At 38.2% G+C, this 106,796-nt stretch carries 99 protein-coding genes, 2 tRNA genes, 1 pseudogene and 1 riboswitch; of the genes and pseudogenes, 39 read left to right on the top strand and 63 right to left on the bottom strand.

Annotation, left to right across the window (positions count from 1 at the left end):
- The first annotated feature begins 1 nt into the window (after position 1).
- From AC1PJP_RS11100 to panD, 6 genes are all read left to right on the top strand, one after another.
- Positions 2-76, top strand: a tRNA-Gln gene (locus AC1PJP_RS11100).
- Between the two features lie 91 nt (positions 77-167).
- Positions 168-242, top strand: a tRNA-Gln gene (locus tag AC1PJP_RS11095).
- Between the two features lie 36 nt (positions 243-278).
- Positions 279-1,229 (top strand): ribose-phosphate pyrophosphokinase, encoded by a 951-nt coding sequence (locus AC1PJP_RS11090; RefSeq protein WP_005303079.1) that lies wholly within the window; start codon positions 279-281, stop codon positions 1,227-1,229.
- A 96-nt stretch (positions 1,230-1,325) separates the two neighbouring features.
- Positions 1,326-1,622 carry a 50S ribosomal protein L25 gene (rplY, locus tag AC1PJP_RS11085; protein ID WP_004794199.1) on the top strand — a complete coding sequence of 99 codons (297 nt, stop codon included), beginning with the start codon at positions 1,326-1,328 and terminating at the stop codon, positions 1,620-1,622.
- A gap of 20 nt (positions 1,623-1,642) precedes the next feature.
- On the top strand, positions 1,643-2,224 hold the full coding sequence (gene pth, locus AC1PJP_RS11080; RefSeq protein WP_003653332.1) for an aminoacyl-tRNA hydrolase: 582 nt from the start codon (positions 1,643-1,645) through the stop codon (positions 2,222-2,224).
- Positions 2,225-2,355: 131 nt separating this feature from the next.
- Positions 2,356-2,736: an aspartate 1-decarboxylase gene (gene panD, locus AC1PJP_RS11075; protein WP_002120296.1), complete on the top strand. Its 381-nt coding sequence runs from the start codon at positions 2,356-2,358 to the stop codon at positions 2,734-2,736.
- 55 nt (positions 2,737-2,791) lie between these two features.
- On the opposite strand, the gene AC1PJP_RS11070 is transcribed toward panD, so the two are convergent.
- The gene (locus AC1PJP_RS11070; protein ID WP_479766979.1) at positions 2,792-3,343 is read right to left on the bottom strand and encodes a GDYXXLXY domain-containing protein; all 552 of its coding nucleotides are present in this window, start codon (positions 3,341-3,343) and stop codon (positions 2,792-2,794) included.
- Positions 3,340-5,130 (bottom strand): DUF2157 domain-containing protein, encoded by a 1,791-nt coding sequence (locus AC1PJP_RS11065; RefSeq protein WP_479766978.1) that lies wholly within the window; start codon positions 5,128-5,130, stop codon positions 3,340-3,342. The genes AC1PJP_RS11070 and AC1PJP_RS11065 overlap by 4 nt, the downstream gene beginning before the upstream one ends.
- Positions 5,131-5,306: 176 nt before the next feature.
- Positions 5,307-5,457, top strand: a riboswitch (FMN riboswitch).
- A 90-nt stretch (positions 5,458-5,547) separates the two neighbouring features.
- On the opposite strand from AC1PJP_RS11065, the gene ribB reads away from it, so the two are divergent.
- Positions 5,548-6,207: a 3,4-dihydroxy-2-butanone-4-phosphate synthase gene (ribB, locus tag AC1PJP_RS11060; RefSeq protein WP_479766977.1), complete on the top strand. Its 660-nt coding sequence runs from the start codon at positions 5,548-5,550 to the stop codon at positions 6,205-6,207.
- Between the two features lie 65 nt (positions 6,208-6,272).
- On the opposite strand, the gene AC1PJP_RS11055 is transcribed toward ribB, so the two are convergent.
- Positions 6,273-6,947 (bottom strand): HAD-IA family hydrolase, encoded by a 675-nt coding sequence (locus AC1PJP_RS11055; RefSeq protein ID WP_479766976.1) that lies wholly within the window; start codon positions 6,945-6,947, stop codon positions 6,273-6,275.
- A gap of 97 nt (positions 6,948-7,044) precedes the next feature.
- Here AC1PJP_RS11055 and AC1PJP_RS11050 point away from each other — a divergent pair, with 97 nt between their 5' ends.
- Positions 7,045-7,812 (top strand): hydroxymethylpyrimidine/phosphomethylpyrimidine kinase, encoded by a 768-nt coding sequence (locus AC1PJP_RS11050; RefSeq protein WP_479766975.1) that lies wholly within the window; start codon positions 7,045-7,047, stop codon positions 7,810-7,812.
- A gap of 43 nt (positions 7,813-7,855) precedes the next feature.
- Here the strand turns inward: AC1PJP_RS11050 and lysM are convergent, their stop codons facing one another.
- The 6 genes from lysM to AC1PJP_RS11020 all read right to left on the bottom strand — a co-directional run bounded on the left by lysM (position 7,856) and on the right by AC1PJP_RS11020 (position 11,526).
- Positions 7,856-8,329 (bottom strand): peptidoglycan-binding protein LysM, encoded by a 474-nt coding sequence (gene lysM / locus AC1PJP_RS11045; protein ID WP_005303067.1) that lies wholly within the window; start codon positions 8,327-8,329, stop codon positions 7,856-7,858.
- 186 nt (positions 8,330-8,515) lie between these two features.
- On the bottom strand, positions 8,516-8,752 hold the full coding sequence (gene acpP, locus AC1PJP_RS11040) for an acyl carrier protein (protein WP_004641570.1): 237 nt from the start codon (positions 8,750-8,752) through the stop codon (positions 8,516-8,518).
- 84 nt (positions 8,753-8,836) lie between these two features.
- Positions 8,837-9,571: a 3-oxoacyl-ACP reductase FabG gene (gene fabG, locus AC1PJP_RS11035; protein WP_004794212.1), complete on the bottom strand. Its 735-nt coding sequence runs from the start codon at positions 9,569-9,571 to the stop codon at positions 8,837-8,839.
- On the bottom strand, positions 9,568-10,554 hold the full coding sequence (gene fabD / locus AC1PJP_RS11030) for an ACP S-malonyltransferase (protein WP_416669868.1): 987 nt from the start codon (positions 10,552-10,554) through the stop codon (positions 9,568-9,570). Before fabD ends, fabG begins: the two co-directional genes overlap by 4 nt.
- A 151-nt stretch (positions 10,555-10,705) precedes the next feature.
- Positions 10,706-10,891 carry a 50S ribosomal protein L32 gene (rpmF, locus tag AC1PJP_RS11025; RefSeq protein WP_000290730.1) on the bottom strand — a complete coding sequence of 62 codons (186 nt, stop codon included), beginning with the start codon at positions 10,889-10,891 and terminating at the stop codon, positions 10,706-10,708.
- Between the two features lie 74 nt (positions 10,892-10,965).
- Complete coding sequence (locus AC1PJP_RS11020; RefSeq protein WP_004794216.1) at positions 10,966-11,526, bottom strand: YceD family protein; 561 nt, start codon at positions 11,524-11,526, stop codon at positions 10,966-10,968.
- A 96-nt stretch (positions 11,527-11,622) separates the two neighbouring features.
- Between AC1PJP_RS11020 and AC1PJP_RS11015 the strand changes: the two genes are divergently transcribed.
- The 5 genes from AC1PJP_RS11015 (at position 11,623) to rluB (ending at position 15,563) form a co-directional block, all read left to right on the top strand.
- Positions 11,623-12,285 (top strand): elongation factor P hydroxylase, encoded by a 663-nt coding sequence (locus AC1PJP_RS11015; RefSeq protein ID WP_013198804.1) that lies wholly within the window; start codon positions 11,623-11,625, stop codon positions 12,283-12,285.
- An 89-nt stretch (positions 12,286-12,374) separates the two neighbouring features.
- A complete protein-coding gene (locus AC1PJP_RS11010) occupies positions 12,375-12,992 on the top strand; it encodes an L-threonylcarbamoyladenylate synthase (RefSeq protein ID WP_004794219.1) in 618 nt (205 codons plus the stop codon).
- A gap of 224 nt (positions 12,993-13,216) precedes the next feature.
- Positions 13,217-14,008, top strand: coding sequence for a segregation and condensation protein A (locus AC1PJP_RS11005; protein ID WP_034590956.1), 792 nt, complete (start codon positions 13,217-13,219; stop codon positions 14,006-14,008).
- Positions 14,005-14,598, top strand: a complete 594-nt coding sequence (scpB, locus tag AC1PJP_RS11000) for an SMC-Scp complex subunit ScpB (protein WP_004794223.1) — start codon at positions 14,005-14,007, stop codon at positions 14,596-14,598. Before AC1PJP_RS11005 ends, scpB begins: the two co-directional genes overlap by 4 nt.
- A 41-nt stretch (positions 14,599-14,639) precedes the next feature.
- Positions 14,640-15,563, top strand: coding sequence for a 23S rRNA pseudouridine(2605) synthase RluB (rluB, locus tag AC1PJP_RS10995; protein WP_004794225.1), 924 nt, complete (start codon positions 14,640-14,642; stop codon positions 15,561-15,563).
- A gap of 60 nt (positions 15,564-15,623) precedes the next feature.
- Here the strand turns inward: rluB and bioD are convergent, their stop codons facing one another.
- The 5 genes from bioD to AC1PJP_RS10970 form a co-directional block, all read right to left on the bottom strand.
- Positions 15,624-16,268, bottom strand: coding sequence for a dethiobiotin synthase (gene bioD, locus AC1PJP_RS10990; protein WP_479766974.1), 645 nt, complete (start codon positions 16,266-16,268; stop codon positions 15,624-15,626).
- Positions 16,269-17,018: a malonyl-ACP O-methyltransferase BioC gene (gene bioC / locus AC1PJP_RS10985; protein WP_479766973.1), complete on the bottom strand. Its 750-nt coding sequence runs from the start codon at positions 17,016-17,018 to the stop codon at positions 16,269-16,271.
- Positions 17,015-18,172: an 8-amino-7-oxononanoate synthase gene (locus AC1PJP_RS10980; RefSeq protein WP_479766972.1), complete on the bottom strand. Its 1,158-nt coding sequence runs from the start codon at positions 18,170-18,172 to the stop codon at positions 17,015-17,017. Before AC1PJP_RS10980 ends, bioC begins: the two co-directional genes overlap by 4 nt.
- Before the next feature lies 1 nt (position 18,173).
- Positions 18,174-19,454, bottom strand: a complete 1,281-nt coding sequence (gene bioA / locus AC1PJP_RS10975; protein ID WP_416718374.1) for an adenosylmethionine--8-amino-7-oxononanoate transaminase — start codon at positions 19,452-19,454, stop codon at positions 18,174-18,176.
- Between the two features lie 93 nt (positions 19,455-19,547).
- Positions 19,548-20,279 (bottom strand): alpha/beta hydrolase family protein, encoded by a 732-nt coding sequence (locus AC1PJP_RS10970; protein ID WP_479766971.1) that lies wholly within the window; start codon positions 20,277-20,279, stop codon positions 19,548-19,550.
- A 356-nt stretch (positions 20,280-20,635) separates the two neighbouring features.
- On the opposite strand from AC1PJP_RS10970, the gene otsB reads away from it, so the two are divergent.
- Both otsB and AC1PJP_RS10960 read left to right on the top strand, forming a co-directional pair.
- Positions 20,636-21,487 (top strand): trehalose-phosphatase, encoded by an 852-nt coding sequence (gene otsB / locus AC1PJP_RS10965; RefSeq protein WP_479766970.1) that lies wholly within the window; start codon positions 20,636-20,638, stop codon positions 21,485-21,487.
- Complete coding sequence (locus AC1PJP_RS10960) at positions 21,475-22,908, top strand: alpha,alpha-trehalose-phosphate synthase (UDP-forming) (RefSeq protein ID WP_479766969.1); 1,434 nt, start codon at positions 21,475-21,477, stop codon at positions 22,906-22,908. Before otsB ends, AC1PJP_RS10960 begins: the two co-directional genes overlap by 13 nt.
- A 69-nt stretch (positions 22,909-22,977) precedes the next feature.
- On the opposite strand, the gene AC1PJP_RS10955 is transcribed toward AC1PJP_RS10960, so the two are convergent.
- From AC1PJP_RS10955 to AC1PJP_RS10925, 7 genes are all read right to left on the bottom strand, one after another.
- Positions 22,978-24,171 (bottom strand): MFS transporter, encoded by a 1,194-nt coding sequence (locus tag AC1PJP_RS10955; RefSeq protein WP_479766982.1) that lies wholly within the window; start codon positions 24,169-24,171, stop codon positions 22,978-22,980.
- A gap of 289 nt (positions 24,172-24,460) precedes the next feature.
- Positions 24,461-24,925, bottom strand: a complete 465-nt coding sequence (gene ftn / locus AC1PJP_RS10950; protein ID WP_004794241.1) for a heteropolymeric bacterioferritin subunit Ftn — start codon at positions 24,923-24,925, stop codon at positions 24,461-24,463.
- A 252-nt stretch (positions 24,926-25,177) separates the two neighbouring features.
- A complete protein-coding gene (gene ligA, locus AC1PJP_RS10945; protein ID WP_479766968.1) occupies positions 25,178-27,217 on the bottom strand; it encodes an NAD-dependent DNA ligase LigA in 2,040 nt (679 codons plus the stop codon).
- A 94-nt stretch (positions 27,218-27,311) separates the two neighbouring features.
- On the bottom strand, positions 27,312-28,355 hold the full coding sequence (locus AC1PJP_RS10940; RefSeq protein WP_479766967.1) for a cell division protein ZipA C-terminal FtsZ-binding domain-containing protein: 1,044 nt from the start codon (positions 28,353-28,355) through the stop codon (positions 27,312-27,314).
- A gap of 1 nt (position 28,356) precedes the next feature.
- Entirely contained in the window at positions 28,357-31,806 is a 3,450-nt protein-coding gene (gene smc, locus AC1PJP_RS10935; protein ID WP_479766966.1) for a chromosome segregation protein SMC, read from the bottom strand.
- 10 nt (positions 31,807-31,816) lie between these two features.
- Positions 31,817-32,512: a GntR family transcriptional regulator gene (locus AC1PJP_RS10930; protein WP_004794249.1), complete on the bottom strand. Its 696-nt coding sequence runs from the start codon at positions 32,510-32,512 to the stop codon at positions 31,817-31,819.
- A 256-nt stretch (positions 32,513-32,768) separates the two neighbouring features.
- The gene (locus tag AC1PJP_RS10925; protein ID WP_004794252.1) at positions 32,769-33,572 is read right to left on the bottom strand and encodes a sulfite exporter TauE/SafE family protein; all 804 of its coding nucleotides are present in this window, start codon (positions 33,570-33,572) and stop codon (positions 32,769-32,771) included.
- 30 nt (positions 33,573-33,602) lie between these two features.
- Between AC1PJP_RS10925 and AC1PJP_RS10920 the strand changes: the two genes are divergently transcribed.
- Positions 33,603-34,355, top strand: a complete 753-nt coding sequence (locus AC1PJP_RS10920; RefSeq protein ID WP_151822262.1) for a biotin--[acetyl-CoA-carboxylase] ligase — start codon at positions 33,603-33,605, stop codon at positions 34,353-34,355.
- A 14-nt stretch (positions 34,356-34,369) separates the two neighbouring features.
- Positions 34,370-35,104 (top strand): pantothenate kinase, encoded by a 735-nt coding sequence (locus AC1PJP_RS10915; RefSeq protein WP_151822263.1) that lies wholly within the window; start codon positions 34,370-34,372, stop codon positions 35,102-35,104.
- Between the two features lie 49 nt (positions 35,105-35,153).
- Here the strand turns inward: AC1PJP_RS10915 and ffh are convergent, their stop codons facing one another.
- A complete protein-coding gene (gene ffh, locus AC1PJP_RS10910) occupies positions 35,154-36,569 on the bottom strand; it encodes a signal recognition particle protein (RefSeq protein ID WP_017392298.1) in 1,416 nt (471 codons plus the stop codon).
- Positions 36,570-36,709: 140 nt separating this feature from the next.
- On the opposite strand from ffh, the gene AC1PJP_RS10905 reads away from it, so the two are divergent.
- Together AC1PJP_RS10905 and AC1PJP_RS10900 are read left to right on the top strand one after the other, a co-directional pair.
- The gene (locus AC1PJP_RS10905) at positions 36,710-37,519 is read left to right on the top strand and encodes a cytochrome C assembly family protein (RefSeq protein ID WP_013198819.1); all 810 of its coding nucleotides are present in this window, start codon (positions 36,710-36,712) and stop codon (positions 37,517-37,519) included.
- A gap of 84 nt (positions 37,520-37,603) precedes the next feature.
- The gene (locus AC1PJP_RS10900) at positions 37,604-38,548 is read left to right on the top strand and encodes a tRNA dihydrouridine synthase (RefSeq protein WP_479766965.1); all 945 of its coding nucleotides are present in this window, start codon (positions 37,604-37,606) and stop codon (positions 38,546-38,548) included.
- Between the two features lie 79 nt (positions 38,549-38,627).
- On the opposite strand, the gene AC1PJP_RS10895 is transcribed toward AC1PJP_RS10900, so the two are convergent.
- From AC1PJP_RS10895 to AC1PJP_RS10865, 7 genes are all read right to left on the bottom strand, one after another.
- Entirely contained in the window at positions 38,628-39,581 is a 954-nt protein-coding gene (locus tag AC1PJP_RS10895; RefSeq protein ID WP_479766964.1) for a DUF6160 family protein, read from the bottom strand.
- A gap of 160 nt (positions 39,582-39,741) precedes the next feature.
- Positions 39,742-42,153: a DUF6160 family protein gene (locus AC1PJP_RS10890; RefSeq protein WP_479766963.1), complete on the bottom strand. Its 2,412-nt coding sequence runs from the start codon at positions 42,151-42,153 to the stop codon at positions 39,742-39,744.
- Between the two features lie 32 nt (positions 42,154-42,185).
- Positions 42,186-42,911, bottom strand: coding sequence for a DUF6160 family protein (locus AC1PJP_RS10885; protein ID WP_416708155.1), 726 nt, complete (start codon positions 42,909-42,911; stop codon positions 42,186-42,188).
- A 15-nt stretch (positions 42,912-42,926) separates the two neighbouring features.
- On the bottom strand, positions 42,927-45,059 hold the full coding sequence (locus AC1PJP_RS10880; protein WP_479766962.1) for a hypothetical protein: 2,133 nt from the start codon (positions 45,057-45,059) through the stop codon (positions 42,927-42,929).
- Between the two features lie 228 nt (positions 45,060-45,287).
- Entirely contained in the window at positions 45,288-46,586 is a 1,299-nt protein-coding gene (locus tag AC1PJP_RS10875) for a hypothetical protein (RefSeq protein WP_479766961.1), read from the bottom strand.
- Positions 46,587-46,889: 303 nt separating this feature from the next.
- Entirely contained in the window at positions 46,890-47,459 is a 570-nt protein-coding gene (gene dcd, locus AC1PJP_RS10870) for a dCTP deaminase (RefSeq protein WP_003653416.1), read from the bottom strand.
- Positions 47,460-47,574: 115 nt separating this feature from the next.
- Complete coding sequence (locus AC1PJP_RS10865; RefSeq protein ID WP_479766960.1) at positions 47,575-48,168, bottom strand: LysE family translocator; 594 nt, start codon at positions 48,166-48,168, stop codon at positions 47,575-47,577.
- A gap of 362 nt (positions 48,169-48,530) precedes the next feature.
- Between AC1PJP_RS10865 and AC1PJP_RS10860 the strand changes: the two genes are divergently transcribed.
- On the top strand, positions 48,531-49,100 hold the full coding sequence (locus AC1PJP_RS10860; RefSeq protein WP_003653419.1) for a DUF2062 domain-containing protein: 570 nt from the start codon (positions 48,531-48,533) through the stop codon (positions 49,098-49,100).
- Between the two features lie 31 nt (positions 49,101-49,131).
- Here the strand turns inward: AC1PJP_RS10860 and AC1PJP_RS10855 are convergent, their stop codons facing one another.
- From AC1PJP_RS10855 to AC1PJP_RS10840, 4 genes are all read right to left on the bottom strand, one after another.
- Complete coding sequence (locus AC1PJP_RS10855; protein ID WP_479766959.1) at positions 49,132-50,004, bottom strand: 5'-methylthioadenosine/S-adenosylhomocysteine nucleosidase; 873 nt, start codon at positions 50,002-50,004, stop codon at positions 49,132-49,134.
- A gap of 143 nt (positions 50,005-50,147) precedes the next feature.
- Positions 50,148-51,338, bottom strand: a complete 1,191-nt coding sequence (gene apbC, locus AC1PJP_RS10850; RefSeq protein ID WP_479766958.1) for an iron-sulfur cluster carrier protein ApbC — start codon at positions 51,336-51,338, stop codon at positions 50,148-50,150.
- Positions 51,339-51,483: 145 nt separating this feature from the next.
- Positions 51,484-51,984, bottom strand: coding sequence for a hypothetical protein (locus AC1PJP_RS10845; RefSeq protein ID WP_479766957.1), 501 nt, complete (start codon positions 51,982-51,984; stop codon positions 51,484-51,486).
- A gap of 44 nt (positions 51,985-52,028) precedes the next feature.
- A complete protein-coding gene (locus AC1PJP_RS10840; protein WP_479766956.1) occupies positions 52,029-52,217 on the bottom strand; it encodes a hypothetical protein in 189 nt (62 codons plus the stop codon).
- A gap of 159 nt (positions 52,218-52,376) precedes the next feature.
- On the opposite strand from AC1PJP_RS10840, the gene metG reads away from it, so the two are divergent.
- A complete protein-coding gene (gene metG, locus AC1PJP_RS10835; RefSeq protein WP_479766981.1) occupies positions 52,377-54,443 on the top strand; it encodes a methionine--tRNA ligase in 2,067 nt (688 codons plus the stop codon).
- Between the two features lie 108 nt (positions 54,444-54,551).
- On the opposite strand, the gene AC1PJP_RS10830 is transcribed toward metG, so the two are convergent.
- The 3 genes from AC1PJP_RS10830 to AC1PJP_RS10820 form a co-directional block, all read right to left on the bottom strand.
- Positions 54,552-54,887 (bottom strand): EF-hand domain-containing protein, encoded by a 336-nt coding sequence (locus AC1PJP_RS10830; protein WP_004794282.1) that lies wholly within the window; start codon positions 54,885-54,887, stop codon positions 54,552-54,554.
- A complete protein-coding gene (locus AC1PJP_RS10825; RefSeq protein ID WP_005302999.1) occupies positions 54,868-55,056 on the bottom strand; it encodes an NF038215 family lipoprotein in 189 nt (62 codons plus the stop codon). Before AC1PJP_RS10825 ends, AC1PJP_RS10830 begins: the two co-directional genes overlap by 20 nt.
- Before the next feature lie 162 nt (positions 55,057-55,218).
- Positions 55,219-55,842 (bottom strand): LysE family translocator, encoded by a 624-nt coding sequence (locus AC1PJP_RS10820; protein WP_013198835.1) that lies wholly within the window; start codon positions 55,840-55,842, stop codon positions 55,219-55,221.
- A gap of 178 nt (positions 55,843-56,020) precedes the next feature.
- Here AC1PJP_RS10820 and AC1PJP_RS10815 point away from each other — a divergent pair, with 178 nt between their 5' ends.
- The 5 genes from AC1PJP_RS10815 to AC1PJP_RS10795 all read left to right on the top strand — a co-directional run bounded on the left by AC1PJP_RS10815 (position 56,021) and on the right by AC1PJP_RS10795 (position 61,667).
- Positions 56,021-56,590: a TetR/AcrR family transcriptional regulator gene (locus AC1PJP_RS10815; RefSeq protein ID WP_013198836.1), complete on the top strand. Its 570-nt coding sequence runs from the start codon at positions 56,021-56,023 to the stop codon at positions 56,588-56,590.
- Positions 56,587-58,230, top strand: a complete 1,644-nt coding sequence (locus tag AC1PJP_RS10810) for an MFS transporter (RefSeq protein WP_049838187.1) — start codon at positions 56,587-56,589, stop codon at positions 58,228-58,230. Before AC1PJP_RS10815 ends, AC1PJP_RS10810 begins: the two co-directional genes overlap by 4 nt.
- Before the next feature lie 40 nt (positions 58,231-58,270).
- Positions 58,271-59,404 (top strand): HlyD family secretion protein, encoded by a 1,134-nt coding sequence (locus AC1PJP_RS10805; protein ID WP_479766955.1) that lies wholly within the window; start codon positions 58,271-58,273, stop codon positions 59,402-59,404.
- Between the two features lie 64 nt (positions 59,405-59,468).
- Positions 59,469-60,350, top strand: a complete 882-nt coding sequence (locus tag AC1PJP_RS10800; protein ID WP_479766954.1) for a 1-aminocyclopropane-1-carboxylate deaminase/D-cysteine desulfhydrase — start codon at positions 59,469-59,471, stop codon at positions 60,348-60,350.
- Between the two features lie 117 nt (positions 60,351-60,467).
- On the top strand, positions 60,468-61,667 hold the full coding sequence (locus tag AC1PJP_RS10795) for a BaiN/RdsA family NAD(P)/FAD-dependent oxidoreductase (protein WP_479766953.1): 1,200 nt from the start codon (positions 60,468-60,470) through the stop codon (positions 61,665-61,667).
- Between the two features lies 1 nt (position 61,668).
- Here AC1PJP_RS10795 and AC1PJP_RS10790 read toward each other — a convergent pair whose 3' ends face one another.
- The 3 genes from AC1PJP_RS10790 to AC1PJP_RS10780 form a co-directional block, all read right to left on the bottom strand.
- A complete protein-coding gene (locus AC1PJP_RS10790) occupies positions 61,669-61,839 on the bottom strand; it encodes a hypothetical protein (protein ID WP_005302987.1) in 171 nt (56 codons plus the stop codon).
- 128 nt (positions 61,840-61,967) lie between these two features.
- Positions 61,968-63,644: a mechanosensitive ion channel gene (locus tag AC1PJP_RS10785; protein ID WP_479766952.1), complete on the bottom strand. Its 1,677-nt coding sequence runs from the start codon at positions 63,642-63,644 to the stop codon at positions 61,968-61,970.
- Between the two features lie 221 nt (positions 63,645-63,865).
- Positions 63,866-64,099, bottom strand: a complete 234-nt coding sequence (locus AC1PJP_RS10780) for a hypothetical protein (protein WP_005302983.1) — start codon at positions 64,097-64,099, stop codon at positions 63,866-63,868.
- A 290-nt stretch (positions 64,100-64,389) separates the two neighbouring features.
- On the opposite strand from AC1PJP_RS10780, the gene AC1PJP_RS10775 reads away from it, so the two are divergent.
- Positions 64,390-64,809, top strand: a complete 420-nt coding sequence (locus tag AC1PJP_RS10775) for a hypothetical protein (protein ID WP_171056780.1) — start codon at positions 64,390-64,392, stop codon at positions 64,807-64,809.
- 48 nt (positions 64,810-64,857) lie between these two features.
- On the opposite strand, the gene AC1PJP_RS10770 is transcribed toward AC1PJP_RS10775, so the two are convergent.
- Positions 64,858-65,619, bottom strand: a complete 762-nt coding sequence (locus AC1PJP_RS10770) for a ferredoxin--NADP reductase (RefSeq protein WP_416703385.1) — start codon at positions 65,617-65,619, stop codon at positions 64,858-64,860.
- An 86-nt stretch (positions 65,620-65,705) separates the two neighbouring features.
- Between AC1PJP_RS10770 and gigC the strand changes: the two genes are divergently transcribed.
- On the top strand, positions 65,706-66,590 hold the full coding sequence (gigC, locus tag AC1PJP_RS10765) for a LysR family transcriptional regulator GigC (RefSeq protein ID WP_005302979.1): 885 nt from the start codon (positions 65,706-65,708) through the stop codon (positions 66,588-66,590).
- A gap of 205 nt (positions 66,591-66,795) precedes the next feature.
- On the opposite strand, the gene AC1PJP_RS10760 is transcribed toward gigC, so the two are convergent.
- The 15 genes from AC1PJP_RS10760 to ndhC all read right to left on the bottom strand — a co-directional run bounded on the left by AC1PJP_RS10760 (position 66,796) and on the right by ndhC (position 82,987).
- Positions 66,796-67,089, bottom strand: a complete 294-nt coding sequence (locus AC1PJP_RS10760) for a cold shock domain-containing protein (RefSeq protein WP_004794308.1) — start codon at positions 67,087-67,089, stop codon at positions 66,796-66,798.
- A 115-nt stretch (positions 67,090-67,204) separates the two neighbouring features.
- Positions 67,205-67,840: a uracil phosphoribosyltransferase gene (upp, locus tag AC1PJP_RS10755; protein WP_004794310.1), complete on the bottom strand. Its 636-nt coding sequence runs from the start codon at positions 67,838-67,840 to the stop codon at positions 67,205-67,207.
- A gap of 100 nt (positions 67,841-67,940) precedes the next feature.
- Positions 67,941-69,437, bottom strand: a complete 1,497-nt coding sequence (gene nuoN / locus AC1PJP_RS10750) for an NADH-quinone oxidoreductase subunit NuoN (RefSeq protein ID WP_004794312.1) — start codon at positions 69,435-69,437, stop codon at positions 67,941-67,943.
- Between the two features lie 2 nt (positions 69,438-69,439).
- Positions 69,440-71,038, bottom strand: coding sequence for an NADH-quinone oxidoreductase subunit M (gene nuoM, locus AC1PJP_RS10745; RefSeq protein ID WP_004794314.1), 1,599 nt, complete (start codon positions 71,036-71,038; stop codon positions 69,440-69,442).
- 1 nt (position 71,039) lies between these two features.
- A complete protein-coding gene (nuoL, locus tag AC1PJP_RS10740; RefSeq protein ID WP_004794316.1) occupies positions 71,040-72,929 on the bottom strand; it encodes an NADH-quinone oxidoreductase subunit L in 1,890 nt (629 codons plus the stop codon).
- Positions 72,926-73,234, bottom strand: a complete 309-nt coding sequence (nuoK, locus tag AC1PJP_RS10735; RefSeq protein ID WP_003653467.1) for an NADH-quinone oxidoreductase subunit NuoK — start codon at positions 73,232-73,234, stop codon at positions 72,926-72,928. Before nuoK ends, nuoL begins: the two co-directional genes overlap by 4 nt.
- Positions 73,234-73,752, bottom strand: coding sequence for an NADH-quinone oxidoreductase subunit J (gene nuoJ / locus AC1PJP_RS10730; RefSeq protein ID WP_014205902.1), 519 nt, complete (start codon positions 73,750-73,752; stop codon positions 73,234-73,236). Before nuoJ ends, nuoK begins: the two co-directional genes overlap by 1 nt.
- Entirely contained in the window at positions 73,752-74,294 is a 543-nt protein-coding gene (gene nuoI / locus AC1PJP_RS10725) for an NADH-quinone oxidoreductase subunit NuoI (protein WP_013198843.1), read from the bottom strand. The genes nuoJ and nuoI overlap by 1 nt, the downstream gene beginning before the upstream one ends.
- 18 nt (positions 74,295-74,312) lie before the next feature.
- Positions 74,313-75,329 (bottom strand): NADH-quinone oxidoreductase subunit NuoH, encoded by a 1,017-nt coding sequence (gene nuoH, locus AC1PJP_RS10720; protein WP_004703499.1) that lies wholly within the window; start codon positions 75,327-75,329, stop codon positions 74,313-74,315.
- A 3-nt stretch (positions 75,330-75,332) separates the two neighbouring features.
- On the bottom strand, positions 75,333-78,017 hold the full coding sequence (nuoG, locus tag AC1PJP_RS10715; RefSeq protein ID WP_004794324.1) for an NADH-quinone oxidoreductase subunit NuoG: 2,685 nt from the start codon (positions 78,015-78,017) through the stop codon (positions 75,333-75,335).
- Between the two features lie 11 nt (positions 78,018-78,028).
- Positions 78,029-79,360: an NADH-quinone oxidoreductase subunit NuoF gene (gene nuoF / locus AC1PJP_RS10710; RefSeq protein ID WP_004794326.1), complete on the bottom strand. Its 1,332-nt coding sequence runs from the start codon at positions 79,358-79,360 to the stop codon at positions 78,029-78,031.
- Positions 79,357-79,866, bottom strand: coding sequence for an NADH-quinone oxidoreductase subunit NuoE (gene nuoE / locus AC1PJP_RS10705; protein WP_005302974.1), 510 nt, complete (start codon positions 79,864-79,866; stop codon positions 79,357-79,359). The genes nuoF and nuoE overlap by 4 nt, the downstream gene beginning before the upstream one ends.
- Positions 79,867-79,879: 13 nt before the next feature.
- Positions 79,880-81,667, bottom strand: coding sequence for an NADH-quinone oxidoreductase subunit C/D (gene nuoC, locus AC1PJP_RS10700; protein ID WP_004794331.1), 1,788 nt, complete (start codon positions 81,665-81,667; stop codon positions 79,880-79,882).
- Positions 81,668-81,751: 84 nt separating this feature from the next.
- Positions 81,752-82,429 (bottom strand): NuoB/complex I 20 kDa subunit family protein, encoded by a 678-nt coding sequence (locus AC1PJP_RS10695; RefSeq protein ID WP_002050353.1) that lies wholly within the window; start codon positions 82,427-82,429, stop codon positions 81,752-81,754.
- A 6-nt stretch (positions 82,430-82,435) separates the two neighbouring features.
- Positions 82,436-82,987, bottom strand: coding sequence for an NADH-quinone oxidoreductase subunit A (ndhC, locus tag AC1PJP_RS10690; protein ID WP_003653481.1), 552 nt, complete (start codon positions 82,985-82,987; stop codon positions 82,436-82,438).
- Positions 82,988-83,411: 424 nt separating this feature from the next.
- Here ndhC and AC1PJP_RS10685 point away from each other — a divergent pair, with 424 nt between their 5' ends.
- Both AC1PJP_RS10685 and AC1PJP_RS10680 read left to right on the top strand, forming a co-directional pair.
- Positions 83,412-84,830: a sensor domain-containing diguanylate cyclase gene (locus AC1PJP_RS10685; RefSeq protein ID WP_005302972.1), complete on the top strand. Its 1,419-nt coding sequence runs from the start codon at positions 83,412-83,414 to the stop codon at positions 84,828-84,830.
- Positions 84,831-84,921: 91 nt separating this feature from the next.
- Entirely contained in the window at positions 84,922-85,275 is a 354-nt protein-coding gene (locus AC1PJP_RS10680; protein ID WP_002120022.1) for a hypothetical protein, read from the top strand.
- Between the two features lie 22 nt (positions 85,276-85,297).
- Here the strand turns inward: AC1PJP_RS10680 and bfmS are convergent, their stop codons facing one another.
- The 3 genes from bfmS to AC1PJP_RS10665 are packed head-to-tail and all read right to left on the bottom strand — an operon-like array spanning position 85,298 to position 87,875.
- Positions 85,298-86,947, bottom strand: coding sequence for a sensor histidine kinase BfmS (bfmS, locus tag AC1PJP_RS10675; RefSeq protein ID WP_216070635.1), 1,650 nt, complete (start codon positions 86,945-86,947; stop codon positions 85,298-85,300).
- A gap of 32 nt (positions 86,948-86,979) precedes the next feature.
- The gene (gene bfmR, locus AC1PJP_RS10670; protein WP_003653488.1) at positions 86,980-87,696 is read right to left on the bottom strand and encodes a response regulator transcription factor BfmR; all 717 of its coding nucleotides are present in this window, start codon (positions 87,694-87,696) and stop codon (positions 86,980-86,982) included.
- Positions 87,693-87,875: a hypothetical protein gene (locus tag AC1PJP_RS10665; RefSeq protein ID WP_034679197.1), complete on the bottom strand. Its 183-nt coding sequence runs from the start codon at positions 87,873-87,875 to the stop codon at positions 87,693-87,695. The genes bfmR and AC1PJP_RS10665 overlap by 4 nt, the downstream gene beginning before the upstream one ends.
- A 353-nt stretch (positions 87,876-88,228) precedes the next feature.
- Here AC1PJP_RS10665 and AC1PJP_RS10660 point away from each other — a divergent pair, with 353 nt between their 5' ends.
- The 3 genes from AC1PJP_RS10660 to AC1PJP_RS10650 all read left to right on the top strand — a co-directional run bounded on the left by AC1PJP_RS10660 (position 88,229) and on the right by AC1PJP_RS10650 (position 92,671).
- Complete coding sequence (locus tag AC1PJP_RS10660; protein WP_004794340.1) at positions 88,229-91,060, top strand: ribonucleoside-diphosphate reductase subunit alpha; 2,832 nt, start codon at positions 88,229-88,231, stop codon at positions 91,058-91,060.
- Positions 91,061-91,114: 54 nt separating this feature from the next.
- Positions 91,115-91,249 carry a preprotein translocase subunit YajC gene (locus AC1PJP_RS10655; protein ID WP_081399196.1) on the top strand — a complete coding sequence of 45 codons (135 nt, stop codon included), beginning with the start codon at positions 91,115-91,117 and terminating at the stop codon, positions 91,247-91,249.
- A gap of 138 nt (positions 91,250-91,387) precedes the next feature.
- Complete coding sequence (locus tag AC1PJP_RS10650; RefSeq protein WP_005302967.1) at positions 91,388-92,671, top strand: ribonucleotide-diphosphate reductase subunit beta; 1,284 nt, start codon at positions 91,388-91,390, stop codon at positions 92,669-92,671.
- A 173-nt stretch (positions 92,672-92,844) separates the two neighbouring features.
- On the opposite strand, the gene AC1PJP_RS10645 is transcribed toward AC1PJP_RS10650, so the two are convergent.
- Positions 92,845-93,138, bottom strand: coding sequence for a hypothetical protein (locus tag AC1PJP_RS10645; RefSeq protein ID WP_031947468.1), 294 nt, complete (start codon positions 93,136-93,138; stop codon positions 92,845-92,847).
- Between the two features lie 245 nt (positions 93,139-93,383).
- Positions 93,384-93,968, bottom strand: coding sequence for a recombinase family protein (locus AC1PJP_RS10640; protein ID WP_479766951.1), 585 nt, complete (start codon positions 93,966-93,968; stop codon positions 93,384-93,386).
- Positions 93,969-94,801: 833 nt separating this feature from the next.
- On the opposite strand from AC1PJP_RS10640, the gene AC1PJP_RS10635 reads away from it, so the two are divergent.
- Both AC1PJP_RS10635 and AC1PJP_RS10630 read left to right on the top strand, forming a co-directional pair.
- Positions 94,802-95,389, top strand: coding sequence for a recombinase family protein (locus AC1PJP_RS10635; protein ID WP_031947466.1), 588 nt, complete (start codon positions 94,802-94,804; stop codon positions 95,387-95,389).
- A gap of 591 nt (positions 95,390-95,980) precedes the next feature.
- Positions 95,981-96,370, top strand: a complete 390-nt coding sequence (locus tag AC1PJP_RS10630; RefSeq protein ID WP_479766950.1) for a hypothetical protein — start codon at positions 95,981-95,983, stop codon at positions 96,368-96,370.
- A 76-nt stretch (positions 96,371-96,446) separates the two neighbouring features.
- Here AC1PJP_RS10630 and AC1PJP_RS10625 read toward each other — a convergent pair whose 3' ends face one another.
- Both AC1PJP_RS10625 and AC1PJP_RS10620 read right to left on the bottom strand, forming a co-directional pair.
- On the bottom strand, positions 96,447-96,854 hold the full coding sequence (locus tag AC1PJP_RS10625) for a hypothetical protein (RefSeq protein WP_479766949.1): 408 nt from the start codon (positions 96,852-96,854) through the stop codon (positions 96,447-96,449).
- A 625-nt stretch (positions 96,855-97,479) separates the two neighbouring features.
- Positions 97,480-98,103: pseudogene (locus AC1PJP_RS10620) on the bottom strand (alpha/beta hydrolase).
- 740 nt (positions 98,104-98,843) lie between these two features.
- Between AC1PJP_RS10620 and AC1PJP_RS10615 the strand changes: the two are divergent.
- From AC1PJP_RS10615 to AC1PJP_RS10600, 4 genes are read left to right on the top strand one after another with little or no spacing between them, the layout of a single operon-like run.
- Positions 98,844-100,502, top strand: a complete 1,659-nt coding sequence (locus tag AC1PJP_RS10615) for a glycoside hydrolase family protein (RefSeq protein ID WP_479766948.1) — start codon at positions 98,844-98,846, stop codon at positions 100,500-100,502.
- Positions 100,503-100,546: 44 nt separating this feature from the next.
- Positions 100,547-101,296, top strand: coding sequence for a CatB-related O-acetyltransferase (locus AC1PJP_RS10610; protein WP_479766947.1), 750 nt, complete (start codon positions 100,547-100,549; stop codon positions 101,294-101,296).
- A 48-nt stretch (positions 101,297-101,344) separates the two neighbouring features.
- A complete protein-coding gene (locus AC1PJP_RS10605; RefSeq protein WP_479766946.1) occupies positions 101,345-102,886 on the top strand; it encodes a glycosyltransferase in 1,542 nt (513 codons plus the stop codon).
- On the top strand, positions 102,886-103,923 hold the full coding sequence (locus tag AC1PJP_RS10600; RefSeq protein WP_479766980.1) for a peptidase MA family protein: 1,038 nt from the start codon (positions 102,886-102,888) through the stop codon (positions 103,921-103,923). The genes AC1PJP_RS10605 and AC1PJP_RS10600 overlap by 1 nt, the downstream gene beginning before the upstream one ends.
- A gap of 128 nt (positions 103,924-104,051) precedes the next feature.
- On the opposite strand, the gene AC1PJP_RS10595 is transcribed toward AC1PJP_RS10600, so the two are convergent.
- The coding region (locus AC1PJP_RS10595) for an ABSDF2314 family large adhesin (protein WP_479766945.1) at positions 104,052-106,796 on the bottom strand (2,745 nt) is incomplete at its 5' end.

Raw genomic sequence — 106,796 nt, 5'->3', positions numbered from 1 at the left:
TAGGGGCGTCGCCAAGTGGTAAGGCACCGGGTTTTGATCTCGGCATCCGTTGGTTCGAATCCAGCCGCCCCTGCCATTCTCTTATTTTAAAGACAGACTTAATTGCTATGCTTTTTGTTGATTAATCTTGACATTGCATTGCAAAAATATTAAAGTTCTGCCGCATTAGGGGCGTCGCCAAGTGGTAAGGCACCGGGTTTTGATCTCGGCATCCGTTGGTTCGAATCCAGCCGCCCCTGCCATCTATTTAATTACATACCAACCGCCAAGGGTGCTTCATGCCCAATCTTGTCGTTTTTAGTGGAAATGCTCATCCACAGTTCGCTCAAAAAGTCGTAAGTCACTTACATATCCCTCTAGGTGCTGCATCAGTCGGTCACTTTTCTGATGGAGAAATTTCAGTAGAAATTACTGAAAATGTTCGTGGTAAAGACGTATTTATCGTTCAGCCTACTTGTGCCCCTACCAATGATAACCTTATGGAAATCTTGGTTATGGCAGACGCTTTGCGTCGTGCAAGTGCTGGTCGTATTACCGCTGTTATCCCTTATTTTGGTTATGCTCGCCAAGACCGTCGTCCACGTTCTGCACGTGTACCGATTACAGCTAAAGTTGTTGCAGACATGCTTACCACTGTTGGTATTGATCGTGTCGTAATGATTGACTTACATGCTGACCAAATTCAGGGTTTCTTCGATATTCCAGTCGACAACATCTACGGTACTCCTGCTTTGCTTGCTGACTTACGTCAACAACAGCATGACAACCTTATGGTGGTTTCTCCTGACGTTGGTGGTGTAGTACGTGCTCGTGCCGTTGCCAAACAGATGGGTGACATCGATTTAGCAATTATTGACAAACGTCGTCAAAAAGCCAATGAGTCGCAAGTTATGCACTTAATTGGTGACGTAAAAGATCGTGATTGCGTTATCGTAGATGACATGGTTGATACTGCCGGTACATTGTGCAAAGCAGCTGATGCGCTTAAGCAATTTGGTGCACGTCGTGTAGTTGCATACGCAACTCACCCTGTACTTTCTGGCAAGGCTATTGAAAACTTACGTAATTCAGTTATTGATGAATTGGTTGTCACTGACACCATTCCTCTTTCTGATGAAGCATTAACCTTGGGCAAAATCCGTCAGGTTTCTGTTGCTAGCATGGTTGCTGAAACGATTCGTCGTATTAATAACGAAGAATCTATCAGTGCGATGTTCGATAGTTTATAATACCGCAGCTTTTATGAACCCTGGCCTTGGCTGGGGTTTTCTATCACTAAACTGGTCGCAAGTTTAGTATATTTAAACTTTAATGAGGATTTACTCATGGCAAACTTCGTATTAAACGCTCAAGCGCGTGCTGAAGACAAACAAGGGAAAGGTGCGAGCCGCCGCCTTCGTCACGAAGCATTAATTCCAGCTATCATTTATGGTGGCAATGCTGAGCCTGTAGCTATTACTTTAGAACTTCGCGAGCTTGTAAAAGCTTTAGAAAACAATGCTTTCTTTGAAGAAGTTGTAGAAATCAAAGTGGGCGACAAAGTTGAAAACGTTAAAATCCAAGCGTTACAACGTCACCCATCTAAAAACACTCCTATGCACGCTGACTTCAAACGCGCATAAGTGTTGAAAGGCGTAGATTAGTGTCAAATATTTCGCTAATTGTTGGTTTGGGCAATCCTGGTTCAGAATATGCCCAAACCCGCCATAATGCAGGCTTTTGGTTCATTGAACAGCTTGCTAATAAATATGGCATTACATTAAAAAATGATCCGAAATTTCACGGAATCAGTGGACGTGGTAATATAGAAGGACACGATGTCCGTCTACTTCTACCCACTACATTTATGAACCGTTCTGGACAAAGTGTAGTTCCATTTGCAAAATTTTATCAAATTGCTCCCGAAGCAATTTTGATTGCTCATGATGAACTTGATATGAATCCTGGTGTAATTCGCTTAAAAACAGGCGGAGGACATGGCGGTCATAACGGTTTACGTGACATTGTCCCTCATATTGGTCCAAATTTTCATCGTTTACGTATTGGTATCGGACATCCTGGCTCAAAAGAAAGAGTTTCAGGTCACGTACTTGGAAAAGCACCAAGTAGTGAACAAAGTCTGATGGATGCTGCAATTGATCATGCCCTTTCTAAAGTGAAACTACTTGTTCAAGGACAAGTTCCACAGGCCATGAATCAAATTAATGCATATAAACCCACTTAAATTGTTGAACAATCATGCTTGCTATCTTGCTTTTTTAGGAGCAAAATGCGCATCAGCCACTTTGCCAACCGCAAAAGCTAAAGATTTCACCATAAGATCTACATCTTAGGTCTACTCAGGAGACGCTAGCCATGCTATCTCGTTTATTAAAATGCAAAATTCACCGTGCAGTTGTAACCCATGCTGAACTTCACTATGAAGGTTCTTGTGCAATTGATGGCGTATTGATGGACTTAGCTGGTATTCGTGAATATGAAGAAATTCATGTTTGGAATGTAACCAATGGCAAACGCTTCACGACTTATGCGATTCGTGGTGAAGATAACTCTGGAATTATTTCAGTAAACGGCGGTGCTGCACATCAAGCAGACGTTGGTGATCTCGTCATTATTGCTACATTTGGTGATTTTACTGAAGCTGAAGCAAACATTCATAAACCACGTTTGGTCTATGCAAACCCAAATAATACAGTCAACCACACAGCGAATTGTATCCCTGTTCAAGTTGCTTAATTTCTTCTAAGAATAAAAAAGCCCGCTTTGACGGGCTTTTATAATTTTATAAATCCTAAATCGTTCCTTCCCACCAGTTCTTTTGCTGTTTGCAATTCAATGGTTGAAGCCCCTCTCCTCGCAAATCAAACAGAATCGCCTCTCCTTTTGTATTTACCTTAAATTCAGCATACTTTGCTTTCTGATAGCATTGAGCTAGACCTTCAGCAAACAAGAAACTTCGTGAAGCGGGATATAAAGCCTGTAAACGATTTTCAGGATTTTTTAAAATTAAACTTTGCCCAGCAAATGAATTGCTAGTATCTAAAATTGTACGAACTACACGATTTTGCGAATCTAAAATAACTTTTGCTGGAACAGAAGAATGATTAAAAATTACCTGATCTAGAGCCTCACTCTCACTTCCTGCAAGAGCTTTAAGAGATTGTAAATTTAACTCATAAGCCAGTGCCATATAGTCACCTTGTAAAATTGAACGCGGGTCGACTGGTCTAAGCTCAATAAATATACTTTTACTATGATGCAGATACCATTCGTTTTTTGCCACTAATCCAACAAAGATTAATATGGTAGCGAATGCAAGAATAAGAGAAAAATACTTTTTCATTCTTTCTCTCCTTCAACTTCAATGAGATTATCTTTATTTTCACGATGAAGTAACCATGACAGAGCCAAGAGAACAGCACCAGAAATAAAAATTGAGGCACTCTTGGCTAGAAAAGTTATTTGTAAGTTGTAGTAGAGCTGCCAGAACACTAAAACTAATACAGCCAAGCTAACTCCATAAACAATATAATCGTTCTTTTTTAATGCCCACGTTAAAATAATGAACAGGATAAAAATTTCAAAATAGCCAAGTGTAATAAGCAATATGCCAAAAATTAAAAAGGCAAAAAAAGTAATTCCATGAAGTTGTCGATATAAATGAAAAATACTAAAACATAGCAACCATATGCTAGGTAGCAAATATAAAACCCATAGCTGCTGATCTATCGGACTCTCTGGGATTAAACCCATAAAAGCATCAAAAAAAGAAGCTGCTAAAATTACGACAAGCACACATAAAAAAATACTACGCTCATATAGCGCTATTGATTTGCACTTAGGCAACAGCACCAAACTAAAAACCAAGTAACTAAGAAAAGTTAAATTTAAATAGGTCTGATTAGAATGTATAGACCACAATGAATGGTCTAGTTGTAGCAAATAGAAAAAAGCAATGCCATAGGTAGCAAGCATTTGAATTAAAATGAAGAACCAATGCGGTTTAAGGAAATAACTGATACATAGAATAAAAATCTGTGCAATTAAAACCCATAGAATTTGATCTGTCTCTGAACCAAGATGAAATAAGAAAGCAGTCTGCCCACTGATAAATAAACAATAAGCAAATTGTCGAAAGAAATAGCTTTGTGATTTCTTTAAAAGAATAAAAGCTAATCCAACAAAAATAATTCCAATGACTAAAGAAATCGCCTCCCAAAACACCAGCGTAAAAGCTGCAAGTGCTAGACCTGCAAGCCAAGCACCAATTGCCAATGGAATGACATAAAAGCGGCTTTGACGAAAAATTTTTATTAAAAGATAACTAATCAGTGCAAACCAAATAAAAATAATGCCCGCAATCAATAAAAAGATGAACTCATTAGAATCTTTAAATAAGTTATTAATCCCATCTACAAGCCATATTGTTGCAGTCACGCCGAGAACAGCAGCCATTAAACTGGCACATAACTGATCGTCTTTTTTGAAGAAATAATAAAAAGCGATGAGTCCTGAAAAGAACGCCGAGATCAGATAAGGAATATTTTCATTCGATAAATATTGGATCATTCCAATGATTGAAATAACTGCAAACCAAGCGATAAAAACAAATCTTAAAGCGCGATACTTCTTTATACACACCCCAAACTCGACAAGGCTTAATAAATTTAGAGCGAACAGATATAAATATGGAAACTTTTCTGACCAAAAAGTCTGTTTAAAAAATAAAAAAAGTGTGAGCTGGCTGGTTATACAAATTAGACCAAAAATTCCAATATTCGGTCGATATAGCCACGGTAGTAAAAGCAATGTCCAAATTAAAAAAAGCAAATAACTGTCTGCACCAGTTTGATAAACCTGTCCGATAACGGCCAAGCTTAAGCCTATCATCAAGCCACAAATACTGTGTAAGGTCTGCCTAACACCTTCAGTTAAGGTATCTTTTACACTGAACCATGCTGTCACAAGTAATATAAGGGGCGGGATAGCGAGTTGAATGCTATCTGGAAGCATCAACCAATTAGCAGCAATTAAATAAAGAATACTGAGCGCCATAAATACATAACTGAAAATATGGAGATGCTGAATAAATGAGCTATTTATTAGAGGATAATAGTCTCTTATCTGCATGAAACACCTATTTTATTTATAATTTTCTATAAAAAACATAGCATTCCATTTTCATATCAACAAGTAAGCTCTTGTTAAAAAGCTTAATTCTATTTATGAAAATACTTATTCATAATGAGACTTAGCATTCTACAAAAGCATCTAGCCAATTTTGCCAAGCGCGCTATAATGAAACCCATCGCTTCAGGGCGGGGTGTAATTCCCCACCGGTGGTAAAGTTAATTTTTATAAATAAATTAACAAGCCCACGAGCTTAAATTTTTTAATTTGAGCAGATTTGGTGAAACTCCAAAGCCGACGGTATAGTCCGGATGAAAGAAGACGACGAACTGGGATAAATCCGTTTTATTTCAGTGCCAGCCTGTTTTTACATCAGTCCTGAAATGTTCAACCGTATTTTTACGAGAGCGTTTCATTATGTCTAGCTTAATTCAACCAGAACTTTTTTTCTCAGCCCTCTCTCCTGCTGAGCAGCGCATTCAACAAGCATTAGAAGATATCCGTCAAGGCAAACCAGTCTTGGTTATGGATGACTTTGACCGTGAAAATGAAGCTGATCTCATTGTTGCAGCCGAAACGTTAACGGTAGAAACAATGGCACGCATGATTCGTGATGGCTCGGGTATCGTATGTTTATGCCTTACAGAAGAGCTAGCAGATCATCTAGAACTACCACCAATGGTTTCTCAAAACTCGAGCCAGTTTCATACCGCTTTCACAGTAACCATTGAAGCTGCTCAAGGTGTTACTACAGGTGTTTCTGCTAAAGACCGTGTTACTACCATTCAAACTGCAATTAAAGATGGTGCCGTACCAAGCGATCTTAATCGTCCAGGTCACGTTTTTCCATTACGTGCACGTCATGGTGGTGTACTTACTCGTCGTGGTCATACTGAGGGAACAATTGATCTAGCAAGATTAGCAGGACTAAAACCTGCTGGTGTGTTATGTGAATTAACTAATCCGGATGGTACGATGGCATCAGGCATTCAAGTTTTAGCATATGCACAAACTCATCACTTAACCGTGATTACCATTGAAGAGCTGGTGCAATATCGCCAACAACATAGTGTTTAAAATAAATTTAAAAGGTTTGACTTGCTTACTTACAAGTCAAACCTTCAAATTATTCATTTTGAAATTTAAGAAACTTTCTTTTGTGCTGCCACTTCTTCAACATAGTCCAAAAGTTCAGAGAATTGCTTAATCATTGCTTTTGGCTGTGCTTGAGCAAGTTCTTCTGGTGTTCCGTAGCCATAAGTCACAGCTACCGCTTCAATACCATTGTGACGAGCACCTAAAACATCATATTGACGGTCGCCTACCATTAAACACTCTTCCGGGTTTAATTGCTCATGCTCAAGAATATAATGAATAAGTTCAGCTTTATTGGTGCGCTCCCCTGTCAGTTCACTACCATAAATATGTACAAAATATTGGCTTAATTCAAAATGATCTAAAATACGTTTTGCATAAATCGTTGGTTTAGCAGTGGCAACAAATAAACGATACCCTTCTTCTTTTAACGCTTTAAGTGTCTGTACAACAGAAGGATATACTTCATTTTCAAATAAACCAATCACCGAGAAACGCTCACGATAAGCAAGTAAAGCTTGTTCAGCTAACGCATCATCTTGAGTAGCCAACAATTTTGCGAGTGAAGGTTTTAAGGGTGGGCCAATGGTCCAGTCAATATTTAAATCGGCAGCCAATGGATAGCCTAGTTTTTCCATTGCATAGCGAATTGAAGTATGGATACCAACTTTTGGGTCTGTTAGGGTTCCATCTAAATCAATCAAAATATGTTTTATAGCCATTCAATCACTAACCCAGTAAAGTATTTAATTCAATTGGTCGAGAGTTTAATCAAACTCTCTTATACTAACGTAAATTTAAATTGAAAAGGAAATAACCGTGCGTCCAACCGTACTTTGTTTCTCGGGTTTAGACCCTTCAGGTGGTGCAGGTTTACAAGCTGATATTGAAGCGATTGGACAAAGTGGTGCTCATGCAGCAATTGCATGTACAGCGCTTACCATTCAGAACTCACAACAAGTATTTGGCTTCGAAGCGACCTCAAAAGAACTATTATTAGCTCAAGCCAATGCCGTTGTTGGTGATTTACCAATTAAATGCGTTAAGTCAGGCATGCTTGGCACTACAGATAATATTGCTGCTCTAGCTGAATTTCTTTGCGCACACCCTGACTATCAATATGTACTTGATCCTGTTTTAGTGGCAAACAGCGGTGGTTCTTTAGGTGATCAAGCGACTCTTGTTAAAGCATTTGTTGAGCTTATTCCCCTAGCCACTATTATTACTCCCAACACGGTCGAATTACGTGCATTAACAGGTACTGATGACTTAGACCAAGCAACCAAAAAACTTTTTGAAATGGGTGCTAAAGCTGTATTAGTTAAAGGTGGACACGAAGATACACCAGATCATATTAAAAATAGTTTATATATTAATGGTGAACTTGCAGCGAGTAGTAGCTGCCCCCGTCTTGAAGGCGAATATCATGGATCAGGTTGTTCTTTAGCTAGTTTTATTGCTGGTCGTTTAGCTTTAGGTGATTCTTTGAAAATTGCAGTTCAGCATGCTGAAACATGGTTATTCGGTGTTTTAAAGAATGCTGACACTCCAGTGCCAAATGGGCAAAAAATACCAAAAAGATTTTAAAAAGAAAAAAAGGCGCCAAAAGCGCCTTTTTTATTACCCTCAATTATTGAGGAATACGTAAAACCTGTCCAGGGAAGATCTCATCTGGATCTTTTAACATTGGTTTATTTGCTTCAAAGATTTTTGGATATTGATTTGCATCACCGTAAAATTCTTTCGCAATTTTTGAAAGATTGTCACCAGATTTCACTGTATAAAATTTACTTTCTGGTTCAGGAGTTGCAACAGTCATCTGGTCATCTACTTGTGCCACATGATCAATGTTTCCAACAATAAGAATAATTTTCTCTTTATCTGCTTGGCTTTTTACCTGCCCTTTAATAATTGCGGTATCTGTAGCACCATTATAGGTTACAGATAAGCCCTCTACCCCTAAGCCTAAACTTTTAATTAAACCTAATAATTTATTTGCAACTTCTTGTGCAGAAGGTTCTGCTGGTGTTGCCGGAGCTGGTTGTGGTTCTGCAGGAGCGGTATTTTTCTTACCAATACCTTTTACAAAATCAAAAAGACCCATCTTTTAGTCCTCATATTATTGTTTATAGTAAAGTCATTAAACTGACCTTTATTGTTATACTTCAAAAAAGTTATGCCTCTGCTATCAATTGAGGTTGATCTTGTAAAAATATGTATCTCTTAAATTTTTTCTCCAATAAAAAAAGCCACCTTACGGTGGCCTTCTTTTTATTCAGCAATATGCGAATTAACCAAGTTTTTTAGTTACATAGTCAATTGCAGATTGAACTGTAGTGATTTCGTTAGAATCTTCATCAGGGATAGTGATGTCGAAGTCATTTTCGAAAGACATTACAAGCTCAACTAAATCTAAAGAGTCAGCACCTAAGTCATCCATAAAAGATGCTTCGTTTTTAATCTCTTCAGCTTTAAGACCAAGTTGTTCTGCAACCGCTTGTTTAACGCGTAGTTCGATATCGCTCACAGGAATTCTCCTCATTGCTTGTGGCGTTTGATTTGCCACTAGTTTAATTGAATATAAAAATTTTTAAAAGTTTATACATCAGCCTTAGGCCATGTATAAACCACCATTTACATGTAATACCGTACCGGTAATGTAACCTGCTTTATCACTTGCAAGGAAACTCACCGCATTTGCGATATCTTGTGGCTCACCTAAGCGATTTAAAGCCACTTGATCACTCATTTTTTTGCGAATGTCTTCACTAAGTGCATCTGTCATTTCTGTTGCGATGAAACCTGGTGCCACACTGTTCACAGTGATTTGGCGGCTACCCATCTCTTTTGCAAGACTACGGCTAAAAGCTTCAATACCTGCTTTTGCAGCAGAGTAGTTCGCTTGGCCTGGGTTTGCAAAGTGCGCAACAACAGAACTAATATTAATAATGCGGCCAAAGCGCGCTTTTGTCATACCTTTAAGCACACGCTTAGATAAACGATATACAGCTTTAAGGTGAATATTGAGAATGTCATCCCAATCATCTTCTGACATGCGTAGCAATAGATTGTCTTTCGTGATACCCGCATTATTAACCAAAACAAGCACAGGGCCATAGTTCTGTTCAATATGAGAAACGACTGCTTCAATCTCATCGAGATTACGCACATCGAGAGCTAAACCTGCACCTTGCTCACCAAAGCTTTCACTTAACTTTTGTGCACCAGATTCAGATGTCGCAGTACCTACAACAAAATAACCGTCTTGAATAAGTTGCTGGGCAATTGCAGCGCCAATGCCCCGACTCGCGCCCGTTACTAATGCAACTTTGCGTTCTTGTGTCATGCAATTTTTCCTTCTGCCACTAAAACAGCATTTAGGGCATCTTCCATTTTACTCTTGCTATCAATCGCAAAAGCTTTTTCTATATTTGGTAAACGCTTCGCGAGATTACTCAATACTGTACCAGGGCCACACTCAACAACGTAGTGAATACCTTGGTCTTGTAAGAACTGCATCGTATCTGTCCATTGTACAGATTGGTACAATTGAGCAGTCAACGCCTGACGCAATTGAGCAACATCGGTAGCTATTCCCGCGTTGACATTTTGTATTACAGGTATGGTAGGCAGCTCAATGGCAGTTTGTTCCAAAGCTTCTGCAAATTTTTCAGCAGCAGGCTTCATCAATGAACAATGCGAAGGAACTGACACAGGTAAAGCAATTGCCTTAGCAGATTGCTCTTTTGCCAAAGTCATTACTTGTTGTACAGATGCTGTACTTCCGGCAATTACGACTTGGCCTTGTGAATTATAGTTTGCAGCTTCTACTGAGCCTTGACCTTCTGCATTCACGATTTGGCAAAGTTCAACCACTTTTTCATCAGCCAAACCAAGGATGGCAGCCATAGCTCCTTCCCCTTGAGGAACAGCGCTTTGCATGAGTTTGCCACGCAAATTCACGAGTTTCACTGCATCTGCCAAGCTCATAGATCCTGCAGCAACCAAAGCGCTGTATTCACCTAGAGAATGCCCTGCAAGGTACTTAGGTGCCAGACCACCTAAATCAAGCCATACACGCCATAAAGCGATACTGGCAGTTAATAACACAGGTTGGGTATTTTCTGTTTGGTTGAGACCTTCTCCACTTTGCGCAATATGCCACAGATCGAATCCAAGCGCATCTGAAGCTTCCGCAAAGGTTTGCCCAACCCCACTAAACTGTTCTGCTAGTTCAGCAAGCATACCGACTTTTTGTGAACCTTGACCAGGAAACACAAACGCAGTTTTTGTGGCTAAAGCTACTTGTTCAAGACGTTTAGCAGACATAAGAAATCCTTTTTTGGGTTTTCACTCATTTCTGGAGCGGAAATTTAACATGTTATTTATATTTTTATAATTGCGAAAAACAACAAAAAAAGGGAGCTTTCGCTCCCATTTTTTCTATACTTAAGCATCACGCTTAATGCATATCATACAATTATTCAGCATCAGCTGCTTTAGCGAATAATTGACGACCACGGTAGAAACCGTCTTTAGTCACGTGGTGACGACGATGAGTTTCACCAGTTGCTTGGTCTACTGTTAATGCATTCTCGGTTAAAGCGTCATGTGAACGGCGCATGTCACGGCGAGAGCGACTTTTACGGTTTTGCTGAACGGCCATGATGGCTCCTTACAAAGATCGAAAAAATGGATCAGAACAAATTCAGTTGTCTTATCTCACAATTATATCACAAATTATGAGTTAAGTTTACCCTTCAAACCTGCCAAAACATCAAACGGGTTATCCCGTTTTTCTTCAACAACATTTTGAATGGTAGGTTGATGTTTATTTTCACAAGCATCATGCTTGGGAGATAAAGGCATCAACAATAACAGTTCATCTTCTAGTAATGCGAGCAAGTTAATCGAGGCTGGCGTATCATAATCGCCTTTCGTCGAAGACTCACTTTCACCTAAAACGATGAAATCAGCATCCTCATCCAAGCGCTCTATCAGTGACTCATCATCCACTAATGCAATATGAAAGTCTAAGACAAGAGGCATTTCAACAGGTTCCAAACAACGTTGGCACTCCATTGGAACTATCGTGTCCATATGACCATCCATCCACACAATGCGATGATATGCATCCATTGATAGCTTACAGTCTATGTTGATCAATTGGTTATCAATTGATCCAACAGCTTCACGAGCGATACGAGCAAAGCGAGACAAGGGCAGTTGACCTGACCATGTAAAGCCTTGTTCAGCCCATTTAAACGGCTCAATCTGTGCCGGAAAGGTATTTGCTGACATAATTAAGGCGGCAATTCTACAAATTCATCGGTACTCTGTCAAAGATTAAGATACAATTTTGCACTTCTTTAGACAGAACTCGGGGTAAATTAAGCAATGCACCTGTTGCAGCCGCAACCTGAAGTTAACACTTCATTACTCGTTTGCACCCATTCAACTCATCAGAACACTCTTGTACCTGACATAGTGCAACTCTCACCATGGTCAAGCTCAAAATCAGAGTCTGAGCAAGTCGATTGGCTTATTTTACACTTTAATCACTGGTTTTCCCACCATAATGTGACATTAGTTCGTGGAGATTTTGAACCAGAATATTTCCCTGCAACAAATATAGAACCTGCCAAGATTCAATTTGCCCATGGTTTCTTTAATAGTGCCTTGCATGAAATTAGTCATTGGTCTATTGCAGGTGAAAAAAGACGTCTATTACCGGATCTAGGATATTGGTACGCTCCCGATGGCCGTACGCAAGAACAGCAAAGTCTATTTGAACAAGTCGAAGTTAAGCCTCAGGCAATTGAATGGTTGTTTGCACAGTCTTTTGGTAGAAAGTTTAGAGTCTCGCTTGATAACCTGACAGGTGATGGTGGAGATGGCAAAATATTTAAAGATAATGTCTATGCTCAAGTACAGCGTTACTTTTCAGGTGAAGCCAAGTTGCCACGTGATGCAGCAGCATTTATTGGTTTTATTTGCCAATGTACACGTTCAGGCCTAGCATTACAATTAAATGAATTTAAACGTGAACTCCTTGATTAATTGACAAAAAAACCACGTTAATTACTTGCATAGGTTGTTTAAAAAGCCTAATAATTATTTTAACACTGGCGTGATGGAGTCTCTAAAATATGATGCATTTACATGTACATCCTGAAAATCCACAGCAACGCCTTATTAGCCAAGCGGTTGAACGCATTCGTGCCGGAGATGTTGTGGTTTATCCTACCGATGCAGCCTACGCAATTGGGTGCCAAATCGGTAATAAAAATGCCATGGAACGTATTGCGCAGATTCGCGGTTTAGGACCTAAACATCAATATGCCATTATGTGCTGTGACTTATCAGATATTGCAACGTATGCAAAAGTTGATAATGCAACATATCGTTTATTGAAAGCGAATACCCCTGCTATAACGACATTCATTTTACCTGCAACAAGTGAAGTTCCTCGTAGGTTAATGCATCCTAAAAAGAAAACGATTGGCTTACGTATTCCAAGTAATCCAATTTGTCAGGCTTTATTACAAGAGCTTGGTGAGCCCCTACTTACGAGTACATTAATTTTACCGGGCCAAGAAGACCCTCTAGATGATCCGTACGATATTGAAAATCAGCTAGATAAACGAATCGATGTATTTATTGATGGTGGTTTCGGTACTTTAACAAGCACAAGTATTGTCGACTTATCGGGTGAGCATCCTGAAATTATCCGTCGTGGTATTGGCGATGTAAGTGCTTTTGAATAAGCACTTACAATTTTTACCAATAGTTTTAAAAAAAGTATTATCACTCAAAAAAATACTCTTTATTTATTTTGGATTTTTTTTACACTTTAGTCGTTAAGTAATTTATTAAAAGGCACAATTCATTTAGAATGATTTTCACTATCTGCTGTTCTTCTGTTTACAGCTCTCTTTGACTTGAATAACAAGTCTCATGCTTTTGAAAATTCGCGTGGCTTATAATCGTAATGAATCAATCACTTCATCAATCCATGGAAGACGCTCCACACATCCGTGTTTTAGATGAGTGGCATGACAAGATTCCTGAAGATCTCTATATTCCTCCTGCTGCATTTGAGATTTTGCTCGAACAGTTTGAAGGTCCCCTAGATTTTTTAATTTATCTGATTCAAAAAAACGGTTTTGATTTAATTCACGTCGATATTGCGCCTATCGCAACTCAATATTTAACTTATATGGATAGTATGAAATCCTTAAATATTGAGCTAACCGCTGATTATATGGTGATGGCAGCTTTATTGGCAGATTTAAAGTCTCGCCTGCTTTTACCAAAGCCAACAATCATCAGTATTGAAAAAGATCCTAAGCAAGAACTTATTGATCGACTTGAAACCTATCTACGTATCAAGCAAGCGGCTGAACGTTTGGGTCAAATGCCAATTCTTGAGCGTGATACATTCAGTGCAAATGTGAGCTTAGGTCATATTGCTCCTGTTTATGAAGGCTATGATATTTCAGCATTACATGACGCATTGTTCTGTGTGTTTAACCGACCAGAACCTATTACGCATGTTGTGGCTCAAGAGCCTGTCTTACTCGAAGAACGCATTGCATATATTGAAGAGAAATTAGAGTCTGGTGACGTGTTAAGTTTTAAAGAATTGCTCAATCCTCTGCAAGGTCGCATGGGAATGGTTGTGACATTTATGGCTGTTTTAGAGTTAACCCGACAACAGCGAATTAAAATTATTGCCTCAGGTATTGAAGCTCCGTTAGCAATTCAAGGATCTTCAATATGAGCTTTGAACAAAATAATACGGATTTGTCATTAGCTGACATTCACCACGAAGTCTTATTACAACTTGAAGCTATTATTTTTGCTAGTGAAGCGCCCGTTTCAATTGCCCGTTTAAAAGAAGCATTTAATAATCAATATAATAAACAACAGCTTCGTCAACTTTTACAACAGCTCGCGCTATTACAACACGGCCGATCTATTGAGTTGATTGAAACAGCACAAGGGTTTCGCTTTCAGGTACGATCTAAATATCGTAGTATTATTGCTCAAATTTGGCCAGAGCGACCAACAAAACTGTCGCCTTCATTACTAGAAACCCTGGCTGTCATTGCTTATCATCAACCGGTTACCCGCGCTGATATTGAACAAATTCGTGGTGTGTCTAATAATAGTCAGATTCTTAGAACACTATTTGACTGGAACTGGATTAAAGAAGCCGGTTTTAGAGATTTACCCGGAAGACCCGCGTTGCTAATTACAACGCCTCAGTTTCTGAATGCTTTTGGTCTAGCATCGCTAGGCCAATTGCCTCCCCTACAGAACGCCAAGGAAGCCTTTATGGCTCTCGATGCAAATGCACCGAAATCATAAAGAGGTGGACTGTTGATCATTATGTCTAAGGTTGTGCTGTCATGAGTGAAAAATTGCAAAAAGTATTAGCGCGAATCGGATTAGGTTCCCGCCGATATATGGAAGAGGTTATTGCCGCAGGACGCGTGAGTGTAAACGGTCGTGTTGCCCAAGTGGGTGAGCGCATTGAACCAGGCGATGAATTACGCATTGATGGCCGTAAAGTTCAGTTTCAAATTGAAGACGAAATTCGTCGCCGTGTATTGATTTACTATAAGCCAGAAGGCGAAATCTGTTCACGTAATGATCCTGAAAAACGCCCGACTGTATTTGATCATTTGCCACAAATTGCGAATGACCGCTGGGTAATGGTAGGTCGTCTAGATATTAACAGTACTGGTCTATTACTATTTACAAATGATGGTGAGCTTGCTAACCGCTTAATGCACCCATCAAATGAAGTTGAACGTGAATATGCTGTTCGAGTTATGGGTGAAGTAACACCTAAAATACGTCAAAACATGGTAAATGGCGTAGAACTTGAAGATGGCCCTGCTAAATTTGAATCCTTCTCGGAAATTGGCGGTGAAGGTATTAACCGTTGGTACCAAGTTGTAGTGAAAGAAGGTCGTAACCGTGAGGTTCGTCGTATTTTTGAATCACAAGAACTTAAAGTAAGCCGCTTATTGCGTACGCGCTACGGTACAGTTATTTTACCACGCGAATTACGTACTGGCCGCTGGATGGAACTCGATAAAACTGACATCGATAATCTAGCAAAATCTGTTGAGTTAAAACCACGTCAAGGTACAGGTTTATTTGGTATGGCAAAACGTCGTACTGACCGTATGACTGAAAAGCCAATGGCTGCTCGTCGTGGTGGTTACTTACGCCAACAACGTCGTGATGAAGAAAAAGAAGCTCCGGCTAACACGGGTAACCAACGTAAATCGACTGGTTTTAACCGTGGTTCAAAGAAATTCTAAGTTATTTATTAATGTAAAAAAACCGCTCACATTAGAGCGGTTTTTTTATAGCTTTTTAACTTAATTCATTTTTTCCAGCTCAATCCATTCAGCTTCAGGGAAATGAACTGCTAAATAATCTTTCAGATAATTTGAAGTATCTTGAGAAATTAATGGATCTTTTGATTCATCTTTCAGGTTATAAACCAAAGCCTTTAATTTAAGTCTATGAGACTTAAGTGCCTCAAGACTAAGTAAAGTATGGTTAATACTTCCTAAACGGCCTGATGTTACCAAAATAACAGGGAACTGGTGCTGAACGACATAATCAATGGTAAGAAGACTGGTGGTTAATGGCACCATTAAGCCGCCCGCACCTTCTAACAATACAATTTCAAAACGCTCTGCCAATGTTTGTGTCGCATTTTCAATTTTTTGAAAATCAATTTCGCGATTATCTAGGCGTGTTGCAAGATGAGGCGAAGCAGGATAGCTAAAAATTTCAGGCATGGTTAGCTTGTCATGATCTTCTTGAAACCAGCCCTGCCCCATAATTTCACGATGCTTTTCAATATCTTCAGAAATATCAGCATTACCCGTCTGAATGAGTTTTTGGGTAATTACTTTTTTACCCTGCTCAGTCCATAATTTTGCTAAAAAACCTGTAGCGTAGGTTTTACCAATGTCGGTATCAATCCCACTCACAAAATAGATCTGGCCACTCATTTACTTCACTCTCCGGGCAATACAATAAATCGGATGATATGTGAGGGAATATCCATCAGCGTACTTAAACCGATCATAATCTTGATAAAACTGTTGTAAAGCTTGCTTAGTCCAACGGTGCTGAGCAGTTGCCGTTACACCTGTTGCTTTTAAATGCTGCAACACAGCTTTAGGCGAATCAAAATAGAGTTGAGTTTCCGACTCTGACAAATGCAAAATCTCAAAACCAGCCTGAGTTAAGGCACTATTCCAATTTTCAACTGACCAATAACTTAAGCCTTGGCCTGTCAGCTCTTTAATTTCCATTAAATTCTGAGAGCCGAATGTTGAGAAGCATAACCAGCCTTGATCAACTAAAGCCCCATTACAACGTTCGAGTAAATGCGGTAAATCCTGCATCCATTGCAAAGCAGAACCTGAAACAATCATATCGAGCTGCTGGGGAAACTCTAAAGTTTCAATGTCCCCAATCAACCATTTCAAATTTTCTTGATGATTGAAGTGCTGCTGCACATCTGCATACAGATCATTCAAAATTAACTCTTCAATCTGAAAAGATGCAGTAATAAGACGAGTTAAATTGCCAGAACCACAACCGATTTCAAAAACACGTGATATCGTACTTGGGCAAAACTGCTTTAGTAAGCCCGCTAAATTTTGGCAAATTTGTTTTTGAACTATTGCATGCTCTGAATAGCTTTGCCCAGCTTTGGCAAAACGCTGGGCAACCAAGTTTTTATTCAAACTCACAGAAAACTCACCAATTCTTCAAGCTCATGTTGCTGCACCATTGACGTTAAAGAAATACGCAAACGTGCACTATTTTTAGGTACTGTTGGTGGGCGTACAGGCATGGCATAAAAGCCGCTTTCTTGAACGTGTTTTGCCTTATCGATCGCAGCCTGACTCTCTCCCACAATAATTGGAACAATATGACTAGTCGACGGGCTTACATAACCCTTTTGTACAACAGCTTGTTGAAGATATTGGCTAATATTTTTTAGGTGTTCACGCTGAGGTTGAGCAACTAATACTTTTTGGAATATAAAGTTTACCCAAGCTACAATAATAGGAGGTTGAGAGGTCGTAAAAATAAGCGGACGCATTTTATTAATAAGATAGTCTTTAAGAATTGGATCGCAAATAATGTAACCACCGACTGCTGCTAATGCTTTACCGAAGGTACCAACTAGAAAATCAATTTCTTGAATGACATTATATTGTTCAGCACATCCTAAGCCTTGCTGACCACGAGCACCAATTGAGTGTGCTTCATCGACATATAGCATGGTTTTAGCAAAACGTTTTTTAAGCTGGACTAATGCAGCTAAATCCGTTTCATCACCATCCATACTAAAAATACTTTCTGTGACCACAATGATTCGTTCAATCTTGTCATCATCATGATACTTTTGCAGAAGTTGTTCTAAGTGCTTTAAATCATTATGTCGATAACGCACATACTGCGCACCAGATAAACGTATACCGTCAATCATGCTCGCATGGACTAACTTATCTGCCAAAATTAAAGTTTTGCTATCAGCAACAGCAGGCAAAATACCAATATTCATGTGATAGCCACTATTAAATAGCAGAGCCGACCGACCACCAAATGCATTACTTAGGCTATTTTCCAACTGTTCATATTCATCAAAGTTACCCGTCAATAAACGAGCCGATGAAGAACTAAAATAGCTCCGCTCTAACGGCAAGCTATCTAAAAACTCTTGGCGAAGATTTAGATCAGCCGCCAGTCCCAGATAGTCATTTGAAGCTAAGTTGAGCATTGTTTTATTTTGAATTGTAATAAAACGGCCATGCTGCACATTTTGGGTAAATTGTCTGAAATTACCTTGTTGTTTTAATTCATCTAACTCGTTAGCAAAATGATCAAGCAATGACATCTTAATGTGCTCCCTGTAACGTTTTAACAACGTCAACCAATTGTTCAAGCAAATCACTTAGCTCTTGTTGAGTGATGACATACGGTGGCATTACATACACCAATTTACCAAAAGGACGAATCCAGATTCCACGGTCTACAAATTGTTGCTGTAAAGTTTTCATATCGACATTAAAGGTAAGTTCTACTACACCAATTGCACCCAGCACTCGTACATCAGCAATATAATCAAGCTGACTTAAAGGCGTTAAATATTGGCTAAGCTGTTGCTCAATTCGCTTAATATTGGCTTGCCAATCTTGCTCAATTAATAATTGCGTACTTCTCAAGGCAACAGCGCAAGCAAGCGGATTGGCCATAAAAGTTGGACCGTGCATAAATACCCCAGCCTCACCGCGACTAATCGTTTCTGCAACATGCTTTGTTGTTAAGGTCGCAGACAAAGTCATATAGCCGCCTGTTAACCCTTTACCTATGCACATAATGTCGGGCTCGACTTGAGCATGTTCCCACGCAAAGAGCTTACCCGTACGGCCAAAGCCAGTAGCAATTTCATCAAAAATTAATAACAGATGATATTTCTCGCAAAGCGCTTTAGCCTGACGTAAATATTCAGGATGATAAAAACGCATGCCCCCTGCACCTTGAACAATTGGTTCGATAATGAGTGCAGCAAGGTTTTCATGATTTTGCTGAATAGCCTGTTCTAGCTCGGCAATATCTTGAGGATTCCAATCTTCATGAAATTTGGTCTGTGGTGCTGCTACAAAAAGGCGGTTTGGTAAGCTGGTACCAAAAATCTGATGCATACCTGTAACAGGATCACAAACAGACATCGCATTCCATGTATCACCGTGATAACCCGAACGCGTAGTAATAAAATTTGTTTTTTGTGGTTGGCCCTGTGCTGTCCAGAACTGCACAGCCATTTTCAGAGCAACTTCAACGGCAACTGATCCTGAATCTGCATAGAAAATTTTATCGAGACTTGGCGGTGTAATTTTTAAAAGAATTTTCCCAAGTTCAATCGCAGGATCATGGGTTAGCCCACCAAACATGATATGTGACATGTTCTGTAATTGATCTGTCACTGCCTGATTGAGTTCAGGGTGGTTATAGCCGTGAATTGCACACCACCAAGACGACATACCATCAATTAAAGTTTTACCATCATCTAGTTCAATCGTTGCCCCATAGGCACGTTTCACTTTAAATGTGGGTAAAGGTTGAGTCATTGAAGTATAAGGATGCCAAATATGTTCTAAATCAAAATTATCGGTCATCCTATTTACCCTTTTACAGCGTTCAAATCTTTCATTGAACACATGTTAAACCTGTTAAGAATGAAAGAAAATTGCGATATCAATCAAAGCTTATTAACTTTGCTGATGAATTGTTAAAAATTGGCAGATTTCTTCAATTGTTCTTTCGACCTGTAGGTAGGGAAAAGCATGTGTAACATCTTTTAGTAGCTTATAACTCATGTTTTTTGTTGCGATATCCTCAAAATTTTCAACAATCTTGCAAGGAATGACACCATCTTGCTCTGCGAATAAATGAAGCTGTGGACCAGAGTAATTTTTTAAGTTATCTACCAAGTTTAAATGCTCTAACATTTCTAACCCTTGTAATAACACGTCATAAGGAGGCGGGTTTGATATATTTTGCATGTTTAGCCAATCTTTTTTAGCTTGTGCTGAACCTTGAGTAATTAAATAATAAAAGCGCTTTAAAGTAGCTTGCGAGTTCTCTAAAAAAGACGCTTTAAATTGACTAAATACATCAGTAGACATTGCTGTTTGCCAATTGTCATTGGCAACGAAACAAGGGTTTGAAGCGAGCGTAATTAAAGTTTTTGTTTGCCCTGTTTGCTTGTAAAAAATATCAACCAGTTTAGTCGCTAACTGCCCACCTAAAGACCAACCGATTACCACATCAACTTCAGCCACTAAATCAAGCTGTGCTTGAAAGTTACGATCTAAAACATTAAAAATATTAATGAGTTGAGTTTCAAAACCCGCTTTTTCCAAATGTAATTTTAGAGTTTGTAAAGGTTCCACACCTACTCCCCAACCCGTAATTAATAAAATTTTATTTTGTAACTTCATATGCCTGTCCAAAGCGAACTTTATAAGGATTATATAATATTATCGTTTTAAAATATCTTTTAAAATCAACATAAAAATTGAATTTCAAAAAGTAAAATCAATGATTTATGAGTATTTAATATTCTGAAATATATTGATAAATAAGACCTGCATTATTCATAGTAAATATACAAAACTTTAATTATCTAAACATTGAAGCCACTCAAAAAACAACATAATCCACACTTCGCCTATAAATCCATTATGCAATGTAATTAATGTTAATACTTATGTTTTTTTATTAAAAGAAATGACTCATCAATTCATTTTAATGTTAGAAGATTAACTATTGAACAAAATATATTGGGAAGGCTAATATGAACAGTCAAAGTACAATATCTGATGGGAGAGAAAAAAATACATATTTTGTTACACCAGATGATATTATAAAAACTTTATCTTTAGATAAAAATTACTGCTTATTTTTGGATATTGATGGGACGTTAGCACCCTTCCAAATTAATCCTGAGCAAAGTTTTATTCCAAACACCACATTAGAAACTATAAAAAAAATTATTAAATTAAATATACCTGTTATTGCTGTAACAGGTCGAGATGTAGACACAGCTTGCAATCTACTACAGTCTATTGATATTCCTGTTGCTGGCTTGCATGGTTTAGATATTTATTTTGGCTCAGATCATTATATTCGACCAGATTTAAGTTCGATTAATTTTAAAAAATTAAAACAAGATATTATGAAATCTTGTGAGAAATATCCTAAATTATTAATTGAAGATAAAGGATATTCTATTGCTTTACATTACCGAGAAAATCCCACTCTAGAAAATAATGCTATTAATATTATGCATCAGATTAATCCTGATTATCCGCAACTAAAAATAAATAATGGGAAATTTGTTGTTGAGTTAATACCAAACCAAGCTGACAAAGGTAAAGCCATTCAAACTATATTAAATCATCTTAATTTACCTTCTGTAGTACCGATTTTTATAGGAGATGATTTAACAGATGAATCTGGTTTTATTTTTATTAATCAGCACGCTGGTCTCACGATTAAAGTAGGGTCCGGCGAAACACAAGCCAACTACAGATTAAAAGATATTGATAATGTCGCGAATTTTCTTCTTTTATTTAAAAACAGAATAAAAAGCTTATATGTCAAAAATAGCCAAAATGAGAATGGAGAACAAATATGTCTAAATTAATTGTGTTATCGAACAGAATAAGTATGCCATCAGGTAAAGCTTCAGCAGGTGGCCTTGCCGTGGCTGTGCAAGATGCTTTGAATGATAGTAATGGTATTTGGTTAGGCTGGAATGGTCAGCAAATCACCGATGGCGAAGCACCAGAATTTGAACAGGCCTATTCTGAAGGAATTGATTACATTACCTGCCCTCTTACTCATCAACAATACGCGCAATATTACTGTGGATTTGCAAATAAGGTTCTCTGGCCAGCAATGCATGCCCGAGAAGATCTGATTGAATATAATGCCCAAGAATATAATACCTATCAAAAGGTCAATCGGTTATTTGCTGAAAAATTAAAACAGCTTGCACAGCCTGACGATCTTATTTGGATACATGATTATCACTTTTTTAGTGTGGCGCGTTACTGCCGTGAATTAGGCATGCAAAATAAAATTGGTTTCTTCTTACATATTCCTTTTGCTAGCCTAAATATCTGGCACAAAATTCCAGTAGCTCGAGAATTAATTCAAGACTTGAGTCAATATGATGTTATTGGCTTACAAACTCAGATCGATCAAAATGCATGTATGCAAACTTGTCTAAATTTACTTGAAGCTCAGAAAATTCAAAGCAATAGTATTAGCTATAAAAAACGTCAAATATTAATTAAGTCGTACCCAATTGGTGTTCAGCCAGAGATTATACAAAAGCAAGCACAACAGGATTTGGCGATCTCTTCCGTGTTTAATTTTGAAGAAATCCCACGTCAAAAAACGATTATTGGGGTTGATCGTATTGATTACTCAAAAGGTTTACTCGAAAGATTTAATGCCTTTGCAACCTTTTTGGAAACCAGCCCCGAATATCATGGTTTAGTTCGACATCTTCAAGTTGCAATACCTTCTCGTACCGATATTCCAGCTTATCAACGTTTATATCAACGTTTTAAAACCAAGCTAGAGTTAATTAACGAAGAGTTTGCACATGAAGACTGGAGACCGGTAGATTGCTGCTATGACACGGTTCAACACCATAATCTGATGCACATTTACCGCCATTCAGATATTTGCTGGATCAGTTCACTACGCGATGGTATGAACCTAGTCGCTAAAGAGTATATTGCAGCCCAAGACCCAGAAAATCCTGGGGTACTCATTTTATCTAAATATGCTGGAGCTGCTGAGCAGATGTCTCAAGCCTTGATTGTTGATCCGCAAGATAGAGCAGCAATGATGGATACTTTGAAAATGGCTTTAGAAATGTCTAAAACTGAGCGTATTAATCGTTATGAGCAATTAATAGAGGGATTAACATCTTCTGATCTTACCAATTGGCGAAATAATTTCTTAGATGATTTGGAAAAAACACCAACTCTACTTATGAAGCCTCAGCGGTTATTACAAGATAATTATCAATCTATTTATCAAGTTTTATAAATCTAAATAAAAGAGCATCGAGAAATTAAATTTCTCGATGCTCTTTAGATTGTTTCTATTATTTATAAATCAATTCGTCTTTGCGAGTGTAAAGCGATTAAGTAAAGCAATAACGAATAGCAATACAGCCACCCCTGTTAAAACCGTACTTAAACCCGTCCATTCCCCAATTAAACCAATTAAAGCTGGGCCGCTTAATGAACCTGTATAGGCAATCGTTGAGACTAAAGAAAGTGCTGCTGCTTTCGGCATCTTGTTTTGTCGACCTACGCGAGAAAACATCACTGGCACAATATTAGAACAGCCTAATCCTAATAGCGCATAACCTAGTACAACCACTTGCCACACGGGTGCTGTCACAATAACAGCCATACCAATCGCGGCCCCAATTGCACTATAAGTCACAATATTTTTTTCGCCCCATTGCTTAAGCAAGACATGACCTGCAAAACGACCAGTGGTCATGCTAAGCGCAAAGAAAGTATATGCGAGACCAGCAAAAGCAGGATTAAGTTGATATTTAGTCGTTAAATAAATACCCCCCCAATCCATCGCCGCACCTTCTGATAAAAAGGCGATAAAACACATCATACCAATAAGCAGAATAATGCTATCGGGACGATAACGTTTTTTCGGTGGTTGAGTTGTATCTTCATGTGGCTTTTCATCCTGTTCAAAAGATGTTAAACAAGAAGGAATAGCAACACCACCAATAACAAGCAAAATCATAACGACTGATAAAGTACTCATTAAGGGTGAAAGCCCTACTGCCAATAGCGCTGTCACAAGCATAGCGCCCGTTAAGCCACCAAGACTACACATTCCATGGAAGCTAGACATGAGAGCTCGCAAGCTATGTTTTTCAACAACCACTGCTTGTAAATTGATAGCGACTCCAAGACATCCTGCTGCCGATCCAAAGACAAACAATGCTACAGCCATGGTCACAATGCTGCTCCACATCGTAAGGCTAGGTAATAAAACCATTAACAGCATCAATGCTAAAGCAATTAACGGACGACATCCCCAGCGCTTGACTAAAGCACCTGTCGCAGGCATAGCAATCATTGAGCCAATACCCATACAAAGCAAAAGTAAACCAAAATCGGCATGATTCAGGTTTAGACGCTGCTGCGCAAAAGGAATGAGAGGTGCCCAAGCTGCAGTCGCAAAACCTAAGCTAAAAAAGCTTAGTCGTGTTGCAAGACGCTGTGTGCTTAAGAGAGTAGCTGTGTCTAAAACAGCAGGTTTGGTAAATAACATATTTCGCGAACTCACCATAAAATCTTTGGCGATCCATACCAACCGATTTTCCATAGAAAAACCCTTGCCTCATTAAATTTCTAGGCAAGGGTTTTGTTGGCGAAATTATAAACAATTTCATAAAAAAAACAGGGGGTGCGATGCAATTTTTCTGACTTTTTTGTAACTGCCAAAGCCTTATATAGTAAGGCTTTGAATATGTTCAATTTGACAAAATTAACATTTAAGCAATGAGTTGATTTTATAAATATAAGCCAATAAAAAACCCAGCTTAAGCTGGGTCATTTTATTAAATTTGAGATTGAATATAGTTTTGTAAGCCAATCAACTCAATTAAACGTAATTGCTTTTCTAACCAATATGTATGGTCTTCTTCAGTATCTGATAATTGTTGACGCAACATATCACGGCTAATGTAATCGCCCTTCTCTTCACAGAGTTTGATACCGGTCGCTAACTTTTCGCGAACATGATATTCAAGCGCCAAATCAGCTTTTAAACAAGTTACAACGTCTGTACCAACATTGATATCTTCACGATGCATGTTTGGTTTAGCACCTAAGAACAATACACGGCGAATAATCGCATCAGCATGAGAAGCTTCTTCTTGCATCTCATGATCAATACGTTCATAAATTTTATTTAGGCCCCAATCCTCATACATACGAGAATGGATTAGATATTGATCACGGGCAGCCAATTCTCCGCCAATGAGCATATTTAAATAGTCTATGACTTCTGGATTGCCACGCATAATAAATCTCCTATCGTATGAAGACTATTATGAGCAATCTTAAAAATGATTGCAAAATAAAAAATAGTTAAGTTTATGATTTTTATCAAATTAAAATGAGAAACATACGCATTTGCAGTTTAAGTTATTTAAATTTCCTGTGCAAAAAGAAACGCTTGTCTGATTTATAAGCTCAAACAAGCGTTAAAATATAACTTAAACCATCAATTTATAAATTTGTAACTAAAATCAATGGTTCTTATTTCGGTAGACCTATTCGCTTAAAGTCTGCCCGTAGCTCGCCATAAGTGATAAGAAATCAGTCTCATTCATAACAGCAATACCAAGTTTTGCTGCTTTTTCTAATTTCGAACCAGCTTTCTCGCCCGCAACAACGCATTTGGTCTTGCTTGATACACTACCGCTTACACGTGCACCTAATGCTTGTAGCATTTGAGTCGCCTGATCACGGGTCATTTGCTCTAATGTGCCTGTTAAAACCCAGCTCTCACCATTTAACGGCTGACGTGTTGGAGCTGTTGGCGCATCCCAATGAATTCCGGCTGCAATTAAGCGATCAAGCACTTCAATGTTATGTGGTGCCAAGAAAAAGTCAGCAATCCACTCTGCGGTAATATCACCAACATCTGGAGTTTTCTTTAAAGCTTCAATATCAGCAGCTTTAAGCGCTTCTAAGGTTTGAAAAGTATTGGCCAACATTCTAGCCGTTGTTTCACCTACTCCACGAATTCCCAGAGCATAAATAAAACGAGCAAGCGTTGTCTTCTTACTGGCTTCAATGGCATCAATCAGGTTTTGTACCGATTTCTCACCCATTTTTTCAATACCGAGTAAAGTCTCTCGGTGCTCATGCAAATGGTAAATATCCGCAACATCTTTAAGTAAATCGAGGTGTAATAAAGACTCTACCCAACGATCGCCCAAACCTTCAATATCGAGAGCTTTACGTGACACAAAGTGGCGAATGGCTTCAATTCGCTGAGCAGCACAGTAAAGACCACCAGAACAACGTGCTAAAGCTTCTCCTTCAGGCATTACAACTGGTGAAGCACAAACAGGACAGCTTTCAGGTAAATGTACAATTTCAGCGTCAGGTGAACGGAACTCTGGCCAAACTTTTTCTACTTTAGGAATAACATCGCCTGTACGATAAACACTAACCGTATCGCCAACACGTACATCTAGACGATGGATTTCACCAATGTTGTGTAAAGTTACGTTGGAAACCGTTACTCCCCCTACAAATACGGGGTTTAAACGCGCTACAGGCGTTAAAGTCCCTGTACGCCCTACTTGCCAATCAATCTGATCAACCGTAGTTAGTGCAGCTTGTGCAGGAAATTTATAGGCCGTTGCCCAACGTGGCTCACGACTTAGGAAACCAAGTTGTTGTTGTTGTTTTAAGTCATCAACCTTTACGACCATTCCATCAATTTCAACTTGTAGATCTGGACGTTCTTGTTGGATTTGCTCATAACGCTGCTGTACTTCTTGAATTGAATTACATAGATATTGACGCTCAGCAATTTCAAATCCAAGCTGTGTGAGCCATTGTAGGCTGTCGTGCATGGTAGTTAAGCTATGATTTGGTTCGCACTGGGCAATACCATACGCATAAAACGCTAAAGGTCTATTAGCCGCAATATTCGGGTCGAGCTGTCTTAAACTACCAGCAGCGGCATTACGCGGGTTCGCAAACGTTTTATCGCCTTTTGCTTCCTGATCAGCATTAAGTTTTTCAAAGCCAGACTTTGGCATGAGCACTTCACCGCGCACTTCAAGCAAACGTGGAATTTCAAAGTGATCTGAATGCAACACTTTAGGCAAGTTGCGAATCGTTTTGACGTTTTGAGTAATGTCTTCTCCGGTTTCGCCGTCACCACGTGTAACACCGCGTGTTAACACACCGTTTTCATACCAAAGCGAAATCGCAAGACCATCAAGTTTTAGTTCTACTTCATATTGTACTTTTTGGTTAGGCAAACGCTCTTCTACACGGCGAGCAAATGCAAACAAGTCTTCCTGATTAAAAACATTCCCCAAAGAAAGCATCGGAACGACATGAGTCACGCTTTGAAATTTAGAGAGTGCTTGGCCGCCTACTTTTGTTGTTGGAGAGTCTGGCTGAACCTGATCAGGATATTGCTCTTCTAAAGCTTTTAACTGGTGAAATAAATGATCATATTCACTGTCCGAGATTGTCGGCTGATCCATCACATAATAGGCGTGGTTATGCTTTGCAATCAGTTGAATAAGCTGACGCATCTGTTCGATCACGGAAGTTGTTGCCATTATGTTATTCACCATAAAAAAGGGTGGAAATTTCTCCACCCTGAGTTGCGACTAGATATGTTGCAATTATCGCAACGAACGTAAAAAATTAAAACTAGGCGGTCGCATGTGCCGGACGATAATCAATCACATGATGACGCCAGTGCTCTTTTAACTGCGGCGTAAATTCAAGATTATTTTCATCATAAACTTTGCCATCAATTTCACGAGCAATTAAACCTGCAATACTCGCCATCATGTCAAAACCAGTTACGGCTTTACTGTTTGGAAGCGCAAGGAAAAATGCCAGCCCTTGAACTTGTTCACTAGACAAGGTTTCAAGATCAAACCCAGCTGGTCCATTGTCTGTCATACGTAATACTGAAAACATCAGTACGCTCGGCTCATCCGTATTTTCATAACGATGGAAACACGACATTTCGCCATAACGTAAACCGTATTTTAACAATACTTTAAGTGCTTTATCTCCAGACAACGCGCGACGCGGGTTCGGATAGACATTTAAAGCAATAATCTGTTCAGCCATCGCTAATGCACTTTCATCATCATAGCGTTGCTGTTCATGCAAATGTACATCCAGAATATTACTCTCGCCTTCAAATTCAGCAATTTCGGCAGTTTCAATATTTGGGTTTAAACTCAACTCAGGCTCAGTTTTTTCACTTTCAGATTTCAAGTTTTCTTCTGATAAAGCTTCAATTTCTGATTTAACAGAAACCGTATCAACTAACTCAGCTGAACTGTCTGTGTTAATGGTAGAGCTTTTTACAGTTTCTTCAGATTTAATCTGGTCTGAAGAATTTTCAACAGCGGGTTGAGTTGATTCGGCTGAAATTGATTTAGCAGGTTCTACAGCCAAAGTTTCTGTTTGTTTTGTTGTATTAGTTTCTACCGATGCAGATTCATTTAACGTCGGCTCTACTCGCTCTGTACTAGTTGCTGATACACGTTCAGCTTCAGCTTGTTCAAGCTGATCTCGCACATGTCTAGGTATAACTGGTTGATTACTATCAGGATTAATATGCAAATCACTGTCTAATGAGGGTTCGGCATGGTTTGACTTTTTTAAAATCATTTTTAAGCCAATTAGCATAATAATAATGGCGACAACGATGCCAATAATCGTATTGATTTCCATTCTATGACTCCGAAACTAACCCGTATTCTTTTGCCTGTTCTAAATCGACAGTGACTAATTTTGATGTACCCGGTTCAGGCATGGTCACACCCAACAAATCAGTTGCCATGGTCATCGCCAGCTTATTATGTGTAATGTAAATGAATTGTACATGTTCAGAAAGCTCTTTTACCAAATTACAATATCTCTGAACATTCGCATCATCAAGTGGTGCGTCCACTTCATCTAACACACAGAACGGTGCCGGATTTAATCTAAAAATCGCAAATACTAATGCTAACGCTGTTAACGCCTTTTCTCCACCAGAAAGTAATGCTAGAGAACTATTTTTCTTACCCGGTGGTCTAGCCATCAGTTTAACACCAGATTGCCAGTCATCTTCAAGGCTTAAACTCGCCTCACCACCATTAAAGACCTTTGGAAACAGATTTTGCAACTCTTGATTAATCTGATCAAACGTTGTCATAAACAACTTACGGGTTTCCTGATCAATGCTTTTCATCGCATCTTTCAGTTGAGTTACCGTATTTTCCAAATCTTGAATTTGGTGACTCAACTCATCAAAACGCTGAGAAACCTCTTCAAATTCTTGTGAAGCCGCAAGGTTTACCGCACCGATTTTTTCAAACTGTTTCTGTACTTTCTCCAGTTTTTGCTGATGCTCAGTTAAATCAATTTGTAAACCTTTTTGGACTTCGGCATTTAACTCTTTAAGCTGTTCTTGGTAATGTTCACGATCTGACTTAGCCGCTTGCCATGCCAAACGCTTTTCTTCAAGTTGCTCTCTGAGTTGTTCATCTTTTTGTTGATATTGATGACGCTGATCTGTCAGGGTTTGTTGTTTTTCCTGCACACTATTGAGTTCAAGCTGCCATTCATTCCAGTTCTTTTGCAACTTTTCAGTTTGAGCAAATTGTTGCTGAAATTCTGACTCAAGATTTGGTAACTCTAACTGAATAGGGTCAACAAATTTTTTCGCCTGCTCCATTTGAGCATTAATTCGCTGATATTGGCTCTGCAAGAACGAGATATCTTTTTCAAGCAATTCGATTTGTTGAGTGGTTTGCGTACTACTACGGCGTAAAATCTCGCGTTCTTGTTGCTGATGTTGTAGAGCTTGTTGCTGTTCTTCTAACTTCTCCGTTAACTCTTCTACCCGGAATTGCAAGGTTTTATAATCGGGTAAAATAGTTTCAAGTTTGATTGCTAGAGCATGCAAATCAATCTCTAGATCATCTTTTTGCATTGCATCTTCTTCAAGCTGCATGTCTAACTGAGCTAACTGATCTTTCAATTGTTGTTTTTGCAGTAAAAATGCTTGAGCTGCGGTTTGCTGTTTAGCAATTTGCACATCAAGCTGTTGTAAGTCTTTTTGTTTTTGTTTAACAACTTGCTGTTTCTGCTGCAAGTCAGACTGCAACTGCCCTAGTTCATCTTTCTGTTGAACTAAAATTTGATCTAATGCTTGTAATTCGGGTTGCTGCTTTTCAAGGGCTTGTTCAATTTCATCTAGACGAATGCGATGGCTCAGCATACCTTGTGCACTTTGACTCTCGTCATCATACATAAGGGCAATCACCCAATCCTGCCCGACATGATAGCCATCTAAAGTCAAAATAGACTGACCATGTTGTAATTGCTTTTGCTCATTTAAAGCAACAGTCAAATCTTGTGCAATTGCTACATTCGAGAATATTGATAGCTGTGGCGACGCAATCCAGTCATTTAAACAGGCCAAATTCCCTTTAAATTTGTTTGTTTGCTCTGAAGGTTTTAACTGACGAGCAATTCCTTCCTGAAAGGCTTGTTCAGTTTCAACAATATGAGCTTGTAACCATTTTGCTAAAAACTTTTCAACAATCTGCGCATGCGGTTTGCCTTGCTCTGTTAACTGTAGAGCCTGCATTAAACGTAGTGCATTTTGATGTTGCTTTGGACTTTGTTTAGCAACAAGCTGACTTAAGTTTTTCTGCTCAGATAATAAAACCTGTATTTCTGTTTTTAGTGTTTGTTGCTGATTTTTGGTTGTCTGATGCGTTTGTTGAGACTGTTCAATCTGTTGCAAATACTGCTCAATTTCAGCTTCTAACGTCGAGATTTCACGACGTAATTGCTGCTGTAGTTGCTCAAATTCGCCCTGCTCATCTTCATGAACATGCGATTGAATCTGACTTGCTTGATGTTGCAACGTTTCTTTTTGCTGTTCAATGCGTTGAACATTTTTGCCTAACTGCTCAATTTGGGCAGACATCTGCATTTTTTGCTGCTGTTGTTTTTCAACCTGAGCTTTTACTTGTTCAAATTGTTGCTGTGCTTGTTTTTGCTGAGATTGTAAATCAGCAAAGTTTTGTTCAGCTTCCGTTGCAGTATGCTCAATTCCAGTTAATGATTCAGTTTGTTCATCTAACTGATTATTCAACGTTTCAAGTTGCAATTCAGAAAGTTGTAAACGTTCTTTAGTCTGGAATTTTTGCTGTTCTAACTGAACGAGAGTCATACTATTTTGCTGGTATAAACTCTGTTTTTGTTCCAGAGTCATTTTCAGTTCAGATAGTTTTTTCTCAGCTTGTTGCCACTCTTGTTGTAGTGGTGAAGATTGCTGAATAAGTCGCTGAAATAAAGCACTGGTTGCTTCTAAATCATGTTCAATCGTACTTAACTCAGAGCGGACTAATTTAAAAGTCTCACCCAGTTCATTCATTTGAACTGTATATTCCTCTTGAAGACGTACGCTTTTATCTGCCTGAAATGACAAAATTTCAATTTTTAGGGTACGAATCTGGCTTTCCAGAGTTTTATATTGAACCGCTGCTTCGGATTGACGTTTAAGGGTCTTCAGCTGTGATTTTAACTCGAGGGCAATATCTTCTAAACGTGAAAGATTTTGCTCAGTATGTTCAAGATGTTGCAACGTTTCGCGTCGACGAGCTTGATAACGTGAAACGCCTGCTGCCTCTTCAATAAAGATACGCATTTCTTCAGGCTTGGCATCAACCAAACGGTTAATCATGCCTTGTTCAATCACTGCATAAGAACGCGGCCCTAGCCCTGTTCCTAAGAAAATATCAGTGATATCACGACGACGGCAACGTGTGCCATTTAAGAAATATTCGGACTTACCTTCACGGGTGACCTGACGACGAACGGCCAACTCATTATAAGCATTATATGATCCGCCCAATTTGCCATAGGTATTATCAAAACGTAGCTCAACACTCGCTACACCCACTGGCTTACGCTTGGAGGTTCCTGTGAAAATAACATCTTGCATGCTACCACCACGTAGCTGACGAGCATTTGATTCGCCCATCACCCAACGAATGGCATCAATTACATTTGATTTGCCACAACCATTTGGACCAACCACTGCTGTGCGGTTCGCCTTAAAATTTAAAGTTGTACTATCTGCAAAAGATTTAAAGCCGGAAAGTTTTAAACTGCTTAAACGCATAATGCCCTAACTAGCGGCGTGAGCGTCTTGCCCAGGCCAATTCAATCTGTTTCATTCGTGTCAGCGATTCCAACACAAGGTTACGTAAGTGTCGACAAAAATCTTCCATAAATAAAGCGGCTTGTTGTGATTTTCGGATCAAAATTGCATCAGTCACGAGTTTAAATAATGCAAATGCTTCTTGTAGTTCCCGCTTAGAGGTATTTAAGGTCAAAAAATAACTGCGACGTAGTGAAGGTAGTAACTCTTTATAAAACTTCATTAGGTAGGGATTACCCACCATATCTTGCTGTTCAGCGAGATATTGAAAAACACCATCATAAAATTTTTCGATATCTCCTGCTTTTACATGCTCAAGAAGTTGTTCTAATAAGAGCTGCAATTGATCTGCTTCATGTGCGCGCCATGTTTCACTGATGCGTTGCACAATATGCCCCAATAACATCACGTTTGTGTCAAACAGTGCTTTAACCTGCTGTGCAGACATTTCTGAAACAATTGCCCCGCGGCGTGGAAATATCTCAATTAAATGAGTACGCTCTAATAATAACAATGCTTCACGAACTGACCCTCGGCTTACATCTAGCTCTTTGGCAATACGTAATTCTTGAATACGCTCGCCTTCAACCAGCTCACCACTAATGATCTGTTCGCTAATATATTTGACAATTTGCTCAGAAAGACTTTCTGTCTCTTCGAGATTCATAAATCACCCGCTACTTTTTATATGCATTAATCCATGCTTTTCTTTCGCATCCTTGTTTTTAACTGATCGTACCGATTAAAAACTATGTCATTGTCTGACAATTTTATTGCATTTTAAGCCAACCCATTTAAAAACAACACCAAAATTGGATGAATAAAAGCCCCGAATGTTCTTATTTTATTGAATAAAAAAAGCTCGAATTTCTAAAAACTCAAGCTCTTAAATCGTAGTTATAACAAGATTAATATTTTATTCTCTAGTGCATAATCCCTTTATAAATAAAGTAACTACCTACCACCACCAACAAACAGGCAAAGCATTTTTTCAACATTTGTGGTGACAATGCATGAGCAACTTTTGCGCCAAACTTGGCTGTAACAAAACTCATGACACTAATACCAATAAACGCATAGATGTGCACATAACCAATCGTGTTAGGTACAGAGATGTGTTCTTTGGCACCAAACCACATAAAGCCAATTGCACCCGCAATAGCAATAGGTAAACCACAAGCGGCAGAAGTCGCGACTGCTTTTTGCATGACGACGCCATGACGGTTTAAATACGGAACAGTTAAGCTACCGCCTCCAATACCAAAAATTGCAGAGGCAATACCAATGCCACCACCCGCCATAAATTGCATAGGTGTTGAAGGAAGCTGACGTGTTGGGTCAACAACCACATTTGCCCCTTTAAACATACGATAGGCCATCACAACCGCAAAAACACCAATAAGGAGCTGTAAATGCTGACCAGACATCAAATCGGCAATACCCGCTCCTAAAAATGAACCAATCACTAGTCCAGGTGCTAAATTACGAAAAACAGGCCAAAGAACTGCACCCTTTTTATGGTGGGCCGAAACTGAACTAAACGATGTCACAATAATCGTTGCAAGCGATGTTCCGACTGCAATATGCATGATTACTGCTGGGTCATAGTGCAACTGGGTAAAAACCACATAGAGGATTGGTACAATAATTAGTCCACCACCAACTCCAAACAATCCGGCAGTAAAACCAGCAATTGCGCCAATGAGTAAATATATGATTAACTCCATAAATGTTTTACCACTCTGCTCATATTCAACATGGATTTAGAGACTCGCCAACTACAACAACTTTTAAGCGCAAAAAACCAGCTTCCAGAAGTGGTTTTATTAAAAGCAACCACAACTTCGACCAATGATGATATTCGTGAAATTGCCCAAAAAGGCATTACAACGGGCTTGGTTTGCAGTGCTCAACAAACTCAAGGGCGAGGTCAACATCAACGGCAATGGATTTCACCTGAAGGAAACATTTATTTAAGCACATTGGTGCAAACTCGAACACCCTTAGATGGTCGCTTAGCACTTGAAGTTGCTCTGAATATTTTGCAAATCCCGCAGTTACAAGCGCTGAATTTGCAAGTGAAATGGCCAAATGATTTGTATAGTGCTCAGGGCAAATGGGGTGGAATTTTGGTCGAGCCGCTTTCCCAGCATCAGGCTATTGTGGGTGTAGGTATTAATTTAAAAACACCACCAGTGACTGATAGTGATCAACCGATTACATCTCTAGAGGATTTAGGCCTAGAACAAATGAGTCGTCTTGAACTTATTTCAGAGCTTTACGTTGCAATTCAAAATGCAGCTCGCTGGTTTGATCATGGTTGCTACAACTTGGCTGGACGTTTTAACCACCACGCTGCATGGCTTAATCAGTTGGTGCAGTTCGAACATAGTCAGGGACTGGTTCATGGTCGTTTCGTAGGAATTTCCAATGAAGGTGCAGTAATTCTTGAGACTCCTGAACCTCAGCAGTTTTATCAAGGTCGCTTAAGACCACAAGTGAATCAATAAACAGGTGTTCTTCCATGAAAAGTTTATGGCTTGATATCGGGAACACCCGTTTAAAGTATTGGATTACTGAAAATCAGCAGATTATTGAACATGCAGCTGAGCTACATTTACAATCCCCTGCCGATTTATTACTGGGTTTGATTCAACACTTTAAACATCAGGGTCTACATCGCATTGGGATTTCCTCAGTACTCGATACCGAGAACAACCAACGTATTCAGCAGATTTTAAAATGGTTAGAAATACCTGTTGTTTTTGCCAAAGTACATGCTGAATATGCTGAGTTAAAGTGTGGCTATGAAGTTCCAAGTCAGCTCGGGGTTGACCGTTGGCTACAAGTACTCGCTGTAGCTCAAACAGATGAAAACTATTGCATTATTGGATGTGGAACAGCCTTAACGATTGATTTAACGCAAGGCAAACAACATTTAGGAGGTTATATTCTCCCTAATTTATATTTGCAGCGCGATGCACTCATTCAAAATACTAAAGGCATTAAAATTCCAGACTCAGCTTTTGATAATTTAAACCCAGGCAATAACACAGTCGATGCAGTACACCACGGTATTTTGTTAGGCCTGATTAGTACAATTGAAAGCATTATGCAGCAATCTCCTAAAAAATTGCTCCTTACGGGTGGAGATGCTTCTCTTTTTGCTAAGTTCTTGAAAAAATATGATCCAGTCGTAGAAACAGATCTTTTGCTCAAAGGACTACAACAATATATTGCTCATTATCCTAAAGACTAAAACACAGAACAAAATAAAAGGCGCTATATGCGCCTTTTATTTTATAAGTTTATTTCTTTTGGTCATTGTTGCCAAACAGTGGGCCCATTCCGCCACCACCGCCACCACCAAATTGCTTTTGCATATTGCCTAATGAACGCATCATTTTGCTCATACCAGATGGATTCGCAAATTTCTTCATCATTTTAGCCATTTGTGCTTGTTGCTTAATGAGTTTATTCACTTCAGCAACATCCATACCACAACCAGCTGCAATACGTTTTTTACGGCTTGGGTTCATCAAGTCTGGATTACGGCGTTCTTTAACGGTCATTGACTGGATAATAGCTTCCATTTTCTTGACCTGTTTTTCAGGATTTGCTTGCTCAATCGCCTGCTGAATCCCTGCACCGCTCATGCCAGGCAACTTATCTAAGAAGCCCATCATGCCGCCCATACTTTTCATTTGCTCAAATTGCATCAGCATATCTTCAAAGTTGAAGCTGCCGCCTTTTTGCAATTTTTTAGCCATTTTTTCGGCTTTTTCTTTGTCGATTTTACGTTCAACTTCCTCGACTAAAGAAAGTACGTCACCCATGCCTAAAATACGTTGAGCAACACGATCTGGATGGAATGGTTCTAAAGCATCAAGCTTCTCACCCATACCTAAGAACTTGATTGGCTTACCCGTAATTGCACGTACAGAAAGCGCAGCACCACCACGTGCATCACCATCAGTTTTAGTAAGAATCACACCTGTAAGTGCTAATGCATCATTAAACGCTTTAGCTGTATTTGCAGCATCCTGCCCCGTCATGGCATCAACCACAAACAAGGTTTCAGTTGGCTTAACAGCAGCATGTAATTCTTTAATTTCGTCCATCATGTCTGCATCGACATGTAAACGACCAGCGGTATCGACAATCAATACATCAGCAAATTGGATTTTTGCCTGTTCAATTGCACGATTAACGATATCAATTGGCTTTTCAGAAGCATCTGATGGAATAAAACCAGCACCAACTTCGTTAGAGACAGTTTCTAATTGCTTAATCGCTGCTGGACGGTAAACGTCGGCAGAAACCGTCATTACTTTTTTCTTTTGACGCTCTTTTAAGAAACGTGCCAACTTAGCGGCAGTTGTCGTTTTACCCGCACCTTGTAAACCAGCAAGTAATACAACAACGGGAGGCTTAGCACTTAAATCAAGTGTTTCATTCGCCTCGCCCATCATCTTGGTGAGTTCGTCATAGACAATTTTTACAAATGCCTGGCCTGGCGATAACTGAGTCATCACTTCCTGGCCCAATGCCTCTTCCTTAACTTTCGCGATAAATTCACGAGTTACAGGTAACGCGACATCGGCTTCAAGAAGTGCCATACGTACTTCACGTAAGGTATCTTTAATATTGTCTTCGGTCAGCTGCCCTGAGCCAGTAACATTTCTTAAACTCTGTGTGAGTCGTTCTGTTAAGGTATCAAACATTGCAAAATCCGCTTAAAATGGCTAGTTGCAAAAAAATCTTTCTCGAAATAGAAAATTTATGCATAGAATGCTATAGGATACTTTAGTTCGCAGCGAATTTATATCTTATATAGATGAATTAATCCTGAAAAAGGTTTGACATGATTAGCCTCCCCTTGGTTTACACAATTTTGGCACTCATCGCATATACCACTTCTTTCTGGTATCTGTTTATTCGTTTAATGTCAAAACGTGAACCAAACCCATGGTTATTTGCTTTTGTTGCGACTTTGGCGCTTCTGTTGCACGGTACAGTTTTATGCCACGCTATGCTGACACCAGCCGGAATTAACTACGATGTTTTTAATTTAGTATCGTTTACATCGTGGCTTATGCTGTTGTTAAGTTTAATTTTTAGTATTTTCCGTCCCATCGTACCGCTAAATTTATTAGGCATTCCTGTAGCGGCTATTGGTCTAATTTTAGGTTTTGGATTCAGTCGACCAGATCAATTTATTGAGCAGCATTCGTTAGGCTTAGATACTCATATTATTCTTTCACTTTCTGCCTATGCAGTTTTATTGATGGCAACCATTCACGCTATTTTGCTCTGGTTCCAAAATCGTGAACTCAAAAAGAAACAAAAAAAACGCTTTTGGGTCAATTTACTTCCGCCAATTCAGGCGATGGAGTCTTTGTTATTTGATCTGATCATAACTGGCTTTATTTTATTAACGATTGCACTCACTTTTGGTTTCTTGACGATTGATAGCTTCTTTGCACAGCATCTTGCTCATAAGACTGTATTTAGTATTATTTCTTGGTTTATCTATGGCTCACTCTTGATTGGTCATTACAAACTTGGTTGGCGAGGTCAAAAAGCGATTCGTTTTACCTTAATTGGTTTTGTGCTTTTGGCGATTGGTTTTATTGGTAGTAAATTTGTGCTTGAGATGATCTTGGGCCGTTAAGTAAATTAAAATTTCTTCGATACTAGACAGCGTTATACATATCCCGTATAACGCTGTTTTCTTTTTGCTCAGGTGACACAGACTGTGAAACTCATACTCGCTCCAATGGAAGGTTTAACTGACCCGATCATGCGGGATACACTCACATCTGTTGGTCATTTCGACTGGTGTGTGACCGAGTTTATTCGAGTTACAGACAGCATTTTGCCAGACCATATTTACTATAGTTTTTGTCCAGAATTAAAAAATGACGGTAAAACAGCTGCGGGAACGCCTGTCCATGTTCAGTTCTTAGGTAACAATCCAGATATGCTGGCAGCAAATGCAGCAAAAGTTGTAGAGCTTGGTGCACCAGCAATTGATCTAAATTTCGGTTGTCCTGCAAAAACTGTAAACCGACACAGAGGCGGCTCTGTTCTTCTTGATGAACCTGATGTTGTACATATGCTCATTAAAGCAGTGAGAGATGCAGTACCTGCACACATTCCTGTTTCAGCAAAAATGCGTTTGGGTTATCTCGATGAAAACCACACAATGGAAAATGCCCACGCTGTTGAAGATGCGGGTGCAAACTGGTTAACGGTTCATGCACGCACTAAAGCAGATGGTTATACGCCACCTGCCTATTGGGAAAAAATTCTACCGATTAAAGAAGCTTTAAAAATTAATGTCATTGCGAATGGTGAAATCTGGACCAATGCTGATGCTAGAGCTTGTCAGCAACAATCTGGCTGTGAAGACTTAATGATTGGGCGTGGTGCTGTGACGACCCCCGACTTAACCCAATGTATTCGTGAAAACATGAATGAGGCATTATTCAGTTGGGAACAACTGGTTGATTTACAAATTCGTTTTTTAAACGGTCAGGCAAAGACAGAAATTGGTATGGTTGGTCGTTATAAGCAATGGTTAGGTATGATGACCAAAGCCTATCCACAAGCTAAGAACTTATGGGACCAAGTAAAACGTATTAAAGCTTTGGATGAAATTGTCCAACAGTTAGAACACACCAGATCAGAAAATATTTAACGCAATATAGTCAAAAAAAGAGGGCGATTGTTTTTACAACCGCCCTCTTTCATATTTCAGGTTAAGCTATTATTCTTTTTTAAAAGCCGCTTACTTTCATTTTAAAGTCAGTTACAGAAACGCCAGTGACACCAAAACTCCCCATTGAGCCATTCGGTAAATTATTAAACGTTGTTGTATTTTGAGTACCCATATTTCCTAAAGTGACATTATTAAGTGAAGCATCAAATTTACTTGATACGCCTGTATTTCCAAAAGTTAATCCAGTTGGATCAACACCTGCATAGAAGCCATCAAGTACAAAACCTGTTGAGGTATTTGTGCCAGCAAATTTAAACCCGAATGTAGCACCCGTATTATCGGACACTAAAGTAATTGGACAACCTGCAACAGCAGAACAAATAGATTGAATTGCCCCTCCAAATTTAACCATAACTGATTGAGCAGCATGGCCAAGCTGAATATTTAAACGAGGTTTATTGGTTTGTACAAAGTTAATATCTAAATTACCAGTAGAACGGATCAGTTCTTTTACACCCGTATTCACTGTCGTTCCCGAACTAAAAATTGATTTTGGTGCATAACTTGTTAATGCATAATCTGATGGACTAGATAAAGATGCACTTGGAGCTAAATAAACTGAAAAAGGTAAAAGTCGAATACCGTTTACATCACTCCCCATGGATACTGCTAAATTTAAAAAGGGATTTCCACCACCAGCATCGACATCCATTGCAATATTAAAAGAAGGATTACTCGATACGGTAGCTTTAATAAACTCTATGCCAGGAACTGGATTTGTAGAATTTCCTGCAATGACAAAGCCAGCCTTACTGTTATATGAAGTTGAAGCAATACCGTTTGTATCAATCAGAGCGACTTGATTAAATTTAACTTTATCAGCCTGAATACCTAAAGTTAAACCATTTTGGCCCGTCGCTGCCGCAAGACTTTGATCATCTAAAGGCTGCATTGCAAAAACACTTGAACTACTGGCAAGTAGCAACCAGCACCCTATATTTTTATTCTTCATGTCGCTCTAATCCTTAAGAGACAAACGCTTATTATTTGTTCAGACTATCAGAATAATATTCAAGTACAAAGCAATTATCCCTATAACCCGACGAATGCAAACCCAATCACATTCAAAATAAATTTTTTATAAAAAGTGGCGATATCGCCACTTTTCTTTATTAGTTAAAAGCACCATTTCTAGGAACAATACTAAAGCTACTATTTAAACGTCCACCAGTAATTGCAAGCTCACCTAAACGTGCACCGGCACCAGTTGATGGAGGATAGAAGTTAATATCTTTAACACGTAATGCACCATCAATACTCTTATCGGGATTAAAATAAACTGCCGTATTTACGCCAACTTTACCTAAACCACTTGCACTATCTTTACCAACAACTAAAGCAGTATTAAACGCAAGCTTTCCAGTAATATTATCAAAACCAATTGCAGAACCATCGATCGGATCACTAATTTGAACTGTATTTCCAGTTGCTGTGGCAGGCATGGTGAAATCGCCCAGTACAGTTAGAGCACTACCGTCTGCAATTGAACTGTTTGGCACGATCGATAAGTTAAGATCTCCGCCTAAACGCAGTTTTAGACCAAATAAGACATCATTATTTCTGGCAAAGTTATCAATTGGTGAGGTACATGAACCGGTAGCTGGACAAGTTTTATATTTTGCCCCCGGTAAATAACCTGCTGCAATTTCAGTTGATAAAGCAAGTAGCATCTCTTTTAAACTAATATTAAGACTGCCATTTTCTAAGCCAATGCTTCCATTGCCTTTGACGAACATATCAATGTTACGTAACCCCATGTAATAATCAGTAGGACTACCGCCATTATTAGCATTTGGAGAACCATCAATTAATAAAATTGAGGTCGTTTTGGTTCCAGTCGCATCACGTCCCGTAGTTCCAGCTGCAATACCAAAACCCAAACGTGAAGTCGTTCCAGAGGTCGCAACAACATTCTGGACAGGTTTACCATTGGCATCTTTTGTATAGTAATAAGCGCTATTTGCTGGCGCGTCTAAACCATATACAGCAGCATTAGCATTTAAGTTATAAAAAGGTAGAGCTAAGCCCCATTGGTTGTTTGCACCATTGTCTGCAAACTGATTGGCAGCAGCTACATTCGCACTTGTCGTAAAACGACCACGTCTTGAAAATGCTTGAAACTCTGCTCCACGCATTGCAAGAATTAAACTGAATGGATTAGTAACCGTATCACGGTGAATGTTATGTTGATAATCAGCAGCGGTTGTTAAAGTACCACTACCTAAACGGATTGCATTTAAGGTTGCGTTGTTTGGCATTAATAAGGTTTTTGTATCAGCAAGATTTAGATAAATATTTCCGCTGTCGAAATAACCACGCGTAGCTGAGTTAAGACCAGTTAAATTGCCAAACTCGAAACCATAAGCATTTAAACCTGCTCCACCAATTTCTAAAGTGGTTGCTTTACCATCTGCGCCTAGCATTGAGTCATTATCTTTAGTGAACTCACCTTTCATACGAAAGGCAATGCCAGAATTACCTAAAATACTATTACTTGAACCTGTGCCAGCAGCTGTATTTGCAGTGCCTAAAGTGGTGCTATCCGCAGTACCATCTATCCCACGAAGTTGTAGATAACTATTTACCATACGTCCGCTAGCACCTAAACGAATCAAACCTTTCGCATTTTGTGGGCTATTAGTTGCATCTAAAGCATATGGGTTAGTTTTATCTACATTCGAGCTAAGCATCACCTCAATATTCAGGCCTGAATTCGTTACTTTTCCGTTACTGTCAATATATGTACCCGCGGTTAAACCAGAAGCTGAATCTGCTACACGGTTAAAATCAACATAGCCATAGGTGGTATTCGGAGTTTGCCCTACACCAGCAACATTAGTTCCAGTATTTGTCTGTAAAACTAAGCCACGAGTTGGGTCAATCAACATGGCCCCTTTACCAACAAAATTAAAGTTAAAATTTCTTAAAATTAACTGATTTAACTGGCTGCGAGCATCCAATTGCCCTAGATAAATATTGGCATTATTAATACCAAGTGTCATGCTTGACTGGCTATTTGCATTAAATAAGCCATCTTGGGTTGTAAGTGCCAAATTTAGAGGAGAAGTTGTTTGAATAGCCAACTGTCCTAAAGTTGGCGAGCATGTAGCAGAGCTATTACAAACTTTAACGCTATTTACGGTAATAAGTGATGGACTACTTTGCATAGAAAAATCGAGTCCAGTTTTACCCGTAGTTGGGTTACTCCCTACATCTAAACGGTAATTAGTGCTTAAAGTTTGGTTAGATGCATTACTTTTTTGGACTTTTACACCACTTGCTTGAGCTCTTAATACCTGATCAGCACTTGTTGGTGTGCCTGCATGGTCATCCCAGTAAGCATTATCAATATTAATTTCATTAAACGTAGTTTGAATAGAGATCCCATCTTGTCCATTGACGGCACTCAAATCAGCATCTGTTAAAGCTTCTAAAGCATAAATTTGACCACTCACTAACAACATGCTGGTTGCTAATGTATTTAAAATAAACTTTGAGCTGTGATTTTCTTTATTTTTTTTCATCACTTCAGTTCCTTTGAAATCTACATTAACCCTTAACAACGAGGATGGCTACCATCACAGCTAAAGACCATGACTTTTCCTTGGATAGCCAAGTTTCCGTTCATCATTAAGCCCATAAAACCAGTTTCACGTCCATAGTCATAGGCCGATGGAGTTGCTGTAGCAACTTGCTGGTTCCCACTATTAGCAGTCGCAGCATATGTCGGTTTTTTGAAATATGCATAGTCATACATATTTGCACTCGAACCTTGTGCTGTTGTTGAGCTGGTAAAGTTATCTTGCTCAATTGATAAAGCATTGAAACCAAAATTACGAATTAAAATTGGCTGTGCTGCACTAAAACTAAGCTGAATAGCAGGCTTAATAATTTCCGTATTACTTTTATCAAGATACTTTAAATCAGCGCCATCCAAACCCATTTTTTGAATATTTAAAGTTCCTTGTACACCTTTAAACACGAGCCAAAGTTTATTACCACTATCGCTATTTTCAGCCCAACCACTTGGCTTAGTTGCATCTGCTTGTACAAAACGTTTGTTAATCGCTAAACCAATATGACAGAATTCGACGTTTTGACAAACACCACCACTACCATTGTCAAAGACACCGTTAGCTGTCTGGTTTAAATTAAGCATTAAAGATAAATCAGCACCAGCTTGACCATTAATCGCCTGCAAAGCGTCATTATCTAAAGTTTGCAGCTCCGCATGAGTAACCGTTGTGCAAAGAGCGAGGATCAAAGTACTTATTTTTTTCATATCAATCTCCTCCTCTTATAAGCCTTTAGTTGTCAGTTTTAAATGCTGGATTAATACACCATCGATAGCAGCTGATCCTAAGTTATTTAAAGGACTAATATTAGATAAAGCAGGAGCTTGATTGGCAGTTGGAATAACATAACCTGTTGTACCATTACTACTACCAATTAAATCATTGACTACAGCATTTCTTGAAGTAAGCCATGGAATAGCAGCGTTGCTCCAATCACGATTGGAGGTTGTTCCATACATTGGAGTTGAACCAGATGTGCTCGTACATCCTAGTGCACCAGAGCACTTTGGCGCATCAGCTGGTTTTGTTGTTGGATTTGTAATAACCCAAGCCCCAGTTCCTTTGTTATATTCCCACTGATATAGATAACCAGCGGTCGTATAACCACAGTTCGAATTAAACAATCCGCAGCTATATGTTTGGTTCCATATTTGGGTATTTTGTTGTCTTTGTTTAAAACGGACTTCTGTCATTGTGGCAGATGTAGTACCAGACACTGAGTTGGTCAATGACACCAAACTACCTGCTGAAGTTCCAGAAACCTGTGTTCCTGTTGAAATCAAACGCCCAAAGGAGACTCCAATTGCGCCTTCACTTGTATTTGCTAATAAGGTTTTTCCATTATCTGGACTATATACGGTACCAATCGTAATACTACTATGGGTAGGATTAACACACGAATAAACGTTACAAGTAGATCCTTTGTAAGTCGTGTCTGCGCCAGAGTAATCTGTATAGATCTGTTTATATATTTCAGGTTTATTTGCAATCCGCGCAATTTCAATACTAAAGTTTTTACCGTCAGAACCTAAAATAAGGGGCTGATATAGATTACCTAATACTAAGTTAATATTTGGATTATAAAGATACAATCCTTCACTATCAGCAAATTTTGGTGCTACGGCGCCTGCAGAATCATATGCAGGTGTATATAAATTATTTGAAGCATTTGGTGAATCTGAAGTTTCACGGGTACTAAAACGTAATACCTTGCTTGTATCATTAAATGCAATTCGTGTTTTATTCGATGTTTTTGTATCTGTTCTGGTTCGATTTTCTACATAATAACGACATCCACGAGACGTACTAAAACTCCCTGTTCCGCTGTTACCACAATCTCCAGTACTACTGGTGCTTAAAGTTGAATTCGCGCCTGCATGTACGGTTTGCCATCCATTATTGCTACTTGTTGCATATGTCTGAGTTTGACTTGTAACATTTTCAGTCACAATACTGGTATTTTTACTATCGCCAGTATTAAGACGAACTAGTCCAGACATTCCTAAAGTATTATTATAAAAAGGGCTCATCCCACCAGCGGAGGTGGCACCACCAAGGGTCTGAAACATACTAATCTGGCTACCATTTAAACTAAAGCCATTTAGAATGCCTTGCAAACGTAAACGGTTAGCACGAGTTGTATCAATACTTGTTCCAATTAATCCATTACTATTACCATATTGAAATTGAGCTAGAGAGCCATTCGTTGTAGCCACAACATTTGGATTTCGTACAAAGGCATCAGCCCATAAACCTAATTTTAAATTATATGCATCAGCTCCCTCTGCCCCATCAATTATTGGCTGATATAGAGGAGCTTCTAAAGATAAATACGTTACTGGATAAACACTGCTATCTGTTGTACTAAAATTAGGAACATTGGTCGCAGTTTTTACTTTGAATATCCATGGATTAGCTCCTGTACCCCAACTCGAAATCGCTGCTGCGGCTGAGGTATTAGCAATACGCGAATTTGCATCACCATCCGACTTCGATAGTGCTAAACCATAAAGAAAGATATCAGCTTTACCTACTGCGCGGTCTTCTGGCCCAACAGTGCCATTACCACTCGTATCAGCTGCAGCAACACTCAAAGGCCCAACAGGCACATAATTAATGTAACCTGTATCTTTACTACGATCGGTAATAATTTGATTTACAGATTCATTTGGACCAGCACCACGAAATACCATAAATGTATTTTGCGGTAATATTGCAATACCCTCACCCGTAGTTTCACTTAGACCAGCATCGGAAAGTTCTTCAAGAGCAAAGCTAGATTGACTTAAAAAAAGTCCAATTAAACTTGCCAAAACGGTTTTTTTAAAACATACCGTATAATTAAGTGTAGTCATCTTGACCTTCCTGTTTTATACGATGCCGAGCACCATATTTATTTTTCTTTAACAATCCTTGATGCCAGGTGAATCTATCCTTTTCACCTTAGACAAAGAGACAACTCTAAAAGATATTGCCAACCTTTCCACATTTCTATTATGCGGAATATTTGCACAAATGCAAAAAAAAGCATGTAAAAAATTACTTTTCCGATAAATGAAAAATGGCAGGGCTATTTAACTCAATTAACAAAATTTTAAAGAACCATAACAGTTAGCCGAAAAACTTTGTTTTTGTAAGACAACATTAGTTAAGGCCATAGAAGCTGGTGTTTTTCCGGTTAAATCAACTGTACCAACAGGAAGATTTCCTGCAATTAAACAACTACTGGCCAAAAGTCCACAGTCCACAGGATTTTTGTCTAAATACGCGCTTACCTGTCCTAAAGCATCCACAATAGTAGAGAGCGCAATATCAACGCTACCAGCAGGAGTAATTTGACCAATATCAATCGGATTTGTAAGCTCTAACCACCATCCTGTTTGTGCAGTAGATGCAGCCTCGGGCCATAAAATATTTACACCTTGCACTGATAGGTAACCAGCAGATCCATTTAATTGCGCAGCATGGAAGTAACCTAAACTTTGTTTAATAGCTACATTTACATCAAGATTATTCACTGTTCCAGTTACATTACCAGAAATAGGAATAGGAAGCCCCAATACAGAGGCTGTAGCATCTAGAGTTCCAGTAATAGCTAGCCCACCAACTCTTGCAGTCGCATTTAAGTTGGCTGTATTAATACGTTTACCTGTAATAATTTGTTGCCCCATAGACAATGTTCCACTACCTGCCCCCAAATTCAAGTTATAACCAGTAGATGTAAACGGGACAGTATATAAATTACCTAAAACGGTTGCTCGACCAGTAATTGCCGTATTTGTCTCATCTTGGGTAATACCGTAGTAAGGATTCGTAGTTACGGTCCCCCCTGTTGGTTTAGTGACCATATATCCACTTAATGAATTAATACCACTAGCAGCATCACCATTTTCTAAACCAAAAGTAAGTAACCCCGAAAGTGACTTAGCACTTAATCGAAAACCTTGGATCTCACGCGTAGAAGCCGAGTCTGGATTTTTAACAGCAAATTCTAAAAATGGATTGGTAATGATAGCGGAAGAAGAGGCACGCTCAGTACTCGTACTATCTACTGTGCCACCACTTAAACTCAGATAATCAATGTCAATATCACAGGCACCAGCGCCATTTACACCACCACAACCTAACTGTAATTTTTTAATATTGGCATTAATTTCTAATTGGGCATCTAGTGCAAGTCGGTAAAACCCCATATTTCCATTTGAACTAGAGTTACTTGCAGAATCTGTAGGCGCAATATAAGACATACTCATTAAAGCTTGGCCACGAGTTGCTGAGAGTTCTGAATCTGACATAGGCACTAATGTAGAGGCAGCATACGCTGAAGAAAAGCACAAGCTTCCAAGCGCTATCGCTACATGAAGAGACGTAAACTGTCGCATGACCGACCTCCGTATCCTTGGGGGCATAATCCTGTTTAATTTCTTTTTATTTGGTTTGCCTAAATTTAGTAGATATCTAAACAATTACTACCAAATAGACAACCTATATCCAATACATTTGCTTTTAAATTCTGTGATGCAGAACAAAAAACAAATCAATTATTGATCATATTATATTATTTTTTACAAAAGGAAACTGTCGTTTATCATAATTCCGATAAACGCATCTCATATAAATTTTATTTATAAAATTGGGCCACCTCAGTGACCCATTATTTTAAAATTCTTCTTTATCTAAGAAAATTATGTCTTAGGCAGTGTAACACCTGTTTGTCCTTGGTATTTACCACCACGATCTTTATAAGAAGTTTCACATACTTCATCACTTTCAAAAAATAGCATTTGTGCTACACCTTCCCCTGCATAAATACGGGCAGGTAAATTAGTGGTGTTTGAAAATTCTAAAGTTACGTGACCTTCCCATTCAGGTTCTAATGGAGTCACATTCACAATGATACCGCAGCGAGCATAGGTCGATTTACCTAAGCAGACTGTCAACACATTACGAGGAATACGGAAATATTCGATTGTACGCGCTAAAGCAAATGAGTTTGGCGGAATAATACAAACATCAGATTCAATATCGATAAAGCTTTTGTCATCAAAATTCTTTGGATCGACAATTGCAGAATGTACGTTAGTAAAAACCTTAAATTCACGGGCACAGCGTACATCGTAACCATAGCTAGAGACCCCGTAGGAAATCAACTTTTCACCATTTTCATCAAAACGGACTTGATTCTCTGCATAAGGTTCAATCATGCCGTGTTTTTCGCTCATCTCGCGAATCCAACGATCAGACTTAATAGCCATGTATTTTCTATCCAAAAGGTAATTTCATTGATTGCGACGTACTTTAACGTAAAAAAGCAATTATGAAAACAACGCTTGAGCTACTCTTCTCGATAAGAATAGCTCAGCTGTACATTTAAAGGTTTAGTAAAGCAGAATAACTAATTGGAATTGAAAAGCTGACTAAAACAAGTGAAGCCGTTCTTTGTAAATTAGTTTGATTTAACCAACCCACTTTCTTAGATGCTAAAACTGAACCCAAGAAAATCCAGAACAACGCAATTGGTGTAATGAGTGCTAAGTAAGCCATCATATGAACCAAATAAATATGAAAATTACTCCATGCAGCTACCGGAAAAATTGCTGAAGCAAACAGTAAGGCTTTGGGGTTCAATAAAGTTGCACAAAATAATTCACGAGCACGGATTGTAGGCTGATTTAATTCAACTTCTTGATTTGCCGTATGCCATAACTTAATGGCTAAGAAAATGATATAGCAGGCACTCAACAGCTTAAGAATAGGCGGCAGCAAGGGCAATGTGTTGGACACTTTCCCAATTAGCATTCCCCATGCAGAAATAGAGATTACGTAACCGAAAACTTCTGCTGGAATAAGTTTTACTGACTTCCGTAGTCCTACTTGCACGCCTGAAGAAGCAAGCAAAGTGTTAGTTGGACCAGGGGTAAGTAAAATTGTGGCTACTAAGCCAATAAAAAGCCATGAAATCATTGAATGACCTCACAATATAGTCATCTCAGATTAATAGATATCCGCTCACATGGCAAAAGGTAATTGTAAGACAAAGTTTTTCAAATCATTTTTTAATTTAAAATAAATAAATTAAAAACAATTACTTATAAAATTACTAGAGAAAGCAGTAAAGAAAACTTTACGGTCAGTTGTTATGCTTTTCAAATAATTTCGTACTTAAGTAACATAAGTATTTTTATTTTAAGTCTATTTTTCCATCAAAAGCCTTTATAATAAAAAATATATAGCGATGGTAAGTTTAAATTTTAAGCTTTTAATAAGTTTCAATTCATATATTGTTTCTGATTTTTTTAAATAGAGCACCGAGCTCTACTACCTTAATGATTATGGCAAAGCACTTTTTTCAATCTTGGCTTCCCTCACCCGAGAAAGTTTCAAATATGAAATTTCTAAGGATTTTTGGTAAAAAGACCTTGAATCCTGTGCTTTGGTATGTCAATCGGAAATCGATTACCAGAGCTGTTTTTGTCGGAACTTTTTTTGGTTTACTGCCTATTCCTTTTCACAGTGTATTTATTGTGATGGCAGTCTTACTATTCGAAGTCAATTTACCAATTAGCTTAATGCTGGCTTGGCTAAGTAATCCTCTTACTCTAGTTCCAATTCTCTATATTGGTTTTTGGTTTGGTGCACATATTTTTCATGTGCATATGATTAATAAAGAAATGTTGCTAGGTGTATTGCACCAAATTTCCCGCTGGATTACTCATTTCGGGCACGGGCATATTGATTTTAGTCTTGCGAAAATTTTGATGACAGGTCTGGTTGTCGAAGCTTTCGTATTTGCCGTCATTTTATATTTATCTACAGAAATTTTCTGGCGTTGGATGGTTATTAAGAACTGGAAAAGTAGACATCGTCATAAAAAGCAAGAAGAAGAAGTTTTATAAAACTCCAATCTTCTTGCTGAGTGTTAAATTATTATTTTGGTAGTTTTGATTTCATATATTCTTCAGCCACATTGAGTACATACTCTTGGCAAGCTTCTCCTGTACCAGGGTCATAAGCTCCGTTATTCGTAATATTATTAGATAAGATGCGAATGCCTAAAAACGGAACATTCAACTGACTTGCAATTTGTGCAACTGATGCTGCTTCCATTTCCTCAACTGAAGTGCCATAACGCTGATGGAAAAATTGAATACGATCAAGTTCGTTATTCCAAACATCTGCTGAACCAATTGTTCCCTCAACCACCTCACCTTTGTCATAACGGACTTTATGTGCCGCCATTAATAGCTCTTGATCACCTTCAAATTTGCGTATTGCTATCGGTTCTGGATTAGACTCCTCTGTTGGCAAAACATCAAAAGCTTCAATCCAAGTGAGTGAATTTGACCCAGCACCCAATGGCTGTTTAGGAGTTCTAAATGCACCAATATTGGTCGCATATTTTCCTAAAACAATATCGTAAACATGTAGATCTGGGTCGTGCCCACCTGCTGTTCCCTGATTAATGATCGCAATCGGTTTATAACGCTCAATAGCTAAGGCAGTTGCTGCGGCAGAATTGCTCATCCCCATACGGGTTTTGGAAATAATCATTGGATAACCGTTATAGGTGCCCTTCCAGAATTTCCACCCACCAATTTCTTCAACAGTCTTATTCTCTAATTTTGAAGCCATTTTTTCCGATTCTACTGGCAAAGCACCCTGAATAATAATCGGCTGTAATTTCTGTTTTTGTTCCTGAACTGTTGGTGTTTGTGAAACAGAAGAGTCGTCATTATTGCATCCGACTAAAAATAAAGCGCTACATAAACTGATTACGCCAAAAGCACATTTAAATTGCATTTTTTACCCTTTCTTTTTAAAAAGTGTAAAGTAGCAATCTATATGCCAATTTCAAGTTTAGCTTTGTTATTAAAATTCAGTAATTTAATTTTCTATTTTAACCAGACAATAAAAAACCCGACTTAAAGTCGGGCTTTAATAAGTTAAAAAATCCGCTTGTCATCACGTGTACGTTGTGGAATTTTTTCAATCTGTTCCCACATAACTTTAGCAATATCAATATAACTATCAGCCGCATCATCCATTGCTACAACACTTGGTTTACCCTGATCGGCATGCTCACGGATCTGAGCGTTTAAAGGTAAACGACCTAACAATGGAATGTGGTACTGTTCAGAGAGCTTATCACCGCCACCAATACCAAAAATTTGTTCTTCATGACCACAGTTAGAGCAAATATGGGTCGACATATTCTCAACGACACCTAATACTGGAATGCCAACCTTATTAAACAACTCAATACCTTTTGTAGCATCCAGTAAGGCAACATTTTGTGGTGTAGTCACAATGATTGAACCAGTCACTGGAATACGCTGTGCAAGCGTGAGTTGAATATCACCAGTACCCGGTGGCATATCAATCATGAGCACATCTAGATCAGGCCAAAGTGTTTGGTTAAACAATTGCATTAAAGCACCCGTTGCTTTTGGTCCACGCCACGCGACAGGTGTGTTGTTATCACCAGTTAAATGTCCAATCGATAACACGGCCATTCCATAGGCATCTAAAGGCACGAAATTTTCACTTTCAATAAGAGGTGTTTTGCCTGCATTGCCTAGCATTGTCGGAATACTTGGGCCATAGATATCGGCATCCAAAACCCCAACCTTAAGTCCCATTTTTTGCAAGGCAAGTGCTAAATTGACCGTAGTTGTCGATTTACCAACACCGCCCTTACCAGATGAAACTAAAATAACATGCTTAATGCGTGGATGAAGTGGAACATCTCTTTGTTGTGGAGCAGCTTTTTGAATAGGGGGATTATTCGGATCTGGTTCTGATTTAGGTGAAGCATCTAGTACAGGAGGTAAGTTTGAACTTTCTTGTGTAGGGCGCTTCTGTTGAACCACATGCAGGTTTAATTCTTCAATACCACACTTTTCCAAAGCCCCAGCCAAATCATCATGAATTTGCTGCAAGTGCTCTTTTTCATCAGGAAATGTATTAATAGTAAGTTGTAATACACGCCCCTGAATTTGGAGCTGACTAATGCGATCTTTTAAAGCATCTTTTGAATGGGGTAGTAAATAATTTTGGAGTACGGTTTGGATTTCATCTTCTTTCACTTCTTGTGCGGGTGAAAAAACAGACTTTAGTGAAGAAAGCCAAGACATATTGTTTACTCCAAAAACAGATCATTACAGCTTAATGGAGATAGTGTAACAGTATTGGTCCGCACTCGCTCACCTTGGGATGAATAATTACTCACTTACAATCTCATCTTTTAGGTGAGGAGTGCAGATTTTAGTTTAGATCAGCTTATTCAGCAGAATCATGGTTTTTCAATTTATTTAACTTATCAGTTGCTGTTTTCTTTAACTCATCAAATTTTGCTGTTGCTTGAGTTTTTAACTCATCAAATTTTGTTGCAGCCTCATCTTTTAGCTCTGCAGCCTTAGCTTTGGCATCATCAAGTTTATGGCTTGCCTCAGTGCGTAAATGATCAAACTTGTCTTGCAGAGTGTGCTGAACATCTTCAAGTTTGCCTTTCAAATCACTTGCTTTATCTTCAACCGCCTCTTTACCAGCAGCTTGCTTCTCTTTTACATTTTCCTTTAAATCATCCAAAGCTTTTTCGCCTTGAGCTTTTGCATCTGCCGCTTTTGCCTTTAATTTGTCTACTGTATCTTCAACTGCTTCTTTACCAGCAGCTTGTTTCTCTTTTACATTTTCCTTTAAATCATCCAAAGCTTTTTCACCTTGAACTTTTGCATCTGCCGCTTTTGCCTTTAAATCATCTAATTTATTTTCAGTAGTCATCGTTGTTATCCTCTAGTTAATTAAAAAATTACCTGAATAAGTTATTAGTTATACATCGTTATGGCTTGTTTTCTGACCGTAACTGCAATTTGAAACAAAGACAATACAGGAAGATTCAAATATTTTTCGATTTGTTTATCTGTTCTAAAGAGAAATAACTTCGCAACTAAAAACCAATTTTTACGAATACTCATTGTTACCCCATAAAGATTATTATCCCGCCACTCAAGCACAATTCTCACCTTGTGCTTGGGCAAAGATTATTAACCTTTGCTTATCCCACCACTCAAGCTTAGCTCTCATCTTGCACTCGGACAAAGCGTTGCTTTGTTTTTCCTCCTTCATCAGTTAAAATCTTCCACCTTATAAATACGAATGAGAGAATGAAATCCGTGCGTAAAATTTTAGTCACTAATGCCCTTCCTTACGCTAATGGTCCAATTCATATGGGTCATTTACTCGGTTACATCCAGGCAGATATCTGGGTTCGTGCCATGCGGGCAATGGGTCATGATGTGACTTATGTATGTGCGGATGATGCTCATGGTACTGCCATCATGCTACGTGCTGAGGCAAATGGTATTAGCCCTGAGGAGCAAATTGCGAACGTTCAGAAAGAACATATTCGTGATTTTGATGGCTTCGGAGTACATTTCGATCACTATGATTCAACTCATAGCGATGCCAATAAAGCACGTTCAACAGATATTTATATTAAAAACCGTGAAGCTGGAAATATTGCAGTTCGTCCTGTAACTCAATTATTTGATCCAGAAAAAGGCATGTTCTTATCTGACCGCTTCATTAAAGGTACATGCCCGAAATGTAAGTCTGAAGATCAATACGGCGACTCATGTGAAGTTTGCGGTACGACTTATAATGCAACGGAGTTACTTAACCCGCGCTCGACTTTAAGTGGGGCAACACCAGTTGAAAAATCTTCAGATCACTATTTCTTTAAACTACCGAACTTCGCTGACTATTTACAGAAATGGACCCGTGATGAAGGTCGCTTACCTGTTTCGATTGCAAACAAACTCGATGAATGGTTTGAAGCCGGTTTAGCAGATTGGGATATTTCTCGTGACGCGCCATATTTTGGTTTTGAAATTCCAGATGCACCAAATAAATATTTCTATGTTTGGGTAGATGCACCAATTGGTTATATGTCTAGTTTTGAAAATTACATCAAAGCGAAACGTCCAGATTTAAACTTTGATGATTTCTGGAAAAAAGACAGCCAAAACGATGTTTACCATTTCATTGGTAAAGATATTGTTTATTTCCATGCATTATTCTGGCCTGCAATGTTAGATGGCGCAAACTATCGCACTCCAACTGGTCTGTTTGTAAATGGTTTCTTGACTGTGAACGGACAAAAGATGTCTAAGTCTCGCGGAACTTTTATTAAAGCAGAGACTTATTTACAGCATTTAAACCCAGAATATTTACGTTACTACTTTGCCTCTAAACTTTCAGATAAAGTTGAAGACTCTGATTTAAATCTTGATGATTTTATTCAAAAAGTAAATTCTGACTTAGTCGGTAAAGTAGTCAACATTGCTAGTCGTTGCGCTAAATTTATCAACAGTAGCTTTAACAATACTTTATCTGCTGAATGCGCAGAACCTGAATTGGTGCAAAGCTTTATTGATGCAGGTGATTCAATCGCTAGTGCATATGAAGCACGTGAATTCTCGCTAGCTATTCGTGAAATCATGGCGCTAGCTGACCGTGCAAACCAATATATTGATGAGAAAAAACCTTGGGCACTTGCTAAACAAGAAGGTCAAGAGCAACAGGTTCTTGATGTATGTTCAGTTGGTATCAACTTATTCCGTCAATTAGCAGTGTACTTAGCCCCTGTTCTTCCAACTTTGGCTGAGCAAGTTCAAGGTTTCTTAAAACTTGAAAGCTTTAATTTCGAAACACGTAAACAAATTCTTGTAAGCCACGAGATTGCACAGTTCCAACCGCTCATGCAGCGTGTTGATCCAAAAGCTGTTACCGCAATGGTCGATGCTTCTAAAGAGTCTTTAGGTACTCCTGCTCCAGAAGCAACTAAAGCAACAGCGAAAAAGGACAAAGCTGCCGAGAAAAAACCTGCCCCTGCTCCAGCAGTGGGTGAAGCTGAAATTATCGGTATTGAAGACTTCTTAAAAGTTGACTTACGTGTTGCTCAGGTCGTTGAGGCTGGTACAGTTGAAGGTTCAGATAAGTTACTTCAACTGACGTTAGACGTTGGTGAAGCTGAACCACGCAATGTATTCAGTGGCATTCGTAGCCAATATGCACCAGAAGATTTAAAAGGTAAATTGGTCGTCATGGTGGCTAACCTTGCACCACGTAAAATGCGTTTTGGTATTTCAAACGGAATGGTACTTGCTGCTGGAAATGGTGAAGGTATTTTCATTATTTCTCCAGATACAGGCGCGAAACCAGGCGATAAAGTTTCTTAATCTGTCTTAATAAAAAAGCTTCCTGAATTGGAAGCTTTTTTATTTTAGGAATATCAAAACTGAGTGAATTAAAATATTAAATAAATTTAGGAAGCCAGTGCTTTCAAATTATGACCACGGCCACCCTTCACAAGGGTTATTAAATAAAACATGTATGTTTCCTAACTCCTCATTTGTTAAATAACCGTTCTTATTTTCATCTAGATAATGAAATAGCTCTGTTTGCTTGTTTTCACCTTGAAAACGTTTATCGCTCGGCCAGTTGTAAGGATAGAAATCTTCAACACGCTGAAATTCTTTTAGACTATACATGCCATCATGATTTAAATCATATTTTTCCTGAAAAAGCTTCCAATCTAAAGAAGCAGGCTCACATGCATTTACCATATTCAAAATACAGTAAGTTGCACATCCAGCAAGTAACTTAATAGTTAGCTTGCTCATGATTATTCACTTGTATATCGGAAATTTTATAATCCTTTTCATGAACTGGAGTACCCACAATACTCATGGTCCGCTCATTTGCTGGCTGTTGCTTGCTCATTGTTCTCATCTCACATCCTGTAGTTAAGATGAGAAAAACTACAGAAATGCTCACCATTAGTTTTTTCATAACGTGATCCTCATTTCTTTTTGTTTTATTTATTAAGTTACCACTTTTAAAGTGTTTAAGTGCTAAAAAAGATATTTCAATTTGTATATATTTTACGCAAAAATAAAGCCAGACTATAAATAGCTGGCTTTGGATTTTTTAGATATTTTAATTAAAGACTTATCATTTGAAGAAAATTAACTTTAAGCCTAATACACTCACAATACTTCCAGCTACTCGGTCAACGCCAGTTTTTGCTTTTAAGTACATTGTTCTAGGCTTCTCTGAAGATAACAGCATTGCCACACATGAATACCAACCCGCATCAATCATAAAACAAATCACTGGTAATGCGACGTAGTAATAATTTGGGATTTCTTTGGGCAACAAAGCAGTAAATACACTCGCTAGCACGACTGCAATTTTCGGATTACTTAATTGCGTAATCAAACCATAACGATATGCCTGTTTATAGGTCATTTTTGATTTGCCATCATTTTCCATAGCAATTGGTTCTTTGGCATGTTTAATAATTTTAAAAGCCAGCCAAAGCAAATACAGTCCACCACCAATTTTTAAAATTAAATATGCAGAAGGTACTGCCAGTAAAACTGCTTGCAATCCCATAACAGCTAATAGGCCAAACAGAGCTGCGCCCGTTCCTGTTCCTAACGCTGTAAACAAGCCATGTTTACGTGATTTAGAAATTGAATTTTGCGCTACATAAATAAAGCTTGGCCCAGGGCTTATTGCTCCAAGCATCAATGCCATAGCAATTGAAAAAAGAGGAATAAGGGACTCAAACATTGTATTGACCTAGCATCACGCAATTGCGCGGTATTCTAACAGCTTTTTATGACGCATATAAAAATGCAGAAGATATAAATGATGAAAATTGAATTTTCATGTTTTTACAATTTATATCTTCACAACGGACAAAAATGTCCGTTAAATATATCACCTTTGAAACTCCCCAATCGATGACATGAGTAAACGTCAAAAAATTGCTGCCCACAATCGGGATGAATTACTCAATGCAGCCGAAGAATGTTTTCGTATTCATGGCATTAATGTTCCCTTACAAGTTGTAATTGACCACGCTGGTGTTGGCAGAGCAACTTTTTACCGCAACTTTTGTGATCGCAAGGCTTTAATTAGCGCGCTTCTAGAGCGTGCGATTACACAGCTAGAGCAAAAAGCAGCTCATTTTCAACAATTCGAGGATGGTTTATTTCGTTTAATTGAAGGACATATTGGGCAACTTCCCAAGCTCGCAATTTTGCAAGATTTTTGGAGAGTAATTGATCGACAAGACCCAATTATGTTAAAAATTTATGAACGGCGAAATAATGCACTTAACCCACTGATTGAAAATGCGATAGAACAAAAACTGTGCCGAGCTGATTTCACTGCCAATGACTATGCAATGGTCACTGCAATGTTGGGTTCTTCATTTCAAGGACATGAGCCAGAAGAACAGACTCGCTTAGCAAAACGAGCAATTGAATTACTATTTCATGGTATTCAAATACAAAAAATTCGAGGGATAGAATGAGTAAAACGCCTCGTTATTTAGAAACACCACCCGACTGGACGCCAGAAGAGCAACCGACTCTACCTGGTTCACCAGCAGCTATTGCGCATTCTGTACCTAAGCGTTTTATTTACTTTTTTATCGGTTTATTTATCGCCCTGTCGGCAAGCTTAAGTAATGGTTTTATTACAGCAAACTTACCCCTAATCCAAGGTGAATATGGCCTGACACCTTCCGAAGCTGCTTGGCTGCCTGCGGCATATGTTATGGCAAATGTCAGTTCAAACCTGATTTTATTTAAAGCCAGACAACAATATGGCCTGAGAGTATTTTCAGAAATAGGGCTCGTTATTTTTATTGCCGTGCTGGTTTTACATATTTTTGTGCATACCTATGAAATGGCTTTATTCGCACGGGTCGTGGCAGGTTTAGCAGGAGCTCCTCTCAGCTCTTTAGGTATGTATTACACCATGCAGGCTTTTAAAAAAGCAGACATGGCAAAAGGAATATATATCGCCTTCGGCTTTCAGCAACTTGGCGTACCGTTAGCTTGGATTATTTCTCCATTTCTTGTCAGTACAGACAGTTGGTCTGTTCTTTACACCTTTGAGCTTGGTTTAGCACTTTGTTGTTTAGCCATGGTTGTTTCATTGAAATTACCACGTAGCTTACGAATCTATGTTTTTGAGAAGCAAGATTTCTTTACCTTTGCTTTATTGGCTCCTGGCTTTGCCTGCTTATGTATTGTGCTCACGCAAGGCCCAATTTTATGGTGGTTTAATAGCGAATGGCTTGCTTACGTTTTAATTGCAGGTTTTAGCTTAGTTGTTTTAGGTTTGCTCTATGAACACTATCGTGCCAATCCATTAATTATGACACGTTGGTTAGGTGCGTCTTCGACCCTACGTTTCATTTTTGGTGCTTTTGCTATTCGACTTTTAATGTCAGAGCAAAGCTATGCTGCTGTTAACTTTTTAAAAACAATGGGAATGGGTCCTGACCAATTTGTTCCACTCTATGTTGTCATATTAGTGGGGATTTTAAGTGGAACACTTTTTAGTGCACTTACTTTTTCACGCGAACGAATTATCTTCCATTTACTTTTTGCAGAGTTCCTGATTTTGGTTGCTTGTGGACTAGATTATCACCTAACCAGTGATGTTCGACCTGTGAATTTCTTTGCAAGTCAGTTTTTAGTCGGTTTTGCTGGTGGTCTATTTATTGGCCCACTGCTTCTGATTGGCTTTGCACAAACACTTGCTAAAGGCCCATCTTACGTAGTGACCTTTATCGTATTATTTTCTGCTACCCAAACTTTTGGTGGTCTTGTTGGGTCTTCTTTCTTCTCGACCTATCAACAACATCGTACGCAAAACTATCAGGCAGAGATTATTAAAGATTTAGAACAAGCAGACCCTCTAGTCGCTCAAAGGCTCTCGACCTATCAACGCAGTGCATCCATCACCACTACTGACCCAGCATTACAAACAGCTCAATCCATGCGCTCACTTAATCAAGTGGTCACTCGTGAAGCCCAAGTTCGTGCCTACAATGATGTTATTGCTTTAAACGGTATTTTTGCCGTCGCCCTACTCTTATGGGGTGGATTTAATATTGCGCGTAGTAAATATCTACAACGCAGAGGGATTAGCCGTCCTTAATAGCTTTCGTATTTGATGAAATAGAAATTGAGATTGATATATGTCAGATGATCAAAACAAACCAGAACCAACACCAGCTCAGGTACCCGCCAACGAGCCAACACCTGCACCTGCACCTGCACCTGCACCTGCAAGTAAACTGATTCCGACAAAACGCTCAACACTGTTATGGATGTTAGGTGTTCTTATTGTCGGTATTTTAGTGATTTTATGGGCATGGAGAATCGGGCCATTTGCAACGAGTGTCCAGCAAACTGACAATAGTTATGTCAAAGGTAAAACTACGATTTTATCGTCCCAAATTAATGGTTACGTTAAAGATGTAGTCGTTAAAGACTTTGATCATGTCAAAAAAGGTCAAGTGCTCATGCATATTGATGCAACTACTTATGATCAAAAAGTAATGCAAGCAGCTTCTGGTGTTGAGCAAGCTAAAAATACCTTAGCCAATCAAACTCAATCCATTGCCCAAAAACAAGCTGACATTGTGGCGGCACAAGCTAAAGTGGATCAAGTCAAAGCTCAATATGAACTTTCTTTAGCCCAGCTTAGACGCTATCAACAGCTAGGAAATAGTGGCGCAGCTTCTAAATCTGAGCAAGATAAAGCCGCAGCAGATGCTGAAAATAACCTTGCAGCACTGAAGCAAGCAGAAGCTAATGTATTAGTTGCAAATGAAGCACTTAAAACAGCACAAGTTGCAGAAGCTGGTTTAGAAGCACAAGTTTCAAGTGCTAAAGCACAGTTAGACCAAGCACAAACCACCAAAGACTATAGCGTTATTGTTGCTCCGATGGATGGCCAACTTGGTGAAGTTAACCCTCGTGTTGGGCAATATGTAGCAGCAGGGTCACAGTTACTCTACCTCATTCCACAGCAAACGTGGGTGATTGCCAATTTCAAAGAAACCCAAATTGCCAATATGCGAATAGGTCAGAAAGCATGGTTTACAGTCGATGCGATGAAACACAAAAAATTTACGGGACATGTTGAGCAGATCTCACCTGCTGCGGGTTCTGAGTTCAGTGTGTTAAAACCTGACAATGCGACAGGTAACTTTACCAAAGTTGTGCAACGAATTGCCGTGCGTATTACTATTGATCCAAATCAAGAAGGAATGGAACATTTACGCCCTGGCATGTCCGTGGTTACTTCTGTCGATACAAATTCGTAAACAGCTTTTTAAAGTTCTATTTAAAAAGTTACAATGTGATCAATCATTATTTTCTCAATTTCTAATGTTTGATCACATTGCTCAATCAGTTCCTTATCAACATATTCAACTACCTAATCCCCTGCATCTCGACATTAAGCGGCTAGATTTAATTCATCCTCAAATTTCGGGTAATAAATTTTTCAAACTAAAATACAATCTGCTTGCCGCAAAACAACAAGCGTTATCAGGCGTTTTGACTTTTGGTGGGGCTTATTCAAATCATATTGCTGCAACTGCGTATGCAGCTTATCTTTTTGGCTTTAAAAGTGTAGGCATTATTCGTGGTGAAGAACTAGCAACCCAACCTCTTAACCCCACCTTGGCAAAAGCTCAAAGTTTAGGAATGCATCTACATTTTGTCTCGCGCACTGAATATCGCTTGAGGGATGACGCAAACTACCTTCAACAATTACACAATCAATTTCCTGAAAGTTTCATTATTCCTGAAGGTGGTTCTAATGAGCTAGCAGTTCAAGGTTGTCAGGAGATTCTCAGTCAAAGCGATTTACAAAACTATGATGTCATTTGCTGTGCGGTTGGAACTGGAGGAACGATTTCAGGGCTCATTGAACGAAGTGCACCGCATCAAAAGGTTCTAGGATTTTTAGCATTAAAAGGCGACTTTCTACAACAAGATATTATGCAGTGGACTAAGAAACAGAATTGGTCGCTGACAGATGCCTATTGCTGCGGTGGTTATGCGAAAACTTCATCTGAGTTACTGGCATTTATAGAAAATTTCGAAGAACAATATGCTATACCCCTTGAACCGATCTATACGGGAAAAATGATGTTCGGTCTATTTGACCTTATCAAAAACAACTACTTCCCTGAAGGAACTCGCATTCTGGCAATTCATTCTGGTGGCTTACAAGCAGATATAAGAAATAAACCAAGCTACTGACTCACAAATATTTAGGGAGCCTTATTCACCAGAGTGGTAAATGTCTTTAGCATGACTAAGGCTCAGCATGATAGTATATGCCCCTTTTTAATTTTCAAGATTAATCGAGAACCTCTTATGTCTAACAGCCATGTTGATGTCATTGTCTTAGGTGCAGGTGCTTCTGGACTCATGTTGGCTGCACATGCTGCTAAACGCGGACGCTCGGTTTTAATTTTAGAAAAAGCCAATAAAATTGGTAAAAAGATTTTAATGTCAGGTGGCGGTAAGTGTAACTTTACCAATCTGTATGTCGAACCTGATAACTATATTTCTCATAATCCGCACTTCGTTATTTCTGCCCTGTCACGCTATAGCAACTGGGACTTTATCGGTTTGGTATGTGACTACAAAATTGCCTATGAAGAACGTAAACACGGGCAATTATTTACGCTAAACGGCGCTAAAGAAATTTTAGAAATGCTTGTGAACGAGTGTAATAAAACCAAAAATGTGGATATTCAAACCCATTGCGAAGTTGGCCAAATTACACCCTTAGAACAAGGTGGGTTTTCACTAAACACCAATCAAGGACATTGCACTTGTGATTCTTTAGTTATTGCCACTGGGGGATTATCGATTCCCACATTAGGTGGTTCCGGTTTTGGCTATGAACTAGCACAAAAATTTGGCCATCAAGTTTTTCCAACTCGTGCGGGTTTAGTTCCATTTACTTTTTCAGATCACATTAAAGAGGTGACCACACGTTTAAGTGGTAATGCTTTGGATGTGACGTTAAGTAACTCAAAAAATAGCTTTACTGAAGCATTATTATTTACCCACCGTGGCTTGAGTGGGCCAAGTTCTTTGCAGCTTTCAAACTATTGGAACTCAGGAGAAAGTTTTAAAATTGACTTCTTCCCTAGCCAAGATTTAGCAACCTATTTAAAAGATAAAAAGAAAGCACAGCCGAAAGTTTTATTACGTACCCTTCTTAATGAGTTTACTGCCAAAAGTATTATCCAAGAGTTACAACAACTCATATGGCCAGAACAGAGCGAAATAGCGATTGGCAATATCAGTGATGCACAGCTAGATCATATTGCCGAGCAGCTACATGGCTTTGCAGTTAAACCATCTGGCACAGAAGGATATCGTACCGCTGAAGTTACTTTAGGCGGAATAGATACAACAGAAGTATCTTCTAAGACCATGGAAAGTAAAAAGCAGAAAGGGCTATTTTTTGTTGGCGAGGTACTCGATGTCACGGGCCATTTAGGGGGCTACAACTTCCAGTGGGCTTGGTCTTCTGCCTATGCTGCTGCCCAATATGTATAAGCTAATTTGAGTTTTTCGAACTACTTGATGCGTTCGATGAATCTTGTGACTGAGAAGTAGTCTGTTTTGAGCTTTCCGACTTACTAAACACAAATTTATAAGCACTTGCTAAAAACCCTACCGTAATTCCGGCAATGACAATCGGTGCTAAAAAACGACCTGGTTTCTTCATCGTATTTTCCTCACTTATTTGTTTTTATAACGGCCAAAAAAGAACGACCACTCAATATAGAGTGGTCGAACTTATCACAAAAATCAAAGATTTTTTGTACTGTTTATCTGAAATTTAATTTAATTCCCTTAAATTTCATCATTTTCGCCTGTAGAACCAAACGGTTTATTCACTGGCGGTTGTGCTGGATTCACCTGTACAGAATCTGCTGGTTTTGCATCAGATGGAGCTGTTGATGGTGGCGTTGTTGGTGTAGATGGAGTTGTTGACGTAGTTGTAGCTGGAGCTGAACTACTCGTAGTAGAAGGCGGTTGATAAAGAGGATTTGGTTGATTCGCTTCTTTTTTCGCTTTATCAAGTAAATCAGTTAAAAGTCGTTCTGCTGGTTGGCGACCACCTAAACCGAATGCAAGAGCGAAAGCCACGGCAACCGCGCCTAGAGTCAAACCAAATGCAAGGTTAACAATTGAATCTGCAATACCCATTGCTCTTAAACCAAGCGCAAGTACCAGACCAATAATTAAAACACGAACTAAACTAGCTAACCAACGTGAACTATTATATTCACCACGTTGAACTACATTCGCTACAATATTCGCTAGCCAGAAACCAATTACTAAAATTACAGCACCCAATAGAATGTTTGCACCGAAATGGATAAACATTGCAATGAGACCACTAATTTGATCGAAACCAAGACGGTCCGCTGCTTCAGATACTGCAAACAGCATAGTAAAGAATACAATTAGCCAGCCAACTGCATTAGAAACTTTAGTTTGACCTAAAAAGCGTTGTACATCTAATTTTGCAGGAATTTCATCAACACCTGTTCCTGCAATTAATTCAGCTACTAAGCGGCCAACAAAACGAGAAACAATATAAGCAACCAGTAAAATTAAACCAGCCGCAATAATGTTTGGAATTGCTTGCAAGATTTCATTTAGCATTGCTGTCGCAGGTTGAGAAATTGTCTCAATACCTAAAGCTTCGAACGCTACAATTAATGTAGTAATAATGATGATGGCAAAAACAAATGAACCTAAGAATTTGCCTACATTAGAGCTTTTGAAAAGACCAATTTTTTCCGCTTGAGCCTGAACACCTAAGCTATTTACTAGACCTTCAACAATACCGCGTACAATTTTTGCCAAGATATAACCAACAAAAACGATAACGCCAGCAATAAAGATATTTGGTAAGAAAGCTACGGCATCATTTACCATATTTTGAACTGGAATGAGTAAGCCTGTAAGTCCTAATATTGAAAGAACAATCGGAAGGAAAAGTAACAATACAAGCCAGTAAAGAATTTCACCAATGTTCTGGCTAATTCCACCTACACCCACTTCACTGCTTAATTTATCATCGAGCTGGGTTCTGGATAAAACATTGGTAATGCCTGCCCGCACCAGTCGAGCAACGATCCAACCAATAAAACCCACCACTACAGCAGCAATAATATTTGGAATGTAGACCAGTACCTGATTTACCATGTTGCTGAATGGGCCACTCACTCCACTAATGTTGAGCACATTTAGAGCAGCAACAACAGCTAAAATCAAAATAAACCAGAATACAACCTTGGAGATCAGACCTTCAATATTTGGCGCTCTGCCAGTAGCTGAAGATAGTTTGGCATTGGTATTTACTTTTTGTAGAAGCTTTTTCACACCTGCTGCTACTAATAAAGCAATTATCCAACCAACCAATAAGATCACTACTGCAGCCAGGATAGGATGAAACTGATCCCAGTAATACATCGCATCAAATTGAGCGCCGCGAGGCCCATCAAAAAATTCATTCATATTGTTATGTCCTCAATTGTTATGTTCTTTTCAGTGTTATCTCTAGGAAACACCATTCGTTGTAAAAAATGACGATGAATGCGGTCTATCTCACATTATGTTTTGAATATTTTCTAATCAACACACTTCTGCACAAATACAACAAATTGATGCAAAAGGTTGCAAAAAAGCCTTCAGGTTTACACCTAAAGGCTTGATATCAAGTTAAACTGATTCTCTTATTACCCTGTGTAGGTCTTTAAATTCAAATCAGAACTACCCTTAATTACATGTGGTGTGGTCTCATTTTGAAATGCTCCTTCTTGTTTAGGAGTCTGGTTGTGGTCAGCAACCATATAGACAATAAGTGCAAGAAGAAAAAGCCCAACAATAATTAAAATATAAACTGGCAGTCTTCTTTTTTTCGCAGTTTCTTCAGGACTCGTCACATGAGGTGGTTTTGAAAAGTCATGCATCTTCTTTCCCCTCTTCTATTATCATTAACTTTATATTCATCATAGCAATTTGCTTTGTTGCATTGTGTGAAAAAGCATTATTGGAAGGTGTCTGTAGTTGCAAAACTCTACTTTTAAATAAATAAAAATAGTATAAAATTTGCACACATTAATTTAGACAATTAAAAATAATTTCTCTTTATTCACGAACTTCGTCTATTCCCCATTTGTAATACAATATGTTTTAGCGCTTACTTTTTATAAAATAGGCTATAATAAGCCCCCTTGTTTTAAAGCTGCTCTATTTTATGATGTATCGTCAGCAAAACGTAACTCTTGATCTCGACACTGACGTCACACATCAATGTTATATACACCAGACGAGAGATGAACATCTGATTGGTATTATTGAATTTAATAAACCAAGTTATGAACTCAAGTGGGGTGATCTGGAGTATTTTCGTCGCCGTACTGAAGAGTTTTCAGTGATGCCATTTCCTGACTGCATTAACGCCATGATTGTTGATATTCGTAATATCAATATTTTTCTGGACAATGAAGTTCCAATTTTACCTTGGCGTTTACTTGAAGAAGACTGCCCTGTTCGCTTAGTTGTTCCGCAAGATCGTTTAGAACATTATGCAGGCCTTTTTGAACCGACTTGGCTTTCAAGTGATGTAGACAGTGCAATTTCCGAAATTCGTGAATTTATGGATATGTTTGTCCATTAATAAACATATCCATAAAAATAATTTTAAAGTTCTTTTAATTGTCTTTTGTTACCAGTAATTTTCTACTGCAATATTTCCCTCACCTCGACGATTCATCGTCAAACCACGGCGCTTTAAAGCATCTTTCGTGTCATCTACCATTTCTGGGTTTCCACAAAGCATGACATGGCTTGTTGCAGAGCTCAGTTCTATACCAGCAACTTTTTCTAATTCACCGTTCTCAATCAAAACTGGCAAACGATCATGTAACTGTGCTGATGGGTCACGAGTGATAATTGAAATAAATTTAAAACCGATGTGTCCTTCCCCAAAAGTTTCAGCAATTTCTTGAATACGATCGACATAAGCTAATTCAGCTGCAGTACGGACACTGTAGACCAGATTAATCTTTTGATATTTAGACCATGTATCGAAGTCTTGTAGCATCGACAAAAACGGCGCTAAACCCGTACCTGTTGCCAATAACCATAAATCATGCGGTAAAGGCTGCTGATAGCGAGCTAAAGTAAGATAACCATAAGGTATTTTTTCTAAGTAAAGCTCATCACCTACCTTCAAATGTTGAAGATTTGAGGTAAATGCACCGTCAGGTACTACAATCGAGAAAAATTCTAGCGTTTCATCAAATGGAGACGACACTACCGAATAGGCACGAACAACAAGTTCCTCTCCAACTTTCAGTCCAATACGCGCAAATTGCCCAGCCGTAAATTTAAAATGTGCAGGGCGAGTCATGGTGAAACTAAAAAGAGTTGGCGTCCAGCGGTGTACAGATAAAACTTTTTCTACGCTAAATTTTTCAATTGACATGATTTCAACGTGGCATGAAATAGTGCGCTCATGTTAGCATGACAGCCGAAATAATGAATACTTTTAAACGTTAAGGCTTTTTAAACATGCGCATGACATTACGCCAGTTGGCTGTTTTTGTAGCAGTCGCTCAAGAAGGAACTGTCACCAAAGCCAGTGATGCGGTCAGACTGACGCAAAGTGCAGCAAGTATGGCTTTAGCCGATTTAGAGGATGGTCTTGGTGCCCCTCTATTTGATCGTTTAGGTAAACGACTACAACTCAATGATCTTGGTCGGTTTTTATTGCCTCAAGCGCTAGAAATATTAGGTCGCTGTGAAGCTTTTGAGCAAGCTGCAAAAGGTGAGTTACAAAGCATTGATTTACGTATTGGGGCAACTCTAACGATCAGTGATTATCTCATGCCAGATTTAATGGCGAACTTTTTACAGTATCATCCAAAAGCACACCTGCAATTACAGGTAGGCAACACACGCCAAATGATTGAAGCAGTCAATCAGTTTCAGCTTGATTTGGCATTAATTGAAGGCTCATGTCACCTGCCTCAACTTCAATGTATTCACTGGCGAGATGATGAGCTTGCAGTATGCTGCTCCCCTAATCACCCTCTAGCACGTTTAAATCGACCTTTAACTGCGAATGATTTTTATCAAGTTGAATGGATTTTACGTGAGGAAGGTTCGGGAACTCGTGAAGTGTTTGATAATGCTATTTTGCAAGATCTCCCAGATGCCAATATTCGCCTAACCTTAGGTCACAATGAAGCAATCTTGAAAATTGTTGCTGGTGGCTTAGGAATGTCTTGTATCTCTAAACTTGCTATTGAACCTTTAATTGAAAAAGAGCAATTAGTTATTTTAGAAACACCATTCTGGCAACTTACTCGCCCACTTTACATGTTGGTGCATCGTCAAAAATACCAAGGCCCTGGCCTCAAAGCATTCTTGCAATTCTGTGAAGATCAAGTTTAAGACCTGATCTTCTAGTACCATCTTGAGTCATTCTCACATGGCTCACCATTTTTCATTTTATTATTTATGGGTTAAGACAATTAAGGGAAGCTACCACCTCCCTTAATTTTGTATTACTTACTTGTTCGAAACGTTATCAATAATCATCTCTGTCTGTCACGGCTAAACTCGACAATAAGCTAGCCTTAAAGATTGAGAATCTCTATTAACGACGAAAATGTGATAACAACTCTGACGTAATCGCTTTATTATGATCAGCGATTTTATTCTTCTTTGTTTTAGCCGGATTAGGATCAATACGCTCGATCTTGATAGCCTTAAATTTCCCCTGATTATCTGCCGCAAGAAATCTCACTTTTTCATTTCTTTTTGGCTCACCTTCGGATGCAGGGAAATCAGAAATATGAAAGAAAATATCTCCTTCAGTAGTCGAAATAAAGCCAAATCCCTTATCAGGATCATATTGTTTAACTTTTCCGGTATAAAATTCTTGCTTCATGATCTTTACCTTACTTTTTCAATACTGTCGTTACAGCAGAAAATTAAAAAGAGACTTTCAATCCGCACTCAAAACTTTACGGTTTGATTAAGTCTCTTTTATCGTTATTTCAAAATTAGTCTTTTTGGACACTACCAAAAATTTTATCGCCCGCATCACCTAAGCCAGGAACAATATAACCTTGTTCATTTAAGCCATTATCAATAGATGCTGTATAAATCTGTACATCTGGATGAGCTGCTTCAACTTTAGCAACACCTTCTGGAGCAGCAACTAATACCATAACACGTATATCTTTACAGCCACTCGCCTTTAATACATCAATGGCAGCAACTAATGAATTACCTGTTGCCAACATTGGGTCGATAATCATTGCAAGACGATTAGCGACATCTGGAACTAGTTTTTTATAATAAGTACGAACTTCTAGTGTTTCTTCATTACGCTCAAGACCTAAAACACTTACTTTTGCACTTGGAATCAGATTAAGTACACCATCCAGCATACCAATTCCTGCACGTAAAATCGGTACAATCGTTATTTTTTTACCAGCAATACGCTGTGTAGTAACAGTTCCAGCCCATCCAGCAATTTCACAATCCACCACTGGTAAATCTTTTGTTGCTTCATACGTCAACAACATAGTCACTTCCTGAGCAAGCTCACGGAAATTCTTAGTACTGATATCAGAACGACGCAACAAACCTAATTTATGACGAATAAGTGGGTGACGAATTTCTTGAATGGCCACAGATGTTACCTAAAAATATAAAAACGTATTTATTATAATCTTTTTTTAATGCTCAATAAAAAAAAGCCTCCAGATTTGGAGGCTTTTTTGTACACTAGAATTAGTGTTGTTGTGAAAGCATGAAATGTAATGGAGATAAAATTTCTGCTTTTAATGCTAAATTAATCATTGGATCTGGGTAAACACCCAAAATAATAACTAATGCAGCAGCAGCTAATACCATTAAACCACCTACTTTTTGACCCCAATGAGCATCTGCATCAATACGAGGAGTTTCTGGTGGTGTCATGTACATTACAACCATCACACGTAAGTAATAGTACAAACCAATACCACTACCCACAATAATCATTGCAGCTAAGAACCAGTGCTGAGTTGTTACAGCAGCCATTACAACCAAGAACTTACCAATGAAGCCTGCTGTTAATGGGATACCAGCCAAAGATAACATCATGACTGTTAAAGTTGCTGTAAGTACTGGACGACGCCAGAACAAACCACGGTAGTCTGCAAGACTTTGTGCTTCATCTACGTTGTTATATGGGCTAGACATTAACGCTACAGCACCAAAAGCACCGATAGTTGTTAATACGTAAGACACCACATATACAGTTACACTACCCAAGCTCGCATAAGTCATGCTAATTAAAGCAATTAACAAATAACCAAAATGAGCAATAGATGAATAACCGAGAATACGTTTTAAGTTAACTTGACGAACAGCGAGTAAGTTACCAACTAAAATCGACAATACTGCAATGATTGTCAAAATAGTGACTAACGAATCCACCATAATTGCGCCTGAAGCAAGCATATAGCGCACGAATAAACCAATGGTTGCAACTTTAGCAGCAGTCGCTAAGAAAGTTGCCATTGGCGCTGGTGCACCTGCATATACATCTGGTGTCCATTTATGGAACGGCGCAAGCGATAATTTAAACGCAACAGCAAAGATAATGAGTGCTAAACCTAATAACACCATTGGCTGTTTAATTGCGCCAAATAAAGCCTGTACAGAATCATAGAATGAAAGTGAACCAGTATATGCATAGATATATGCCATACCCATCAACAACATTGCAGAAGCTGTTGCTGAAAGTACAAGATATTTAATACCAGCTTCAAGTGAACTACTACGTTGATAAGTATAAGCAAGTAAGCCGTATACAGGGATCGACATTAACTCAAGGCTAATGAAGAACGATGCATAGTGAGAACTTGCAACCATCAACATTGCACCTGCTACTGAAGCAAGTAACAAAAGATAGAGTTCTTCGCGGTTATCTTTATAGGTTTCGATGTAAGCGTGAGACAAAGTACAACAAGCCAACGCCGCAATCAAAATCATAAATTGATAGAACATGGTAAATGGATCAACCATAAACATGCCCATCACATTTGCCGGTACAAACTTACCGCCAAATACTGCAAATAAAATATAAAGTGCAGCGAGGTTTAAACCAACAACAGAAGCTGTTGCGATTAAATTATGATTACGCTTAATTGAAATTAACAGCATGACGACGATTGTTGTTAAAGCAACAATCATCACCGGAGCTAAAGGCATAAGCGTAGCGAATGATACTGTGAAGTTCATGATTATTGGATCTCCACATGGTCAAGTTGAGTAGCTGTTTGCTGAACAGTGTCAACGACTTCTTGAACTGGCACATAACTATTGACGAACCACTGCATGCTTGAATGAGATACATCCAAGAATGTTTGTGGGTAGATACCAAGCCAAACGAGACCAATCGCACAAATCATCAAAATACCAACTTCACGAGCAGATAAGTCTTTTAGTGGACTAGTGTAGTGTTGCTTTTGTTCAGGATTTGGTTCACCAAACAAAGCGCGGTGAATCAAAATCAAGCCGTATAAGCCTGCAAATACAAGGCTGATAGAAGCAAGAATCGTGAATACAGGATATTTATTAAATGAACCCATCAAAATCAGGAATTCACCAATAAAGTTACCTAAACCTGGCACACCAACAAGAGCAGCAACGAAGAACATCAAGAAAAATGGCAAGTACTGAAGCTGGCCACGAAGACCACCCATTAAACGCAAGTCACGTGTATGTAAACGTTCGTAGATTTGACCAGACATAATGAACAATGCAGCTGATGACAAACCATGTGCCAACATCATGATCATTAGACCTTGGAAGGTCAAAATGTTACCTGCGTAGATCGCAAGTAAAATAAAACCCATGTGTGAAATCGACGTGTACGCAAGTAAACGTTTCATGTCAGTTTGCTGGTAAGCACACCATGCACCGTAGAAAATACCAATCAAACCGAAAATAATCGCAATGTCTGCAAACTGAGCAGAAGCTGTCGGGAAGAATGGAATAACGAAACGAAGCAAGCCATACGCAGCTGTTTTAATCAAGATACCCGCTAAGTCTACAGAACCTGCTGTAGGTGCTTGAGCGTGCGCATCTGGTAACCAACCGTGTAATGGGAACACTGGTAACTTCACCGCAAAACCGATAAAGAAACAGATCATGAAACCGTACGCTAAGCCAGGCGGTAAGTGATTAGCTACAGCTAATAAATAGTTGTAATCGAAACCGATCATACCTGTCATCATGTAGCCATAAACTACAAGACCAAGGATACCGATTAACATCACTAAACCAGCGATTTGTGTATAAAGGAAGAACTTAGTAGCTGCGTAAACACGTGAACGACCGTTTGAACCTTTATGACCCCATAACGCAATCAGGAAGTAGATTGGTACAAGCATCATCTCCCAGAAGAAGAAGAACAAGAACAGGTCAATCGCTAAGAATACACCGATAACGCCACCTAAACTCCATAAAAGGTTTAAGTGGAAGAAACCAACGTTCTTTTGAATTTCGCCCCATGAACAACCAACAGCAAGTACACCAAGTAACGCTGTTAATAACACCATGAGTAAAGATAAGCCATCCACAGCTAAGTGAATGCCGATACCGAGTGATTGAATCCACGGTAAATAGAACTCAGCAGACCAAGTTGGGATCTTTGAACCCATCTCATAGCTATAAGTTCCATTTTGCCAAAGTGCAAGACCTAGGCCCAAAGTAATGAGCATACCAATTAAGGCAATCCAGCGTGGCAAGGTTTTGTCGAGCTTATCGACTAACCAACAAATAAAACCAGCAATGAACGGAACAAGGATCAGCGCGGGTAAAATTAAATTGTTTTCCATTTTATTTCCCCACTACCTGAATAACGATCAAGATCATCAATAACACCACTACACCGAGTGACATACTTGATGCGTATTCACGCAATGAACCGGTTTGACGTGAGCTTGTAAAACTGTTTCCGCCTTTAACAAGGGCAGGAAGAACTAACCACAAACTGTCAATCGGGTCACGGCCAAAGATTTTGGCGAAGAATAAATAAGGTTTAACAAAAACGATGTCATACAATGCATCAAAACCAAAAGCGGTACGGCAAATATGTGCCAAACCTGAACCCAAACTTGTTTGAGCGAATGATTTCACTGCACCATAAGCAAATGTAAATAATGCTATACCAACAACTAGACCAACTAGCGCAATTCCTACTGCTAAATGCTCTGCCCCATGCATGCCTTCAACAAATTGTTCAGCCACATGGAATTCAGGAATTTTTGCAGTATTAAGAATACCGGCTACAGGTGCTTTTAATACGGCACCAACAAAAGTAGACAGTACAGCTAAAATGCCCAATGGAGCCCAGTAAGTTGCACCTTTAATTTCATGGTAAGGCGTATTTTCTTGACCAAAGAATACAACCCAGATTAAACGGAATGTATAGATTGAAGTCAGGAATGCACCTGCTACACCCACCCAATATAAGGTGTGATATAGAGCAACTGATTGACCTTGTACCCAAACTTCACCAAGAATCGCATCTTTAGAGAAGAAGCCAATGGTCAAGAATGGAATCGCTGCTAATGCACCGCCACCAATCGCGAAACAAGCAAATAGGAATTTGTTACGTTTGAACAAGCCACCCATTTTGAAGATGTTTTGCTCGTGGTGGTAAGCCAAAATCACCGCACCAGAAGACAAGAATAATAATGCCTTAAAGAATGCGTGAGCCAACATGTGGAACAAGCCAGCTTGATAAGCTTCCGCACCTACAGCCATAAACATATAACCCAACTGACTCATTGTTGAGTAAGCCAAGATACGTTTGATGTCTGTTTGAACGAGTGCAGCAAAACCTGCAACTAATAAAGTTACCGCGCCAGTTACTGAAATGAATTGCATCACTTCAGGAGCAAGTTCAAATACGCTGAATAGACGGCAACATAAGTACACACCAGCCGTTACCATTGTTGCAGCATGGATTAATGCAGAAACAGGTGTTGGACCTGCCATTGCATCTGCCAACCATGTTTGCAATGGAATTTGCGCAGATTTACCAGCAGCACCCAAGAACAACATTAATGCAGTCCAGATCGTAAGAGACGAACTCTTCGTCATTACTTCTGCTGCGTGTTCAACGATGTACTGAGTATTCAGCGTACCAAATTGTTGGTAAAGCAAGAATAAAGCGATAAGTAAGAATACGTCACCTACGCGGGTAACTGTAAATGCTTTGATCGCAGCCCAACCATTTGCAGGGTTTGCATAATAGAAACCGATAAGCAAATAAGAGCAAAGACCTACGCCTTCCCAACCTAAGAATAACAACGCTAAGTTGTCGCCCAATACAAGCACAAGCATGCTGGCAACAAACAGGTTGAAATAAGAGAAGAAACGCGCATAACCTTCTTCACCGCGCATGTACCATGATGCAAAGATATGGATTAAGAAACCAACACCTGTCACCATGCCCATCATGAGTAAAGATAAGCCATCTAAATGTAAGCTAATGCCTGGTGCAAAACCACCAACATTGAACCATGTCCACAGATTTTGAACAAAAACTTGCTGACCACTTGTGGTAAATGCCATTCCAGCAATCAATGCAAATAATGCAGATAAACCTACAGAACCTACACCAATAATTGCTGCAACATTTTCAGAGAGTTTGTCTCGTCCCGCCGCCAACAAAATGAAACCGATTAGCGGAAATAATACTGTTAGATATAAATAACTCATCCGCGCATCTCACTAGCAGCATCCACATCCAAATGATGGAAGCGATGATAGAACTGAAGGACAATCGCAAGACCGATACATGCCTCTGCTGCTGCAAGGGTCAAAATCAGAATGAACATCACTTGTCCATCTGGTTGTGCCCATACGCTACCCGCAAGAACAAATGCCAATGCAGCAGCATTCATCATGACCTCAAGGCTCATTAACATAAATAATAGGTTGCGTCGCACCATTACACCGTAAAAACCGAGTGCAAAAAGGATGGTTGCAACAATCAAACCATGTTCTAAAGGAATCTGGCCCATTATTCTTTTTCCTCTTCTGCACCTGGTTCACGTTTACCTAAGTGGTATGCTGCAACAAGGGCTGCTAGCAATAACATCGCGGCAACTTCAACCAATAATAAATAGTGAGTAAAGAGTGCTTGACCAACGACTTTTGGTCCAATCACTTGTGCCCCAAGCGGTGCTGAAATAGTAGTGTATTCACCACCAAGCATCCAAACTAAAAGCAAGCCGAGTAAGAAACTCATGAGTGCTGGATATGCCCAAGCATCTGAAGAAAGCCATTTACGTTCTTGTTCAACGGTGTGTTGACCTAAGTTAAGCATCATCACAACGAATACAAACAGAACCATAATTGCTCCAGCATAGACGATGATTTCAAGAGCACCTGCAAAAGGCGCCCCCACGATCATGAAAATACCAGCAACAGCAAGCAATGAAACGATTAGACTAAGTAAAGCGTGTACAGGGTTCGTGTTAGTCACTACACGAACCGTAGAAACGATGGCCACGAGTGCCATCAAATAAAACGGCCACATCATGGTAATAGACTCCGTACATCGATTGGTGCACTTTCTTTTTGTGCTTGACCTTTCTCTTTACCGTTAATCGCCATACCCGTTACACGGTAGAAGTTGTAGTCTGGGTATTTTCCCGGACCTGAAATGAGTAAGTTTTCTTTCTCATAAACAAGGTCTTGACGTACGTATTCGCCTAACTCGAAGTCTGGTGTGAGCTGAATTGCAGTTGTTGGACAAGCTTCTTCACACATACCGCAGAAAATACAACGTGAAAAGTTGATACGGAAAAATTCCGGATACCAACGTCCATCTTCTGTTTCTGCTTTTTGTAGTGAGATACAGCCAACTGGACACGCAACCGCACATAGGTTACATGCCACACAACGCTCTTCCCCATCTGGGTCACGCGTCAACACAATACGACCACGAAAGCGTGGCGGCACAATCTGTTCAGCCGGTACTTCTGGATATAAAATCGTGTCACGTTTACGCGTTACATGGGTAAATACCATAAACAACGAACGTACAATCGATCCGAATCCAGCTAGAAATTTATACATTTTGTACTCCCTGCTGTCCTAGGCCTGATTCATCAGAATCACAGCACCAGTCACTAACAAGTTGACCAACGCCAATGGCAAACAAATTTTCCAACCAAAGTTCATGACTTGGTCATAACGTGGACGCATTAAAGAACCACGAGCCAAAACAAACATCATTACAAAGAATGCTGTTTTAATCACAAACCAGAATACTGGTGGAACAAATGGAATTTCTAAATTGAATGGTGCTAACCAACCACCAAAGAATAAAGTTACGATCAATGCAGAAATAAGTACCACGTTGACATATTCAGCAACGAAGAACATACCCCATTTCATACCACCATATTCAACATGGTAACCTTCAGCCAATTCTTGTTCTGCTTCTGGTTGGTCAAATGGATGACGGTGAGTTACCGCAACACCAGCAACCACAAAAATCAAGAAACCTAAGAATTGTGGAATAACGAACCAAACATCGCGTTGTGCTTCAACAATTTCACGAAGGTTAAATGAGCCTGCAATTGCAACCACACCCATTAATGAGATACCCAAGAACACTTCATAAGAAATGGTTTGAGCAGCCGAACGTAAACCACCAAGCAATGAGTATTTGTTATTTGAAGCCCAGCCACCAAACAATACTGCATAGACTGCAATACCAGCCATTGCCATGAAGAACAACAAACCGATACTCATGTCAGCAACACCCAGTGAAGGACTCACCGGGATTACCATGAACGAAAGAACCGCTGTTGCCATTGCAACAGCTGGTGCTAAACGGAATGTAAGTTTGTCAGCAAATTTTGGTGTCCAGTCTTCTTTGAACATGATCTTAAGCATGTCGGCAACGATCTGGAACATACCACCAGGACCAACACGGTTTGGACCATATCGGTCTTGCCACCAAGCAAGTAAACGACGTTCAATAAAAGACATCAACGCTGCAACTAAAACAACAACAAGCAAAATCACAACTGCTTGAACTACAGCGTAGGCGATTGGCCAGTTCTCAGCCCAAAGTGGCGTTTGACGTATAATTTCTTGATTCATGAATTACACTCCTAAAGCCACTGAAACAGGCTCAGCTAGTGACACCATTGGTGCTAAACCAACTGGGTAACCAATATAACCTGTAGGTAAATATTCAATTACTTGTACAGGCAAGCTCACACTGGTTTCGCCTGCTTTTACAGTAATGCGTTGACCTTCTTGAAGGTTCAAACGAGTTGCATCTTGTTCGCCCACTGCAAACATAGCTTCTGGAATACGAGTTTCCATTGCAGGTGTTTTAATAGTGAATTCACCAGAACCAAAAATATGATGCATTGGTACTAAGCGGAAACTTTCAGGGTTTGCAACTACAGCCACTGGAGCAACATAGCTACGCGCAGGGCGTTTTGCCAAGCGATCGAATAAACGAACACCTGAATCACCGCCTTTTAAGTGACCACCTACTTCATCTTGGTATTTGTTCCAAGATTGTGGAGAGTTCCAGCCCGGAGCCCATGCAAACGGTACTAATGATGATGCTTTTTGTGGACCAACATAACCTTCCATTGAGAATGTTAATGCTGAATCTGGATCGGTAGGCTGTTTCGGTTCATGAACTGATAACGGCGCACGCATTGCTGTACGACCTGAATAACGACGTGGTTCACGTGCAATTTTCAAACCATGTACACGGTAACCTGCATCAGGTGCCACATCTTGAATTGCTTCAAGTACTGGTACATTTTTCACGATGCTTTCAATCACATCATCAAGCAATGTCCAATCTACAGCCTTACCTTTAATGCCAGTTTCAATGGCATGTAACCAACGCCATGATTCTTTAATTGCATATTCAGGCTTGTAGTAACTTGGATCGTAAACTTGGTAGAAGCGCTGTGCACGACCTTCTTGGCTTACAACAGTACCGTCACCTTCTGCAAAGCTTGCTGCTGAAAGAACGATATCAGCCTGTTTCACAGTTTCAGTTTCACTGTGATCAAGCACGATTACTGTTTCAGCTTTATCTAGTGCAGCTTTTACTTGAGCAGCAGGTAAACGACGGAACAAGTCATTTTCAACAATAACAAGTGTGTCGTAGTCTTGAGCAAATGCTTGTTCAAGGCTTAAGCCACCAAACAATGCCAAGCCCATAGAGTTCACTTCAGGAACCACAAGACTTAAACCAGCTTTAGAACCTAAGTTCTGAGTCAACTCAGCCGCAGCTTCCATAATAGAAGCATCTTGCAAACTTGTACCCGCAATGATTAATGGTTTGTTTGCTGTTTTTAAAGTGTCAGCAATAGTTTGAGCGAATGCTTTTGCATCGTCATCCAGACCAATTAATACATCACCTTTCACTGCTGCTGCTACGGCAAAGCCTAAACGTGCAATATCATTTGGAGAAGCAACAACTTCACCAGTTGCAACGTCGGCAAGACGAGTTTGAGTTGCAGCCAAGATATAGATCGGAGATTTTGCTTCTTGACCAATACGTTGTACAGGTTCAGCCAACCAATCTGGAGTACGTGTTTTCGCAGCCATTTCGCGAGCTTTGTTTTTCGCAGCTTGGCGAACAGACAATGCCATACGTGGAGCAGTTTGAGTCAGGTCTTCACCTAAAATCAGAACAGCATCATAGCTTTCAATTTCACGCATGTTCGGGTTGTAAATACCCTCGGTTTGCATGATAGATGCAGCAAGTTCAACAAGTTTTTGTTCTTTTTGAGCAACACCAGTTGAGTAATTTGCCTGACCTACAAGCTCACGTAGTGCGTAGTTCGATTCCAAGCTTGCGCGTGGAGAACCAATACCCAAGACTTTTTTGCCTTGAAGTTTTGCAATCGTTTGATCTAAAGCTTGATCAACAGAAACAGTTGCAACAGTTTCACCGTTACGGAACTGAGGCTGACGTGGACGGTCTGCACGGTTTACATAACCTGTGCCAAAACGACCTTTGTCACAAAGGAAGTATTGGTTAACCGAACCATTAAAACGGTTTTCTACACGACGGATTTCACCATAACGTTCACCCGGAGAAATGTTACAACCAGAAGAACAACCTTGACACACGCTTGGTGCATACTGCATGTCCCATTTACGGTTATAACGCTCTGAATGAGTCTTATCAGTGAATACACCTGTTGGACATACTTCAGTCAAGTTACCCGAGAATTCAGATTCTAAAGTACCTGATTCTGGACGACCAAAGTAAACACGAGATGCATTGGCATACACACCAAAGTCTGTACCGCCCGCATAATCTTTGTAGTAACGAACACAACGGTAACAAGCAATACAACGGTTCATTTCATGCGCAATGAATGAGCCGAGTTCTTGGTTGTAATGCGTACGTTTTGTGAAACGATAACGACGACGGTCATGACCCGTCATTACAGTCATATCTTGTAAATGACAGTGACCACCCTCTTCACAGACTGGACAGTCGTGCGGGTGATTCGTCATCAAAAATTCAACAATAGAGGCACGGAAATCCGTTGCTTCTTTGTCTTCAATTGAGATATAGGTATTGTCAGATGCTGGTGTCATGCAAGACATGACCAAACGACCACGCGTATCTTCTGGATTCGCATATTGCGTAACAGCACATTGACGGCAAGAACCAACCGAACCTAAGGATGGATGCCAACAAAAATATGGGATGTCGATGCCCAGACTCAAACATGCTTGTAGCAAGTTTTCCGAGCCGTTGACTTCATACGATTTTCCATCGACATGAATTGTAGCCATAGTCGAATTCCTTAAGCTTGTTCTACGTTGCTGGTTTGCACGACAGGACGAGTCGTCACTTTCGCTTCAAACTCACCACGGAAATGTTTGAGTGCGCCCATAAGCGGCTCCATCGCACCTGGTGCGTGGGCACAGAAAGTTTTACCGATCCATAATTTACGAGTCAATTCTTGTAAATGGTCGATATCTTCTTTCTTACCTTCGCCTGCTTCAAGTGCTTTAAGCGCTTTAACAGCCCATGGCAAACCATCACGACATGGTGTACAGAAACCACATGATTCACGCGCAAAGAACTCTTCTAAGTTACGAGTGAGCGATACCATGCATTGAGTTTCATCTACAACCATCAATAAACATGTTCCCAAACGAGAACCTGCTTTCATAATCGTGTCTGCATCCATTGGTAAATCAATGGTATCTGCTGGTAAAAAGTCAGTTGAAGCACCGCCCGGTAACCATGCTTTAAGCTTTAAGCCTTCTCGCATACCACCAGCATGATCTTCAATCACTTCACGTGCAGTTGTACCAAATGGCAATTCCCAAAGACCTGGGAATTTCACTTTACCTGACGCACCATAAATTTTAGTGCCTGGGTCTTTTGATTTACCTGCTGATAAACCGATATACCACTCTGGACCACGAAGCATAATTGCTGGCAAGTTGTTATAAGTTTCAACATTGTTCACAATTGTTGGACGGCCCCATGCTCCTGCAACTTGCGGGAACGGCGGCTTAGTACGAGGGTTAGCACGACGACCTTCAAGCGAGTTAATCAATGCAGTTTCTTCACCACAGATATAACGCCCTGCACCCGTATGTACATGCAACTCAAAATTCCAGCCAGAACCTAAAATATTTTCGCCTAAATAACCTTTAGCACGAATCTGTTCTAACGCTTCATTTAGATATTGAGCCGCCTCGATGTATTCACCACGGATAAAGATATAACCTTGAGTTGCCTCTAAGGTATAACCCGCAATCAACATCCCTTCGATCAATTGATGTGGAAGTTTTTCCATCAACAAACGGTCTTTAAAGGTACCCGGTTCCATTTCATCGGCATTACAGATCAAATAACGTGGACCACCATCATTTGGTGCCATTAATGACCATTTAATACCCGCTGGGAAACCCGCACCACCACGACCTTTTACGGTTGCAGCTTTAATCACGTCTAACACTTCAGCAGGTTTCATGCCTAATGCTTTTTTAAAGCCAGCATAACCTTCAAGTGCTTCGTAATCATCAGCACCACGAACTTCGTCACGTTTGCTTAAACGCCAAGTTAGTGGATGAGTTTCTGGATTACCGTCGCCATAAATTGGTTTTGGTTCAGTATTCATACATACTTCTCCAATAACTGTTTGACCGATGTCACTTCAACTAAACCGTGAGTATCTTCATCAATCATTAAAGTTGGGCCTTTGTCGCAGTTGCCTAAGCAGCAAATTGGAAGCAGCGTAAAACGACCATCTGGTGTCGTCTGACCATACTGAATTCCTAGTTCGCGCTGGAATGCTTCAGCAAGTGTTTCTGCACCCATCAAGAAGCAAGCAATTGAGTCACAAAGCAAAATTACGTGACGACCTACCGGATGGCGATAGATACGGTTGTAAAATGTTGCAACACCTTCCAAATCAGCAACACTCATCGACAATAACTGTGCGATGGCATTCATTTGAGCGTCATCTACCCAACCATTACGGCGCTGTACACACTTCAATGCATCCAAAGAGGCTGCACGAGGGTATGGATAGTGACCAATGTGATGTTCGATATCGTGAATTTCTTCCGCAGTCAAAATTCCTTCAACATTCACACGTGGCTTTTTATCAGTCAAAATCATCATTATGTGTTACCTCTTAGCGATCCACGTCAGCCATAACCACGTCAATGGTCGCCAGATAAATGATTAAGTCAGATACTAAACTTCCGTTAATCACTGAAGGCATTTGCTGTAAGTGAGTAAACGTCGGTGTACGAATACGAGTACGATAACTCATCGTCGCTTTATCTGAAGTCAAGTAGTAAGTACTTGCGCCTTTAACCACTTCAGTCATAAATGATGACTCGCCCGCTGGCATGACAGGACCCCATGAAACGCTCAAGAAGTGCGTAATCAAGGTTTCAATATCTTGTAATGTCTTATCTTTCGGTGGTGGAACAGCCAATGGATGATCCGCTTTATATGGACCAGAAGGCATGTTATCCAAACACTGTTGAATAATTTTTAACGACTCAGTAATTTCACGGAAGTGAACGAGTACACGTGCATATGCATCGCCTTCATACTCAACTGGCACATCAAAATCGAAGTTTTCATAGCCACTGTATGGACGATATTTACGAACGTCAAAATCAATACCTGTCGCACGTAAACCAGTACCTGTTACACCCCATGCGAGTGCAGATTTGGCATCGTATTGTGCAACGTTACGCGTACGACCAATAAACACAGAGTTTTTCAATGCCGCTGTGTAGTATTCGTTTAAGCGCTTAGGCATCCACTCTAGCAATTCTTTAACAAGTTTTTGCCAGTTGTTTGGAAGATCGTGTGCTGTACCACCAATACGGAACCATGCTGGATGCATACGGTAACCCGTGATTGCTTCAACAATGTCGTAAACTTTTTGACGGTCTGCGAACATATAGAATACTGGTGTCATACCACCGGCATCCTGAATTGCCGTACCACAGAATAATAAGTGGTTATTAATACGGAACAATTCGTTCAACATGACACGAATCACTTGCGCACGTTCAGGAACTTTAATACCAGCCATTTGCTCTACAGCCATTACATACGGCATGTTTTGAGCACAACCACCTAAGTAGTCAACACGGTCAGTATAAGGAATGAAAGAATGCCATGTTTGACGTTCAGCCATCTTTTCCACACCACGGTGGTGATAACCGATATCAGGAACACAGTCCTTCACTTCTTCGCCATCTAACTGTAATACAACACGGAACGCACCATGTGCAGATGGATGGTTAGGACCCAAGTTCAGGAACATAAAGTCTTCGTCAGCGTTACCACGCTTAAGACCCCAGTCTTCTGGCACAAAGCGTAAGTGCTCTTGTTCAAAGTCTTGTTTCGCTTTGTCTTGCATGTACGGCGTATATTCCGTCGCACGTGCTGAATATTCTTTACGAAGCGGGTGACCTTCCCAATACGTTGGCAACAAGATACGACGGAGCATTGGATGCCCTTCGAAATTGATACCAAACATATCGTAAGCTTCACGTTCATACCAGTTGGCATTTGGCCAGATATTAGTCGCTGTCGGAAGGTTAAGATCATTTTCGTTCAAGGCAACCTTGATACGAATGTCACTATTACGCTCAAGCGATAATAAATGATAGAACACAGTGAAGTCAGATGCTGGCAAACCATCACGATGAACACGTAAACGCTCATCCATCGCAGACAAGTCAAACAGCATTACATATGGACGTTCCACTTTACGTAGGAACATAAGGACTTCTTGCACGCGTGCGCGCTCAACCCAGACTGTTGGAAACTCTTCAAAAGTCGCCTGCACGTAAAAGTTCTCACCAAATTTGGTTTTGAGTTCTTCTACGATTGCAAATGCTGGGCGTGAATCAACTGGTGTTGACTCTGGCATAGCAATGTCAGTTTCAGCCATTGGCTTGGCTTCCTATTTAATACAAATTCTGTCAATTTTCTCGATGAACATATCGGTTAGATATGTCAAAACACCGTCAAAAAATTATTTAATCTCATCCATAGAGCGTAAGTTTTTAACGGCAATACGCTGCGCATTCTTACGGTCACGTTCTGGCATCATCTTTGGCTTATACACTGGCTGAAGATCATCACCGATCACGGCAGAAAGCGGGCGTCGCTCTAATTGAATCTGGTCTTGTAAAAGCATTAAAGCTTGAATTAATGCTTCAGGACGAGGCGGACAACCTGGGACGTACACGTCAACAGGAATAATTTTGTCTACACCTTGAACTACTGAATAGATGTCGTACATACCTCCAGAGTTTGCACAAGCACCCATCGAGATGACCCATTTAGGCTCTAACATCTGTTCATATAGACGCTGAATAACTGGTGCCATTTTTACGAAACAGGTTCCTGCAACAATCATCAAGTCAGCTTGACGAGGTGAAGCACGGATAACCTCTGCGCCGAAACGTGACAAGTCATGCACACCTGTTAAGGTCGTTGCATATTCAACGTAACAACAAGAGGTACCAAAGTTAAATGGCCACAAGGAGTTTTTACGCCCCCAGTTTACTGCTGTATGCAAGACATCCTCTAAACGAGTCATGAATACGTTTTTATTCACTTCCTCTTCTAGTGGATCTGTCACGATTTGACGTTCTTGCAATGGGTATTGATCAGCATCCGGATTCGCGCGGGTCAGAGTATATTTCATCCCGACTTACTCCTTTTCAGATGACAATGCAGGTGTAGTTTTTGACTTAACACGACCTGATGATTGAGCTGGAATCTGGCCTGTAGGGTCAGTTACAAGCTCTTCAATAGAGTTAAAGCGTGTAATTTCAGCAATGTTCATTGTTGGCGAACCGATTTTAATCGCCTCACCTGCTGATTTACGGCGATCTGCTGGTGACCAACTTAAAGCACCTACAGAGAAGGCATAAACAAGCGCAATCAATAAATCAACGACAAAGATCACGACAGTGGTATATCCCAACCACCCTACTTCACGCACAGAAGTAGACCATGCATAGAGGTAAAGTGCCTCTAAGTCGAAGACAACAAAGAAAATTGCAACTAAATAGAACTTTGCAGACAGGCGAATGCGAGCGCCACCAGCACTCACGACACCCGATTCAAACTGCTCTTGCTTAGCACGCCCCCACGATTTCCCCCCGAGGAGTAAGGGAACTGTGAGCATAAAGACGCAAAGAAATGTAACGCCGATCACGAAGGCGATAATCGCCCAGTCGTATGGAGTAATGGCACTCATGCGGGGATAACTCCTGGCAGGCCTATTATTTAACAAAGAATGTATGTATTGGCCTTCAAATACACCAAACACAAAATTAATCCCGCCAATTGTACCTGATTTCTAATTTCGCATGCTAGTTGAAGCGTCTTAGTCTTTCGGATGATTTTCTAAACAAAACTATTCTTCTATGGGTTGTAAGGGGGGTTTCACCGCACATAATCGGTTTATTTAATAGTTTTTTTGTTTATGATGATTTTTTTCATTTTTTAATTTTAGAATATTTACACAGTTCATCGACTATTAAGTTTTAATAACTTACTTTTTTATAATATTAGTTTGTTTTTTATTGTATTCAGCTTCTCCTCTGAATTATGATGAATGTTTAGTCATGCATAATATTTTATTACTCTTGGATAAGAGTATTTATCATTAAGGGCAGCTGATGCCATACTCACTTCGTGAATTTTCATTTTTTTCCTCTTTAAAAATTTTTCTCCTGTTTAGCTTTATTATTGCAGTATGTTGTTTTATTGGCATCGCATCTCGTCCTTTAAGCTTTCTCGCATTCTTCTGGCCTGCTAACTCGGTTTTGCTTGGTTTACTCATTCGCTTTCCAAGCACACGTCGATTAAGCTCATTTTTAGGTGCTTATAGCGGCTATGTCGTTGCCGATCTGCTTCAGGGCACTCCATTTGCTCTTACACTCGTTTTAACAACGTCAAATTTTCTTTATGTTGTTACTACGTTTGCACTCTATATGTTTTTTAATCAGCATATTAAAGCAGCCTACCGAGGTTATTCCTACCTTTTTTTATTTGCTTTATGCGGAGTAGGAAGCGTAGCAGGCGCATTGTTTGCAGCAACTTTCGTGCCTATGTTTAATACTAAATTTATGCTAGGTGGTTTGTGGGATGAATTTGGTTACTGGTTCACTTCAGAATTGCAAAATGCTCTACTTCTTTTACCGATCATATTGAACCTACCTCAATATAGTCAGGTAAAACATTATTTTTCAAGAAATCGCGGCTTACAAGTAACCGACCTTTTACCTTTCGGGGCTGTCCTCATTTCTATTGCAGCCAGCTATTATGATTCTGGTCCCGGTTCGCTACTCTACCCAATTGCTGCACTGATTTGGTGTGCAATTCGCTACAAACCTATTGTTGTTGCACTCATTACAAGTCTTACCAGTGCCTACATTATTTATCATGTTTCTGGACATTATCTTTTACTCTATCCGAATGACTATTTCAGCAATACGATTTCAATTCGTATTGGGTTAATCATGATGACGATTGCCCCTCTTACGGTTTCCAGTATTAGCGTTTTACACTCAGAATTAATTCAAAAGCTTCAACACGCGATTGCGCATGACGAGTTAACCTCAAGTCTCACTCGACGCCAATTTTTACAGTCAGTCAGACTACTTCAAGAAAAAGTGCACAAGGAAAATAAAACCTCAGCTTTTTTCATGTTGGATGTAGACCATTTCAAACAAGTTAATGATAACTACGGCCATCAAATAGGTGATCGCGCCCTACAAACCTGTGTTACCACTATTCAAAATATTTTGCATCCTCATGATTTATTAGGACGATTTGGCGGTGAAGAATTTGCAATTTTCATTGCAGATACCACCAAAGAGAGTGCCTTTGACCTTGCAGAGCAAATACGAATTAAAATTAGTCAGCAACCGATTTACATTTATGGGAAATTACCAATTTTCATACAAGTCAGTATTGGTATAAGTTTATATTCCCCTTCATCACATAGAGCAATTGAAAATTTATTTAAAGAAGCAGATGACGCTTTATATCAAGCAAAACGTCAAGGGCGTAATCGGGTCTTTATATCTTTATAGGTTTTCATTTAATCATCTAGTGTAATGAATTTTATACAATAACCTGTGTTTTGCCATGTATGCTAATAACAGATAATAAGGAGAAAAATGCATGACTCTAGAATATACGCACAAACCAAACTACTACTTGTTTGCTCAGTTACTTGTGCGACATATAGAAAGCTATATTCACAAACATCCAGATGCGAATAATGCAATTTTTGACTTGCGAGATGTCTATGAAATATTTAGACAGGATTTTGCGTCAACGACAACAAACCTAGAAGGTATTTTGCATATTGCAGATGAATATAAAATAGAAACGCTTAATGGAGATCAACCTCTTATTCAAAAATACCAGATTGATGCAAAAAACAATTCATTACTAATCGACTTTAATTCCGATGCGTTAACCAGCTTAAGAAGCGGAAAACCCATTTTGGAACCAGATGCAACTCAATTATAAGTAATGCAATAAAAAAGCACCTTTATGAAGGTGCTTTTTTATTGGTTTTCAAAGGAGGTTGTTTAAAGCGTTTTGCCGGCCATGTCATGATAAAGCGAGCTCCACCTAAGGTAGGACTTTCATCTACTTTAATCTCACCACCGAACCAATAAGCAATACGACTTACAATTGACAACCCTAAACCATAACCACCCGACGCACGCGTACGGCTGTCATCTAAACGGGCAAAGGCTTCAAATACTCTTTGACGATCTTGCTCAGGAATTCCGGCGCCATCATCTTCAACACAAACAAAGGCCATGCCATCGCTGTGAATACCACCTGTAATACGAACTTTGTTATCACAATAACGAACAGCATTACCCACCAAGTTTTGAACCACCCGATGTAAATAACGGCGCTCCGCATCGACTTTCAAATAAACGGGAGGAGCAACAAGCTCAATTTCTTTTTGCGTTTTTAAAGCTTCAGTTTCTACCGCAACCTGATCCAATACATCAAATAGCGCAATTTCAGCAAAATCTAATGAAGGTGTACCCTGCTCTAGCTTTGCATAAGTCATGATTTCATCAATTAAGGTATTAAGCGCCTCAATATCTTTATCAATCATATCGACCTGATGCATACGATGATTGTAATCATCTTCCTCTGCCAACATCTCTGTACCAAAGCGTATACGTGCAACCGGCGTTCTAAGTTCATGAGATACAGCTCTCATCAACTCACGCTGAGCCTCAATTAAACGCTGAATATGATCAGACATATTGTTATAACTTGATGCCAAGTTTGCCATTTCGTCACTTCCTTCAATAGGAACACGCAATGACAGATCACCTGACTTCATGCGGTTTAATGCATAACGTACTTGGCGAATTTTACGTTCTAACGGCAAGATAAGACCATAAACACCTAAGCTCAGTAAGAATAGGCTAAATAAGGTAATTCCGGCAGAAAGCTGTAAAGGCATCCAGTTAAACATTGGAACCGGTCCAAGAACCAGAACTCGTGTAGGCTGATTTGGTATTGGAGATACGATTGAAATGGTTGTTCCGCGCATTGTTGCACTATCTTTGTACAACATGACACTTTGGTCTTGGCGTAAACGACCAATTTGCTCAGAGTCTAGATTAATATCTTGAATATTGTAGATATTAATTGGATATGAAAAATGTTTTTGAATCTTGGCAAGATATTCTTGTTCTTGCCCCGGATAAAACATTAGATAATCAAGTACAAAAATAGGGAGAGCCTTCATTTGGCGCTCACTAATTTTGTCTACTTTTATCGATAAAAAGTGCTGAGGATCGTCACGTAAACCAATAATGATATACGCGATACTATTACTGGCATCGTAACGGACAACAGACTTTTGAGCTTCGATCCGTTTTTTCTCAGTACGAGATAACTCAACCTTGCTCGCATCAGTGTAATAAATTGGAAGTTCCAATAAATCTGATGCATCTGAAACCCAGTCTATTTTCTGTTGCTTCCCCGGTTGTCGAGCGACTCCCTCACTAATGACATAAGAAATACCATCAGTTAAAGATTCACGGTATTCTTGAGCACGCTGATAATTGATAATTTGTACAAGCAAATAACCAAAAACGGCAACCAAAACAACAAGAATTACCAGTCCCGCATAGATTCGCAGGAATATGCTGTGTTTAAACACTCGACCAACCTTATAGGAAGTTTATTCAGATCTTATAACCCATTGGTTTCTTTAACGAACAAGTAACCTTTACTACGCACTGTTTTAATACGTTTTGGATTTTCAGGATCATCACCAATTTTTGGACGAATACGTGAGATACGGACATCGATTGAACGGTCCTGACCATCGTATTCAATACCGCGTAAACGTTCGAAGATATCTTCACGCGATAAGATACGACCAGCATTTGATGCAAGCAACCATAATAGGTCATATTCTGCGCTAGTGAAATCAACAAGCTCACCATGCAGTGTTACAGAACGGCCGCCATTATCAATTACAAGGTCATCAAATTCGATACGCTGTGCAACTTCGTCTTCTACAGTTTTATCTGTGCGACGTAATAGTGCACGAATACGCGCTAATAGCACACGTGGTTGAACTGGTTTAGCAACATAGTCGTCTGCACCCATTTCTAGACCAAGTACCTGATCCATATCTTCTGTACGTGCAGTCAACATCAAAATCGGTTGATGATAATGTGGACGAACTTCACGGCAAACAGTTAAGCCATCGGCACCCGGCAACATGACATCCAAGACCACTAGGTCTGGTTGTTCACTAATAATACGACGAATTGCACGGTTACCATCAGTTTCTACACCAACTTCCAAGCCGTTGCGGATTAAATACTCTTGAGTTAATCGTGCTAAACGCTCGTCATCTTCAACGATCAGAATCTTTGGTAACTTTTCTTCTTGGCTCATATCATTGCCCCTATAAATCTCATTACATGCATCTTAAAAATCTTGCAGATACATTCGTTTATCATTTGCAATATACACACGTTTACATTGTAAACAAGTAGGCGTTCACCAAACTGATACATGACAACCGTGTTTTGTTGCATTTTATTAACCTTTGAATTTTCTCGTGTTTTTAACATTTAGTTATTGTTATGAAATTTCATATTCTATTCATATTTCCAATGTATGAATATTAAACAAATTATTTCTTCTCCTACATTAATTGTATTTAAGTGATTGTTTTTTGAGTTATCCACAAAGTTATCTATAAGCGTTTTTTAATAGCTTTGCTATGCTATCTCCCATCAAATCATACAGATAAAAAATTACTAAAAAGTCAAGATTGATCTGCTATGAAAAATCCCGTATCTTGTGTTCAAAATAAACTTTAACTACTAAGTCTTGTGTTTATCCCTCAAACATCGTGGCATACTTTTTGCTCGGTTCAAACGGTCTATAAACATAACAAAAGTGACAATGGAGCTATGCTGGCATGAGCGTAATTACTTCGACTCCCGGTCAAATTCAGGTGATCAAACGCACTGGAGATGTTGCTGCATTTGATGCAGAGAAAATTTCTGTTGCGATTGGTAAAGCTTTTCTTGCTGTGGAAGGTCAACAGAGTTCGGATTCAAGCCGTATTCATGACCGTATTACCCAATTGACGGAAATGGTATTAAATACTTTCACTCGTCGTTTACCATCAGGCGGTACAATCCATATTGAAGAAATTCAAGATCAGGTTGAACTTGCTTTAATGCGTACCGGAGAACAGAAAGTTGCTCGCGCTTACGTGATTTACCGTGAACAACGTACTACTGCTCGTCAGCAAACGAACTCAAACCACCACCCTACGTTACAAGTTACCGATGCTAACGGTCAGCTTCAGCCACTTGATTTGAGTGCATTGCAAGCAACTGTAGCGAAAGCAGCTGAAGGTTTGGAAGGTATTGACGTTCAGGCCATTGTTGATGAAACCGTTAAGAACTTATATAACGGCGTAAAAGAAAGTGATATTGCCACTACAATGATGATGGCAACACGTACTCGTATTGAACAAGAACCAAACTATACTTACGTAACTGCACGTTTGCTTTCTAGTGAATTAGTGAGCACAGGTTTAGCATTCTTAGGCTTACCTACAGATACGCCTGAAAACAATGCACTCGAAGCCTTTTTGAAAAAAGGTGTAGAGCTTGACTTGCTTTCACCAGACTTGCTTGATTTCGATTTAGAGAAATTGGCAGCAGCAATTCAGCCAGAACGTTCTAATCAGTTTACCTACTTAGGTTTACAGACTTTATTTGACCGTTACTTCATTCACTCAAACGGCGTTCGCTTTGAATTACCACAATTATTCTTCATGCGTGTGTCGATGGGTCTTGCGTTAAATGAGCAAGATAAAGAAGAACGTGCAATCGAGTTCTATAACTTATTGTCTAGCTTCGACTACATGGCGTCTACGCCTACCCTGTTTAACTCAGGTACATTACGTCCACAGCTTTCTAGTTGTTACTTAACAACAATTGGCGATGACCTTTACGACATTTATGGCGCAATGCGTGACAACGCTATGCTTTCTAAATGGGCTGGTGGTTTAGGGAATGACTGGACACCTGTACGTGCATTGAACTCTTACATTAAGGGTACAAACGGTAAGTCTCAGGGTGTAGTTCCATTCCTAAAAGTTGCGAACGATACAGCTGTTGCAGTAAACCAAGGTGGTAAGCGTAAAGGTGCCGTGTGTGCATACTTAGAAACTTGGCACTTAGACATCGAAGAGTTTTTAGAACTTCGTAAAAACACGGGTGATGACCGTCGCCGTACACACGACATGAACACTGCGAACTGGGTTCCAGACTTGTTTATGCAACGTGTATTTGAAGATGGTGAATGGACACTATTTACCCCTTCTGAAACTCCAGACTTGCACGACTTAACTGGTGCTGAATTTGCTGAGCGTTATGCTTACTATGAGTCTGTAGCGAAAGAAACCAACATGCTACACAAGAAAGTACGTGCTAAAGACTTATGGCGCAAAATGCTTTCTATGTTGTTTGAAACTGGTCACCCTTGGATTACATTCAAAGATGTATGTAACTTACGTTCACCACAACAACATGTTGGTGTAGTTCACTCATCTAACTTATGTACTGAAATTACCTTGAATACAAATCAAGACGAAATTGCAGTATGTAACTTGGGCTCAATCAACCTTGTACAACACGTTCAAGGTGGTGTGTTAGACCGTGAGAAGTTAGCTCGCACAATTAAAACAGCAGTACGCATGCTCGATAACGTTATCGACATTAACTACTACGCTGTACCACAAGCGAAAAACTCGAACTTGAAACACCGCCCAGTGGGTATGGGTATCATGGGCTTCCAAGATGCTCTATATGAAATGAACATCGCTTACGGTTCAGACGCTGCTATTGATTTTGCTGATGAATCAATGGAAGTAATTAGCTACTACGCGATTGAAACTTCAAGCAACTTGGCTGTTGAACGTGGTTCTTACTCAACATTCAAAGGTTCATTGTGGGATCAAGGTATCCTTCCAATCGACTCTTTAGAAATTGTTGCGAAATCTCGTCCAGAGCGCATGTTCGAAGTTGACCGTACTCAACGTTTAGACTGGGACACTTTACGTGCCAAAGTTCAAAAAGACGGTATGCGTAACTCAAACGTGATGGCGATTGCACCTACTGCAACCATCTCTAACATTTGTGGTGTTTCTCAGTCTATTGAGCCAACATTCCAGAACTTATATGTGAAATCTAACTTGTCTGGTGAGTTCACTGTAATTAACCCTTACCTCGTTCGTGCATTAAAAGATCGTGGTCTTTGGGACACAGTAATGGTTAACGACTTGAAACACTTTGAAGGTTCAGTACAAAAAATTGCTCGTATTCCTGAAGAATTAAAAGCAATCTTTGCTACTGCGTTTGAAGTAGATACACGTTGGATCGTTGATGCTGCATCACGCCGTCAAAAGTGGATTGATCAAGCTCAGTCTCTTAACCTTTACATCTCTGGTGCAAATGGTAAGAAACTTGACATCACTTACAAGATGGCATGGTTACGTGGTCTTAAGACGACTTATTACCTCCGAGCTTTAGGCGCAACGTCTGCTGAAAAATCTACAATCAACACAGGTGCTTTAAACGCAGTTAAACCTGCGACTGTTGAAGCGGCGGCAGTTGCTGCCCCTGTTGTAGAAGCGAAAAAACCAGAAGCTGTTGAAGAAGATGGTTTTACCCAAGCAGCTCCAGTTCCAATGGCTTGTTCAATCGACAACCCAGATTGTGAAGCTTGCCAATAACATTCAATGAAATTTCTCTTTTTCACTAAAGAGCAATTTTAAGAGGTAAAGATTATGCTTTTTCATCTCAGCCATAATTATATGCTTGGTGTTGGAGTTTTAATCTTTGCCTTTCTTTTCTTTTATATACCATTGATTTACGCATTTTTCACAATACGTAAGCAACAGCGTAAGCAAAATAAGTTGTAGTGAGTAGAGACCAGAGGCCCAAAATTTAGTCATGCATCAATAAAACTTAATTTTGTTTACACATTAAAAGCGTATAGTAGGGACATCTTCGTTTAAGAGATGTCAAATATAGATATACACAACGAAGAGAGAACAAAAATGTCTATCCTTAGTTGGGACGATTTTGAAGATGATTCGCAAAAACCGGCTGCACCTGAACACAAGTCTGCGCCCATCCAACCGGAAAAAACGTCTGATTCGCAGAATGTATCTGCTGCGCAGTCATCATCGCAGAGCGTGGCAGCTCCACAATCCGCTGGAACCCATTCCGTGCGACCAACAGTTGCCTCCGATACGGTGGCTAGAGCCTCTGCAGCCTTAGAACACTTAGATGTTGCCCCTGGCCTTGAAGAGCTAGAAATGGGCGCGCAACGTGTTCAAGTTGACGACAAAGCAATGATTAACTGTCGTGCGGACTTGAACCAGCTTGTTCCATTTAAATATGAATGGGCTTGGCAGAAGTATCTTGACGGGTGTGCAAACCACTGGATGCCGCAAGAAGTAAACATGAACCTAGACATCGCGCTTTGGAAGTCTGAAAACGGCTTAACTGAAGATGAGCGTACGATTGTTATGCGTTCTTTAGGTTTCTTCTCGACTGCGGACTCTTTGGTTGCAAACAACTTAGTATTGGCAATTTACCGCCACATTACTAACCCTGAATGCCGTCAGTACATTTTGCGTCAAGCATTTGAAGAAGCAATTCACACTCACGCTTACCAATACTGTATCGAATCTTTAGGTATGGATGAAGGCGAAGTCTTCAACATGTACCGTGAAGTTCCATCTGTTGCGCGTAAAGCAGCATGGGGATTGAAATATACTCAATCTTTAACTGACCCTAATTTCCACACAGGCACACCTGAAAACGACCAGCGTTTACTTCGTAACCTGATTGCATTCTACTGTGTTCTTGAAGGGATCTTCTTCTACTGTGGCTTTACTCAAATTTTGAGTATGGGTCGTCGTAACAAGATGAACGGAGTTGCTGAGCAATTCCAATACATCTTGCGTGATGAGTCTATGCACTTGAACTTTGGTATCGACATGATTAACCAAATCAAGATTGAGAACCCTCACCTTTGGAGCGCTGAGTTCCAACAAGAAGTGGTTCAAATGATTGTTGAAGGAACAATGCTTGAAATCGAATATGCGCGTGACACAATGCCACGTGGTGTATTGGGTATGAACGCAAGCATGATGGAAGAATATTTGAAATTCATCTGTAACCGCCGTTTATCTCAGTTAGGTTTACCAGAGCAATTTGCTGGTGTAACGAATCCATTTGCATGGATGTCTGAGATGATGGACTTACGTAAAGAGAAGAACTTCTTTGAAACTCGCGTAACTGACTACCAAACTGGTGGTGCGTTAAGCTGGTAAGTTTAAGCATCTGCTAAATAAAAAACCGCTATCTATAGCGGTTTTTTTATTTAAGACATATTTCATTAAATTAGAAATACAATATATAAAATAAATAACAAAATCAACGACATATATTTTTAAAATTTATACTAATTTCAACTGACAAAATAAGCATTTTTAATATTTAGACACTAACAACCACAAATCCAAAACATATTATAGACAATAAGAGCTGGAGCATTTACAGGATAAGTACCACTATCCAACACCTTATATAACCTACTCTTATACTTAATAGTTAATAATTTTTCTTTTCGGTCTACTACCATGCCAACTCTATAAATGAAATAAAAAGAATCATTATTAGTTATTCTTCTATATACAAACTGCACATAATCTTCTTTCTGAATTTTTGAATGATCAACAACAATAAAACCATTACATATAGAGCACCTCCATTTCTCTAGATCAATATTCATATCCATATTTAATTTTACCAGATCATAAAAATCAACCACATAGCTATACAATACAACCTTTAATAAATTAAAATTATTTTATATAACATATACAACAATATGAATAAAAAATAAAAATATCAATATGAATTTAATTTTAAAATTAATTTTTAATTTAATAAGCATTAAATTAAAAATTAAAACACAATTTAATTCGCAACAAAAAACAAATCATTTTAATCCATCATTTAACTCTAATATTAACTGTATAATTAATCATTGGATTTTTCAATTATTCTTTGTATTACAGTCCTTGAAACTGCAAGATCCTTAGCTAAAGAATATACACTAAATCCTTTTTTAAATTTATTAATAACATCCTGTTTTTGATCATCCGTTAATTTTTCAGGTCTACCTACCTTTTTAGATAATCTATAGTTTTTTTGTGCAGCTTGATCAAATATGAAAAGTTCTTCAAAACCAATACCAATTTCGACAAAATGGATAAAATTATTTTTAATATCTTCTTTCAACTCACTATTTGCATAATCCAATATAATTAATTTAATTTTCTTTTTTTCAATTAAAATAATTGTAGATAATATTTCTTTAAAACTATTTCCTAAACAATCAATACCTTTAACAATTAGAAAGTCCCCCTCCTCCAAGGAATAATTAATTAGATTTAAAAAAATATTCCGTATAGTAATAGATTTATCTACTGATACCAATTCAAGAATAACTCTATTTGGATGAACTTTATGATCAAAGCTTGCTAGTAAAGAAATAAAAGATTCTTTTTCTTTTTGCAAATCATCAATATTTGAATTTATTCGTATATATGCATAAATACGCATAGTCATCCCCCTCTATCCCTTAGAGTGATGTGAAGTATGTCTAATAAAGTAAATTAAAATCAAAAAATATACTTTTAGATCTTCACTTATTGATTGTTATATGATTAGTTTATTAATTTCATACTTTTATAGTAGTGTAATTATTACCATATTTCTACTATTTTAAAATTCCAACGATTACAACAACTAAAAATATAATATCTTAAAATATTATATAAAGATTAAATAATTGCCTGAAAATTACTTTAATTTTTATATTTAAAACTTACAAAGCAGCATAAGAAAATTATAAATATAGTCAAATATTAAAACTATATATATTTTAAATATTAACAAAAAATATAAATTTATAATTTTCATAAATTATTTTACAGAAGTGTTTTAAAACCATGTTTTTTATTTTTAACAAATTTAAACACATAGTTGGAAATCAAACAGATATATTAAAAAAATACTTTTATATCAAAAAGATATATAAAATATCAAACACCTTCTGATTTCCCACATGATATTTTGTTTTGTTATGTATATTCAAATTATTCTATTAAAAAAATAAAACTAGATTTTAATATTAGATTAATATTAAATTTAGAAAGACTTAAGCAACAAGGTAATTAAAGATGAAAAAAAATACCCAGAAAAGCCCAATAAAATTATTAACTAATATAATAATAATGATCAAAAATGTGATGAACAGTGAAGCTTAATCTATGCATTTAATTAATATGTTTTAAACAGTGTATAGTACACTTTTGTGATTTAGTTCATGTTTTTTTTAAAAAAATAAGATGCTAAGATTTGTTTTGTTTTTGTTTAATTTTGGTGTTTTTAATATGCGTACATATGCCTATGTTAGAATAGAGCCTAATTTGCAATTTGAATTTTCTAGATATATCTCTTTTTTTAGTGAGTATGGTTATAAAATTCAAAAGAATAGATTAGTAGTAGAAGAAGTATCTGTTGATAAATCTATTATTTATAGAGATAAATTTCTTAACTTAATAAGTTATTCATTAGAAGAAGGTGATATTTTAGTGATAAAAAGCATGGATTGCTTGGGTAATAGTTTTGAAGAAATTTTAGGTATAGTTGATAAAATTGATCAAAAAAAAATCCGACTGATATGCTTGGATTATTCTAAAAATGAAATTAATGGTGACTTGAAAATTTTCTTCCTTCATTTTCTAAAATTATCTGCTGAATTTGAAAAATTGTTCAAATCTGACAATAAAAAATTCAAAGATCATAAACCTGCAAGGAAAGTTGGTAGGCCTGAAATATTGAATAATGAACAAAAAAATAGAGTGATTGAGTTGTTCAAAAAAGGCTATAGTGTATATTCACTCGCTAAAGAGTTTTCAGTTACAAGAACTGTAATTCAAAGAATTTTAAACAATGCTTCAAAAAGTAACACATTGTAATTATTTAAAATTTTAATTCAAAACCCATTAAATGCATATGGAATGATATCAAAGGGAACCGTAATGGAATATATTTAATTAGTAAAAGTTAATCCTCTACACAATATAAATTATAGGAAATATTGAATTTTAAAAAATTCAATAAGGTATTGATATACAAACATATTTAAAATATTATTATATTTTAAATTTATTTTTTATTAATGATAATTTATAATGGCTCTATATTAATTTACTTTTTACTTACAATTTTAAATTACTTTTTACTCTTCTCTATAAAATCAGGATTAATTAGTTATACAACATAAAATAAACTTTATTTTCAATTATTTATGAAATTAATTTACGCAAATATATAATTTATATATATTTACTATTGATTATATTATATTTACAAAGTAAAGTTGTTTTCTATGAAATAACTTAATCAAACTTTTAAGTTAATCTTGATAGTGTTAAAAAATTTCAAATGTTAGCTTAAGAGTTTAATCTTTTAAAATTCATAATTTTGAGTTTTGAATCAAATAGTTTAATGCTTTCAAGCTATTATTATGAAAATTTATTTATTTTTAATTTTGATAAACACTTAATATGAATGATCTTTTTTGGAATTCCTCACTAGGCTCAGCAACAGGTGAGATTTATATTCCCAAAGGACTTGGGCCCTTTCCAGTCATAATTATGTTTGATACAGGATCAATAAAAAGCACTAAAACTTACGCTACTTTCTATGCAGAAAAAATGAAAGAAATAGGTTTTCTCTCTTTTTTAGTTTCATTAAATTTAAACCAATCAAATAATTATAAAATTAATGAAATTGGTTCTGCTATAAAATACATTTCAAATCGAAAAGAAGTAAATAATAATAAAATATATTTAATAGAAATTGAAAAAAATAGTTTTCTAGATCTAAATATAGAATTATATAAAAATTATTTTCAGGCTATCGTTTCAATCAATTATTTTGATTTAAATAACTAATATTTTAAAAATTGTTTAAATAAATTATAGTGGAGATTAAGCTATTCGAGCTTAATCTCCACTATGTAATTAATTATCAAAAACCGTGGCTCACAGATGATTTGGAAACATAAATTGAGTTTTGTGGGTTCGCATCTTCGACCCAACACGATTTAGGGACATTCACTTCCTCGCCACTTACTAAAGTAATCTTTGTCTGCTTCAACTCACTAATCGTATTACTCGCAGCATAGTAATGATGTTTATCACAAATCACTGTCTTCTTATGATTATTTGCATATTGAGCAGCTTTATCTGCTGTAACCTCACCTGTACCAAAGCTAGGATGGGCTGATTTTTCTGCTATTAAGTACAATTTATGTTTCGCAATTGTATTAATAGAAGGTGGTGAATAAACCGATTGATGTCCATATGGTTGATTCACACAACCAGAAAAGATTAGTGTCAATGAAAATACGATTTGAGTTAGAATTAAATTCTTCATTAATTTTAATCCTCATGTTAAATATATAAACATCCATTTTTATAAATCCCATCTTAAATTAAAATTTAGAGCGTTGGGATTATTAACAATAGATATACCCCAATACATTTAAGTGAAATTTAACCTTGCATTCTTAAATTGGAATAAAAGAAATCAATATAACTTTAAGTTCTTTATTAATTAAGAAGAGTCCACACCCTAAAAGGCTGTGGACTTAGTGAATATCACTCAAACCTGAAATACGAGGATAGTTGCATAATAAAAATCCTCAAAATTATATTCACATAAGCCTCCATTTGTATCAATTACAAATCAATTAATTTCAAAAATAAAATTTTTTATTAAAAAATTATCTTTATTTTACATACACTAAGATCACTTCCATCTAAAAAAATGTTTTAAAATCATGTTTTAAATACTTAAATTTCAAACATTATAAAAATAATTAAAGATAGAATACTTTCACAATTTATTGTCCAGAATTTATAGTTTTCTCATCTATATTACTTTTCATCTCAACTTTCATTTCGTTTATAAAACTTATATTTAAGTAATAAACAATTAAATAGATCATTTTATAGATTCAAAGCAAGCTAATCTTTTAATATCCGCATAAAAGTGATTCCTATGAATGATAGCAATAGTACTTTTTTTTGTTCTATGCAAATAAAAAGTACGCTTATAGATTTCCAGTTTGGTCAAGAATATTCAAGGTTGGCAATCCCCTTGCACACATCCCCGCGATCTTAGTAGCTTTCTCAGCCAAATTATGATGATCCCTGTCAGCCGCTTGTAAATTTATGATATTTGATGCCCAAGATAATTGAATCAACTTGTCATGAAGTACTTTTTGAGAAACCCAAGGCACAATACTGTCATTTAAATCCACCACAACAAATACTCTATTCGCTGGGTGCTTGGGTGTAAGTGCTGTTATTGCATCTACAGTTTCAAATAGTCTTGGATCAGGTATCTTCCCCAATGCTTCTGCCAATATTTTTGGTGATGAAGGGGCTGAACTTGGGATAGCACATAATATATCTGTCCTTTTTGATAATAAGGCAGATACAATATGACCACCACCACTATGCCCAACTAACACATAATTAAGGATTTGATGTCTTTGTTTAATTTTATTTAATGCTTCAGACATTAATAAAGATTCTAATGGCTTTCTAGCACCATTATGTACACCAGACGATCCATAAATCCCTGGACGAGCTACAAAAATATATGGGAAATTATACAACTCTGTGGACTTAACGACTGCTTCATTAACTTTGTCCTGTGGTTTGCTGTTAGTATACTCTGGAAACGCCGTCGCTCCCACAATTGCTACATCTCCAGAAAAATATGCAATTGCTCTATTATTGGTTTGATTTTCGAGTAATCCGGCAGAATAATATCGTATGCATTCTTTATATGAGTAGCCATTTAAATTTACTTCAACCCAAACCGTTCTTCCGATCCCAGAATTATCTAATTGTGTACATTGTGCTTGAGTCGAAGTAACAACGTTATACGCATCTTTTCCGATAAAATTTCCATTTGTTAAATCAATACTAACTGTTTCAGCGAAAGTATGATTAGCAGCTAACAACATCAATAAAGAAATTATTTTTTTCATAATTAACCTTTTTAATTCAGATAAACTTTAGATAATTAAATTAACAACCAAGATTAGTTAATACAACAAAAAAAAATAGAAATATTAAAACCATATAATTCATTTATTTTTATCAAAAAATTAAGCTATATTGCATTAAAACTAAAAATATAAATTATGTTTTAAACTACAATTAAATTAAAACATATGAATTAAATTTCGTATAATTTTAAACATAACTAAAGCCTTAAAATCACTTCTAGTACCACAAAAAAACCAATACAATAACAAGCAGAATTAAATATCACTCTATTATTTTTTAAGAAAGGAATTAAAACAATTTAATTGTTTTCCAGCCAAGATTAACTTAATTAGGTCGCAATATGCTACATCAATTAAAATATTTAGATTTAAGTAATTTAAAAAATCAGATCAGTGAATGGATATCACTATATGATCAGACTGACTCTGAAAAAAAAATAGTCTTTATCTCATATGGTTGCCTAGATCAACGATGTAAAGTTTTTTCAATTACTAGTTCTGACATACAAAAACTGCAAAAAAAAATAAATAACTTTTTAGAAAAAATTTTTCTTAGAGATAAACGTTATCTAGGCTATATAAAACTTGATGTTGTAACTCACGTAGAAAAGAAAAGTTGGACCGATGTTACCCATGATATATCTAATCAAAAGCATAATAATCATTTTAGAAAAGGTATTAGTTTTGATAAAGATTTCAATATATGTTTTTTAGAACAAGAGATTTATGGGAATGCAATCATACGAGGAATTTCATATGATCAAAAAAATTTTATTGACCAGAATAATTTAAATAATGCAATCAAGAAAAAATATTCTTCTATTCAAAAAGAATTAGAAATTATAAAAATTAAAGATGTATGGCTTTTTGAAACTGAAAGTGTATTTTACGAAAATGGTAAATTTATTAAACTTCAAAGTGGAGGTTGTGAAAATGGGGTTAGGTTCATTGATAAAAATGATAAATCTCATATTAAAGAAATAATTAATAAAAATGCTAGTTTCCTAACCAGTCAAATTTTAGAAGATGGGAAATTTATCTACGGCTATTTCCCTGCATTTAATAATGAAATTAAAAGCTACAATACAATACGGCATTGCACTTCAATTTATTCACTTTTAGAAACTTTTGAGATTGAAGAAAACAATCAATATTGGTCTAAAATTCACTTAGCTATTGAGTATAGCATCAAAAATTTTTATAAATTAATAGATGAAGATACAGCTCATATGATTGATGGAAATGAAAATAATTATGAGATCAAGCTTGGTGCGAATGCAGCTACTATTTTAATGTTAACAAAATATCAGGAAATTACTAAAAATAAAAAATATCTAGAATATGCAGAAAAAATAGCAAATGGAATTCTGCAAATGATTGATAAAACAGGAAAAACCACTCATATTTTGGAATACCCATCCTTGTCTATTAAAGAAAAATTTAGAATTGTTTATTATGATGGTGAAGCTGCACTGGCACTCTTAAGGCTTTATCAGTTAAATAATAATAAAGTTCTTTTAGATACTGTTAAGTTAATGTTTGATAACTTCATATCTAATTCATATGAAAAATATCATGATCATTGGTTAAGTTATTGTACGAATGAATTAACAGTAGTATGTCCAGAAGTTAAATACTATCAGTTTGGTATAAATAACTATTTAAATCATATGAACTTCATTAAAAATCGTAAAACAGTATATGCTACTTTCCTTGAGATGATGATGTCTGCTTATAAAATGGTAAATCGTCTAAATATACAAGGTCATGAAAATCTATTTAAATCTTCTAAATTCGAAGAATTAAAATCTCTTATTCAGTTACGTGCTGAATTTCAACGCACAGGTTTCTTCTATCCAGAAGTTGCCATGTATATGAAAAACCCCAAGTCTATATTAAATTCTTTTTATGTAAGACATGATCGTTTTCGTGCTCGAATTGATGATCAAGAACATAATTTATCAGGTTACATTGCTTATTATTTACACTTCAAAGATTAGTTTCAAATCTAAAATTATTTAATAATGTAATTAAAGGTATTTTTATGAATAATGAAATATTTACTTTATCAAATGAAACTACAAATGTTGAGTTTTTTAAAATTGAAAAGAGTCTTAGTCGACTTAATATAAATATGTTTTTCCTTAAAAAAAATCCACATAAGCTTATTACACTAAATAATGATTTGAAACTTGAAGGACATAATAATTTTTATAATTCTGTTCTAAGCCTTTGTACAATTGGTGCCTTCTCATACTCATCTTCTAATCTTAACTATGGAATATCTATTGGCCGCTATTGTAGTCTAGCAAGTAATATCAAAATTATGGGTGCTCACCACTTCCCCGAGTGGATTTCTACTTCACCGCACTTTTATAGTGAGGACTATCATGATACTGATCCAGCATTAGTCACCCATAATTATAGAAGTCGGCGTAATGTTACTATCGGAAATGATGTTTGGATTGGAGCTGATGTTGTTTTAAAAAATAACATTACAATTGGTGATGGCGCAATAATTGCTTCTAATAGTGTTATTACAAAGAATGTAGAACCATATACTATTGTGGGTGGTAATCCTGCCAAATTAATTCGTAAAAGATTCGAAGATACAGTCATTAAAGAATTAATGCACTTAAAATGGTGGAGATTTCATAAAAATGATTTAAAAGGTCTAAATTTTACAGCCCCATCTGATTTCATAAATAATTTAGAAAAAAGAATTTATGTGGAAAAATTAAATGAATACCACCCACCAATTTTTACAAAAAATGATTTACTTAAACCATCTTAAAGCAAAAAAATCTTTTATGTTGTATAAATTATAAAATGGTTATTTATTATGAAAACTCAATATTTTTTTCTATTTCCAAAAATTGACCAAAAGAAAAATGGATTGGTTTTTGCTCTTTTAAAGCGCGCAAAAATACTAAATGAACAATTAGGTATTAGCCCCACAATTATTACTACTGAATATGATCGCTCACTTGCAGAAAATTATTGGAGCCTTATAGCTACAAACTTAGCTCCTCCTTCTATTGGCTATCTCAATTTATATGGTGATTTTCAAGGAACTCATCTAAAACTAGCTAATAAAAAAATTCATGGCCCTATGGTAGAAATGTTTAACAGTAACATTTTAAAAACTATAATTCCTTTCACATACAATCAACGTTTTCATGATAAAAATAATAAAAACTATTTGTACGAAATACGGCAAAATGACTCTCCTACTTTAAGTTATGTGAATACTTTCAAAAAAGGTGTAAAAACAGGACGAATTATTTATGACTCTTATGGTTATCTTAGTTGTATTCAAGTCATCAACCCAGAGAATCAAATGATAATAACTGAAACTTATTATCATACAGAAGGTTATCCAGTTATTATAAAAAACTATCAACTCAACGAAAAGAATAAAAGCATTGTTTCAAATATTTTTTTATTTAATAAACAAGGTGTTATTAATGAAGTTTTCGATACTGAGTCTCAACTCATTCAATATTGGTTCCTAAAAATCTCTCAACTTTATAAAAATGATCTGATGTATATTCTTATCGACCGTGCAATTCATTTCTATGAACCACTTAGAGAGATAAAACAAGAAAACATGCGATTTATTGGGACAATTCATGCTACCCATTTAAATGGTCATGATATTCAAAATTCTACAATTAATCGTCATTATCGTAGCTATTTTAAATATAGTAATGAATTAGACGCACTAGTAATCTTAACTGAACGCCAAAAACAACATATTCAACAACGCTTTGGAATGGAAGAGAAATTATTTGTTATTCCACATATATATGAAAAAGCTATTGACCATGTCAATTTTTCAAACAGAGACCCAATGTTTTGCTTAACTATTGCTAGATATGATAAAGCGAAAAATTTAGATAGCTTAATTAGAATTTTCAAAAAAGTTGTAGAAGTAATCCCCAATGCTTATTTAAACATTTATGGTTTTGGAAGTGAGCATAACTTCTTACAAAGTCAAATTGATGAACATCAGTTAAATAACCATATTAAATTGATGGGCTATAATGAGAATACTGATGCTTTATATAATAAGGCAAGCTTATTCCTTTTTTCTAGCCGATCTGAAGGTTTCGGTATGGCAGTTTTAGAAGCCCTATGCCATGGCTGCCCTGTCGTGAGTTATGACATCGATTACGGACCATCAGACATGATTAATCATGATGAAAATGGCTATTTAGTTACTTTTCAAGATGAAGAATTATTTGCACAAAAAGTAGTTTCTTTATTAAAAGATGAACACAAACGGCTTAAACTTAGTGAAAATGCATATGCATGTAGTCGACTCACAGATCAAAAACAATTTGCCCTAAAATGGCAAGAGCTTTTCCAGGCTATTCAGTAATGTTTTTTATGCATAAAAAAACTTTGGTTTTATTATTCTCTACATTTTGTGTATCTACTTATATTCATGCAAAAACTGATTGTTATTCAAGTAACCCTCCTGTTGTTAAACAACTTGATCAAGTCTATTATGGCATGAATAATCTGCGTATTTTTTACACTACTTCTGGTGATAATGCTTTAATATTTCAGCAGGATAAAAATCTAAATCATGTTCCAGACTATGTAGAAAATATTGCTATTCAAGCAAATACCACACGAAAAGCTTGGTCCGTTTTAGGCTACCAAGATCCTTTGAATAGTCCACGCTATAAAAATAACGTCCAATATATTGATATACAAATACAGAAGCTTGATGGACTCGGACTAGCTTATGATGAACCCCATCGACATTCCAATAATCCATTAAAAAAAAATGCTTGTGCTCTAATTATTCTTATTAGCAATAATATTACAAATCTAACTACTGACTCTTCATTAATAGCACATGAATTATTTCATCTTTACACCTATGGTTATACGATGTTTAAGCAACCTTGGCTGACAGAAAGCTTGGCAGCTTGGTCAGAAGGGATTATCAGAAAAGATAAGTTTGGTACATATGGACAAAGAAATTTGCCGAAAAATGAAGAAGATTTTGACAAATACATCTTTCAAAGAACTTATAGAACATCTCAATTATGGAACCGTCTTACCACACTTATAGATACATCTGATGGAAAACTATTTTTACCCTCTTCTCTCATACAACAGAGATACACTGATGGACAACCTGTTTTTCAAGATCAATATTTAAAAGGAACCATCTTTATGAAAAAGTTTCTTGAAAATCTTGGAAGACAAGATCAACAAATTTCTATTTTAAATAATTGGAATTTATATCATTGGAAAGAAATTGATCAAAATTCAGCTCATTTCAACCAAAAAATTTTAGATACTTTATTGATAACTCTAGAAAAAACTAACGAAAGCAATATAGAGAAAAATAAATTTCAAAGTCTCTTAAAAAAAGTTATTAAAAATAAAAAATCTAGTTAATTTTACTTTCAAAAATATTAAAAAAGCCATTTACTGCGACTAATGCTTTTAAAAACTATTTTAAATAAAAAAAGAGAAGGCACTTATGCCTTCTCTTCTATTTACAGTTTTCTATCCGCAATAATCAATTAAAATAACAACTGATTATTATTCAATAACTCATCCAGTGTTGTATCTGTATTTTTCAATACAATGAGATCAGTTGAGTTATAGGTATTTCCAGTACCATCTCGATCAATACTAATCAAAGTATTACCCGCACCGTCAGAAGTAACAGACACATAATTAGAGATATTGCTTGCATTAGCACCATTTAACAATGAACTAATATCAACTTTATCACCTTGCGCCAAATTAAAGTCAGTCCATTCATCCTTACCATTGCCACCCGTTGCATCAGCAGCATTCAGTAAGTTATAGACAACTGTATCTGCACCAGCTCCAGTGGTAATAATGTCATGGCTAGCAGTACTGATGGTCTCACTACCAATATTCACGGTCAATGTTGCAGGTGTACTTTCATCACCTGTTGCAGCAACCAGTTTATAGTTCAATGTAGCGACATCACCAGAAGTAGCAGAACTATTTGCTGTGAACGTATATGTTCCATTTGCCGAAACAACGAATGTACCATCCTCAACCGCGATTGTTTGACCATTCGCTTGTACATATGTACCAGGCGAAGTTTCTACAAATACTTTTGTACTTGCTCCACCCGTTACATCTACACCATTACCAGAATCATCTGTTAACAAGTTACCCGTAGCAGTTACCGTCGCACCATTACCAACGAATTGGTCATAATGTGTGAAAGTAGCATTTACAGTAGTGTTGACAGTAGTTGTATTCGTTCCAGCAATCAGAGGAATATTAGATTCTGTGCTACCAAACACGACACGCCATTGACTAGCAGTGTCTGATGCAGAAACCTGATAAGAGCCACTGATCAACACAGTACCGCCAGCATCACCTAAGATTGGTGATGAATGTACAACAGAAGCTGATGCTCCAGGTTGAGTTGTCCAAACACCATTCACAAGTTTTTGCACTTGATAACTGAAAGTATCACCATTAGCAGAGCTATCGAGGATACCACCTTGTGTAGTCACAGAGAAATTAAGCGATGCAGCAGTATTTGCAGCGACATTAATCACATCACTCGTATCACTACCAGCAACTGAAGTAGCAGCGCCAAATAACGGTTTCGTACTACTTGCAGCCATACTACCCGTATCAACAGTTGTATTGGTTGATGGAACTAACGTAATCGCAGCTGCTGCTGTATTATCAGTTGCCGTCAACTCTACTACACCATCTTGAGTTGGATCTTCTGGCCATGTGATATCAAGATCATTTGTATCAATGCGAACATTTAAAGTCGCTGTATCTTGATGCCCGTCACTATCCTGAATGGTGTAAGTGAAACTATCTACTTTACCTAGACTATTTGGAATGGTGAAATCACGGATGTATTCATAATTACCATTCTTATCAATAAACAACTCACCATATTCACCTTGAATACGAGTAAATGCTTCACTGTCTTGTGGTAGAGCAGTTGTCACACCATCTTCATTAGCAACACTGATAACCGTTGCTGTTTCACCAGCATGAATCACATCAGCAACGTCCGTTGGATTTTCAGGATTATTTGCTGTAATCACATTACCTTTCGCAACGACATCACCATAATCACTCAGTACCTCATTGGTAACAGAAATTGAAGCGATACCAATACCAGTTACTTGAACACCCTCACCTGGAGTTAATACAAGCGCATATTGTCCTTCAGGTAGATTACTGATAGATGCTCCACCACCCATGACGCCTAAACCAATTCCAAGCATAGATCCAGCATTGTCTATTTTGCTGTACTGTTCGTATCCACCAGTATTCTCGTTATAACGAAGAATATTAAGGTCATAAGAACCAATACCACCACCTATTAACACTCCACCAAAAGATACATCAAACGATGCAATTCCACCTTCAGGTACGGTAACTGTAATTGGTGTTTGACCTTTAAGATCAATAATTGGACCGATGAATGACAATGATGGGAAGGTTACTAATGCACCACCCGGAATATCAGGATGAGTTACTACAGGATTAACCTCACTTAATACCGTAGCAATATCGTCAATAGCATCAATGAAAACTGGAACTATAGATGTGACTGGTAATGAAGTATTACCTGCTGCATCTGTCGCTGTTGCTGTTACAACATCGCCAGTTACTAATGTGCCAGGATTAGCTACAGACCAAGTACCATCACCTTCTGTAGTAGTAGTAATGGTACTACCATCTGGGAAGGTTACAGTTACTGTTGAGCCTGGTTCTGCCGTACCTGTAATCGGATCAACATCATCCAATTCATCAATAGCAATTACTGGAGGTACAGTATCTACAACTTCCGTTGCCGGTACTGATTCGTTACCTGCTGCATCTGTCGCTGTTGCTGTTACAACATCGCCATTATTCAAGCCTGGGTTCGGTACTGTCCAGCTTCCATCTGTACCTGCAACGACTGTCGCTGTGGTGCCATCTGGATAAGTCACTGTCACTGTTGAACCTGGTTCTGCCGTACCTGTGATCGGATCCGTACCATTGATTGGATCAATCTCTGGTGCTGCCGGAGCCAATGCATCTACAACTTCTGTTGCCGGTACTGATTCATTACCTGCTGCATCTGTCGCTGTTGCTGTGACAACATCGCCATCATTCAAGCCTGGGTTCGGTACTGTCCAGCTTCCATCTGTACCTGCAACGACTGTCGCTGTGGTGCCATCTGGATAAGTCACTGTCACTGTTGAACCTGGTTCTGCCGTACCTGTGATCGGATCCGTACCATTGATTGGATCAATCTCTGGTGC

It is taken from the genome of Acinetobacter sp. V116_7 (genome assembly GCF_056735735.1).
This window is presented reverse-complemented; position numbering and strand designations above follow the sequence as displayed.

What these genes read in the sequence shown, in the direction of transcription:
- AC1PJP_RS11090 (WP_005303079.1), top strand. Translation starts at nt 279, where the DNA reads ATGCCCAATCTTGTCGTTTTTAGTGGAAATGCTCATCCACAGTTCGCT.
- rplY (WP_004794199.1), top strand. Translation starts at nt 1,326, where the DNA reads ATGGCAAACTTCGTATTAAACGCTCAAGCGCGTGCTGAAGACAAACAA.
- panD (WP_002120296.1), top strand. Translation starts at nt 2,356, where the DNA reads ATGCTATCTCGTTTATTAAAATGCAAAATTCACCGTGCAGTTGTAACC.
- AC1PJP_RS11070 (WP_479766979.1), bottom strand. Translation starts at nt 3,343, where the DNA reads ATGAAAAAGTATTTTTCTCTTATTCTTGCATTCGCTACCATATTAATC.
- AC1PJP_RS11065 (WP_479766978.1), bottom strand. Translation starts at nt 5,130, where the DNA reads ATGCAGATAAGAGACTATTATCCTCTAATAAATAGCTCATTTATTCAG.
- ribB (WP_479766977.1), top strand. Translation starts at nt 5,548, where the DNA reads ATGTCTAGCTTAATTCAACCAGAACTTTTTTTCTCAGCCCTCTCTCCT.
- AC1PJP_RS11055 (WP_479766976.1), bottom strand. Translation starts at nt 6,947, where the DNA reads ATGGCTATAAAACATATTTTGATTGATTTAGATGGAACCCTAACAGAC.
- lysM (WP_005303067.1), bottom strand. Translation starts at nt 8,329, where the DNA reads ATGGGTCTTTTTGATTTTGTAAAAGGTATTGGTAAGAAAAATACCGCT.
- fabG (WP_004794212.1), bottom strand. Translation starts at nt 9,571, where the DNA reads ATGACACAAGAACGCAAAGTTGCATTAGTAACGGGCGCGAGTCGGGGC.
- fabD (WP_416669868.1), bottom strand. Translation starts at nt 10,554, where the DNA reads ATGTCTGCTAAACGTCTTGAACAAGTAGCTTTAGCCACAAAAACTGCG.
- rpmF (WP_000290730.1), bottom strand. Translation starts at nt 10,891, where the DNA reads ATGGCCGTTCAGCAAAACCGTAAAAGTCGCTCTCGCCGTGACATGCGC.
- AC1PJP_RS11020 (WP_004794216.1), bottom strand. Translation starts at nt 11,526, where the DNA reads ATGTCAGCAAATACCTTTCCGGCACAGATTGAGCCGTTTAAATGGGCT.
- AC1PJP_RS11015 (WP_013198804.1), top strand. Translation starts at nt 11,623, where the DNA reads ATGCACCTGTTGCAGCCGCAACCTGAAGTTAACACTTCATTACTCGTT.
- AC1PJP_RS11010 (WP_004794219.1), top strand. Translation starts at nt 12,375, where the DNA reads ATGATGCATTTACATGTACATCCTGAAAATCCACAGCAACGCCTTATT.
- AC1PJP_RS11005 (WP_034590956.1), top strand. Translation starts at nt 13,217, where the DNA reads ATGAATCAATCACTTCATCAATCCATGGAAGACGCTCCACACATCCGT.
- scpB (WP_004794223.1), top strand. Translation starts at nt 14,005, where the DNA reads ATGAGCTTTGAACAAAATAATACGGATTTGTCATTAGCTGACATTCAC.
- rluB (WP_004794225.1), top strand. Translation starts at nt 14,640, where the DNA reads ATGAGTGAAAAATTGCAAAAAGTATTAGCGCGAATCGGATTAGGTTCC.
- bioD (WP_479766974.1), bottom strand. Translation starts at nt 16,268, where the DNA reads ATGAGTGGCCAGATCTATTTTGTGAGTGGGATTGATACCGACATTGGT.
- AC1PJP_RS10980 (WP_479766972.1), bottom strand. Translation starts at nt 18,172, where the DNA reads ATGTCATTGCTTGATCATTTTGCTAACGAGTTAGATGAATTAAAACAA.
- bioA (WP_416718374.1), bottom strand. Translation starts at nt 19,454, where the DNA reads ATGACCGATAATTTTGATTTAGAACATATTTGGCATCCTTATACTTCA.
- AC1PJP_RS10970 (WP_479766971.1), bottom strand. Translation starts at nt 20,279, where the DNA reads ATGAAGTTACAAAATAAAATTTTATTAATTACGGGTTGGGGAGTAGGT.
- otsB (WP_479766970.1), top strand. Translation starts at nt 20,636, where the DNA reads ATGAACAGTCAAAGTACAATATCTGATGGGAGAGAAAAAAATACATAT.
- AC1PJP_RS10960 (WP_479766969.1), top strand. Translation starts at nt 21,475, where the DNA reads ATGTCTAAATTAATTGTGTTATCGAACAGAATAAGTATGCCATCAGGT.
- AC1PJP_RS10955 (WP_479766982.1), bottom strand. Translation starts at nt 24,171, where the DNA reads ATGTTATTTACCAAACCTGCTGTTTTAGACACAGCTACTCTCTTAAGC.
- ftn (WP_004794241.1), bottom strand. Translation starts at nt 24,925, where the DNA reads ATGCGTGGCAATCCAGAAGTCATAGACTATTTAAATATGCTCATTGGC.
- ligA (WP_479766968.1), bottom strand. Translation starts at nt 27,217, where the DNA reads ATGGCAACAACTTCCGTGATCGAACAGATGCGTCAGCTTATTCAACTG.
- AC1PJP_RS10940 (WP_479766967.1), bottom strand. Translation starts at nt 28,355, where the DNA reads ATGGAAATCAATACGATTATTGGCATCGTTGTCGCCATTATTATTATG.
- smc (WP_479766966.1), bottom strand. Translation starts at nt 31,806, where the DNA reads ATGCGTTTAAGCAGTTTAAAACTTTCCGGCTTTAAATCTTTTGCAGAT.
- AC1PJP_RS10930 (WP_004794249.1), bottom strand. Translation starts at nt 32,512, where the DNA reads ATGAATCTCGAAGAGACAGAAAGTCTTTCTGAGCAAATTGTCAAATAT.
- AC1PJP_RS10925 (WP_004794252.1), bottom strand. Translation starts at nt 33,572, where the DNA reads ATGGAGTTAATCATATATTTACTCATTGGCGCAATTGCTGGTTTTACT.
- AC1PJP_RS10920 (WP_151822262.1), top strand. Translation starts at nt 33,603, where the DNA reads ATGGATTTAGAGACTCGCCAACTACAACAACTTTTAAGCGCAAAAAAC.
- AC1PJP_RS10915 (WP_151822263.1), top strand. Translation starts at nt 34,370, where the DNA reads ATGAAAAGTTTATGGCTTGATATCGGGAACACCCGTTTAAAGTATTGG.
- ffh (WP_017392298.1), bottom strand. Translation starts at nt 36,569, where the DNA reads ATGTTTGATACCTTAACAGAACGACTCACACAGAGTTTAAGAAATGTT.
- AC1PJP_RS10905 (WP_013198819.1), top strand. Translation starts at nt 36,710, where the DNA reads ATGATTAGCCTCCCCTTGGTTTACACAATTTTGGCACTCATCGCATAT.
- AC1PJP_RS10895 (WP_479766964.1), bottom strand. Translation starts at nt 39,581, where the DNA reads ATGAAGAATAAAAATATAGGGTGCTGGTTGCTACTTGCCAGTAGTTCA.
- AC1PJP_RS10890 (WP_479766963.1), bottom strand. Translation starts at nt 42,153, where the DNA reads ATGAAAAAAAATAAAGAAAATCACAGCTCAAAGTTTATTTTAAATACA.
- AC1PJP_RS10885 (WP_416708155.1), bottom strand. Translation starts at nt 42,911, where the DNA reads ATGAAAAAAATAAGTACTTTGATCCTCGCTCTTTGCACAACGGTTACT.
- AC1PJP_RS10880 (WP_479766962.1), bottom strand. Translation starts at nt 45,059, where the DNA reads ATGACTACACTTAATTATACGGTATGTTTTAAAAAAACCGTTTTGGCA.
- AC1PJP_RS10875 (WP_479766961.1), bottom strand. Translation starts at nt 46,586, where the DNA reads ATGCGACAGTTTACGTCTCTTCATGTAGCGATAGCGCTTGGAAGCTTG.
- dcd (WP_003653416.1), bottom strand. Translation starts at nt 47,459, where the DNA reads ATGGCTATTAAGTCTGATCGTTGGATTCGCGAGATGAGCGAAAAACAC.
- AC1PJP_RS10865 (WP_479766960.1), bottom strand. Translation starts at nt 48,168, where the DNA reads ATGATTTCATGGCTTTTTATTGGCTTAGTAGCCACAATTTTACTTACC.
- AC1PJP_RS10860 (WP_003653419.1), top strand. Translation starts at nt 48,531, where the DNA reads ATGATTATGGCAAAGCACTTTTTTCAATCTTGGCTTCCCTCACCCGAG.
- AC1PJP_RS10855 (WP_479766959.1), bottom strand. Translation starts at nt 50,004, where the DNA reads ATGCAATTTAAATGTGCTTTTGGCGTAATCAGTTTATGTAGCGCTTTA.
- apbC (WP_479766958.1), bottom strand. Translation starts at nt 51,338, where the DNA reads ATGTCTTGGCTTTCTTCACTAAAGTCTGTTTTTTCACCCGCACAAGAA.
- AC1PJP_RS10845 (WP_479766957.1), bottom strand. Translation starts at nt 51,984, where the DNA reads ATGACTACTGAAAATAAATTAGATGATTTAAAGGCAAAAGCGGCAGAT.
- AC1PJP_RS10830 (WP_004794282.1), bottom strand. Translation starts at nt 54,887, where the DNA reads ATGAGCAAGCTAACTATTAAGTTACTTGCTGGATGTGCAACTTACTGT.
- AC1PJP_RS10825 (WP_005302999.1), bottom strand. Translation starts at nt 55,056, where the DNA reads ATGAAAAAACTAATGGTGAGCATTTCTGTAGTTTTTCTCATCTTAACT.
- AC1PJP_RS10820 (WP_013198835.1), bottom strand. Translation starts at nt 55,842, where the DNA reads ATGTTTGAGTCCCTTATTCCTCTTTTTTCAATTGCTATGGCATTGATG.
- AC1PJP_RS10815 (WP_013198836.1), top strand. Translation starts at nt 56,021, where the DNA reads ATGAGTAAACGTCAAAAAATTGCTGCCCACAATCGGGATGAATTACTC.
- AC1PJP_RS10810 (WP_049838187.1), top strand. Translation starts at nt 56,587, where the DNA reads ATGAGTAAAACGCCTCGTTATTTAGAAACACCACCCGACTGGACGCCA.
- AC1PJP_RS10805 (WP_479766955.1), top strand. Translation starts at nt 58,271, where the DNA reads ATGTCAGATGATCAAAACAAACCAGAACCAACACCAGCTCAGGTACCC.
- AC1PJP_RS10800 (WP_479766954.1), top strand. Translation starts at nt 59,469, where the DNA reads ATGTTTGATCACATTGCTCAATCAGTTCCTTATCAACATATTCAACTA.
- AC1PJP_RS10795 (WP_479766953.1), top strand. Translation starts at nt 60,468, where the DNA reads ATGTCTAACAGCCATGTTGATGTCATTGTCTTAGGTGCAGGTGCTTCT.
- AC1PJP_RS10790 (WP_005302987.1), bottom strand. Translation starts at nt 61,839, where the DNA reads ATGAAGAAACCAGGTCGTTTTTTAGCACCGATTGTCATTGCCGGAATT.
- AC1PJP_RS10785 (WP_479766952.1), bottom strand. Translation starts at nt 63,644, where the DNA reads ATGAATGAATTTTTTGATGGGCCTCGCGGCGCTCAATTTGATGCGATG.
- AC1PJP_RS10780 (WP_005302983.1), bottom strand. Translation starts at nt 64,099, where the DNA reads ATGCATGACTTTTCAAAACCACCTCATGTGACGAGTCCTGAAGAAACT.
- AC1PJP_RS10775 (WP_171056780.1), top strand. Translation starts at nt 64,390, where the DNA reads ATGTATCGTCAGCAAAACGTAACTCTTGATCTCGACACTGACGTCACA.
- AC1PJP_RS10770 (WP_416703385.1), bottom strand. Translation starts at nt 65,619, where the DNA reads ATGTCAATTGAAAAATTTAGCGTAGAAAAAGTTTTATCTGTACACCGC.
- gigC (WP_005302979.1), top strand. Translation starts at nt 65,706, where the DNA reads ATGCGCATGACATTACGCCAGTTGGCTGTTTTTGTAGCAGTCGCTCAA.
- AC1PJP_RS10760 (WP_004794308.1), bottom strand. Translation starts at nt 67,089, where the DNA reads ATGAAGCAAGAATTTTATACCGGAAAAGTTAAACAATATGATCCTGAT.
- nuoN (WP_004794312.1), bottom strand. Translation starts at nt 69,437, where the DNA reads ATGAACTTCACAGTATCATTCGCTACGCTTATGCCTTTAGCTCCGGTG.
- nuoM (WP_004794314.1), bottom strand. Translation starts at nt 71,038, where the DNA reads ATGGAAAACAATTTAATTTTACCCGCGCTGATCCTTGTTCCGTTCATT.
- nuoL (WP_004794316.1), bottom strand. Translation starts at nt 72,929, where the DNA reads ATGAGTTATTTATATCTAACAGTATTATTTCCGCTAATCGGTTTCATT.
- nuoK (WP_003653467.1), bottom strand. Translation starts at nt 73,234, where the DNA reads ATGGGCCAGATTCCTTTAGAACATGGTTTGATTGTTGCAACCATCCTT.
- nuoJ (WP_014205902.1), bottom strand. Translation starts at nt 73,752, where the DNA reads ATGTGGCCGTTTTATTTGATGGCACTCGTGGCCATCGTTTCTACGGTT.
- nuoI (WP_013198843.1), bottom strand. Translation starts at nt 74,294, where the DNA reads ATGTATAAATTTCTAGCTGGATTCGGATCGATTGTACGTTCGTTGTTT.
- nuoH (WP_004703499.1), bottom strand. Translation starts at nt 75,329, where the DNA reads ATGAATCAAGAAATTATACGTCAAACGCCACTTTGGGCTGAGAACTGG.
- nuoG (WP_004794324.1), bottom strand. Translation starts at nt 78,017, where the DNA reads ATGGCTACAATTCATGTCGATGGAAAATCGTATGAAGTCAACGGCTCG.
- nuoF (WP_004794326.1), bottom strand. Translation starts at nt 79,360, where the DNA reads ATGAATACTGAACCAAAACCAATTTATGGCGACGGTAATCCAGAAACT.
- nuoE (WP_005302974.1), bottom strand. Translation starts at nt 79,866, where the DNA reads ATGATGATTTTGACTGATAAAAAGCCACGTGTGAATGTTGAAGGAATT.
- nuoC (WP_004794331.1), bottom strand. Translation starts at nt 81,667, where the DNA reads ATGGCTGAAACTGACATTGCTATGCCAGAGTCAACACCAGTTGATTCA.
- AC1PJP_RS10695 (WP_002050353.1), bottom strand. Translation starts at nt 82,429, where the DNA reads ATGAAATATACTCTGACCCGCGCGAATCCGGATGCTGATCAATACCCA.
- ndhC (WP_003653481.1), bottom strand. Translation starts at nt 82,987, where the DNA reads ATGAGTGCCATTACTCCATACGACTGGGCGATTATCGCCTTCGTGATC.
- AC1PJP_RS10685 (WP_005302972.1), top strand. Translation starts at nt 83,412, where the DNA reads ATGCCATACTCACTTCGTGAATTTTCATTTTTTTCCTCTTTAAAAATT.
- AC1PJP_RS10680 (WP_002120022.1), top strand. Translation starts at nt 84,922, where the DNA reads ATGACTCTAGAATATACGCACAAACCAAACTACTACTTGTTTGCTCAG.
- bfmR (WP_003653488.1), bottom strand. Translation starts at nt 87,696, where the DNA reads ATGAGCCAAGAAGAAAAGTTACCAAAGATTCTGATCGTTGAAGATGAC.
- AC1PJP_RS10665 (WP_034679197.1), bottom strand. Translation starts at nt 87,875, where the DNA reads ATGTTAAAAACACGAGAAAATTCAAAGGTTAATAAAATGCAACAAAAC.
- AC1PJP_RS10660 (WP_004794340.1), top strand. Translation starts at nt 88,229, where the DNA reads ATGAGCGTAATTACTTCGACTCCCGGTCAAATTCAGGTGATCAAACGC.
- AC1PJP_RS10655 (WP_081399196.1), top strand. Translation starts at nt 91,115, where the DNA reads ATGCTTTTTCATCTCAGCCATAATTATATGCTTGGTGTTGGAGTTTTA.
- AC1PJP_RS10650 (WP_005302967.1), top strand. Translation starts at nt 91,388, where the DNA reads ATGTCTATCCTTAGTTGGGACGATTTTGAAGATGATTCGCAAAAACCG.
- AC1PJP_RS10645 (WP_031947468.1), bottom strand. Translation starts at nt 93,138, where the DNA reads ATGGATATGAATATTGATCTAGAGAAATGGAGGTGCTCTATATGTAAT.
- AC1PJP_RS10640 (WP_479766951.1), bottom strand. Translation starts at nt 93,968, where the DNA reads ATGCGTATTTATGCATATATACGAATAAATTCAAATATTGATGATTTG.
- AC1PJP_RS10635 (WP_031947466.1), top strand. Translation starts at nt 94,802, where the DNA reads ATGCGTACATATGCCTATGTTAGAATAGAGCCTAATTTGCAATTTGAA.
- AC1PJP_RS10630 (WP_479766950.1), top strand. Translation starts at nt 95,981, where the DNA reads ATGAATGATCTTTTTTGGAATTCCTCACTAGGCTCAGCAACAGGTGAG.
- AC1PJP_RS10625 (WP_479766949.1), bottom strand. Translation starts at nt 96,854, where the DNA reads ATGAAGAATTTAATTCTAACTCAAATCGTATTTTCATTGACACTAATC.
- AC1PJP_RS10615 (WP_479766948.1), top strand. Translation starts at nt 98,844, where the DNA reads ATGCTACATCAATTAAAATATTTAGATTTAAGTAATTTAAAAAATCAG.
- AC1PJP_RS10610 (WP_479766947.1), top strand. Translation starts at nt 100,547, where the DNA reads ATGAATAATGAAATATTTACTTTATCAAATGAAACTACAAATGTTGAG.
- AC1PJP_RS10605 (WP_479766946.1), top strand. Translation starts at nt 101,345, where the DNA reads ATGAAAACTCAATATTTTTTTCTATTTCCAAAAATTGACCAAAAGAAA.
- AC1PJP_RS10600 (WP_479766980.1), top strand. Translation starts at nt 102,886, where the DNA reads ATGTTTTTTATGCATAAAAAAACTTTGGTTTTATTATTCTCTACATTT.